Source organism: Arthrobacter globiformis, assembly GCF_030818015.1.
GTDB lineage: Bacteria > Actinomycetota > Actinomycetes > Actinomycetales > Micrococcaceae > Arthrobacter > Arthrobacter globiformis_C.
This window is the reverse complement of the sequence record NZ_JAUSZX010000001.1, coordinates 1,307,937-1,422,883: the sequence shown is the minus strand read 5'-3', so window position 1 is coordinate 1,422,883 and position 114,947 is coordinate 1,307,937. Positions and strand designations below refer to the sequence as shown.

100 protein-coding genes and 2 pseudogenes (2 of these 102 cut by a window edge) are annotated in these 114,947 nt (G+C 64.1%); 46 read left to right on the top strand and 56 right to left on the bottom strand.

Going from position 1 to position 114,947, the window contains the following annotated elements:
• On the top strand, positions 1-989 hold the 3' end of the coding sequence (locus tag QFZ23_RS06585; protein ID WP_306921459.1) for an amylo-alpha-1,6-glucosidase. 1,189 nt of this gene lie to the left of the window's left edge; 989 of the gene's 2,178 nt are visible here — the last part of the coding sequence; the start codon falls outside the window, past its left edge; its stop codon occupies positions 987-989.
• Here QFZ23_RS06585 and QFZ23_RS06580 read toward each other — a convergent pair.
• From QFZ23_RS06580 to QFZ23_RS06570, 3 genes are all read right to left on the bottom strand, one after another.
• Entirely contained in the window at positions 986-2,200 is a 1,215-nt protein-coding gene (locus QFZ23_RS06580; RefSeq protein ID WP_306921457.1) for a YbfB/YjiJ family MFS transporter, read from the bottom strand. The genes QFZ23_RS06585 and QFZ23_RS06580 overlap by 4 nt on opposite strands.
• Before the next feature lie 93 nt (positions 2,201-2,293).
• A complete protein-coding gene (locus QFZ23_RS06575) occupies positions 2,294-3,148 on the bottom strand; it encodes a nitroreductase (RefSeq protein ID WP_306926713.1) in 855 nt (284 codons plus the stop codon).
• 72 nt (positions 3,149-3,220) lie between these two features.
• The gene (locus QFZ23_RS06570; RefSeq protein ID WP_306921455.1) at positions 3,221-3,727 is read right to left on the bottom strand and encodes a DUF4863 family protein; all 507 of its coding nucleotides are present in this window, start codon (positions 3,725-3,727) and stop codon (positions 3,221-3,223) included.
• A 184-nt stretch (positions 3,728-3,911) separates the two neighbouring features.
• On the opposite strand from QFZ23_RS06570, the gene QFZ23_RS06565 reads away from it, so the two are divergent.
• The gene (locus tag QFZ23_RS06565) at positions 3,912-4,559 is read left to right on the top strand and encodes a TetR/AcrR family transcriptional regulator (RefSeq protein WP_306921453.1); all 648 of its coding nucleotides are present in this window, start codon (positions 3,912-3,914) and stop codon (positions 4,557-4,559) included.
• A 128-nt stretch (positions 4,560-4,687) separates the two neighbouring features.
• On the opposite strand, the gene QFZ23_RS06560 is transcribed toward QFZ23_RS06565, so the two are convergent.
• Positions 4,688-6,037, bottom strand: a complete 1,350-nt coding sequence (locus tag QFZ23_RS06560) for an MFS transporter (protein ID WP_306921451.1) — start codon at positions 6,035-6,037, stop codon at positions 4,688-4,690.
• Positions 6,038-6,248: 211 nt separating this feature from the next.
• Here QFZ23_RS06560 and QFZ23_RS06555 point away from each other — a divergent pair, with 211 nt between their 5' ends.
• Together QFZ23_RS06555 and QFZ23_RS06550 are read left to right on the top strand one after the other, a co-directional pair.
• The gene (locus QFZ23_RS06555; protein WP_306921450.1) at positions 6,249-6,758 is read left to right on the top strand and encodes a DoxX family protein; all 510 of its coding nucleotides are present in this window, start codon (positions 6,249-6,251) and stop codon (positions 6,756-6,758) included.
• Between the two features lie 141 nt (positions 6,759-6,899).
• Entirely contained in the window at positions 6,900-7,403 is a 504-nt protein-coding gene (locus QFZ23_RS06550) for a carboxymuconolactone decarboxylase family protein (protein ID WP_306921448.1), read from the top strand.
• Between the two features lie 205 nt (positions 7,404-7,608).
• On the opposite strand, the gene QFZ23_RS06545 is transcribed toward QFZ23_RS06550, so the two are convergent.
• Genes QFZ23_RS06545 through QFZ23_RS06535 form a run of 3 tightly spaced genes read right to left on the bottom strand, consistent with a single transcriptional unit; the run spans position 7,609 to position 10,864 of the window.
• Positions 7,609-8,709, bottom strand: coding sequence for a threonine aldolase family protein (locus tag QFZ23_RS06545; protein ID WP_306921447.1), 1,101 nt, complete (start codon positions 8,707-8,709; stop codon positions 7,609-7,611).
• Complete coding sequence (locus tag QFZ23_RS06540) at positions 8,706-9,464, bottom strand: SDR family NAD(P)-dependent oxidoreductase (RefSeq protein ID WP_306921446.1); 759 nt, start codon at positions 9,462-9,464, stop codon at positions 8,706-8,708. Before QFZ23_RS06540 ends, QFZ23_RS06545 begins: the two co-directional genes overlap by 4 nt.
• On the bottom strand, positions 9,461-10,864 hold the full coding sequence (locus QFZ23_RS06535) for a DUF6421 family protein (RefSeq protein ID WP_306921445.1): 1,404 nt from the start codon (positions 10,862-10,864) through the stop codon (positions 9,461-9,463). Before QFZ23_RS06535 ends, QFZ23_RS06540 begins: the two co-directional genes overlap by 4 nt.
• A 773-nt stretch (positions 10,865-11,637) precedes the next feature.
• Between QFZ23_RS06535 and QFZ23_RS06530 the strand changes: the two genes are divergently transcribed.
• Positions 11,638-13,200, top strand: coding sequence for an amino acid permease (locus tag QFZ23_RS06530; RefSeq protein WP_306921443.1), 1,563 nt, complete (start codon positions 11,638-11,640; stop codon positions 13,198-13,200).
• A 350-nt stretch (positions 13,201-13,550) separates the two neighbouring features.
• Here the strand turns inward: QFZ23_RS06530 and QFZ23_RS06525 are convergent, their stop codons facing one another.
• Positions 13,551-14,087 (bottom strand): hypothetical protein, encoded by a 537-nt coding sequence (locus QFZ23_RS06525; protein ID WP_373427923.1) that lies wholly within the window; start codon positions 14,085-14,087, stop codon positions 13,551-13,553.
• A gap of 224 nt (positions 14,088-14,311) precedes the next feature.
• Between QFZ23_RS06525 and QFZ23_RS06520 the strand changes: the two genes are divergently transcribed.
• On the top strand, positions 14,312-15,094 hold the full coding sequence (locus tag QFZ23_RS06520) for a GntR family transcriptional regulator (protein WP_306921439.1): 783 nt from the start codon (positions 14,312-14,314) through the stop codon (positions 15,092-15,094).
• Between the two features lie 51 nt (positions 15,095-15,145).
• On the opposite strand, the gene QFZ23_RS06515 is transcribed toward QFZ23_RS06520, so the two are convergent.
• From QFZ23_RS06515 to QFZ23_RS06505, 3 genes are all read right to left on the bottom strand, one after another.
• Positions 15,146-16,387, bottom strand: coding sequence for a S8 family serine peptidase (locus tag QFZ23_RS06515; RefSeq protein WP_306921437.1), 1,242 nt, complete (start codon positions 16,385-16,387; stop codon positions 15,146-15,148).
• Between the two features lie 67 nt (positions 16,388-16,454).
• Positions 16,455-17,303: an esterase/lipase family protein gene (locus QFZ23_RS06510; RefSeq protein WP_306921436.1), complete on the bottom strand. Its 849-nt coding sequence runs from the start codon at positions 17,301-17,303 to the stop codon at positions 16,455-16,457.
• A gap of 296 nt (positions 17,304-17,599) precedes the next feature.
• Positions 17,600-18,352 (bottom strand): FadR/GntR family transcriptional regulator, encoded by a 753-nt coding sequence (locus QFZ23_RS06505; RefSeq protein ID WP_306921434.1) that lies wholly within the window; start codon positions 18,350-18,352, stop codon positions 17,600-17,602.
• 182 nt (positions 18,353-18,534) lie between these two features.
• Here QFZ23_RS06505 and eat point away from each other — a divergent pair, with 182 nt between their 5' ends.
• From eat to QFZ23_RS06480, 5 genes are all read left to right on the top strand, one after another.
• A complete protein-coding gene (eat, locus tag QFZ23_RS06500; protein ID WP_306921433.1) occupies positions 18,535-19,974 on the top strand; it encodes an ethanolamine permease in 1,440 nt (479 codons plus the stop codon).
• 73 nt (positions 19,975-20,047) lie between these two features.
• The gene (locus QFZ23_RS06495) at positions 20,048-21,430 is read left to right on the top strand and encodes a glutamine synthetase family protein (protein WP_306921431.1); all 1,383 of its coding nucleotides are present in this window, start codon (positions 20,048-20,050) and stop codon (positions 21,428-21,430) included.
• Positions 21,411-22,175, top strand: coding sequence for a gamma-glutamyl-gamma-aminobutyrate hydrolase family protein (locus QFZ23_RS06490; RefSeq protein ID WP_306921429.1), 765 nt, complete (start codon positions 21,411-21,413; stop codon positions 22,173-22,175). The genes QFZ23_RS06495 and QFZ23_RS06490 overlap by 20 nt, the downstream gene beginning before the upstream one ends.
• Positions 22,156-23,523: an aldehyde dehydrogenase family protein gene (locus QFZ23_RS06485; protein WP_306921427.1), complete on the top strand. Its 1,368-nt coding sequence runs from the start codon at positions 22,156-22,158 to the stop codon at positions 23,521-23,523. The genes QFZ23_RS06490 and QFZ23_RS06485 overlap by 20 nt, the downstream gene beginning before the upstream one ends.
• A gap of 20 nt (positions 23,524-23,543) precedes the next feature.
• On the top strand, positions 23,544-24,323 hold the full coding sequence (locus QFZ23_RS06480) for a 3-oxoacyl-ACP reductase (protein WP_078027646.1): 780 nt from the start codon (positions 23,544-23,546) through the stop codon (positions 24,321-24,323).
• A 101-nt stretch (positions 24,324-24,424) separates the two neighbouring features.
• Here the strand turns inward: QFZ23_RS06480 and QFZ23_RS06475 are convergent, their stop codons facing one another.
• The 3 genes from QFZ23_RS06475 to QFZ23_RS06465 all read right to left on the bottom strand — a co-directional run bounded on the left by QFZ23_RS06475 (position 24,425) and on the right by QFZ23_RS06465 (position 26,880).
• A complete protein-coding gene (locus tag QFZ23_RS06475; RefSeq protein ID WP_306921425.1) occupies positions 24,425-25,693 on the bottom strand; it encodes a S8 family serine peptidase in 1,269 nt (422 codons plus the stop codon).
• 257 nt (positions 25,694-25,950) lie between these two features.
• Complete coding sequence (locus QFZ23_RS06470; RefSeq protein WP_306921423.1) at positions 25,951-26,268, bottom strand: type II toxin-antitoxin system PemK/MazF family toxin; 318 nt, start codon at positions 26,266-26,268, stop codon at positions 25,951-25,953.
• A gap of 63 nt (positions 26,269-26,331) precedes the next feature.
• Entirely contained in the window at positions 26,332-26,880 is a 549-nt protein-coding gene (locus QFZ23_RS06465; protein WP_306921421.1) for a TetR/AcrR family transcriptional regulator, read from the bottom strand.
• A 116-nt stretch (positions 26,881-26,996) separates the two neighbouring features.
• On the opposite strand from QFZ23_RS06465, the gene QFZ23_RS06460 reads away from it, so the two are divergent.
• A complete protein-coding gene (locus tag QFZ23_RS06460; RefSeq protein WP_306921419.1) occupies positions 26,997-28,406 on the top strand; it encodes an MFS transporter in 1,410 nt (469 codons plus the stop codon).
• Positions 28,407-28,703: 297 nt separating this feature from the next.
• Here QFZ23_RS06460 and QFZ23_RS06455 read toward each other — a convergent pair whose 3' ends face one another.
• Positions 28,704-29,282 (bottom strand): TetR/AcrR family transcriptional regulator, encoded by a 579-nt coding sequence (locus tag QFZ23_RS06455; protein WP_306921417.1) that lies wholly within the window; start codon positions 29,280-29,282, stop codon positions 28,704-28,706.
• Between the two features lie 93 nt (positions 29,283-29,375).
• Between QFZ23_RS06455 and QFZ23_RS06450 the strand changes: the two genes are divergently transcribed.
• From QFZ23_RS06450 to QFZ23_RS06440, 3 genes are all read left to right on the top strand, one after another.
• Positions 29,376-30,386, top strand: a complete 1,011-nt coding sequence (locus QFZ23_RS06450; RefSeq protein WP_306921415.1) for an NADP-dependent oxidoreductase — start codon at positions 29,376-29,378, stop codon at positions 30,384-30,386.
• A gap of 64 nt (positions 30,387-30,450) precedes the next feature.
• Positions 30,451-30,810 (top strand): nuclear transport factor 2 family protein, encoded by a 360-nt coding sequence (locus QFZ23_RS06445; RefSeq protein WP_306921413.1) that lies wholly within the window; start codon positions 30,451-30,453, stop codon positions 30,808-30,810.
• A gap of 336 nt (positions 30,811-31,146) precedes the next feature.
• A complete protein-coding gene (locus QFZ23_RS06440) occupies positions 31,147-32,280 on the top strand; it encodes an epoxide hydrolase family protein (RefSeq protein WP_306921412.1) in 1,134 nt (377 codons plus the stop codon).
• A gap of 74 nt (positions 32,281-32,354) precedes the next feature.
• On the opposite strand, the gene QFZ23_RS06435 is transcribed toward QFZ23_RS06440, so the two are convergent.
• Positions 32,355-33,353 carry a nucleoside hydrolase gene (locus QFZ23_RS06435; protein ID WP_306921411.1) on the bottom strand — a complete coding sequence of 333 codons (999 nt, stop codon included), beginning with the start codon at positions 33,351-33,353 and terminating at the stop codon, positions 32,355-32,357.
• A gap of 34 nt (positions 33,354-33,387) precedes the next feature.
• A complete protein-coding gene (locus QFZ23_RS06430; RefSeq protein ID WP_373427854.1) occupies positions 33,388-34,821 on the bottom strand; it encodes an MFS transporter in 1,434 nt (477 codons plus the stop codon).
• 140 nt (positions 34,822-34,961) lie between these two features.
• Between QFZ23_RS06430 and QFZ23_RS06425 the strand changes: the two genes are divergently transcribed.
• Entirely contained in the window at positions 34,962-35,834 is an 873-nt protein-coding gene (locus tag QFZ23_RS06425; protein WP_306921409.1) for a ribokinase, read from the top strand.
• Positions 35,835-35,952: 118 nt separating this feature from the next.
• Here QFZ23_RS06425 and QFZ23_RS06420 read toward each other — a convergent pair whose 3' ends face one another.
• From QFZ23_RS06420 to QFZ23_RS06395, 6 genes and pseudogenes are all read right to left on the bottom strand, one after another.
• On the bottom strand, positions 35,953-37,824 hold the full coding sequence (locus tag QFZ23_RS06420; RefSeq protein ID WP_306921407.1) for a GmrSD restriction endonuclease domain-containing protein: 1,872 nt from the start codon (positions 37,822-37,824) through the stop codon (positions 35,953-35,955).
• 77 nt (positions 37,825-37,901) lie between these two features.
• Positions 37,902-41,018, bottom strand: coding sequence for a DUF3427 domain-containing protein (locus QFZ23_RS06415; RefSeq protein ID WP_306926707.1), 3,117 nt, complete (start codon positions 41,016-41,018; stop codon positions 37,902-37,904).
• A gap of 195 nt (positions 41,019-41,213) precedes the next feature.
• Positions 41,214-41,529: pseudogene (locus QFZ23_RS06410) on the bottom strand (MFS transporter); the annotation flags it as partial.
• A 1,086-nt stretch (positions 41,530-42,615) separates the two neighbouring features.
• Positions 42,616-42,996 carry a VOC family protein gene (locus tag QFZ23_RS06405; RefSeq protein WP_306921405.1) on the bottom strand — a complete coding sequence of 127 codons (381 nt, stop codon included), beginning with the start codon at positions 42,994-42,996 and terminating at the stop codon, positions 42,616-42,618.
• 53 nt (positions 42,997-43,049) lie between these two features.
• The gene (locus tag QFZ23_RS06400) at positions 43,050-43,370 is read right to left on the bottom strand and encodes a GYD domain-containing protein (protein WP_306921404.1); all 321 of its coding nucleotides are present in this window, start codon (positions 43,368-43,370) and stop codon (positions 43,050-43,052) included.
• 227 nt (positions 43,371-43,597) lie between these two features.
• Positions 43,598-45,112, bottom strand: a complete 1,515-nt coding sequence (locus QFZ23_RS06395; RefSeq protein ID WP_306921402.1) for an MFS transporter — start codon at positions 45,110-45,112, stop codon at positions 43,598-43,600.
• A 260-nt stretch (positions 45,113-45,372) separates the two neighbouring features.
• On the opposite strand from QFZ23_RS06395, the gene QFZ23_RS06390 reads away from it, so the two are divergent.
• The 6 genes from QFZ23_RS06390 to QFZ23_RS06365 all read left to right on the top strand — a co-directional run bounded on the left by QFZ23_RS06390 (position 45,373) and on the right by QFZ23_RS06365 (position 49,211).
• The gene (locus QFZ23_RS06390; protein ID WP_306921400.1) at positions 45,373-45,981 is read left to right on the top strand and encodes a hypothetical protein; all 609 of its coding nucleotides are present in this window, start codon (positions 45,373-45,375) and stop codon (positions 45,979-45,981) included.
• A gap of 47 nt (positions 45,982-46,028) precedes the next feature.
• Positions 46,029-46,352 carry a hypothetical protein gene (locus tag QFZ23_RS06385; protein ID WP_306921398.1) on the top strand — a complete coding sequence of 108 codons (324 nt, stop codon included), beginning with the start codon at positions 46,029-46,031 and terminating at the stop codon, positions 46,350-46,352.
• Between the two features lie 213 nt (positions 46,353-46,565).
• A complete protein-coding gene (locus tag QFZ23_RS06380) occupies positions 46,566-47,294 on the top strand; it encodes a hypothetical protein (protein ID WP_306921396.1) in 729 nt (242 codons plus the stop codon).
• Between the two features lie 68 nt (positions 47,295-47,362).
• Positions 47,363-47,938, top strand: coding sequence for an RNA polymerase sigma factor (locus QFZ23_RS06375; RefSeq protein WP_306921394.1), 576 nt, complete (start codon positions 47,363-47,365; stop codon positions 47,936-47,938).
• Positions 47,935-48,735, top strand: coding sequence for a hypothetical protein (locus tag QFZ23_RS06370; protein ID WP_306921393.1), 801 nt, complete (start codon positions 47,935-47,937; stop codon positions 48,733-48,735). Before QFZ23_RS06375 ends, QFZ23_RS06370 begins: the two co-directional genes overlap by 4 nt.
• Positions 48,736-48,803: 68 nt before the next feature.
• On the top strand, positions 48,804-49,211 hold the full coding sequence (locus QFZ23_RS06365; RefSeq protein ID WP_306921392.1) for a hypothetical protein: 408 nt from the start codon (positions 48,804-48,806) through the stop codon (positions 49,209-49,211).
• A gap of 18 nt (positions 49,212-49,229) precedes the next feature.
• Here QFZ23_RS06365 and QFZ23_RS06360 read toward each other — a convergent pair whose 3' ends face one another.
• From QFZ23_RS06360 to QFZ23_RS06340, 5 genes and pseudogenes are all read right to left on the bottom strand, one after another.
• A complete protein-coding gene (locus QFZ23_RS06360) occupies positions 49,230-50,594 on the bottom strand; it encodes an MFS transporter (RefSeq protein ID WP_306921390.1) in 1,365 nt (454 codons plus the stop codon).
• 227 nt (positions 50,595-50,821) lie between these two features.
• Positions 50,822-51,145, bottom strand: a complete 324-nt coding sequence (locus QFZ23_RS06355) for a hypothetical protein (protein WP_306921388.1) — start codon at positions 51,143-51,145, stop codon at positions 50,822-50,824.
• 260 nt (positions 51,146-51,405) lie between these two features.
• Positions 51,406-52,017, bottom strand: coding sequence for a hypothetical protein (locus QFZ23_RS06350; RefSeq protein ID WP_306921387.1), 612 nt, complete (start codon positions 52,015-52,017; stop codon positions 51,406-51,408).
• Positions 52,018-53,083: 1,066 nt separating this feature from the next.
• On the bottom strand, positions 53,084-53,551 hold the full coding sequence (locus QFZ23_RS06345) for a nitrilase-related carbon-nitrogen hydrolase (RefSeq protein ID WP_306921385.1): 468 nt from the start codon (positions 53,549-53,551) through the stop codon (positions 53,084-53,086).
• 86 nt (positions 53,552-53,637) lie between these two features.
• Positions 53,638-53,858: pseudogene (locus QFZ23_RS06340) on the bottom strand (MFS transporter); the annotation flags it as partial.
• A 285-nt stretch (positions 53,859-54,143) separates the two neighbouring features.
• On the opposite strand from QFZ23_RS06340, the gene QFZ23_RS06335 reads away from it, so the two are divergent.
• Together QFZ23_RS06335 and QFZ23_RS06330 are read left to right on the top strand one after the other, a co-directional pair.
• On the top strand, positions 54,144-54,266 hold the full coding sequence (locus tag QFZ23_RS06335; RefSeq protein WP_306921383.1) for a hypothetical protein: 123 nt from the start codon (positions 54,144-54,146) through the stop codon (positions 54,264-54,266).
• Between the two features lie 609 nt (positions 54,267-54,875).
• On the top strand, positions 54,876-55,691 hold the full coding sequence (locus tag QFZ23_RS06330) for a slipin family protein (protein ID WP_306921381.1): 816 nt from the start codon (positions 54,876-54,878) through the stop codon (positions 55,689-55,691).
• Between the two features lie 13 nt (positions 55,692-55,704).
• On the opposite strand, the gene QFZ23_RS06325 is transcribed toward QFZ23_RS06330, so the two are convergent.
• The 3 genes from QFZ23_RS06325 to QFZ23_RS06315 are packed head-to-tail and all read right to left on the bottom strand — an operon-like array spanning position 55,705 to position 58,791.
• On the bottom strand, positions 55,705-56,502 hold the full coding sequence (locus QFZ23_RS06325) for a carbon-nitrogen hydrolase family protein (RefSeq protein WP_306921379.1): 798 nt from the start codon (positions 56,500-56,502) through the stop codon (positions 55,705-55,707).
• A gap of 47 nt (positions 56,503-56,549) precedes the next feature.
• On the bottom strand, positions 56,550-57,902 hold the full coding sequence (locus tag QFZ23_RS06320; RefSeq protein ID WP_306921377.1) for an APC family permease: 1,353 nt from the start codon (positions 57,900-57,902) through the stop codon (positions 56,550-56,552).
• Between the two features lie 10 nt (positions 57,903-57,912).
• Positions 57,913-58,791: a carbon-nitrogen hydrolase family protein gene (locus tag QFZ23_RS06315; RefSeq protein WP_306921376.1), complete on the bottom strand. Its 879-nt coding sequence runs from the start codon at positions 58,789-58,791 to the stop codon at positions 57,913-57,915.
• Positions 58,792-58,887: 96 nt separating this feature from the next.
• On the opposite strand from QFZ23_RS06315, the gene QFZ23_RS06310 reads away from it, so the two are divergent.
• Entirely contained in the window at positions 58,888-59,655 is a 768-nt protein-coding gene (locus QFZ23_RS06310; protein WP_306921374.1) for a FadR/GntR family transcriptional regulator, read from the top strand.
• Positions 59,656-59,681: 26 nt separating this feature from the next.
• On the opposite strand, the gene QFZ23_RS06305 is transcribed toward QFZ23_RS06310, so the two are convergent.
• Positions 59,682-60,857 carry an MFS transporter gene (locus tag QFZ23_RS06305; RefSeq protein ID WP_306921372.1) on the bottom strand — a complete coding sequence of 392 codons (1,176 nt, stop codon included), beginning with the start codon at positions 60,855-60,857 and terminating at the stop codon, positions 59,682-59,684.
• Between the two features lie 252 nt (positions 60,858-61,109).
• On the opposite strand from QFZ23_RS06305, the gene QFZ23_RS06300 reads away from it, so the two are divergent.
• The gene (locus QFZ23_RS06300; RefSeq protein ID WP_306921370.1) at positions 61,110-61,583 is read left to right on the top strand and encodes a DUF4383 domain-containing protein; all 474 of its coding nucleotides are present in this window, start codon (positions 61,110-61,112) and stop codon (positions 61,581-61,583) included.
• A gap of 102 nt (positions 61,584-61,685) precedes the next feature.
• On the opposite strand, the gene QFZ23_RS06295 is transcribed toward QFZ23_RS06300, so the two are convergent.
• A complete protein-coding gene (locus QFZ23_RS06295; RefSeq protein WP_102971262.1) occupies positions 61,686-62,624 on the bottom strand; it encodes a LysR family transcriptional regulator in 939 nt (312 codons plus the stop codon).
• Between the two features lie 243 nt (positions 62,625-62,867).
• Here QFZ23_RS06295 and QFZ23_RS06290 point away from each other — a divergent pair, with 243 nt between their 5' ends.
• Positions 62,868-63,986: a PrpF domain-containing protein gene (locus QFZ23_RS06290; protein ID WP_306921367.1), complete on the top strand. Its 1,119-nt coding sequence runs from the start codon at positions 62,868-62,870 to the stop codon at positions 63,984-63,986.
• 29 nt (positions 63,987-64,015) lie between these two features.
• The gene (locus tag QFZ23_RS06285; RefSeq protein WP_306921365.1) at positions 64,016-65,461 is read left to right on the top strand and encodes an SLC13 family permease; all 1,446 of its coding nucleotides are present in this window, start codon (positions 64,016-64,018) and stop codon (positions 65,459-65,461) included.
• A 304-nt stretch (positions 65,462-65,765) separates the two neighbouring features.
• On the opposite strand, the gene QFZ23_RS06280 is transcribed toward QFZ23_RS06285, so the two are convergent.
• Positions 65,766-66,263, bottom strand: a complete 498-nt coding sequence (locus QFZ23_RS06280) for a MarR family winged helix-turn-helix transcriptional regulator (protein ID WP_306921363.1) — start codon at positions 66,261-66,263, stop codon at positions 65,766-65,768.
• A gap of 119 nt (positions 66,264-66,382) precedes the next feature.
• On the opposite strand from QFZ23_RS06280, the gene QFZ23_RS06275 reads away from it, so the two are divergent.
• Entirely contained in the window at positions 66,383-67,114 is a 732-nt protein-coding gene (locus QFZ23_RS06275; RefSeq protein ID WP_306921361.1) for a hypothetical protein, read from the top strand.
• A gap of 134 nt (positions 67,115-67,248) precedes the next feature.
• Here the strand turns inward: QFZ23_RS06275 and QFZ23_RS06270 are convergent, their stop codons facing one another.
• Positions 67,249-67,818 (bottom strand): TetR/AcrR family transcriptional regulator, encoded by a 570-nt coding sequence (locus QFZ23_RS06270; protein WP_306921359.1) that lies wholly within the window; start codon positions 67,816-67,818, stop codon positions 67,249-67,251.
• Positions 67,819-67,978: 160 nt separating this feature from the next.
• Here QFZ23_RS06270 and QFZ23_RS06265 point away from each other — a divergent pair, with 160 nt between their 5' ends.
• The 4 genes from QFZ23_RS06265 to QFZ23_RS06250 all read left to right on the top strand — a co-directional run bounded on the left by QFZ23_RS06265 (position 67,979) and on the right by QFZ23_RS06250 (position 72,411).
• On the top strand, positions 67,979-68,911 hold the full coding sequence (locus QFZ23_RS06265; protein ID WP_306921358.1) for a transporter: 933 nt from the start codon (positions 67,979-67,981) through the stop codon (positions 68,909-68,911).
• Between the two features lie 134 nt (positions 68,912-69,045).
• Positions 69,046-69,543 carry a DinB family protein gene (locus QFZ23_RS06260; RefSeq protein WP_306921357.1) on the top strand — a complete coding sequence of 166 codons (498 nt, stop codon included), beginning with the start codon at positions 69,046-69,048 and terminating at the stop codon, positions 69,541-69,543.
• Positions 69,544-69,895: 352 nt separating this feature from the next.
• Positions 69,896-70,747, top strand: a complete 852-nt coding sequence (locus tag QFZ23_RS06255) for a fumarylacetoacetate hydrolase family protein (RefSeq protein WP_306921356.1) — start codon at positions 69,896-69,898, stop codon at positions 70,745-70,747.
• A 56-nt stretch (positions 70,748-70,803) separates the two neighbouring features.
• Positions 70,804-72,411, top strand: a complete 1,608-nt coding sequence (locus QFZ23_RS06250) for an FAD-dependent monooxygenase (RefSeq protein WP_306921354.1) — start codon at positions 70,804-70,806, stop codon at positions 72,409-72,411.
• Between the two features lie 211 nt (positions 72,412-72,622).
• Here QFZ23_RS06250 and QFZ23_RS06245 read toward each other — a convergent pair whose 3' ends face one another.
• The 5 genes from QFZ23_RS06245 to QFZ23_RS06225 all read right to left on the bottom strand — a co-directional run bounded on the left by QFZ23_RS06245 (position 72,623) and on the right by QFZ23_RS06225 (position 80,397).
• Positions 72,623-73,774, bottom strand: coding sequence for a flavin reductase (locus QFZ23_RS06245; protein WP_306921352.1), 1,152 nt, complete (start codon positions 73,772-73,774; stop codon positions 72,623-72,625).
• A complete protein-coding gene (locus tag QFZ23_RS06240; protein WP_306921349.1) occupies positions 73,771-75,225 on the bottom strand; it encodes an MmgE/PrpD family protein in 1,455 nt (484 codons plus the stop codon). The genes QFZ23_RS06245 and QFZ23_RS06240 overlap by 4 nt, the downstream gene beginning before the upstream one ends.
• An 8-nt stretch (positions 75,226-75,233) precedes the next feature.
• Positions 75,234-76,733, bottom strand: a complete 1,500-nt coding sequence (locus QFZ23_RS06235; protein WP_306921347.1) for a 4-hydroxyphenylacetate 3-hydroxylase N-terminal domain-containing protein — start codon at positions 76,731-76,733, stop codon at positions 75,234-75,236.
• Between the two features lie 152 nt (positions 76,734-76,885).
• Positions 76,886-78,409 carry a carboxylesterase family protein gene (locus QFZ23_RS06230; protein ID WP_306921345.1) on the bottom strand — a complete coding sequence of 508 codons (1,524 nt, stop codon included), beginning with the start codon at positions 78,407-78,409 and terminating at the stop codon, positions 76,886-76,888.
• Positions 78,406-80,397: a flavin-containing monooxygenase gene (locus tag QFZ23_RS06225; protein WP_306921343.1), complete on the bottom strand. Its 1,992-nt coding sequence runs from the start codon at positions 80,395-80,397 to the stop codon at positions 78,406-78,408. The genes QFZ23_RS06230 and QFZ23_RS06225 overlap by 4 nt, the downstream gene beginning before the upstream one ends.
• Positions 80,398-80,537: 140 nt before the next feature.
• Between QFZ23_RS06225 and QFZ23_RS06220 the strand changes: the two genes are divergently transcribed.
• Positions 80,538-81,251 carry a GntR family transcriptional regulator gene (locus QFZ23_RS06220; protein ID WP_306921341.1) on the top strand — a complete coding sequence of 238 codons (714 nt, stop codon included), beginning with the start codon at positions 80,538-80,540 and terminating at the stop codon, positions 81,249-81,251.
• A 122-nt stretch (positions 81,252-81,373) separates the two neighbouring features.
• On the opposite strand, the gene QFZ23_RS06215 is transcribed toward QFZ23_RS06220, so the two are convergent.
• From QFZ23_RS06215 to QFZ23_RS06195, 5 genes are all read right to left on the bottom strand, one after another.
• On the bottom strand, positions 81,374-82,180 hold the full coding sequence (locus tag QFZ23_RS06215) for an ABC transporter ATP-binding protein (protein WP_306921339.1): 807 nt from the start codon (positions 82,178-82,180) through the stop codon (positions 81,374-81,376).
• A 35-nt stretch (positions 82,181-82,215) separates the two neighbouring features.
• Positions 82,216-83,085, bottom strand: coding sequence for an ABC transporter permease (locus tag QFZ23_RS06210; RefSeq protein ID WP_306921338.1), 870 nt, complete (start codon positions 83,083-83,085; stop codon positions 82,216-82,218).
• Entirely contained in the window at positions 83,078-83,857 is a 780-nt protein-coding gene (locus QFZ23_RS06205) for an ABC transporter permease (RefSeq protein ID WP_306921336.1), read from the bottom strand. The genes QFZ23_RS06210 and QFZ23_RS06205 overlap by 8 nt, the downstream gene beginning before the upstream one ends.
• A 38-nt stretch (positions 83,858-83,895) precedes the next feature.
• A complete protein-coding gene (locus QFZ23_RS06200; RefSeq protein WP_306921334.1) occupies positions 83,896-84,906 on the bottom strand; it encodes an ABC transporter substrate-binding protein in 1,011 nt (336 codons plus the stop codon).
• A gap of 112 nt (positions 84,907-85,018) precedes the next feature.
• A complete protein-coding gene (locus tag QFZ23_RS06195; protein ID WP_306921332.1) occupies positions 85,019-86,611 on the bottom strand; it encodes an FAD-binding oxidoreductase in 1,593 nt (530 codons plus the stop codon).
• Positions 86,612-86,758: 147 nt separating this feature from the next.
• On the opposite strand from QFZ23_RS06195, the gene QFZ23_RS06190 reads away from it, so the two are divergent.
• Positions 86,759-87,694 carry a LysR family transcriptional regulator gene (locus QFZ23_RS06190; RefSeq protein ID WP_306921331.1) on the top strand — a complete coding sequence of 312 codons (936 nt, stop codon included), beginning with the start codon at positions 86,759-86,761 and terminating at the stop codon, positions 87,692-87,694.
• A 23-nt stretch (positions 87,695-87,717) separates the two neighbouring features.
• Here QFZ23_RS06190 and QFZ23_RS06185 read toward each other — a convergent pair whose 3' ends face one another.
• From QFZ23_RS06185 to QFZ23_RS06175, 3 genes are all read right to left on the bottom strand, one after another.
• Positions 87,718-89,025: an NtaA/DmoA family FMN-dependent monooxygenase gene (locus QFZ23_RS06185; protein WP_306921329.1), complete on the bottom strand. Its 1,308-nt coding sequence runs from the start codon at positions 89,023-89,025 to the stop codon at positions 87,718-87,720.
• 179 nt (positions 89,026-89,204) lie between these two features.
• Positions 89,205-90,569, bottom strand: coding sequence for an MFS transporter (locus tag QFZ23_RS06180; protein ID WP_306921328.1), 1,365 nt, complete (start codon positions 90,567-90,569; stop codon positions 89,205-89,207).
• A gap of 189 nt (positions 90,570-90,758) precedes the next feature.
• Positions 90,759-91,652 (bottom strand): VOC family protein, encoded by an 894-nt coding sequence (locus QFZ23_RS06175; RefSeq protein WP_306921326.1) that lies wholly within the window; start codon positions 91,650-91,652, stop codon positions 90,759-90,761.
• Between the two features lie 197 nt (positions 91,653-91,849).
• On the opposite strand from QFZ23_RS06175, the gene QFZ23_RS06170 reads away from it, so the two are divergent.
• Positions 91,850-92,926, top strand: coding sequence for a hypothetical protein (locus QFZ23_RS06170; protein ID WP_306921324.1), 1,077 nt, complete (start codon positions 91,850-91,852; stop codon positions 92,924-92,926).
• A 4-nt stretch (positions 92,927-92,930) separates the two neighbouring features.
• On the opposite strand, the gene QFZ23_RS06165 is transcribed toward QFZ23_RS06170, so the two are convergent.
• Together QFZ23_RS06165 and QFZ23_RS06160 are read right to left on the bottom strand one after the other, a co-directional pair.
• Positions 92,931-93,728, bottom strand: a complete 798-nt coding sequence (locus tag QFZ23_RS06165; protein WP_306921322.1) for a DUF2182 domain-containing protein — start codon at positions 93,726-93,728, stop codon at positions 92,931-92,933.
• Positions 93,706-94,323, bottom strand: coding sequence for a DUF1326 domain-containing protein (locus tag QFZ23_RS06160; protein WP_306921319.1), 618 nt, complete (start codon positions 94,321-94,323; stop codon positions 93,706-93,708). Before QFZ23_RS06160 ends, QFZ23_RS06165 begins: the two co-directional genes overlap by 23 nt.
• 436 nt (positions 94,324-94,759) lie before the next feature.
• Here QFZ23_RS06160 and QFZ23_RS06155 point away from each other — a divergent pair, with 436 nt between their 5' ends.
• Positions 94,760-100,675 (top strand): Ig-like domain-containing protein, encoded by a 5,916-nt coding sequence (locus QFZ23_RS06155; RefSeq protein ID WP_306921317.1) that lies wholly within the window; start codon positions 94,760-94,762, stop codon positions 100,673-100,675.
• Positions 100,676-100,754: 79 nt separating this feature from the next.
• Here QFZ23_RS06155 and mmuM read toward each other — a convergent pair whose 3' ends face one another.
• Positions 100,755-101,714 carry a homocysteine S-methyltransferase gene (gene mmuM / locus QFZ23_RS06150; RefSeq protein ID WP_306921315.1) on the bottom strand — a complete coding sequence of 320 codons (960 nt, stop codon included), beginning with the start codon at positions 101,712-101,714 and terminating at the stop codon, positions 100,755-100,757.
• A 174-nt stretch (positions 101,715-101,888) separates the two neighbouring features.
• Here mmuM and QFZ23_RS06145 point away from each other — a divergent pair, with 174 nt between their 5' ends.
• From QFZ23_RS06145 to QFZ23_RS06135, 3 genes are read left to right on the top strand one after another with little or no spacing between them, the layout of a single operon-like run.
• Positions 101,889-102,338: a hypothetical protein gene (locus QFZ23_RS06145; protein ID WP_306921312.1), complete on the top strand. Its 450-nt coding sequence runs from the start codon at positions 101,889-101,891 to the stop codon at positions 102,336-102,338.
• The gene (locus tag QFZ23_RS06140) at positions 102,335-103,087 is read left to right on the top strand and encodes a cyclase family protein (RefSeq protein WP_306921311.1); all 753 of its coding nucleotides are present in this window, start codon (positions 102,335-102,337) and stop codon (positions 103,085-103,087) included. Before QFZ23_RS06145 ends, QFZ23_RS06140 begins: the two co-directional genes overlap by 4 nt.
• Before the next feature lie 32 nt (positions 103,088-103,119).
• Positions 103,120-103,896 (top strand): IclR family transcriptional regulator, encoded by a 777-nt coding sequence (locus QFZ23_RS06135; protein WP_306921309.1) that lies wholly within the window; start codon positions 103,120-103,122, stop codon positions 103,894-103,896.
• On the opposite strand, the gene QFZ23_RS06130 is transcribed toward QFZ23_RS06135, so the two are convergent.
• Positions 103,893-104,693: an IclR family transcriptional regulator gene (locus QFZ23_RS06130; RefSeq protein ID WP_306921307.1), complete on the bottom strand. Its 801-nt coding sequence runs from the start codon at positions 104,691-104,693 to the stop codon at positions 103,893-103,895. The two genes, QFZ23_RS06135 and QFZ23_RS06130, sit on opposite strands and share 4 nt — an antisense overlap.
• Before the next feature lie 46 nt (positions 104,694-104,739).
• A complete protein-coding gene (locus tag QFZ23_RS06125; RefSeq protein ID WP_306921306.1) occupies positions 104,740-106,191 on the bottom strand; it encodes an amino acid permease in 1,452 nt (483 codons plus the stop codon).
• A 297-nt stretch (positions 106,192-106,488) separates the two neighbouring features.
• Here QFZ23_RS06125 and QFZ23_RS06120 point away from each other — a divergent pair, with 297 nt between their 5' ends.
• Both QFZ23_RS06120 and QFZ23_RS06115 read left to right on the top strand, forming a co-directional pair.
• Positions 106,489-107,541 carry a homoserine dehydrogenase gene (locus tag QFZ23_RS06120; protein ID WP_306921304.1) on the top strand — a complete coding sequence of 351 codons (1,053 nt, stop codon included), beginning with the start codon at positions 106,489-106,491 and terminating at the stop codon, positions 107,539-107,541.
• Positions 107,534-108,946 carry an aldehyde dehydrogenase family protein gene (locus QFZ23_RS06115; protein ID WP_306921302.1) on the top strand — a complete coding sequence of 471 codons (1,413 nt, stop codon included), beginning with the start codon at positions 107,534-107,536 and terminating at the stop codon, positions 108,944-108,946. Before QFZ23_RS06120 ends, QFZ23_RS06115 begins: the two co-directional genes overlap by 8 nt.
• Here the strand turns inward: QFZ23_RS06115 and QFZ23_RS06110 are convergent.
• Positions 108,936-109,418 (bottom strand): Lrp/AsnC family transcriptional regulator, encoded by a 483-nt coding sequence (locus QFZ23_RS06110; protein ID WP_306921300.1) that lies wholly within the window; start codon positions 109,416-109,418, stop codon positions 108,936-108,938. The two genes, QFZ23_RS06115 and QFZ23_RS06110, sit on opposite strands and share 11 nt — an antisense overlap.
• A 74-nt stretch (positions 109,419-109,492) precedes the next feature.
• Here QFZ23_RS06110 and QFZ23_RS06105 point away from each other — a divergent pair, with 74 nt between their 5' ends.
• The 3 genes from QFZ23_RS06105 (at position 109,493) to QFZ23_RS06095 (ending at position 111,493) form a co-directional block, all read left to right on the top strand.
• Positions 109,493-110,221, top strand: a complete 729-nt coding sequence (locus tag QFZ23_RS06105; protein WP_306921298.1) for an HAD hydrolase-like protein — start codon at positions 109,493-109,495, stop codon at positions 110,219-110,221.
• Positions 110,222-110,332: 111 nt separating this feature from the next.
• Positions 110,333-110,485, top strand: a complete 153-nt coding sequence (locus QFZ23_RS06100; RefSeq protein WP_306921296.1) for a hypothetical protein — start codon at positions 110,333-110,335, stop codon at positions 110,483-110,485.
• Positions 110,486-110,542: 57 nt separating this feature from the next.
• The gene (locus tag QFZ23_RS06095) at positions 110,543-111,493 is read left to right on the top strand and encodes an SAM-dependent methyltransferase (protein WP_306921294.1); all 951 of its coding nucleotides are present in this window, start codon (positions 110,543-110,545) and stop codon (positions 111,491-111,493) included.
• A gap of 20 nt (positions 111,494-111,513) precedes the next feature.
• Here QFZ23_RS06095 and QFZ23_RS06090 read toward each other — a convergent pair whose 3' ends face one another.
• Positions 111,514-112,059 carry a flavodoxin domain-containing protein gene (locus QFZ23_RS06090; protein ID WP_306921292.1) on the bottom strand — a complete coding sequence of 182 codons (546 nt, stop codon included), beginning with the start codon at positions 112,057-112,059 and terminating at the stop codon, positions 111,514-111,516.
• 186 nt (positions 112,060-112,245) lie between these two features.
• Here QFZ23_RS06090 and QFZ23_RS06085 point away from each other — a divergent pair, with 186 nt between their 5' ends.
• Positions 112,246-113,325, top strand: coding sequence for a glycerophosphodiester phosphodiesterase family protein (locus tag QFZ23_RS06085; RefSeq protein WP_306921290.1), 1,080 nt, complete (start codon positions 112,246-112,248; stop codon positions 113,323-113,325).
• A gap of 18 nt (positions 113,326-113,343) precedes the next feature.
• Here QFZ23_RS06085 and QFZ23_RS06080 read toward each other — a convergent pair whose 3' ends face one another.
• Positions 113,344-114,947: the 3' portion of an FAD-binding and (Fe-S)-binding domain-containing protein gene (locus QFZ23_RS06080; RefSeq protein WP_306921287.1), read on the bottom strand. It continues 1,495 nt past the right edge of the window; the window shows 1,604 of its 3,099 coding nt (coding positions 1,496-3,099); its start codon lies beyond the right edge, outside the window; the stop codon is at positions 113,344-113,346.

Genomic DNA, 114,947 nt, shown 5'->3' with positions numbered 1-114,947 from the left:
ACAAGGACGGCGACGGCTTCGTCGAATACCAGCGCCTCAATGACCAGGGGCTGATCAACCAGGGCTGGAAGGACTCCTGGGACGGCATCAACTTTGCCGACGGCAGGATGGCCGAGCCACCAATCGCATTGTGCGAGGTGCAGGCCTACGTCTACAGCGCCTACATGGCGCGGTCCTGGATAGCCTACGACGCCGGCGACATGGCCCTCGCGGCCGAGTACCGGGAGCGCGGGGGGCAGCTAAAGAAGCAGTTCAATGAACAGTTCTGGCTGCCCGACCGCGGCTACTACGCCATCGCCCTGGACGGCCGCAAGAAGCCGGTGGACGCATGCGCCTCCAACATGGGGCAATGCCTGTTGTTCGGCATCATCGACGAGGACAAGGCCCCGCTGGTGGCGGAACGGCTCATGTCCCCGGAAATGTTCAGCGGCTGGGGTGTACGAACCCTGGCCAGCGACATGGGCGCCTACAACCCCGCAAGCTACCACAACGGATCAGTGTGGCCCCACGACAACGCGATCATCGCCGCGGGACTCCTGCGCTACGGCTTCGCCGAAGAGGCACAGCGGATCTCGACCGCCCTCTTTGAGGCGGCCGAGTACTCGGAAGGACGGCTGCCGGAATTGTTCTGCGGCTTCAGCCGCGAGCACTTCGACGAACCCGTCCCCTATCCCACGGCATGCTCGCCGCAGGCCTGGGCCGCCGCCACGCCCATCCAGCTGGTGAAGAGCCTGATGGGCTACTACGCCGACGTTGCCCGCGGCGGCCTCTGGCTGGACCCCGTTCTCCCGGAATCCTACGGCGACCTGCACATCACCAACGCCCCCATGGCAAACAGCAGGATCACCATCGACATCTCCGGATCCGTCGCGACCGTTCAGGGACTGCCCGAAGGGATGTTGTTCCACCATGGCATCCGCCCCTGGGCGTCTGACCTGGCGGAAAAGGCGAACCAAACAGGTGATCAGCATCGGCCTGCTCCTGGCTAACCGTGTGATTGCCTCTGGAACAGAGCAGCGGTCCCTGCCCCAAGGATCAGGATGACCGACAACCACAGCCCGCCTGCTATCCCCCATGAACCGTCGGACATCGCTCCCGAGATAACAGGGCCAATGCCCTGGCCTACGCTGAATGCGACGGTCTGGGCAGCAATTCCGGAAGTACGTGCTTCTGGAGGCAGGCTCCGTTTGGAGAGAACGGCCGCAGCGGTCGGGCCAGCCATAAACGCGCCTCCGAATATCACCGCTGAGATCAGCGCTGCCGTCAGTCCCGACCCGACGAGGACTGGCAGCAATCCGAGAAGAACAACGAGCGAGACCAGCGCCAGCGCCCGGGCAGACGAAAGGCGGTCGATGATTTTAGCCCACAGGAACAAAGTGGACGCGGCTGAGGCGAGGCCAAGAGTGATGAAAAATATGGTTGCCGGCCAACCTGAGAGGCCCTGAGCATTAAGGAGTGCAATGATGAAAGTCATGTACGAGACGTAGCCGGCCCCATAGAGCAGATTCCATGTGAAGGCCGGAACAAGGAAAGCGAGGGATACCCTCCGCCCGGTTCGTTCTGCCGCCGTCTCGATTTTGCCCGACGCCATGCTGGCTGGAACCAGAGCCAAGGCGGCTGACGCGCCCATGACGAGCCAGCCTACCCGCCAACCCGGGTTCCCCAGCCAGGCCAACACGACCGGAACAAGGATTCCGGCGAGTACTATGCCGACTCCCACCCCGGACATGAAGATTCCTACCATCTTTACTGACTGTCCCGCCGAAGACGTAGGAATTCGCGATGCCAGGCCCGCACCAACGACGAAGAGGACAGCGGTAGCGACGCCTCCCACAAACCTGACGATGGCAAGATATGTGAATTCTCCACTCACCGCCGACGCGACAAGAGTCAGGGCACTGATGGCAATCCCCCATATGTAGGCCTGCCGGCTGCCAAACCTACGCCCCCACCAGGCGCCGCTTGCCGACCCAAGAATGTATCCCGCCGCGTTGGCGGTGTTAATTCCTCCTGCAGTCGCATACGACCAGTCCAGATCAGACTTCATGGCGGGGAGTAACAACGCATAGGCGAACCGCATGAACCCCAGTGCAATGACGGGCCCGACGGCGAGCCCGAGCGCCAACAACGGGGCATTGTGGGGACTGCCTAAAGCCCTGCCCGAAGACGTCCGGACTGGTGAATCGATTTGGTTTTCCACGAGGGCCTTCCAGAACTACTCTGTTTCCTACTCTTATGGCGGGAGAGACCAAAGTCCTCGGTCTCTCCCGCGGTAATCATCGTGCCAGGCCGGTCAGACCGAGCTTTCGCATTCTCTGACGGGATGATCCTGGGAGTCCTGCAGCCAGCCGGCCCAAGCCTCGTGATTAATGTTGGTTTCACCGCCAGCCGAGAGCCCGTGGGTCGGCCATTGCGGCAACGACGCGATGCCCGAGGTGTGGCCGTCCGTTGTCACAGCGTCCTCAGCTCCCTCTTCATAGAAGGTTGCAAAGTCCGTCACGCGTTGCCGCGAGGTGGCGAAACTGTTCAACCGGTGTGATGCGTCCGCATAACCCAGGGATAGTCCGCAGATGATCCTGTGATCGTCTGCGATTTCCAGGTGGCTTCTAATGACCGGGTAGTAATCCAGGAACGAGGCTTGGGGGCAGGTGTCGAGTCCTGACGCACGAGCAGCAAGCATCGTAGCCTGCAGGAACAGACCGGCGTCGATGAGCGCACTGTCCAGCTGGTGACGGCTGACGGTGAGGAAGATGCCGACGGGAGCTCCAAAGAACTCATAGTTGCGTCGGTGATGGGCGTCCCTGCCAGCAAGGTCCGTGAAGTCAATTCCCAGCGTTTCGCCGTAGAGGCCCTGGCCGAAATCGCTCCGCCGGGACAGGAAGGGTTCCACCCATTCGTCCGGGCGTGGCTGATAGTCGAACTCGCACCTCTGGACGCGTTCTCCGGCGTCATGGGCCTGCAGGAGAGCTGCAGTTAGGCGGTCCTTTGCGGCACCGGAGAGAACGTGGACCTGCCACGGTTGCCCATTCGAATTGCTGGCTGAGCGAGAGGCAAGCTCCAGGATCCTCTCAACGGTGCTTCTAGAAACCGGCCTCGGCAAGAAAGCACGTACGCTGCGCCTGCTCAGCAGGGCCTCCTCGACACTCATCCGCTGTATGGCGAGGCGGGTCACCGTGCCGCACACGTCCCCGCACTTGCATTGGCACATCGTTCCCTCCGCCTAGTAGCTGGGCGTGATGTCGTAGGAGATGCGGCCGGCGGGCAGGAAGAAGAGTGCGATCAGCGCTCCGCCCTTAACTTCCGGGTAGTGGTGGCTGCCGGGTCCTGGAGCTGTCCATCCCGGTCCTGACCACCCGTTGGGCCCTGCGAGCCTGGCTTCGGGATCGAGGGGGACCACGAGGTTCAGCTCCCCGTAAGGGTGCTGGTGGTAATCGCCGCGGTAGGGCTCGACACTGTTCATGTACACCGCAGTGATGCTGAAGTAGTTGAGTACATCGCTGGGATCAGCGAGGCGGCTCCGCCTGTAGTTCGGACCATCAACTTCGATGTTGGCCGCCCAGCCGTCGCGGACGCCCTCAGTGATCATCCGGGAAAGATCCTCAAACAAAGGGGTGCCTGGACCATAGTTTTCGTTCAGCCAGGTTTCGAGTTCACCGCCGGCGGTGCGGTTCTTGACTTCGTCAAGGAAAGGGATGCTCCGATTGATGAGCTCCTGAAGTGCGTTCATGATTAGTCTCCTGTTGGTACTCGCCAGCTTGTGCTGCGATGCAATAAAGCTATCCCGAGGTTACGTTACAGTCAATAGCTGTAATTAAACCTTATTGCCTGATCTGCCGGAGGTGGCTGTCGAAGAGCAGTGTCTTCTGTTACGTTGAGAGTTCGTAACGTAACCTAATTTCTGGAGGTTGTAGGTGGCCACGAAGCCAGCGGACCGGACCTCGGACGAAAGTGCCGCGGCTGAGGTTTCCAAAGGCGGCAGACCCAGAGATCCTGCCGTTGACGAGGTCATTATCAAGGCGACCCGCCGTCGGCTTGTTCTGGACGGATACTCCAAGATGACCCTTGGCGACGTTGCGGCAGATGCCGGCGTCACCCGCCCCACCCTGTACAGACGGTGGCCTGGGAAGTTCGAACTGGTGGTCGATGCCTTGGACTACGGCTTCCGCGAGCAACGGAACACTTACCCGAACCTTAATTTGGATGAACTTCCGCCCTTGGAGGCCTTGACTGAGGCTGTTCGCCGGTTGGATCCCACGTATTTCAATCCCGATGCGATGATCCTCATGGGAAACTTCATGGGCGAGACCAACCGAACCCCCGGGCTGATGGCAATTCTCACCGAGCACGCTGTTGAACCACGGGTGAACCTCCTGGAGCGCACGCTGGCCAGCCTTCAGGATCGGGGCGCAGTCAAACAGGGAATCGATAAAAGCACCATTGCCTCAATGTGCTTCGGCAGCTATTTTGCCGCGTTCCTGCGCGCAGATACAGATAAGGCCGGCCTGGCCGAGAAGGTCGTGCGGGCCATATGGCCAGCCATCGCTGCCAACCCCGGCTAGGGGCTCTGAGCGCGGATGCAGAACCGACTGCCGGCACCAAAAGCACTCCAGGCTGCCCCTTCTCTTTTCCGGCATGAGTCGGGGCCGGTTTCTTTCCCTAACAGAACCGGCCCCGCCCATGCCAGCGCTTAGCGGTGCATGCGCCCCAGAACCAGGACGCTGACTCCTGCGATCACCAGGGCCCCCGCCATCACCAGGAAGACCTGCTGAGGGGCGATTCCACCGCCGAGGGCAACACCCACCAGCAGAGGCCCAGCAATTCCGCCGAGGCGTCCCATACCCAGGGCCCATCCGACTCCCGCCGATCGCATGTGGGGCGGGTAGAGAACAGTAGCGAGCGCTATCACGCTCATTTGACCACCCGTGACGCAGGCTCCTGTGAAGAACGCCGTCACGAGCAGCATTTCGGCTCCCGCGCCCAATACGGCGCCTAGCGCCACGACAAACACGGCACCTAGAAGGTACACGGCTCCGAGAGTGCCGAAGGGGTTGATGCGGTCCATTGCGGGACCGATGGCCGCGGCTGCGACGATTCCCCCTATCGTTGTCAGCACTGTCGCGGCGATGACGATTTCCGGAGCCCGGCCGAGGGAGCCGACGATAGTGGGCAGCCAGCTTTGAATTGAATAGAATGCGGCAAGATTTGCTACGAAGGCCAGCCACAACAGGATTGTGCTGATTAGCCACTTGCGGCGAAAGAGCTCGGCAACCTGCGTTTTGGCCCTTTTTGACGCATGATTTTCCCCATCGTTGACGATGTTCGCTGCCGCCGGAAGATCCGGCTGAAGCCGCTGCAGGATCGCGCGAACCCTCCTTTGCCCGTCCACTTCCCTCAAGAGGAAGCGCGGTGACTCCGGAAGGTACCGGATGAGGAACCCAAGCAGAACAAGCGGCACAAGGCCCCCAATAACGAACATCATGCGCCACCCCAGCAGCGGAATGATGAAGCCCGATGAGATGCCGGCAGCCACAAATCCCAAAGCAAGCCAGCAGTAGATGAACATCACGAAGCTCGAACGCCGCCGTTTAGGGGCGAACTCGCTGGTCAGGGACACAACACTCGGGATCACGGCCCCAAGGCCGGCACCGGTCAGGAACCTAAAGGCAATGAGATGGTTCGGCTCCATTGCCAGGGCCGACGCTAACGTAAGCGAGCCGAACATGGCAGTGCACACGATGACAACCCGTCGGTTGCCAACCCTGTTCGCCAAAGGTGAGAGCACAAGATACCCAACCATGAGACCGACAATTGCGGCAGAAAGAATGGGTCCCAGTGCAGCAACCGGCAGGCCCCACTCTTTGGCGATTACCGGAGCGGCAAAACTGATCGACTGGGTATCAAAGCCGTCCAGGAACATGACGGCACCGGACAAGAAGAGAATGAGGTAGTGGAAGCGACCGAGGGGCCGGTTGTCGATTACGTCCGTCAGACGAACTTCTTCGTTCTGGAGCTGAGGATGCAGGGGCGGGACATTCACGGATATCGCACGCCTTTCTTTGGTTTCTAGTCGGAGGTCCGCCCGCAGGATCGGCATCGGCACATCCAACGGGGTATATCGATGCGCCAACGAAGAGCACATGTGATACGGACAACACCAAACTAGGCTAGAGTTAAGTTACAGTCAATACTCGTAACTTAACCAAGCGAGTCGCATCCTTATCCACTACTACCCATTGATCGAGGAACCCATGACCAGTTTCGACCTAGCTCTCCTGGTACTCAGGCTCGGCATCGGCATCACCATGGCGGTTCACGGATACGCCAAACTCTTCCTGGGCGGGAGGATATCCGGCACAAGCAAATGGTTCAGAAGCCTTGGCATGCGCCCAGCTGCCTTCCATGCGTGGTTGGCCGCAGGCACTGAAATTGCGGCAGGTCTTGCCCTTGCCGCCGGCCTCCTGACTTCTCTCGCCTCAGCTGCATTTGTGGCACTCATGCTGGTAGCAGCGTGGACCGTCCACCGCCAAAAGGGCTTCCTCATAACCTCCGGAGGGTGGGAGTACACCTTTGTCCTTGCAGTCGCGGCGATTTCCATAGCAATCACGGGGCCGGGACATATGAGTCTGGACTGGCTGATATTCGGTTCGCCCCTTCTCGAAGGACTGCCTGGGCTTTTCATCTCCGTAGGAGTTGGCGGTGTTGCCGGAGTCGGACTCCTTGCAGCCTGCTATCGGCCGCCGAAGAACATCCCCGCCTGACGCTGGCAGGATCGGCCCTTCTGCGAGATCAGAAGCACCACGGAAATGACATTGAGTATCCCCCGTTCCGCTAATTCTTGGGCGCCTGCCCAAGAACCAGCGGAATACAAAATCTTCATTTACAGGAAAGGACGGGACGCCATGACCAGCACAACAACGGCGGCGCGCACGAATATCGGCAGCAGGCACCAGGAGCTGTACGGAACACTCATCAGGCTGGCTGGGATGTCAGACCAGGCGGCACTGGCCGAGAACCTCCCTCCTCTCCTCATCGAACTGGTCAAGATACGGGTGTCCCAGATCAACGGGTGTGCCTACTGCCTTCGGATGCACACGGCTGACGCCATTGGCAAGGGAGAGAGCCCCGAACGGCTCAGTGTGTTGCCCGCCTGGAGGGAGACGAGGTACTTCAATGAGCAGGAGCGCTCGGCCCTGGCCTTGGCCGAGTACGTCACCATGATCAATGTCTCGCACTCCAACGTGGGCCAGTACGAGTCCGCCGCGGAGCACCTGACTCCGGGACAGCTGTCCGCCCTCACCTGGGTGACCATGTCGATCAACACTTTTAACCGCGTCGCCATCAGCAGCGCCTACAAGGTGGCCCCAACCAACGACCCTGAGCAGCGGATTTCTGCCCGTAGCTGATCTTGCGCCGGTATGAGGCCATGGCGAAGACGAATCCCGTCGCGTGCGCAACAGGAGAGACTGGAACGACGGCGGCTCGCTTACGATGCTCCTATGGTCGTCAAACGGGGCTGCGGCGCACTGATAGGAGTCACCGACTCGCGCCCGCTGGAAAACACCGCCACTGGTTAGCGATTACGTCTCCTTGGCTAGACGTGTCGCTGTGTCACGCCAGGGAGCCTACGGCAGCTTCAACGGCAGCCACGAGAGATTGGACATCGGTTTCGGTGGTGTCCCAGGAGCACATCCACCGGACTTCGCCGCGTGCTTGGTCCCAGTCATAGAAGCGGAAGGATTCCCGGACTTCCGCAGCTGCCCCGGGTGGAAGGACGGCAAAGACGCCATTGGACTGTGTTGATTGCGTCAGCGAGACGCCGCTAATGGCCGAGATCCCTTCGCTGAGACGTTGAGCCATCTCGTTGGCGTGACTGGCGGACCGCAGCCACAACCCATCCGCTAGCAGGGCTATCAGTTGCGCAGAGACGAAACGCATCTTTGAGGCAAGCTGCATGTTCATCTTGCGCAGGTAGCTCATGCCTGGGTCGGACTGTGGGTTAAGCCAGATAACGGCTTCGCCGAACAGCAGCCCGTTTTTGGTGCCGCCAAAGGACAGGACGTCGACACCAACGTCGGTGGTGAATGCCCGCATAGGAAGCCCGAGGTGTGCTGCAGCGTTGGCCAGCCTTGCTCCGTCCAGGTGCAGTTTCATTCCCTTCGCATGGACGTGCTCAGCAATCCGTTGGATTTCTTCCGGCGTGTAGCAGGTGCCGAGTTCGGTGGTCTGGGTGATCGATACGACCAGCGGTTGCGCCCGGTGCTCGTCTCCCCATCCCCAGGCTTCGGCGTCGATCAATTCCGGAGTGAGTTTGCCATCCGGTGTGGGGATCGCGAGGAGCTTTATTCCGCCAATGCGTTCCGGCGCGCCGTTTTCATCGGTATTGATATGCGCTGTTGCTGCGCAGATGACAGCGCCCCAGCGCGGGAGCAGGGCTTGCAGGGCAAGGACGTTGGCCCCTGTTCCATTGAAGACCGGATATGCGGCAGCAGTTGTCCCGAAGTGGGACTGGATGACCTCTTGAAGCGCCGCTGTGTAGACATCTTCGCCGTATGCGGTGACGTGGCCTTCGTTGGCTGCCTGAACTGCTTCGATGATTTCGGGGTGAGCACCGGCGTAGTTATCCGAGGCGAAGCCCCGGTATGCCGGGTCGTGCAGGCGCCCCGCGAGTACCTGCGGGACGCCTGCTTTGGTATCAACGCTGACGCTCATGCCGGTGCACCCACGAACTGGCCAGCCGTGAGGGGCAAGCGCTGCCCGTTGATCTGTTCTGCCTCGAGGTCGAAGATCCGCTGTACAGCGTCGGCAAGGACACTGACATGGGTGAAGCCCGGAAATTTCCGTTCCGGCTGGGCTGCGCGCATCCGGTCATCGACCAGAGCCTTGACGACGAAGACCAGGGCGGCTGAGTGCTGAGCGGAGAGGGGGCTTTCGTTTCCTCCCTGCAGCTGCCGGAATCCGTCGGCCACGGCCAGGGTCCATGCCTCGGCGGCGGACTTGACGGCGGCATAGGCGGCGCCGTCCGCTGTCGGCGAGGACGCGGACTGTGCGGAAACGATGGCCAGGCGACCCACAGGGGAGCTAGCCAAGTCATCGTAAAACGCATGGGTGGTGTTCCTCAGGGTGGTGAGGACGCTGGTGTGCAGGAAGTCCCAGTCTTCATCCGTCTGGCCTTTAATGCCGGCACCGCCTCGCCACCCTCCTACAAGATGGATAAGGCCGTCCACGGGACCCAGATCGTTCCGGACAGACGTCGCCAAGTCCTGAACGGCTTGCAGGTCCGCGAGGTTGCAGACATAGCCCGTGACGTTGTCGTACGCTCCCGAGAGCTCCTGCACTCGGTCCTCAAGAATGTCCACGGCGGCCACGCGTGCCCCTGCTTGCGAGAGGGTGCGGACTACCGCGACGCCGGCAGCGCTTGTCGAACCGGCGACGACGACCGTACGCCCCGAGAGGTCCTGGCTCATGCGCCCGCCTCGCCTTCAGTCTTCACAGGGCTCTTACCGGTGATCCCGGCGGTTGATTCAATGACCGAGGACATCTTCTTCTCCAGTGCCTCGTAGAACATCGACAGGGGGAATTCGTCATCGAGGATCTGGTCCGTCAGGCCCCGGGGAGGGCCGTCGAGCGGAAGGGCCTCCGGTCCCTTGGCCCACACGGAGGCCGGGTGGGGGGTGAGGGTTTCGGAGACGAGCTCGTAGGCAGCCAGCCAGTGTGCGGCCTTCGGCCGGTCGATTGAACGCCAGTAGAGTTCCTCGATGCGGAGACCCAGCTCGACGACCACGCCGGCGACGTCCTTCCAGTCGATGCTCAACTTTCCATCGGTCCAGTGCAGGACCCGGTGCTGGTGCATCCAGGCGAACAGCAATTGGCCGCCCACGGCGTCGTAGTTACGGACCCGGTTCCCGGTAATGGCGAAGCGGAAAATGCGGTCGAAGATCACGGCGTACTGGACCAGCTTGGCGTGCTTGCGGGCGTCCTCGGAAGCCGTTTCGTCCCGCTCTATGAGGACTGATTCGCGGAAGGCGGTCAGGTCACAGCGGAGCTCCTCCAGGGAGTACAGGAAATACGGCATCCGCTGCTTGATCATGAACGGGTCAAAGGGCAGGTCACCGCGCATGTGGGTCCGGTCATGGATCAGATCCCACATCACGAAGGTCTTCTCCGTGAGGTGCTGGTCGTCGATGAATTCCGCGGCGTCAGCCGGCAGGTCCAGGGAGGTGATGTCGGCAGCAGCTTTCAGGACCCGACGGAACCGGGCAGCTTCGCGGTCCGCGAAAATGCCTCCCCAGGTGAAGGAGGGGGTGCTCCGGACCGCTACGCTCTCGGGGAAGAGAACTGCGGAGTTCGTGTCATAGCCGGGCGTGAAATCGACGAAGCTGATGGGGACGAACAGCTTGTTGGAGTAGTTTGCTGCCTCCAGTTCAGCGACGAAAGACGGCCAAATGACCTCGATGAGGACGGCCTCGAAGTAGCGGTTGGTGCTGCCGTTCTGCGTGTACATGGGGAACACAACCAGGTGCGGCAGCCCATCGATGCGCCACTGCTCGGGGTGGAAGGCTACCAATGAGTCGAGGAAATCCGGTACGACGAAGCCCTCGGACGCCCAACGCTGGAAGTCCTGCACGAGCAGTTCAAGGTAGTCCGTGTCGTGGGGGAGGTGGGGGCGCAGCTCGTTGATTGAGTCAGTAATGATGCCGACATTCTGGCGGGCCTGGCCATGGTCAGCGGGTTCCGGAACGGAACCGTCCTGCACTTGAACCTGCTGCAGTCCGATGACGGCTGCCTTCAGAGCCTGCCATGCCGGGAGCGCCTTGAGGTCTTCTGCCCGGGTGGTTGTCACTTCCGGGTTTGCGATTACAGACATGCTTCATTCCTTCCGTTGAGGGGATCCCTGAAGAAGCTAGCAGTGCGTAAGCATACGTGAAGGGTTCTTTCCTTATGCATAAGAAATACTTTTGCTCGGGGCCGTCTCTTCACTGCTATGCCTGCGCCTGACCTTAAGGTCGGGTGTCTTTAGGACATCCCAGAAACGGCGCATCACGATTGAATAGGCCCGCACTATCGGGACGATCCGAGGTTCAACTCCTGCCACTCGTGCCGATCAGTGGATGCCTTGGCAGTAAGGCCGCACCGGCGCTTCCTCTGGGGCGAGACGCCGATCGCCTGCCATAGCAGATCGTCAGGGCTGCTTACTCACCGGGCGAAATCAAATCAGCAACTCTTACGCTCAAATCCGGTAATCCATGCCTATTCGTAAGCACTTGACCCGCCGGACGTGCAACATTCGCCACGCCAAAGGTCGCTTCCTTCACGTGTGTTAGCTTGATCACCATCCTTCCCGGCCCGGGGGCTCCGGAAGGCTCAAATCCATCGCAGCTACCTTTTCGGAGGCACCATGGGACTTGGCTCCCACACGCAAATAACTGATCGGGCTATTGCTCCCGGCACCCCTGAAACCGGTCTTTGCTCCGGTTCAGGACTGTTTCTTAGCTCGAGGTCCACCGCGCAGGCAGGACCTCGCGGGACCGTTATGGCCGACCTACTCGACACAGCAGTCGCAGAAGCCTGCACCGGTCGAGCCGCTGGCGGCACCAGGAACCCGACCCGGCTCGCATTGATACCCCTTGGTGGTGTTGCATGACACCAATGACTGGAACTTCCACAGACATCAAACCCGATGAAACAGCACAACAGCGATCCTCCCTTGCGATAGGGGCAGATCGGGCCTCCGGCGAAACCACCAACGAACTCAAGCGCGGGCTAAACAACCGCCATCTGCAGATGATCGCAATCGGCGGTGCGATCGGTACCGGGCTGTTCGTAGCCTCGGGCAGCACCATTTCCCAGGCGGGTCCCGGCGGTGCGTTGGTCGCCTACGCGCTGGTCGGGCTGATGGTATTCCTGTTGATGCAGTCGCTGGGCGAGATGTCGGCCAAAATTCCGGTCGCCGGTTCTTTCCAGTCCTTTGCCACCCGTTTCGTCTCCCCGTCCTTTGGGTTCGCGATCGGCTGGAACTATTGGTTCAACTGGGCCATCACGGTGGCCGCCGAGCTGGTCGCGGCCGGCATCATCATGGATTTCTGGTTCCCGGGGGTCCCAGGATGGGTGTGGGCCGGGATCTTCCTGCTGGTGCTGACCGGGCTCAATGCCCTCTCGGCGAAGTCCTTCGGTGAGTCGGAGTTCTGGTTCTCCCTGATCAAGGTCAGCGCAGTGGTGCTCTTCCTGATCGCCGGCGTGCTGATGATCTTCGGCATCCTCGGGGATAACTCTCCGGGACTGAGCAACTGGGAACACCGCGATGACGTGTTCCACGGGGGTTGGGTCTCGATCATCTCGGTCTTCATGGTTGCCGGGTTCTCCTTCCAGGGCACCGAGCTCGTGGGTGTCGCCGCAGGCGAAGCCAAGAACCCGCGCCGCGAAGTGCCGAAGGCTATCCGCACTGTCTTCTGGCGCATCATGCTTTTCTACATTGGTGCCATCTTTATCATCGGCTGCCTGATCCCGTTCACCGATCCGAGCCTGCTGGCCTCCGGCGAGTCCGATATTGCAGCATCGCCGTTTACCCTGGTCTTCTCGCGCGCCGGAATCGCCTTCGCAGCGGCCTTGATGAACGCCGTGATCCTGACCGCAATCCTTTCCGCGGGCAACTCCGGACTGTACGCCTCCACCCGGATGCTTTACGCCATGGCTCATGACGGCATGGCCCCGAAGATCTTCGGGCGAACCAATGCGCGTGGCGTGCCGATCCCGGCGTTGCTGGCGACCGCGGCCGTGGGACTCTTCGGGTTCCTCTCCGCGATCGTCGGTCAGGGCGCGGCCTACTCCTGGCTGCTGAACATGTCAGGCCTGTGCGGCTTCATCGTCTGGGCGGGAATCGCGGTCTCCCACTACCGTTTCAGGCGCGGCTTCCTGGCCCAGGGAAACAAAGTCAGCGACCTGCCGTACAAAGCATCCCTGTTCCCCATTGGTCCACTGCTGGCCTTCGCCCTGCTGATACTGGTAATCGCGGGACAGAACTACGAGGCTGTGCTTGCCGGACGGACCATGGAGGTGCTTTCCTCCTACATCGGGTTGCCGGTCTTCGTCGTCCTATGGGTGGCTCACCGCTTCATCACCAAGTCCAGCGTGGTGCCGCTGCTCGAGATGAATCTCATGGCACCTAAGGACCTCGAGGACGAACCCAGGGGCGGTACCCAGTGACCATGCTGCGCGGGGCTACCCCCCACATTGCGGGCCCCGCGGTAGCAGAGGGCCAGAAGGGCTAGAACGAGGAATCTAGACCATAAAAGAGGGAAGCCGGCTGAAAATTTCACCCGGCTTCCCTCTATACGGACCCACCATGGCCCCTGCTGGGGATGACATCAGTCCATCTACCAGGCAAGGCTACGCCCCTAGCAAGGTGGCTGCCGAGCTGGCGGCTCTAGCCTCAGGTCTCCCAGGCACGTCAGGTTTTTGCTGAGTCACGCCGGCTCAATACCTTTTCCAGTATTTCCGTTTTTTGTCGGAGGACGCAGTCGGCGTCGGCGAGCGCCGGGAGCTCGCGTGAGCGCTTAAACTCCCTGCACCCTGGCCTGAACCAGGTTGGCGAAGGGCAGCTTTCCGTAGGTGCTTATGAATTCCGCCTGATAGGCGGCTGCAGCAGCATTCACCTCGGCTGCTGCCAACTCCTTCCACGCAATGACCAGTGATTGGGAGTCGCTGAGTTGCCAAATGAGCCGCCCGTCCCAATGGCCAACAGGCTTCCCTCGGCCGAAGTCAGCGAACTCCTGAATGCGCTTTCGGAGTCCGCGGTTGCCGGTGCTTCCGGGACCTGCTTTCCCGATGTAGAGGACCTCCGCGTTGTCAATCCACTCCGCCTCCAACGCGGCTGGGAGCAGGGACGGGTTCCGCTTCTTGAACCGGCCTCCTGCGCTCTTCGCAAGGAACAACCGTTGGAAGCCCTCGGGTTTGAGCACTGCATAGATTCCGGGGGCCTGCGGAACCCGGTTGATGTCCAGCTCTTTGAACGATCGGAAGCCGGTGAACCCGTCTTCTTTCAGCGTCTGTTTGTTGATCTGCAATGGGAATTCCTTAGTTCGACACGTCATGAACGTCGCCGTATCGGGCTCCAAGACCCCTCGGTTCGGCTTCGACGAAGCCAACCCAAGTCCAGATCCGCTCCAGAACATTCTGTCGCTACCGTCGCCCAGATCGCCAGCCGGGCTTGCCGGCGCGGGCTTTCTTCGTTGTAGGGTCCACCCCCGACTTGTCCAACAAACGCATACGACTTGTTAGGCTGGAATTCCCCAAAGACCAATAAGCGAGGCATAAAGTGCACGAGGACGCCGTCCGGTTCCTGTCCCAGCCGGTGGAGGCCCAGCCCGGCTCACCGCTCAGGGTTGCCGTGTACTCCCGGATCGCTGAAGCCATCCGCAACAACCTACTGCAGCCCGGCTCCATGATCCCCACCGAGACCGAGCTGGGCACCGACATGAAGGTCAGCCGCACCGTGGTCCGCGAAGCCCTGATGCTGCTCGAGGAGGACGGCCTCATCCGGGCCCGGCGCGGCGTCGGCCGGTTCGTCTCCGACACCCTCCCCCGGATCGGCATCGAACGCATCCGCCCCTTCGAGGAAGTCCTCGGCGGTCCCGGCCACCAGGTCCAGATCAAGCGCATCCAGGTGGAACGGCAGCCCGCCTCCGAATTCGTCGCCCCCGGCGTCGGCGTCGACCCGGGCAGCGACGTCTGGCTCTGGGAGTCCGTCCTCATCCGCGACGGCGAACCCATCGCCCACCTCCAGGAAAACATCTCCGCCCTCCCGGTCAGTTTCGCCGGCCGCGCCGCCGCGCCGTTGGAAATCGACGACGACGGCGGCACCACCTTGCTCACTGCGCTCAACAAGGCGGCGGGCCGGGGACTGGGGCCGGGCGAGTGCCAGATCAGCCTGAGCCAGGTCGGTCCGAGCCGCGCCAAGCTGCTGGACCTGCGGGCCTCGGACCCGGTGCTGGTCCTCACCCAGTACGTGCGGCACGCGAACCGGCCCTTCTACCTGGCCAAATGCCTCATCGCCGACCGCGCAGGCCACCTCTCGGTGATGCAGTCCCTCCAGTCCTAACGCAAAGACTCCGCCGGACTGAGCCGGCGGAGCCTCTGGCTACGGCTCTGACTAACGGACGGCTTTGTCTGCGTTCACGCGGCCCTTTGCCCAGAAAGTGCCCGTGCCAGCAATCTTGTCGGCGGTTGATTCCACGATGGTGCGCACTGACGTGTTCGTGGCGCCCGGGTGCGAGCTCCAGGCGAGCGCGGCGGTCGCGGCGACAATGGCCGAGGACATTGAGGTTCCGTTGCCGACGTCGTAGCCGAAGGAGCGGTTGTTCTGTGTGGCGAGAACGAACGGGTGGTTAGGGAAGGTTGAGTAGACATTGACCCCGGGTGCCGCGATGTCCACCCAGCTGGCGCCATATGTTGAGAACGACGCCTTGGCATCCCGGTTGTCGGTGGCGGCCACGGCGATGACGTTCGCGTATGCGCCAGGGTAGATCTTTGTCTGGTTCCCGCCGTTGCCTGCTGCGGCAACCAGCACCACACCCTTGCTCCAGGCGTTGTTGACAGCCGTTTCGAGGGTGCGTGATGCCCGCACCCCGATGCTCATGTTGATGACCTTTGCGCCATTGCTGACGGCCCAGTTAATGCCATTAGCCACGGCCGAGCTGGAACCGACCCCGTTGTCGTCAAGCACCTTGCCGGCCAGGATGGTACAGCCTGGGCACGTTCCAGCTACACCAATGGTGTTGTTGGAACTGGCGGCGACGATGCCGGCCACATGGGTGCCGTGGCCGTAGTTGTCTTCATTGGTTGCCGCGCCGCTGAAGTTGGCCCGCAGCACGACCTTCGGGTTGATGTCGGGGTTGTCGCTGGCGACACCTGAATCGAGAACGGCCACTTTGATGCCGCTGCCGGTCGTCACGTTCCACGCCTCGACCGCGTCCACATCGGCATCTGCTGTGCCTGCGGGCAGGGTGAGCGTACCGGCGGTATTGGTGAACGATTGCCCCGTGTTTTGCAGTGCATATTGGCGGGGAAAATACTGGTCAGCTGTGGAGGCAGTAACCACCTCGTCCGGTTCGGCATACTCAACCGCCGGGTTCCGGCTCAAAGTTTCGATGACTGAGGATTCGTAGCCCGCCGGTACTTTGACCACGTGGGCGCCGGTGCTCCCGATGTCGGCGCCCTCGCTCAGGGCGTGCTGGCGTAGGACGCCGGCCGCCGCGCCATTGTCGCGGAACTTGACGATGATGTGGCCCGTGGTCTGCTGCGGCTCCGTTGCCGCGTTGCTCGGGACAGCTGGGGTGATCGCACCAAGACCTAAGACAACCGCGGCGAGGCTGGCTATAACAACTTTTTTCATACCGAGCATCTTGCTCCAATCTGCGCATGCTAGATAGCGTCTGCCGGAAAATTACCCGCTTTGCCTCCTAGATGCAGCTGGGCTGGTAGGCCGGATCAGCAGGTCCGGAAGCCTGTCCCAGGGCGTGGGCCACGATCTGGTGCACCACGGGGTCGTTCGGCGTCTGGTCGTGTTCGACGACGTCGGCCGGGCATTTGTCCTGGACGGTGATGTTCGTGACTTGCCGTGCCGGGCCAGCAAGGAACTGGCTGTTGTAGGGAATGACCACTTCGTCGTGGACCGTGGAAATGACGGTGTAGGACGGTCCGGCAACGGTGTCACCTATGGAGTTGAGCTTCTGCATGAAAGCCGATCCTGCCTGCTGGTCGGCGCACGCAACACAGCCCAGGCCGGTGTAGTCCGGATCCGGGACGACACTCGGCGGCGGGATGATCACACCTTCCGTGCCGTGGTTGGAGGGAGCGATGCCAATGAGCTGGTGGACGTACTTGGCTCCGCCGAGAAAGCCCATGTAGTAGCGGGGCATCATCCCGCCCTGGCTGTGGCCCACGAGCTCAACTTTCTTCGTCCCGGTGGCAGAACGAACAGCATCCACGAATGGGGCGAGTTCCTGCGCGGATTCGGCCACCGGTGCGGTGGCATACACCCCGCTGGTCTCGCCGTAGTTGAGAGCGAAAACGCAATATCCGGCACGCTTGAGGTGAGGCGACAGCGTGGACCAGTTCTTCTCCATGCTCTCGAACGTTCCCGGCACCAGAATGACCGGATAAGGGTGCTCGGCGGTCGGTTTGCAGGACCAGTCGTTAGCTCCTGGCGGTGAAATTTCTGTGCCAGCCGCCTGGGCGGGAGCCACGGCCAGGGAGCTTGCAAGCATGGCGACGGCGGCGATGGACAGGGTCTTGGCAAGCAGTGACATGGAAACCTCGTTGTTCGTGTGTCAGCGATTGGGCCCGGCGGCAGGTCTGGTCGTTGCGGCGACCGGGCGCTGGCTGGGTATTGAAATGCTAGGCGGCCGGCACGTCCGTGCTGCCTTGACTGCACAGACGTGCGTGAATCCCGGTTGCGCGACGCAGCCACCCCGGCATGGAAGTCCACCCCGCTTGCCAGGTGGTTACTGGCCAGTAGTTTTACCCACAAGGATGCGGCCGGCGAAACATCGCAGATGTGCCTGCACAAACGTTCATTGACGCGACAACGTGAGTCCGACGAAAATCACGGGACGTCGGATGCTGCAACTGAAGAGCTCTCCGGCGAGACCAGGAATCCGTGGAGCAGTGAGGCCGTTCCCTGCAGGTGATCCTGGGTTGCCCGGTACGCTTCGTCGGCATCCCCCCGGAGTATTGCGTCGATAATCTCCTGGTGCTGCCGGTTGGAATGCTCAAGGTTGGGCTCCAGGAATGGGATGCGATCAAGAAGATCACTGACCCTGGCGCGGGTATCCGCAACAGCGGCGACGAGGCTTGGCGATCCACTGACTTCTGCGATGGCCACATGGAACCGTGCGTCCTTCGGCCTGTACAACTCCACTGGGGCTGCTGCGACATCAGCCAGGGCATCCAGCAGATGGCGCCGCTGCCGTGGCGACAGCGCGGCCTTGGCGGCGAGGGAAGCGGCCGCCGGTTCCAGTACGGCACGGAAGGTGAGAACGTCGTTCACTTCGGCAGGGTCAAGATCGGCGGAACCCCCAAGTCCGCCGACCCTTCGTTCAGAGACGTAGGTGCCGCCCGACCTGCCGCGGCGGACTTCCACATACCCGGCCTTTTGAAGCTCCGCCAGGGCATCTCGGAGCGTTGCCCGTGACACGCCCAGCAACTCTGAGAGCTCTCGCTCGGCGGGCAGCTTCTCGCCTACGCCAAAAAGCCCCAGCTTGATGTGCTGCAGCAGCCGTTCGATGGTTTCCTCGAAGGCGTTTCCGTGCCGTACTGGACGTATAAGCCTCGCGGGAGCCCCAAGTGCCTCTTCCATGACCCCATCCTAGTCCGGTCTGAAAAAATGCCTATGGTCCGCGGGTGATTGCGTCCAAACCAAGTCGATTCTTCACGAGGACTCAGCAAAACCTTGACGCAGAACGGTGATGTACCCCACACTGGCTAAAGACTTTTGGACTAATTACAGACCATTAAGACCCTTGAAAGAAGGGAAATCTCATGTCATCACATCCCACGGAGCAGCCTGTCAACGACGACGAGGGCTATCTCCATCACCGCCAACTCAAGCGGGGAGCGGCTGGGTGGGTCCTGCTGGCGGGGCTCGGTGTTGCTTACGTCATCTCGGGTGACTTCGCCGGCTGGAACCTGGGCCTTGCCCAGGGCGGCTGGGGCGGGCTCCTCATCGCTTTCATTCTCATGGGCATCATGTACACGTGCATGGTGTTCGGACTGGCCGAACTCTCGTCTGCGCTTCCGACCACGGGTGCCGGCTACGGTTTTGCACGCAGGGCGCTCGGCCCACTTGGAGGCTTTGCCACCGGCGTAGCAGTACTGATCGAGTACGCCGTTGCACCCGCGGCCATCGCGACCTTCATCGGCGGCTACATTGAGGCCCTCGGCCTGTTCGGCCTCACCAACTCCTGGCCTGTTTATCTGGTGACCTTCGCGGTCTTCGTCGGAATCCATCTGCGCGGAGTCGGTGAAGCGCTGAAACTGATCTTTGCGATCACGGCAATCGCCGTCATCGCCTTGGCCGCCGTCGTCATTGGGCTCGTACCGCATTTCAACGCGGCAAACCTCTTCGACGTCGTGCCGGACGGTTCCCCGACCTCCAGTGCTTTCCTCCCCATGGGCATCGGCGGTGCGGTCGCAGCCCTCGTCTACGCCATCTGGTTTTTCCTGGCAGTCGAAGGTGTTCCGCTGGCTGCCGAAGAGACAGCGGACCCCAAGAAAGACATGCCCCGCGGCATCATCGTGGCCGTTGTGATTCTGGTGGTCTTCGGAGCACTCATGCTCGTCCTGGTTCCCGGCGCAGCAGGGTCCGAGGCGATGGGAGTCTCCAATAACCCGCTGCCGGAAGCGCTCCGCCTGGCGTACGGGGGCAATACCGTCCTGGCTGACTTTGTGAACTATGCAGGCCTGGCGGGGCTGGTGGCCAGCTTCTTCTCCATCATCTATGCCTACTCCCGGCAGCTCTTCGCCCTGTCCCGAGCCGGGTACCTTCCCAAGTGGCTGTCATTGACCGGCAAGAGGCGTACCCCGTACTGGGCGCTCATCGTCCCCGGCGCCCTCGGATTCGTCCTTGCGGCCACCACGGGCAACGGTGCCCTGCTCATCAATATCGCGGTCTTCGGAGCGACAGTCTCGTACGTGCTGCTGAATCTTTCCCACATAGTCCTGCGGGTAAAGGAACCCGACCTTCCCCGGGGATACCGGACCCCAGGAGGTGCGGTCACCACAACCATCGCCCTGCTTCTGGCTGCTGTTGCCGTCGTCGCCACCTTCGTCGTCGACGTCATGGCGGCGTCCATCACCGCCGCAGTGTTCGCCGCTGCGCTCCTTTACTACTGGTTCTACAGCCGCCACCGGATTGTGGCAGGGGCGCCCGAAGAGGAATTTGCACAACTCGCGGCAGCCGAAGCCGAACTCAGCAACTGAAACTTACTCTCCGGCTCAATACAGCGGAGAGCACGGATTACGTCCAACACCAGATCGAAGTTACGGAAAACAAATGACTAATCAAATCGCCGGGAAAAACTCCCAAGCAAAGCTGACTGTCGAGGAGCTGGAGCAGAAGGTTGCGGCAGGTGAGATCGACACTGTCGTTGTAGCCATCACCGACTCCCTGGGCCGGCTGCAGGGCAAGCGCTGTGGCGCAAGGTCCTTCCTGGAGGACGTCCTTGGACATGGCGCCGAAGGCTGCAACTACCTCCTGTCCGTCGATGTGGAGATGAATACGGTCGAGGGATACGCGATGTCCTCCTGGGCAAACGGCTACGGGGACATGGTCATGCGACCCGATGTCAGCACCCTCCGGCTTGTGCCGTGGCTGGAGGGAACCGCGATGGTCCAGTGCGACATCCTCTGGCTCGACGGCCGCCCCGTCGTCCAGTCCCCGCGGCAGATACTTCGGGCACAGATCGAACGCCTCGAGAAGCTCGGATACCGTGCGCATATCGGCACGGAACTGGAGTTCATCATGTTCGACGACACCTACGCGGAAGCATGGGACAAGCAGTACGTCGGGCTGAAGCCCTCAACCCGCTACAACGTCGACTACTCCCTGCTTGCCACGGCCGGCCTCGAACCGGTCATCCGCGACATCCGGAACAGCATGGAAAGCGCCGGGCTCGTCGTCGAATCCTCAAAGGGTGAGTGCAACCACGGCCAGCAGGAAATCACCTTCAGGTATGCAGAAGCGCTCCAGGCCTGCGACAGCCACGCGTTCTACAAGAACGGCGCCAAGGAGATCGCCGGAAAGCACGGAAAGAGCATCACGTTCATGGCCAAGTACAACGAGCGCGAGGGCAGTTCCTGCCACATCCACTTCAGCCTGACAGACCTCGACGGCAATCCGGTGCTTGCCGGTGATGGTGAGCATGGCTTCAGCCCCGTCACGGAGCACTTCGTAGCAGGCCAGCTGGCCGCCATGAAGGAACTTTCGTACTTCCTGGCGCCGAACATCAACTCGTACAAGCGCTTCGTGGAGGGCAGCTTCGCGCCAACGGCGATTGCGTGGGGACTGGACAACCGCAGCTGTGCGCTCCGCATTGTTGGGCGCGGACCCAGCCTCCGGGTGGAGAACCGTGTGGGCGGCGGCGACGTGAACCCATACCTGGCCGCGGCAGCACTCATTGCGGCAGCCATTCACGGCATCGAGAACGAGTTGCCCCTGGCGCCCATCATGGTTGGCAACGCCTACGAGTCCACTGCCGACCGGATCCCGACGACGCTTCGCGACTCGCGCGCCCTGCTCGTCACCAGCGAAATCGCCCGCAAGTCCTTCGGCGACGAAGTGGTGGACCACTACGTGCACGCCGCCGACGTCGAACTCAAGGCCTACGACAGTGCCGTTACAGACTGGGAGCGCAAGCGTGGCTTTGAACGCCTCTGATACCTACCGGCCGCGAATCGGCCTGACCACCTACTATCAGCAAGCCGTCTGGGGAGTCTGGCAGGCCGATGCGGCCATCCTGCCCGGCACCTACGTGCAGGCAGTGGTCGCGGCCGGCGGCACACCCGTCCTGCTGCCACCCGTCGGCACCGACACCACCGTCGTCGAGCTCTTGGACGGGCTCATCATCGCCGGCGGAAGCGACGTGGGCGCGGAACAGTACGGTGCCGAACCCCATGAGCTGACTCGCTCCCAGCCGGCACGGGACGCCCATGACATCGCCCTGACCAGGGCCGCACTGGACACTGGACTTCCGCTGTTTTCCATCTGCCGCGGCGCCCAGATCCTCAACGTGGCTCTGGGAGGATCGCTGATCCAGCACCTCCCGGACGTCAACCCGCAGGCGGAGCAGTACCAGCCCGCACCGGGTGTATACGGGAATGTCGAATTCAGCACAAGACCCGGAAGCATCAGCGAGCGCCTGCTCGGGCCAGGCGCCGTCGCCCCCTGCTACCACCACCAGGCCGTGGACCGGATCGCCGACGGCCTGGCTGTGACGGCGGCAGCGGAGGACGGAACCGTCCAGGCACTCGAGACCACAACAGATGGATGGGTGCTGGGAGTGCAATTCCACCCCGAACAAAACCCGGATGACCTGCGGCTCTTCAGGGGATTTGTTGAAGCAGCCCGCACCTACCGCCAAGAACGAACGGAGAATGCAGTTGATGTCCACCAGCACGTTTGATGTCCTGAACCCGGCCACCGAAGAGGTCATAGAAACGGTCCCGCTCGCCACGCTGGAAGATACGGACCGGGCAATCGAAAAGGCCGCCGCGGCCTTTGAAACGTGGCGCCACGTTTCACCCGCCGACCGGGCAATGCTGCTGCGCCGCTTCGCCGCTGCGGTGGATGCCGATCTTGAGAACCTCGCCCAACTCGAAGTGGTCAATGCCGGCCACACCATCGGAAACGCCCGGTGGGAGGCAGGCAACGTCCGGGACGTCCTCGCGTATTATTCCGGCGCACCTGAACGCCACACAGGCCAGCAGATCCCTGTTGCCGGGGGCGTCAACGTCACCTTCAACGAACCCTTGGGTGTTGTGGGTGTCATCGTCCCGTGGAACTTCCCGATGCCCATCGCAGCGTGGGGGTTCGCTCCGGCGCTGGCGGCAGGAAACACGGTTGTCCTCAAGCCCGCCGAGCTGACGCCGTTGACGGCACTGCGCCTCGGACAGCTGGCGCAGGAAGCCGGGTTGCCCCACGGTGTGCTCCAGATCCTTCCCGGGAAGGGATCCGTCGTCGGAGAACGCTTCGTCACGCACCCCGCCGTGCGCAAGGTGGTTTTCACCGGTTCAACGGGCGTCGGCAAGCGGATCATGGCCGGCTGCGCCGAGCAGGTCAAGCCGGTGACCCTGGAACTGGGCGGCAAGAGCGCCAATATCATCTTCGCTGACGCAGACCTTGAGGCGGCCGCCGCGGCAGCCCCGGGCGGAGCCTTTGATAATGCCGGCCAGGACTGCTGTTCCCGGTCCCGCATCCTGGTTCAGCACAACGTCTTTGAAAGGTTCCTCGAACTTCTGGAACCTGCCGTCAAAGCACTGAAAGTCGGGGACCCCCGGGACGAAGACGCATTCATGGGCCCGCTGATATCCGCCGCACAACACCGCACGGTGTCGGAGTACGTGCCTGATGGGGCGCCTATCGCGTTCCAGGGATCAGCTCCCGAAGGCAAGGGATTCTGGTTCCCGCCCACCGTCCTGACTCCGTCCCGCGAAGACCGGGTGATGCACGAGGAGATCTTTGGCCCGGTGGTCGCCGTGGTCCCCTTCAAGGACGAAGCTGACGCGCTCCGCCTGGCCAACGACACCATCTATGGCCTGTCCGGCTCCATCTGGACCCGGGACATAGGACGCGCCCTGCGGGTTGCCCGCGGACTGGAATCCGGAAACCTCTCCGTCAACTCGCATTCCTCCGTCAGGTACTCCACGCCCTTTGGCGGCTTCAAGCAGTCAGGCCTGGGCCGTGAGCTGGGACCTGACGCGCTCAACGCCTTCACCGAAACCAAGAACGTCTTCATCTCCACCACCGACTGAACCTGCAAAGGACAAGCACAATGATTGAAGTTATCTCCAACCGACTCAAAGGCCGCAGCGCCGTCATCACAGGCGGAGCCAGCGGAATCGGCCTTGCAACCGCACGCCGGTTCGCCTCCGAAGGAGCGCACGTTGTCATCGCCGATCTCGACCCGACCGCCGGGCAGCGTGCCGCTGAAGAAATCGACGGCCTGTTCGTCAAAGTCGATGTCACCAGCGAAGAAGAGGTCAAGAACCTCTACGCCGTGACCAACGAAACCTACGGAAGCGTCGACATCTCATTCAACAACGCCGGAATCTCCCCGGCGGACGACGCCTCCATCATTGACACGGGAATCGACGCATGGCGACGGGTCCAGGAAGTGAACCTTACTTCCGTGTTCTACTGCTGCAAATACGCACTGCCGTACATGCAGGCGCAGGGCAAGGGATCGATCATCAACACGGCGTCCTTTGTGGCCGTGATGGGCGCCGCTACCTCCCAGATTTCGTACAGCGCCTCCAAGGGCGGCGTCCTGTCCATGAGCCGTGAACTGGGGGTCCAGTTCGCCCGCGAGGGCATCCGGGTAAACGCCCTGTGCCCCGGCCCGGTCAACACTCCCCTCTTGAAGGAGCTCTTTGCCAAGGACCCCGAGAAGGCCGCCCGCCGGCTGGTCCATGTTCCCCTCGGCAGGTTCGCCGAACCAGAGGAGTTGGCCGCTGCCGTTGCATTCCTCGCCAGCGATGACGCGTCGTTCATCACCGCCTCCACCTTCCTTGTCGACGGCGGCATTGCCGGAGCGTACGTGACCCCGGAGTAAGCAGCAAGGTTTTCCCAGTCACTCCAGTCCTAGGCTCTATGCAAGATGCTCCGCCAGTTTCGCTGGCGGAGCATCTTTGTTGTTTGCAGTTACTACCGACGCTATTTGCAGTCGCTACCGACGGCCCTGCACGCGTTCACCCGGCCATATGCCCAGTTGGTGCCTGTACCGGGAATTGGGTCAGCCGTTGATTCGATGTTTGCCCGGACTGATGTGTTTGTGGCGTCGGCGTGTGAACTCCAGGCAAGCGCGGCTGCGCCGGCCACAATAGGTGAGGCCATTGACGTGCCGCTGGCAATGTCATAACCGGTGGACCGTCCGTTCTGGGTGCCCAGGACGAAGGGGTGGATCGGGAAGGTCGAGTAAACGTCGACACCCGGCGCCGCGACATCCACCCACTTGCCGTAGGTCGAGAAGGATGCCTTGTTGTCACGGTTGTCGGTTGCAGCTACGGAAATGACGTTGGGGTAAGCGCCCGGGTAGATCTTGGCTTGGGTACCGGCATTGCCGGCTGCAGCCACTAGCACCACGCCCTTGTTCCAAGCGTTGTTAACGGCAGCTTCAAGCACGCGTGAAGAGACGCGCTGGCCGAGGCTCATGTTGATGACCTTCGCGCCCTTTTCAACTGCCCAGTTGATTCCATTGGCAATGGCTGAACTGGAGCCGGACCCGCTATCGTTGAGCACTTTGGCATCGAGAATGCTGCAGCCCGGGCATACACCTGCCACACCCGTGGAGTTATGTTCGGCGGCGACGATACCGGCGACGTGCGTGCCGTGCCCGTACTTGTCATAGTCCTCAGGATTGACGATTTTCGAATCGCTGAAGTTGGCCCGTGCCACGACCTTCTGCGAAATGTCCTCGTGGTCGATTGCGACACCTGTATCGACGATGGCAACCTTGATGCCGCTGCCGGTCGTGATGCTCCATGCTTCGACGGCATCGACATCGGCGTCCGGTGTCCCCGAGGCTATGGTTTGCGTGTTGTCTGTGTTGGTAAATGACTGGCCCAGATTCTGCAGCGCGTACTGGCGGCCGAAATACTGGTCGTCGGTGGCGGCGGTAACGAGCTGATCCGGCTCGGCGTATTCAACGGCAGGGTTCCGGCTCAGGGATTCGATGAGCTGGGATTCTTTGCCGGCCGGTACTTTGATGAGGTGCGCGCCCGTGCTGCCAATGCCAGCGCCGGCGCTGAGACCGTTCTGGCGCAGGACGCCGGCGGCGACGCCCTTGTCGCGGAACTTGACGATGATCTGGCCGGATATCTGCTGAGGCTGCGGCTCCGTTGCCGCGCTGCTCGGGACGGTTACGGTTAGGGCGCCAAAACCTACGGCTACTGCGGCGAGGCTGGCTGTAACGACTTTTCTCATACGGAGCATCTTGCTTCACTCCGGCCCGGCCACCTAGTGTCTGCTGAAGATTACCCCGAGTTTTTGTCCAGCTGTCGCGGTTTGAATCGTGCCAAGACGACGACAGCCGGACAAACACTCGGGGTGGGCGAGGGCTTAGGCGCCGCCGGCCTGAATAGGCGGACGTCCGCCTCCAGCAGGAGCTGAGCAACGGGGACTGGGCCCTCGAGCGGCTTCGCCCCGGTGGTTGAGCCTGTCGAAACCGGTAGTTGAGCCAGTCAGCGCCCCAGCCCAAGAAAGACGGCAAGCGATTGTTCAACCGCAACCATCGTCTTGGAATCTATTCGGCCTATCCGCTGCCCCAGGTTGGAGCGGCGGACTGTTGTTAGCTTGTCCACCATGATCTGGCTTACGCGTTCCAAGCCGGTAAGCTGTCCCGGTTCGACCGTCACTCTCAGCAACGGGGCGTCCGTGAGCTGGGAGGTCAGTGGCAGTAACGTGACCGACTCCGATGCTGCAAACAGGTCATCCTGAACAATGAGTGCGGGCCAACGTTTGTAGCTGCAGAAGGTTTGTAGCTGCAGAAGCTTGTCCAATGGTCGAGAAGCAGCCGGCGTCAGAGTTTGTGGGCCCGGGACGACACGCGTCCGCTGAACCCGTCAGGGAGCGAGCAGTCCGTCAGCGACGATCGCAAGCATCGATGCCACTGCGTCGGCGGGAAGCTCGCTGTTGTCTGCGACTGCAGCCGCCCCGCCAACAAGTCGACTGATTTGAATTGCCTCGACCCCGGGGCGCAGGGCCGAGTCCAACGCGTCAATCACGCGCTGATTCGCGTTGATGTAAGTCGTGCATTTCGCCGCGAATGGAGACTCAGAGTCGCCCAGCGCAGCAGTGATCCGGGCGGCTGCACCTTTGTGTTCCGTCAGCATCGCTGCGTAGTCGCCCAGCCAAGTCAAGAGCTGCTCCCGCGCCGGCGCATCGAGCGAAAGCGCCCTGTCGACTGCCTCGTTGACCTTCTCTGCCCAGGCCTCAAGGACCGCGTCGTACAGGGACTCCTTGGTAGGAAAGTGCCGGTACAGCGTGCCGGTGCCAACCCCGGCCCCTTTGGCGACCTCGTCCATCGAGACGGCGTCGTAGCCTTTGGCGCGGAAGAACGCACGTGCAACCTCCACGATCCGGTCGCGGTTGCGTTGAGCATCAGCGCGCACAGAAGCACCTTTCAAAACGTTGTTGCCAAAACGGAGAGGGTCTCCGTATAGTTCTAAGCGGAGTATCTCTCCTCTTAGTGTACGTCAGCCCTTCGGCTAGAACAGGACACCACCCCATGACATCCACAATCGCCACACGGGCGCCCGCCGGGACCGCGCCATCCGGCCGCCGCGTAGGCAGCATTGGCCTCTGGCTGGTCATGCTTGCCCAACTCATGCTTGTCCTCGACGCGACAGTTGTTAACGTCGCGCTCCCCCACATCGCCACCGACCTCCATTTCACCCGCGCCCAGCTCAGCTGGGTCTTGAACGGCTACGCGGTAGCCTTCGGGGGCCTCCTGCTGCTCGGCGGACGGATCGGTGACGTCTTCGGCCGTCGCCGCACGTTCCTGGTGGGCGTCGCAGTCTTCACGGTCTTCTCGCTGCTCGGCGGCCTGGCCACCTCACCCCTTCTCCTCGTCATCGCACGCGCACTGCAGGGCCTCGGTGCCGCGTTCGCCGCCCCGAGCGTACTCGCGCTCATCACTACGAGCGCACGGGACGACGGCGCACGGAACCGGGCGCTTGCACTGTTCTCCGCCGTCGCCTCGATGGGCGGTGCGCTCGGGCTCATTCTTGGCGGCCTGCTCACCGACATGGCCAACTGGCGGTGGACCCTCTTCATCAACGTGCCGATCGGCGTCGTCGTCCTCATTGCCGTGCCCCGGCTCGACGCCGAAACTCCCCGCAGACCCGGACGCTTCGACGTGCTCGGCGCGGTGACCGCAACGGGCGGCGCCGTCGCCATCGTGTGGGCTCTCATCCAGGCGGGCGACGACGGCTGGTCCAGTCCGCGCACGATCGGCGGGTTCGTGGTCGGCGCAGCGCTGATCACCGTGCTCGCCTTCACCGAGCGGAGAGTGGCCCACCCCCTGCTCCACCCGCAGCTGCTCCGCAGCCCGAGCCGGGTGGCGGCGCTTGCGGCGATGGCGGCCACCTATGGCGGGATGCTGGCGATGTTCTTCCTCATGGTCCAGTACCTCGAAAACGATCTGCACCTCACGCCACTGTTGACGGGGCTGGCGTTCCTGCCCATGCCCCTGAGCATCTTCGCGATGTCGCGGATCGTCCCGCGGCTGGTCGAGCGCTTCGGGGCCGTCCGCCTCGTCATGCTCGGCGCCGCCCTTCGCGTCGTCGCATTCCTGCCGCTCACGCAGCTGAGTCCGGACACCCCCTTCGCCATCGTCATGGTTGCCCTGCTGCTCACGGGAATCTCAGCCGGCATGACGTTCATGCCGCTCACGACGCTCGCGCTTCGCAACGTCGAACCCGAGCACGCAGGATCCGCCTCCGGGCTTTTCCAGACCATGCAGCAACTTGGCGGCGCCGTCGGACTGGCCATCGTGGCTTCGACCTACGCGGCCTTCGCTGTCCCCGGCGACTTCCTGACCGGCGGACGGGCCGGGTTCTGGTCGGCGACCATCCTCTCCGCCCTCGCGCTGGCAGCCGTCGTCGGGCTGGTCATCAGACCTCGGAAGGTGGGATGAGGGCACGCTTTCGCTGGACGTCAGGAATCGCCGGAGGCTGCCAGTGAGGAATCCTCCGGCGAGACCAGGACATGAAGCAGCGAGGCCGTTCCCTGGAGATGATCGAGGGCAACCTGGTAGGCGCCATCCGCATCGCCATGGAGAACTGCGTCGACAATTTCTGAGGGCCACGCCGACCACGCCGGTGTGGCCCTCAGGACTGCAGTTGGGTACCTGCACCTTGATCGCACATCTAATTGGGCGGGTTATACGGTCATCTAGAGCCCCGTCGCGGCGCGTGTCGAGCCCAGTGCCGCGTTAGGGGGATTCGGAGAGGGAATCGCCGCTTGCTCGATTTACCAGGATTGCGCTTGCGATGATGTCGAAGAGATGACCGGCGCGGGTCGCGCTTGAGGGTTGGTCGCCGAGCCAGGCGAGTGCGGTGACGAGCGCGAACAGGTCGGTGCCATCCATGTCAGGGCGGGCGGCGCCGGCGGCCTGGGCGCGGGTGAGCAACTGCGTGCCGGCGCCGCGCAGCCTGACGCATGAGGTATGGAGGGCGGACTCCGTGTTTTCGATGGCGGCCATCATCATCTCCGTGACGCCCCGGTAGGTACGGGAGAACGCGACGAAATCGCGCAGCCAGACAATGAGTGCGTCTGCCGGTGCGCTTGCCGCCTCAAGCTCGGCTGCCTGCGCTGCCAGCTTGTCAAAGCTCTCGCGCAGCAAGGCTTCAAGCAGGGCCTCCCGTGACGGAAAATGCCTGTAAAGCGTTCCCAAACCAACGCCAGCCCGGCGGGCGACGTCGCGCAGCGACGCCTCAGCTCCCTGCTCGACGACAACAACGCGGCCAGTATCGAGCAGGTGCTCATAGTTTCTTTGAGCGTCGACACGCATCTCACATCTCCTTTTGACAACCGGAGCAGTGCTCCAGTAAATTCGGAGCACTGCTCCACTAATGGTACAGGCAGGCCACTGAAAGGACACACAATGCCCACGAACAGTATGAAGGCGATTCGAATTCACCACTTCGGCGCCCCCGAGGTAATGCGCCACGAGGAGGTGCCGGTCCCCGAGGTGGGGCCGGGCGAGGTGCTCGTCCGGGTCTCCGCGGTGGGCGTCAACCCTCCGGACTGGTACATGCGCGAGGGCATGCCGGGCGTGCCGCGAGAGATGCTGCCGCCCATGAACCTGCCCATTATCCTGGGCACCGACGTGTCAGGGGTCGTGGACGCTGTCGCCGGCGACGTCGAAGGCTTCACGAAGGGCGAAGAAGTTTTCGGCCTGGTCCGCTTCCCCACCAGCCTCCAAGGCAGTGCCTATGCCGAATACGTGACCGCGCCGGCCTCAGACCTCGCGCACAAGCCAGCGGGCGTCGAACACCTGCACGCCGCGGGTGCGGCAATGTCAGGGCTGACCGCATGGCAGTTTCTCATCGAGCTGGGACACGACCACCCCTCGCCTTTTCAGGCTGATCGGCACCGCCCGGTCAGGCTTGACTCCAACACGACGGTGCTCGTCAACGGGGCCGCGGGCGGCGTTGGGCACTTCGCCGTGCAGCTTGCGAAATGGAAGGGCGCGCACGTCATCGCGGTCGCCTCGGGTGAACACGAAGCATTTTTGCGCGAACTCGGCGCTGACGAGTTCATCGACTACACCAAGGACCGCCCCGAAGACATCGCCCATGACATCGACCTCGTAGTCGATACCGTCGGCGGTCCCCACAGCCGACGCTTCCTCCGCACGCTGAAGCGCGGCGGCGCGCTGTTCCCGGTCTACCTCGCCGAATTCGACCCCGAGGAGGTAGCCGAGCTCGGAGTCGTGGTCTCATCCACCCAGGTGCGCTCCGATGGCCAACAGCTCGAACAGTTGGCGGGCTTGATCGAGGCGGGCACAGTGCGCGTTGCCATCGACAGCACCTACCCCCTCGCCGACGCCCAGCAGGCGCACGAGCGAGCGGCCCGGGGACACATCGAGGGCAAGATCGTGCTCACGGTCTGATGAGCTCCCTACGGACCCTCCATGAACCGGCATCCGTGCGACCGGGGAGATCAGGAGCCACTCGATGACCACACTCAGAGACGCCCTCGCAGACCTCCTCGAGAATCACGACCTTCCTGTGGACGAGGCAGCCGACCGGCATATCAGCCCCGACTTCCGACAACGCACGAACGGGCAATGGGACGACCGGGCCGGGTTTCTCGCCCGCATCACGCACCTGCGGAGCAACACCCAAGAAGTCACTATTACCGTCCTGGATGAAATCACCGACGGTAGCCGCTACGCCGAACGCCACCTCATCGATTTGCTCGGTGCCGATGGTCGGCGCGTCGTTCACGAGGTCTACGTCTTCGCGGCCCTGGATTCCGACGGACGGTTCGTGCGTATCGAGGAAGCGACCGTCATGGCCGAGCCCACGAGTTGACGCCTACCTAAGCAACACACGTTCGCGGCGACCAGGGCGCGGCCACCTCGTTCATCGCCCGCGCGGGTGGCAAGCAACAACCCTGCGCCGCCATTTCGGGCGAAAGGGATAAAGCGTTCGGGCGTCACAGGTCAGACGTACAGCCGTGTCCGCGACGTCTGTTGAAGAAAGGGCGCGGGCGGGTTCCATACACTGGCCCGTCCGCGCCCATACCTACTCGCGGTGGAAAGAGTAATTGGGCCAGGGAATGGGCAGCGCGTGGCCCCAAAGGAAAGGGAAGGATCACAGGCTGGGATAATTCCGTTTAAACGTCACGGCTTATGCAACTTTTTTGAAATGAGCGCTATGTCTCGTTCCCCCCTCGCCCTCGATCCGACAAACGAAGAGGTCAATGACCTGCGCCGCCGGCTCCTCAACACGCGGTGGCCTGCCTCGTGGCCCGTGCCGAGCTGGGAAGCCGGAACTGACCAAGAAGAGCTGCGTCGACTTGTCTCGTACTGGGCCGAGGACTTCGACTGGGAAGCGCAACGACGTCGCATCGAAGCGTTGCCCTGGAATAGGGCCGACGTCGACGGCACAGCCGTCGCGTATCTTCGATTCGACCCGGAAAAGCAGGGCGGCCTCCCCATAATACTCACCAACGGATGGCCAAGCACCGCGCTCGAACTCGTGGCTCTCGCCGAGCGATTAGCGACACCATCGCGGTTCGGTCGCAGTTCCGAAACGGCCGTTACGGTGATTGTTCCGGCCCTGCCAGGTCTGCCATTCTCCCCGCAGCGCCCATCCCTGCACGAGCAGACACACGAGCTCTGGCACCGGTTGATGACTGATCACCTCGGCTTCGACCGGTACGCGGCACACGGCGGCGACCTCGGCGCAGGAATTACTTCACGCCTAGCCGAGGCCCATCCCGAAGCAGTCGTCGGCATCCATCTCCTCGCAGTTGCTGCACCGCTTCATATTGACCCCGGTACGATCAGCCCCGAAGAACAGGAACATTTAGAACGCGTGAACGCCTGGGTTGCAGTAGAAGGTGCGTACCAACATCAGCAGCAAACTCGTCCCCTCACCCTCGCGCCCGCACTGTCGGACTCGCCGGCAGGCCTGTTGTCTTGGATCCTCGAAAAGCACCGCGCCTGGAGCGACTGCGGAGGGGACGTCTCGACACGATTCAGCGATGACTACCTCGTCACCCTCGCATCCCTCTACTGGTTCACGAACTCCATCGGCACCTCGTTCCGCCCGTATTACGAATTCGCAGCTGGCTTCACGGCGCGTGTGGGTCGGGTGCGAGTGCCTACGGCGGTCGCCCTGTTCCCGTTCGACCTCGCACAGCCACCCCGAAGCTGGGCCAACCGGTCATATCAAGTCGCCCGATACACAAGGATGCCCCGAGGCGGGCATTTCGCTCCGCACGAGGAACCCGAGCTCCTCGCCAATGACATCACCGCGTTCTTGCAGACCCTCTGACCAATAGATGCAGCAAACATCAGAGGGTGCCTCGTAAACTCGGAACGCTGCTAAGAGCCATCAAATCCACAACGCTAGGCGACCGCTGCACCCAACGCAGCCTCCGCCGTCGTGCTTTCAGAGAGTGACAACAGCGTCTCCACCAAATGCGGCGCGAAGTCGTCCTCCAGCGACAGCACTACGCGGCAGCGGGCGCCGGGCTGTTCCGGGTAGTCCATGTACAGTCCGCGCAGGTCGCAGACGGTCTGGCCGCGGCCCGGCCCCGATGTAGTGTCGACGTCCACATGCACCACCGGCGCGACCGCAGCGGACACAGCGCCCACCGCGAGCGCGGCGGCGAGGGGGTCGTGCATGGCGGAGCAGGCGCGGCCGAAGATGCCCTCGTAGAACCGGAAGTAGTAGCCCAGCATCTCCCCCAGCGCCCGCGGCACGGGACCCGGCGAGGCCAGCAGCTCCTGCCGGTGTTTCTCCTCCAGCACGTTGGTCATGGTCACGTCCAGCGGCACCAGGGTCACCTTCCAGTCCGCGGACAGCACCAGTGCGGCGGCCTCGGGGTCGTTGGCGATGTTCGCCTCCGCCACCGGCGTGAGGTTCCCCGGGGCCAGGGCCGCGCCGCCCATGATCGTGATCTCCGCAACCAGCCTGGGCAAGGCCGGCTCCAGTCGCAGGGCCTCGGCGATGTTGGTGAGCGGGCCAATGGCCAGGACCCGCAGCGTGCCGGGGTGCTCGTGGGCGAGCCGCACCAGCATCTCCGCCGCGGTTTCCGGCGCGAGTTCGGCAGCCGCCGTCGTAAGCTCAACCTCGCCGATGCCGTTGGCGCCGTGCACCCATGGGGCTCCCCCGCCGAAGGAACCGGCGAGAGGATGGTGCGCGCCGAGGGCGACGGGGATGTGCGCGTGGCCGGCGAGCTCCAGCAGGTCCAGCGTGTTGCGGGCGCCGACGGCGGCACTGACGTTGCCGCTGACGGCGCCGATCCCCCGCACGTCCGCCTGGGGCGAAGCGAGCAGGTAGGCCAGGGCGAGGGCGTCATCGATGCCGGTGTCGCAGTCGAGGTAGAACGGGTGGCTGGTCATGGGAGTGGTCCTTCTTTCAGTCAGGGGGAAGGGTTTAGAGGGTTTCGCCCTTGGGGGCGGCGACGAAGAGGCTGACGATGAACGCCGCCGCCGTGATGGCCACCGAGATCCAGAGGGCGGTGGCGTAGCCGGCGGAGGTGGCCTGGGCGGCGAACGGCGCCACGATCACGACGCCTAGGCTCGCCCCGATGCCGAAGGAGGCGCCGTTGATGCCGGGCAGGGCGGCGGGGGCTTCCTTGGGCGAGAGCAGAACGGAGAGGCCGTTGATGGCGGTGAGGAAGAGTCCGTTGTAGAAGATGCCGAGGGCCGCGACGGCGACCATCACCGCGGTCTGGTTGCCGGAGAAAGCTGCGGCAACTACGGCGCAGGCCAGGCTCAAGGCAGTGCCGGCGCGGAGGGTCTTGATCCAGCCGCGGCGGCCGGCGAGCCAGCCGGCGAGCGGTGCGGCGAAGACGCCGATGAGCGCGGCGGGGGTGAGGAACAGCAGGGCGGAGAGGGAGGCACTGAGTCCGAACCCGGCGTCGTGATCCTGGCTGAGCAGCACCACGGTGAAGTTCATGACGGCGAAGATGCCGGCGAGCGTCAGGACTGTGGTGGCGATGACGGGCCACACCTGGCGGGAGCGCAGATGGTGAACGGCGATGAGCGGCTGGCTGCGCCGTTTCTCGATCATCCAGAAGGCGGCGAAGGACACGACGGTGCCGGCCAGCAGGGCCAGCGTGCCCGGGGCGGTCCAGCCGGCGGACGATCCGCCGGAGACGAAGTACGTGATGAACACCAAGAACACCGAGAGCGAGCCCGCTCCCCACCAATCCATGGCGCCGCGGACGCCCTGCGGCCGCCCCTTCGGGACGGTCTTGAGGATGCAGCCGGCGGCGACGGCAGTGAGCACGAGCACGACGGCGAAGATGGACCGGAAGCCGAGGGTCTCGGACATCAGGCCGCCGACGTAGCCGTCCACTCCCCCGATGCCGCCGTTGATGGCGGCGATAATGCCCACGGAGGTGCCGAAGACGCGGGGCTGCAGGTTCTCGCTGAGCACGATGTAGGAGAGCGCGAAGACCGCACTGGACACGCCCTGCAGGAACCGGCCGGTGATGAGCAGCGGCAGCGTGGGCGCGGCGATGCACAGGATGGTGCCGGCGCCCATGATGGCCAGGACCAGCAGCAGGGCGGCGCGGCGGCCGATGAAGTCGCTCCACCGCCCGATCACCGGTCCGGCGATGGCGCCGGCGAGGAAGAACATGGACTGCACGGGGGCGGCCGCGTCGGCTCCCAGGCCAAAGCTGGCGGCGATCTGGGGCAGCGCCGGGGTGACCATGCTGGCGTTGAGCTGGAAGGACAGCACGCCGAGGAGCAGGGTGGAGATGAGGAGGGCGGCGCGGCGGCCGCTGAGCTTGGTCTGGTGCACGTCTTCATTTTCGACGGCGGCTGGCGGCGAGGCGGTGCCGGCGGCTGGTGTGTTCACATCAAACTCCTTTGTTCTGCAGGCTGGTTCTGCTGTGGGATGTGAGTTGTTATACAACCATGTATGACGAACAAGTACAACCGTGCCGTACACTATTTCCTAATTCAGCCCCTCGCGGCTCGACCTGATAGGACTTCCTCATGAGCACTCGACTTCCTGCCGTCACCGTCGTCGGCAGCATCAACCTGGACATCATCGCCACCACGGACCGGCTCCCGACTGCCGGGGAGACCATCGGCGGTGGCGTCCTGCACCAGCAGCCCGGCGGCAAGGGCGCCAACCAGGCCGTGGCCGCCGCGCGGCTGGGCGGGAGCGCCCGGATGATCGGCGCGGTGGGCGACGACGCCCAGGGCCGCCAGATGCTGGAGGCTCTTGCCGCCGCCGGTGTGGACACCGCTGATGTGGCGGTGCTCGACGGCGATGCGACCGGCACCGCGCTGATCGTGGTGGACCGCGACGGCGAGAACCAGATTGTGGTGTGCCCGGGGGCGAACTCAGGGTTTTCGCTGGAGGGCGTATCGTTTGCGCCGGACGAGACGGTGCTGTGCCAGCTGGAAGTCGGCCTGCCCGTGGTGCTGGAGGCGGCCCGGAAGTCCTCCGGGTTCTTCGTCCTGAACGCGGCGCCCGCCATGGACCTGCCTGCTGAGCTGCTGGAGAGGTGCGACCTGGTGATCGTCAACGAGACCGAGTACGAGCTGATCCCCGCGCTGGCCGAAGCCAAGCTCGTGGCGGTGACCTACGGGAAGGACGGCTCGGCGATGCTCGAGCACGGCCGGAAGGTGGCTGAAGCGCCTGCTGTTTCCGTGGCGGTGGCGAACACTATCGGTGCGGGAGATGCCTTCTGCGCGGCGCTCGTGTTGGCGCTGCGCGCGCGACCGTCCTACGAGGAAGCGCTGGCAGTGGCCAACGCAGTGGGGGCAGACGCCGTGGGCGATCCGTCCTCGCAGCCGGAATTGGCAAAGTTGAGACACTACGTGGAGCGGGCCGCCTCTGCCGCCGGCACCGCTCGATGAACATTGCATTTCCACGGGCGGGGGCCATCGAACCTTCCGGAGGTCATTGAAGTGAACTTTGAGTGGTTGCCGGCCGTGCGCACGTAGATGCAGACGTGGAGTCGTTCCCAACGGCTTCTTATGGCAGGTACATTGTGAGCCGCTCCGGTGCCCACACCTTATTCACAAGGTCGAGCAACAGCTCCGTTCGTTCCAGCTGCTCCGGCTTGCCGAACTTTTCGTACGGTTTGAAGGGTAGGGACTCCCGGACACGGAAATTCTCGAACTGTGGCTGGTGCTGGTATGCACTGGCGGTCAGACTGGCCGCATAAAGGTTTTGTTTGGCGTAGTGGGGAGCCTTCTCGGAAAATGGCTTGTCCTGATAACTCCGATTGACGTCCGCTGGCAGGAGAAGCAGCCCTGCGACGTTGTTGCGCCAGTTGTCGAAGTCTTGACGTGTGGGGCACTCGTCTTGATATCGGCTGTAGTCATTAGCCCAAATGTGCTCAATGTCGCTCGGGTTCTTGGCCTTTCGATCTACGTACTTGTCGAAGAGATCTGGCTTACCAGAACGGGACTCTACGTAGGCTGTGACGCGAGCTAGCATGTGGTAGATGTACCTGCGGCTGAACTGATTCAAACCAAGCCCGGCAACGCCCCGCCGACCGCGGCTTTCGCTGCCTTCGAAGTCAACGTCGTCTTCCTTGAGTCTTACGCTGAGGATATCAACGAGTTCTGAGACTGACTTCCCACGGATTTCTTTGCAGAGCAGGTACATGGTGTAGCTCGTGGATGAGTAGCCAACGCGTATGTAGTTGGAGGTGCGACGCATCAACCAGATGTCGAGATAGGAAGCCGTGATCGCCAGCTTTCGACGCACTGTCTCATCGTCGTCGTCGACCTTCAGCGCGGCCATTAGTACTGTCGTCTGCCAAGTGAAATCGTTGTGTGCATTGTAGAACAGCGGCTCTAAGCCCTTGGTGTAATTGCGGCTGGCCTGAAGTATCAGCTTGTGTGCTCGGGCGAAGAAGGGGAACTCCTCTGTCATGAGGGAGAAATTCCGTTTGGCATGGCCGGCACCCATTCGAGACTCGTTGTCTCTGATCCATCGGTGGAAGGTGGTACCGATTAGCTCCCAGTCCCTGTCCGACGAACCGGCTTTTCGCTCACGGATGCTCTCTGCGTATTGTGACCGGAGCCAGGCCTTGAGGCACGTCGCATCCCGCTCCGGGTCAGGGTCGGCCTCCCACGAAATAAGGTCTAGAACCGTCTTCTTCCAGGTTCGGTTTGCATCTTGGCGCTGCTGTTCTTGCTCGATCGGCGCCAGTAAATAGGCTTTCAGCATGTCCACCGGGCTCAGCGGCCTTCCCCGATCATTCATAGTCTCGAAGATCGAATACGCGTGCGCATCATTTTCGGTGGCGATTTCGATGAGTCCAACGTTGCCCATCAGCCAATATATGAAGCTTTGAAGCCCCTCGCCGAGATCATCGACGATTCCAGTGCCCTCGATGTCCTGGTATCGCGCGAGAATTGTCCGGATGGATTCTTCCTTGCCATCCGCATTGTATTCTTCGCCGTTGAAGAGCGCACTTATGACAGAGACTCGCTCGGGAATATCTAGGTTGAACTTCTTTTCTCCATACGTATCAGAAAAGATAAGAGGCTCTATTGTGGAGGCAACCTGCAGGTTCCTCTCTTTAGCCGCACGATAAAGATGAATCAGCAAAAGCGTCAACGACGTTACGCGCTGCTGTCCATCCACGAGATAACTTTTTCCGCCCCGTTGAGTCACGATTATAGACCCAAGAAAGTAGCTGGCGTAACCGCTGGCCGCTACCGGGGTATCACCGGGCGCGTACTGCGTATCAAACTTACCAAACAGGTCAGAAACGAGCTCTTCGATATTTTGGCGTTCCCACTTGTATTCGCGCTGATAGTCATCGATGGAGAATGATCGACTCTGCAGCAACTGGGTAATGGTTCGATAGTGCGGCGTAATAGTGCTCACTTGAATCCTGCTTTCTCTACCTGATAGATCCGAGCACCGACACGAAGTGATGGATACCCGCCCAGCTGTCGCTTGAATTAGTGAGCCACCGCAGCAGTCGCAAAGACATCCCCGGGCATCGAACGGTGCAGCTTCCACGTGATCGCGATCGGCTTCTCTCCCACGTGCTGAACGTAGTCCACCTGTCCGAGACAGGTGTACGGAACGGTCAAGCCGTTCTCATCCTCGGCGGTGTCCCGCGTGAAGAGCACAACGTGTGATCCGGCCAATGCACGGTCGAGGTAGCGCTTCCCCACCGGGCTGTTCGGCGACGTTGAGTTTTGCGACTCCCAGTGGAACAGCTCCGGGCTGATGGCGTAGTCCTTGTACATCGTGGTGGCCGAGTGGGTCTTGTCATCCTTGTTCAAAGTCACGAAGAACGCGTCCGTGGCCGTTGCCGGGCACCAGGCCAGCCCTTCGCGGTGCTGGACGTTCTTGCCGAGCTCCAGCGAACCGTACTGCAGCGCCGCCAGCACTTCTTCCCGCCGGTACGTCGCATGAGTTAGTAGCGGAATGTGCTGCAGCCCTGCACCCAGGCTCTTAGCCGCGTGCCTGGACTCGGCCACTCCTAGCCTGACGAGTTGGCGGATTTCGCCACAGACGAACTGGTACCCGCGCAGGTAGTCAAAGCCGGCGTCGTACGTCTGAAAACCGCCGCCGTCGTCCCACAGTGTGTAGAACAGCATCCTGGCGAAGGTCTGCTCGCGCGGTCCGAGCTCCACGTATCGGGGGGCGTCCGGGCGGACGAGCATGGAATATGCCTCGGCCCGCTCAGGATCGTCGACGTGTATCAGCCGGACCATGCGGGCCAGCAGTTTCTTTTCGGATTCATCTGAGAGCTCGTGGATCTTTTCGCTGAGGACGGACTCGAGCGGTGAGAAGCCCTCGATCAGCTCCGCTTGTCGGAGGTAACCGGTCCAGGAGTCCTTGGTAGACCGGTAGATGGACTTCAGGTCCCTGCCCGATTTCTCCAGGTAAGCTTCCAGCTCGATTTCTCCGTAGGAGGCAATTTCCCGTACCAACTCCCTGCGGCTGAACTGCAGTTGTGCCTTGATGTTGTCCAGCACCACCTTCTGCGCCACCCTGTCCAACACGATCTGCGAGCCCGACGGCAGGAAGGGGAACTCATCCTTGACCGCCTTCTCGAGCTCCTTGCGCCTGTAGCCGGTCAGGGCGTGGTACCGCACGTCGAAGCGGAACTCTCGATGCTGCTGGCCGATGAAGTCCAGTACTGTGAGCACGGACTTGTCCTTCGCCCGCCGCAGCCCGCGGCCCAGCTGCTGGAGGAACACAGTGGCGCTCTGTGTCGGGCGCAACAGCAAAATGGTGTCCACCTCGGGGAGGTCCAGGCCCTCATTGAAGAGGTCGACGGCGAAGATGCAGTTGATCTCACGGTCCCGAAGCTGCTGCAGCGCAAGGGCACGGTCGCCGTCGTCCGTTTGTCCCGAAACCGCCACTGAAGAAATGCCGGCACGGTTGAAGACCTCGGCCATGTAGACGGCGTGCTGCACCGAGACGCAGAAGCCTATGGCACGCATGTCCGCCGTGCCGGTGACCTTGTCGCGGAGCTCGCGGATCACCTTGCCGGCTCGGGCCTCGTTGCCTGTATAAAGAGCATCAAGCTGGCCGAGGTCGTAGTTTCCGCGTTTCCAGTCCAGTCTGCTGAGGTCGACGTCATCGGAAACGCCGAAGTAGTGAAATGGCACGAGAAGGTCTGCGTCGAGCGCGTCCCAGAGCCGGAGTTCACTGGCCCGCCGGCCTTGGAAGTACTGCTCAGCGACGTCGACACCATCACCTCGTTCCGGCGTGGCCGTCAGTCCCAGAAGTTGCTGGGGACGGAGGTGATCTAGGATCCCGCGGTAGGTGGGTGCCTGAGCGTGGTGGAACTCGTCGATTACGACGACATCGAAGTCATCCGGCTTGATTTTGTCGACGCCCAGGGCAGCGAGCGACTGGACGCTGGCGAAGACGTGCTTCCAGTCCTTGGGCTTGTGTTCCCCCACGAACAGCTCCCCGAAGGAGCCCTTCTGCAGCACATCTCGGTAGCTTCGCAAAGACTGCTTGAGGATCTCCTGGCGGTGCGCGACGAACAGCAGAGTGAGGTCCCTGCCGGCGGCGCCGCAGAGGCGCTTGTAGTCCAGGGCAGCGATGACTGTCTTGCCGGTGCCGGTGGCGGCGACGAGCAAATTGGCGTGATGCCCCTTGCCCCGTTCTGCCTCGAGGTCCTCGAGCATCTCGACCTGGTGGAGGAACGGATGAACCTCCAGGCCGGTTGCGGCGTCTGGGGCTGCTGTGAGTTTGCCGCCGTTCCGTGCGAGGGCGGCATCAAGCTTGTCTGCGTCCCTATCCGGATCGTAGGTCTGGAAGGCGCGTTGTTCCCAGTAGCTGTCGAAGGTGACTTCGAACTTCTTGAGCAGGTCGGGGGTGGCGACAGAGCTGAGGCGGACATTCCATTCCAAGCCGTCAAGGAGCGCGGCGCTGCTGAGGTTCGAGCTACCGACGTAGGCCGTGTGGAATCCGGAATTGCGACGGAACAACCAAGCCTTGGCATGCAGGCGGGTGGAATGCGTTTCATAGCTGATCTTCACCTCGGCGCCGTACCGCTGGACCAGGTGGTCGATGGCGCGGCGTTCCGTGGCCCCCATGTAGGTGGTGGTGATCACGCGCAGCTTGACGCCGCGGTCTCGCAGTTGCTCGAGAGCCGGCTCAAGGAGCCGCAGGCCAGTCCAGCGGATGAAGGCGCAGAGAAGGTCGACGGTGTCCGCCGATTCGATTTCGGCTCGGAGCTCGGCGGCAAGGTTGGGGTCGTCCTTGCTGTTTGTTAGCAGGGCGGAATCGCTCAGCTTCGTCGTGGGTCGCCGGAGTTGGCGGTGTTTGAGGGTATCCGAGCGGTAGAGGGACTGGAGCTGAGAGGGGCCTTCGAGAACGTCGTCAGCGTGATTGAGCTCGTTCAGCAGCCGGTTAGCGATTGCAACCCGGTCTTCATCCTTTGCCCGCAAAAGCGCTGCCCTGACCGCCTCAGCTACATGGCGGGTGAGGAAGTCCGCGGCTTCGTCGCCCCCGACTTCGGTGAATACCGGCTCTAGATGAGGAAAGGCTTCCAACGTCCCGCTCAGAGCCTTCGTACTCAGGATTTCATAAAGCCCTTCGGGCATGGGCTTTACCGCCATTTCCCCGCTGAAAGTATTCACTGCGTCAGGCTATGGGAGTTCCGACCGAAATCAAACTTCCGCACTCAAAGACGTTCCCGTCTTTACGCGGCGGCTGCACAGAAACAACTGCGTCTACGAGCGTCATTTCTCAGTGGCCAATGCATCACCCGCAATTTACGAATGTTTTTGCGCAGAGTTCTACATGTACGGGAGCGTGTCCAGGTCCGGCAACGGGTTTTCGTCCTGCGTCGCCACCAGCTCGCGGGCGGCTTCGTCCGAGTCCCGCTTGGCATGGAGCCGGGCAGGCGCCGCTTAGCAGATTCGGGGAGGAAGTAGATGGCGATCGCTGCGATGCCGACCTCGCCATGAGGTAGAACGCCGGCGTCAGGTCGTTGACTGTCATATGGATGAGCGCGGCGATAATGATCAGGGTGCCGCCGAAGATCGCGACGGCGAAGTTGTAGGCGACGCTCATGGGAGAGTAACGGTGGGCCATGCGGAACAGCGCGGGCAGCGGTCGTGAGCGCGTAAACCACGGTGTTGGTGGCTCAGTTCCGTCCCGTAAGCCTGGTGGGGGTCTTCTTGGGCCGATCCCTATAGGGTTGGGGCATGTCAACACTTGGGGGAAATCGTTGGTCGCGCGCTATCGCGCTGTTGCTGGTTGCGGCCAGCTCCGGAATCGCACTAAGTGCCTGCGAGTACCAAGACGCCGGCCCGGCTCCGACTGACACGTCAGCCGTGCTCTCCCCGCCAGCGCCAATGTCCAGGCCGGCGCCCCCGCCAGCGCCAATGTCCAGGCCGGCGCCCCCGCCCGCGCCAAAGGCCGATCCCACTCTTGCCCAAGTGCAGGTTAGAAACCAAACGCAACTCGACAGCCGGCTGGGCCTCCCGCCTGATGGTCTTGTCTTGGGCGGATCAGGCGGTCTGGGCACTGACGGATTCCGGTCGTCGGCTACTGGCATACCAAAGGGAAGCTACGCAGTTACCGCTGAATGCGTGGGAGTGCTCAAAGCATCGCTCACTATCTTCCAGCCCGATCGACGAGGAGGAGCGACGCACGAAGTGGCCCTCGATTGCGGAACCACAGCTCGCGCGAAACTGGATCTTGAAGTAGGACCGGTGTCCGTCCACATCACTCGTATGACCACCGAGCCGGGCCTCACTGGCGTCGCCGGATTCTGGATAGCCCCGGCGGCCTGATGGGAAACGCTCCGCCAGCGGTCACCACCAACGGTGCCGGCACTGCGGGTTCTGGCATGCCCACTTCGGTACCCCTGACTCAACCTTGCCGGTGGCGGGATAGATCCGTACTTCCTCAGTCAGGCAGCGGCTCGGCAGCGTTCATGGGCATGCTCGAGCGCCGGCTCGGTGATGTCTGGCTCCGACCAGCCGGATTCTTTCGGGCCCGGTGGGTAGGCGTGCTTCCGGCGTGCCAGCGGGATGACGAGGGCGGCCGGGAAGGTTCCGCCGCCGGGGGGAGGAAGAGCATCGCGACGGCGATGGCCGCCGTCGCGATGTGGCGGCATGATTGCATCGTCACAGGCCGCGCGTGCTCGCTCAGCACTGCGGGCACGCAGACATCCTGCTCGAACCTTGGTTGTTACGCCCGCTGGGAGAGGTTGAGAATGTTCCCTTCGCTGTCCAGGAACCAGGCGGCCTTCCCCCAGTCGCTGGTGGCAATGCCGTTCTCCGTCTTCAACCCGGGCATGTCGTACTCCTCAAAGACGACACCGCGGGCCCGCAGCTCCTCCACTTCGCGTTCCAGGTTGTCCGTGACCCAGCCCATCTGGGTGTTCTTCGCCGTCCCTGCATTGTCTGTCTGGTAAATGAGGAGGCCCGTTCCGTGGCCGCCGCGGTAAAAAAGGCTGCCGTCCTCCGGGGACTCGGCGGGTTCCAGCCCCAGCTTGTCCCTGTAGAAATCCTTGGCCCGGTTGATGTCCTTCGCGGGAAGAACAGCCATGATGTCCAAATCCGTGAGCATGATGATTTCCTTTCTGCATTGTTCTCTGATGAATGGCGGCGCTCTCCCCCGCCCTACTGCCCCGGGGCGCGGTATGTCGGCGTCTTCTTGGCCGCGTCGTCGATGTCCTCCGGGGTCAGGAGCGGCTTCAGGCGCACGTTCACGCTGCCGCTCGAATTGACGATTAGGGACAGGGCTGCGGCGCTGGCCTGGTCGGGGATATCAAAGACACCCAGGACGTCGGTGTCCCCGAAGGCGTAGTAGAAGCTTTCCAGCGATCCGCCCACGGAATTGAGTGTGTCCACCAGCGCGGCACGCCGCTTCGTGCCGCCTTCGCGCATGAGCCCCTTGATTCCCTCGCCGACATAATTGGCTTCAAACAGATACTTGGTCATGGTCTTTCCTGTTCCGCGATGTCCAGGACGCAGGCACCCGAGGGCGTGCCTGACACCCGTAACGGTGGGTCCTGGAGCGGTCCCGGGAGTGGGGCCGTGCGCACAGCGTAGGCCTACTTCCGCGCGCTAACAACGGCTGTCTGCTAACTGCGCGGACGGGACTCCGCCCCAACGGGACCGCGCCGCCGCCCGGGGGCTGTGTCCGACGTCGTCGCGACGCGCCTTTGTCACATCACCGGCGGCCTGTCGGGACGGTCCCCATGCGACGCCCGCGCGGCCTCATAGCTGCTGTCGAACGGCAACGTGTCCATCTCCAGCAGCGGGTTCCGGTCCTGCGTCGCCACCAGCTCGCGGGCGGCTTCGTCCGAGTCCACGCTGGGCATGGAGCCGGGCAGGTGCCGGTTGGCGGATTCCGGCAGGAAGTAGATGGCGACCGCCGCGATGGCCGACGTCGCCATGAGGTAGAACGCCGGCATCAGGTCGTTGCCTGTCGCCTGGATGAGCGCGGCAATGATGAACGGGGCCGTGCCGCCGAAGATCGCCACGGCAAAGTTGTAGGCGATGCCCATGGCAGAGTACCGGTGGGCCGTGGGAAACAGCGCCGGCAGCGCCGACGCGAGAATGGCCACGAAGAACGCCACCGGAAACGCGACCAAGGCCAGACCGGCAAGCGTGGCGGGAACAGTGCCGACCGAGATCAGCAGGAACGCGGGGAGAGAGAAAACCACCGTGCTGATGGCTCCGATCCACAGCACCGGGCGGCGGCCGATCCTGTCCGAGAGCCGCCCCGTCAGCGGGATGCACAGGGACATGGCCACCAGCACCGGAACGGTCAGCAGCGTCCCGTGGATCTCGTCGTACCCCTTGTTGGTGGTCAGGTACGTGGGCATGTAGGACGTGAGGGCATAGCCCACGGTGTTGCCGGCGGCCACCAGGATCATGGCCAGCACGATGCGGCGCCAGTGGTCCTTAAAGATCCCCACCGGGCCCACCGGGCGGAGCTCGTCGTCGGCCTCGTGATGGGCGGCGGCCACGGCTTCGGCTTCCTGGGTGGCCTTGAAGGCGGGCGACTCCTCGATCTTCATGCGGAAGTAGATGGCGACGGCGCCGAGCGGACCCGCCACGAGGAACGGAATGCGCCAGCCCCAGGCCTCCATCTGTCCCTGACCCAGGATCAGCTGCAGGGCGGACACCATCCCGGCCCCCAACGCGAAGCCGAGGTAGCTGCCCATGTCCAGGAAACTGACAAAGAAGCCGCGGCGGTGATCCGGCGAATGCTCGCACACGAACGTGGTGGCGCCGGAGTACTCGCCGCCGGTGGAAAAGCCCTGGATCAGCTTGGTGACCACCAGCAGCACCGCGGCCCAGATACCCAGCACCGCGTACCCGGGAAGCAGACCCACGACGAATGTCGCTCCCGCCATCAGCAGCAGGGTCATGGCCAGGACCTTCTGGCGGCCGATCTTATCGCCGAGCCAGCCGAAGAAGATCCCTCCCAAGGGGCGGGCGATGAACGTGGCGCCGAAGGTGCCCAGCAGGAAGAGGTTCTGAACTGCCCGGTCCGCCTCGGGCAGGAACACCGGGCCCATGGTGGTAATCAGGTAGCCGAACACGCCGACGTCGTACCATTCCATCGTGTTGCCCACGATGGTCCCGCCCAGTGCCTTCCGCAGCGTGCGGTGGTTGACGACGTTGATGTCGGACACACGCAGCCGTCGCTGCTGCAGGGGTCGCTCGGTCATGGCTCGGTCACCGCCGCATCTGTTTCCAGGCTGGGCACGTGCCGCCAGTTGCCGGCATCCCCGTTTGGTGGAGGCCCAACTCTCCGACCATCTTCCCACTGCCCAACTGGTACAACAACGAAAACCGCAGCCTATGCACGCTGCCCGGGCTGCGCCGTCGTCCGTTCCCCCGGATTGACTGGGATAGGCTCGCTTGCGACCAAAACGAGCATCCACTCCAACTGTAAAGGGCTGGGAATTCCTTGGATCTACTGGGCGGCATGAGCCGTGACGAACTCCGCACCTTTTCCTGGGTTGCGGCCACCGTTTTCGCGCTTGCGGTCGGTGTCTGGCGTCCTCGCAAGCTTCATTGGACTGTGCTTGGATCCGTCATGCTCTTCGCGGCCCTCAACGCGGGGGCCGGGATCTACGTCCTGAACCATGTCGGTGATGCACGCTGGTCTGCAGGGGAACCGCCGCTGAGCGCTCCGTCGTTTTCCGGGACGCCCGTCGTGGGGCAGTTCCTGGGCCCCCTGGACACCGCTCTGAACGGAGTGGTCGGCGGGGTGAACGAGTTCCTGGCATTCAAGCAGGCACTTCCCGTGGCGCTGGACTTCCTTGCCGCGTCGGGCTGGGCACTGCTGCTGTCGTTCCCGCTTGGCATTCTCGCCACCGTCATCAGTTACGTCATGGATAGGCGCCGAATTGCGGACTTCGAAAAATACCGTGCCACCGTTGACCTGCTCAAAGATGAGCTTGAGCAAGTCAAGCGGCAAATCTCGTCAGGGAATTCCGCCGGTACGGCACTCTCTGCAGGGAATGAGGTCACCGATGCGCGGCCCCAGACTGACGCGCAGGGGACGATACAAAGAGGCGAAGGACCTCAATAGGGGCTTGCGCAGGGAACCGGAGCCTCGGTGCGCGGGATAATGGAAGTATGACCGATCGGGATCACGACGAGGACCTGTGGCAGGAGTTCGACCGGCTCCCAGCCGCCGGGCCCGACCGCGTCGAGGGATTGCCCGGCGGCGAGCCATGGGGCTTTGGCTTCCGCACCGGCGTGCGCAGTGCAAAGGTGGCCTTCGGGTTCGCCGTCTACGCCCTTGTGCTGGGCACCATTCTGGTCCTCACCGGCGCGATCGTCTTCATCAGCCAGGAGCAGTGGCTGCTGCTCGGACTGATGGTGCTGATCGAAGCAGTCTTCGTCTTGGCCTTCAGCCGGCTGGCGCGCCTGGCACGCAACCGGCGCTCCGCCGGATAGCCCCGCCGCTCGCTGCTTATTACGACGGCGGTCATCGCCGCCGTCGTACCTCCTCCTTGCGCTGACTCCCTGTGCCGACGGTGCCACGGTTTTGCGCGCTGAAAAATTTTGACCAAACCCGTAACCTTTGTGACTCCAATTACGATCCAGTGAGTGCGGGGGGAAACCGCAAAGTTGAACGCAATCCATGAAAATCCGTCATCGGAGGGTCTCATGTCATTCTTCACCTTCTCTGGAAACAAGCTCGCAGCAACCGTGATCGCCGCCGGAGCCCTGGTGGCCGGCGGGACGGGGATGGCGGCCTTCGCCGTCTCGTCGCCTGGCGCTCCCGTGGCGCAGGTCGCGGAGACGGAATCGCCGCCGCCCACTCCCACGGCAACAGAAACGGAAGCCCCGGAGCCTGCTCCCACGGCCACCGAAACCGACTCCCCGGAGCCCACCCCCACAACCACCGAAACGGACTCCCCGGAGCCGACACCAACGGAAACGGAATCGTCGAGCCCGAGCCCGTCCCCCACGGAGTCCGAAGATCCCGAGCCTGAGCCGACCGCAGCAACGTCAACTCCGGTTGGGCCTGATGCCACCGGCCCTGCGGCCTTTGGCCTCTGCAACGCCTTCTCGCACGGCGGCCTGAACTCCACGTCCACGGCCTACGCCGCACTCGTGAAGGCGGCCGGCGGCGAAGGCAAGGTCGACGCCTACTGCGACACCGTCCAGGCGGCGCGGGACACCGATGACGATAACACCGAGGGGAGCTCCGCCGGCACCCCGGAGGAGCAGGTAACCGGGCAGCAGGTGCCGGAGCAGCAGGTTGAGCAGCAGCCGGCGCAGCAGCACCAGGGCGCAGCACCCGCCGCCAAGGGCGGCACGCCGGCTGCCAAGGGCGGTGCAGGCCACCCGTCCAATAACTCGCACGCACCGGCCGGCCGCGGTCAGCGGTAACCTGTCAGCAGGAGCGGCGGTCGGGCCGGGACGAACGGCTCGTCCTGGCCCGGCGGCATCTCCGAAAGATGCCCGAACAGGGGTATCTGCCGCAGGGGGGCGGATGCAAGGATGACGCACAGGCGCCCGGTCAGGCCGACGAGGGTGTTTTTTCTGCTGTGTACCGCGAGTTCTCGCCGGCCGTGCTGAGCTACCTCCGCGCACGTGACGTGGAAGATCCGGAGGGCACCACGCAGGAGGTGTTTCTGGCACTCTACCCGCAGCTGGGGGGCGTGCGCGGAGGTACGAACGGGATCAAGAACCTCGTCTTTTCCATTGCGCACGCGCGCTACGTGGACGAATACCGACGCCGCATCAAAGCCCCGCAAACCACCGATTACGACGCCGAAGCGGACCCCCGCTGTGCCGCTTCCGCCGAGGACCAGCTGCTGGCGGCCGAAAGCACGGAGAACGTCAGGACGCTGCTCGGGACGCTGCAGCCGGACCAGCAGGAGGTCATCGCCCTGCGGGTGGTTGCGGATCTGTCGCTGGAGACCACCGCGGAAATCATGGGCAAAACTCCCGGAGCCATCAAGCAGTTGCAACGCCGGGCACTGTTCCAGCTCAGGAAGCTCCGTCCCTCATTGAAAAGAGGCGCATCATGACCAGCGACGACAGAAGGCAGGAAGAGCGGCGGCTCGACGACGAGCGCTGCGTGGACGCGCTGCTCGCCGAGGGCGGTTTTCCCGACGACGCTGAACTGCGTGCCGTGCTGCTGCAGTTGAGGAGCTTCAGGGTGACGGAGGTTCCGCCGCCGTCTGCCGAGCTTGCCGCACTGATGGGGCAGCCCTTTGAAGCGGACGTGGTCCGGCTGGACGACTGGTCCCGCAGGCACCCAAGGCGGCGCGCCGTCTTCACCACGCTTGCCGTGGCGGCGTCGCTCGGCGTTGCCGGCGGCGCGGCGGCCGGGAACGAGACGCTGCGCAGCCAGGCCGAAGGAACCATCAGCAGCATCGTCCGCTCCTTCTCGCCCCCGACGCCGGGGACTCCGGCGCCGCCACCGCCATCGCCGGTGGAGGCACCCGACCCTGCGCCCGCCGTCGTTCCTTCCCCTGGCTGGACGACGCCAACGGCGGCAGTACCCGCCGCCCCGGCCACTGTTCGGGGGTCCGGCGCGGAGCGGTCCGTACCCGCGCAGCCGGCGAAGCCCCCGATACGCGGCGCCCAGGAGGCTGTCAAGGCCAAGGCTCCTGCCGCTGTTCCGCCTGCCGCGGGTAAGCGCGCCGAACCCGGCGGTAACCGTCCGGCCACTGCGCCGTCACGGGCAGCCGAGCCGCCGGGCAGCCCGGCGGACGGTCCCGGTAAGGGGAAGGCCAAGGGCCAGGCGGCCGACGACGGCAATCCCGGGCAGGTTTGCGGCCAACCGGCGGGGCATCTGCCCAAGGCGACGGCCGGTAGGTGAACGGCCATCGGGATAGCCGACACGCGGGATAATGGAAGCACGCATCCGGTGCTTAGGGCAGGTCTGACATGGATGATTTCATCGCCTATCTGGATACATCCGAGGTCCAGGCTGGAAAGCTTGAGGAGCTCAAGGCGGCCATGGCCGAGCTGGCCGCGTTCGTGGAGTTGAATGAGCCCCGAATCCTCGCCTACCGCGTCTATTTCTCCGCGGATGGTTCTACGATGAGTGTCCTGCACGTTCATCCGGACGTAGCATCATTGGAGTTTCACATGCAGGTGGCGGGGCCCAAATTCCCGCCCATTGCCCCGTTCGTCAAGCTCCGGTCGATCGAAGTGCTTGGCCGTCCCACCGACGAGCTCGTTGCACAGCTTCAGGCCAAGGCGAGGCTCCTGGGCGACGCAGAGGTCATTGTCCGAGACCTTCACGCCGGGTTCGACCGCCTGCCATTCTCCGAGCCATCAGCGTCTGGCTAACAGCCGCCGTCGTCCTCCCTACGCCGTCTTCCGCTCCCGCCACAGCAGCGACACCACGAACGTCACCACGCAGAGGCCCAGCATCACCAGCACCATCCGTCCCCAGTTCTCCTGAGTGACACCGGTGCCGTAGAAGATGCCGATCATCACCGTGGCGCTGATGGCACCGACGTACCGGCAGGTCTGGAAGATCCCGGCGGCCACTCCCCTGTCCTCCGGTGCCGCGGACAGGTACAGCCCCTGGTTGGAGGCGATGCTGACCGAGCCATACGGCACGCCCATCAGGGCCGTCAGCACCAGCACCAGCAGGACGGCGAATGACGCCGTCAGCAGCCAGAGTGCCGCCGCCGCCACCGTGAGGAGCACGACGCCGGCGATCAGCACGCGCCGCACACCGAACCGGTCGATTGCGCGGACGGCGAGCGGGGTGACGACGACGGACATGGCCGCCAGCGGGAGCATCAGCACGCCCACCAGGCCGGGGTTGTAGCCCGCGGCCTCCTGCAGCAGCTGGGGCAGCCCGAAGAACGCGAAGTAGTAGACCGCGCTGAACACGGTGAAGCCCAAGTACACCAGGAGCAGGGGCCGGTTCCTGCCGAGCAGCCGCAGGTCCAGGAACGGCCGTTTGAAGGTGAGCTCGCGCCAGGCGAACAGTACGGCGAGGACCATAGCCGCGCCCAGCAGCCACCAGCGGTACCCGGGCAGCGCGTTCAGCAGTCCCATGAGCAGCAGCACCATGCCGCCGGTGAACGCGAGGATGCCGGGGATGTCGGAGTCGCGGAGCAGGGTGGCCACGTTGCCCTGCTCCCTGCGCTCATCCGGTGGGGCGAACCTGCGCACGATGAGCAGGGCGGCCAGCGCCAGCGGCACGTTGATGAGAAACAGCGCCTGCCAGCCGACCAGGCTCACCAGCAGCCCGCCCACCACAGGGCCGAAGGCGGCCCCGGAGGTGTTGGCCATCTGGATCCGGCCCAGCGGCCTTGTTGAAGTCGTGTCAGCCAACCGTGCCAGCGCCCCGACCATGACGACGGCACTCGGGTACGCCGTCGCCGTCCCCAGCGCCATCAGTGCGCGGGCGATGCAGACGAACACGAAGTTGGGCGAAAAGGGCGCCAGGGCGCAGGAGACCGCCACCAGCCCCATGCCGAGCATGAAGAGCTTCCGCGGGCCGAACCGGTCGGCGAGCCTCCCCATCAGCGGCTGGCCCGCGGCCGAGGTGATGTAGAAGGCGGTGATCACCCAGGTGACCGTGGCGACGTCGAGCCGGAAGTCCTCGCGCAGCACCACCAGCGCGACGGCGATCATCGACGAGTTCAGCGGGTTCAGCGATGTGCCTAGGCTGAGGCCGGCGACGGCGAGGCCGGTGCGGGGAGAGTTGCTCACGGCAACAGTCTTCCGTACGCAAGGCTGCTGCAGCCAACTTGGTGATGCTTAACCTTGCCCTGCTGCGCCGACTGTCGCCACCAATCATGGGCACGGGGTGGACAACTGGCCAATGCTATTCTGCGTGCTTTGGTCTTGCAGGTTGTCGGGCAGCGATAACTCAGCCGGAGGCGGGGCGGCGCCACGATGGACGGCCGCCCTTCCTCCTACTACTTCTTTGCTTCGCGCTACTTCTTTGCTTCGCGCGTCACCAGGGTGCCGCCCAGCTCAGGCTGGAGTGTGGCGACGTTGTTGTTGTTAACAATCCAATTTTCACCAACGAGGATGTTCATTCCGATCATGTCCGAAAATTGCTTCATGTTAGCAACCACCTGGTCCTTGTCGGACGACGAGGAATAGATGGAGAGGACGGTGTCCTCCCCGCACGTTGCCGACTCCGCGGCGAGAGTAACGGCGTTACCTTCGTCGTACGTTGAGCATTCGCCGCCGACTTCAACGAACGCGTCCTTCAATGCCTCTACCGAGCTGTAGTGCTCCCCGTTCGGGGGCACAGTCTTCAGCGGCGTGGGTGATTCGGAAGAAGCGGACGAAGGCCCTGCCCCACACCCTGTAAGGGCTGCGGCGCTTAGCAGCAGTGATGTCGCCGCCAGTGACTTTCGGTAATGCATGGTTGATCCTTCAAAATGGGGTGGTGTTGCTAGGCCGCCCTTCGACGGCACAACGGTTTAGTGTCCACTTCTTACTGGGCAGGCTGATAGGCGGTTGGTGCGTTGTACTGGGCACACATTGCGCTCTCACCTTTGGGGAACTTTTAAAAGGTGTATTCGTAGCCGGCGCCGAAGTCGCTCTTGACCAGGAGCGTTCCACTCGGCTGCGGCACGTCCAGGACGATGATGCCACTTGCCTTCTGATCAGGTCCGATGCCAGCCATCGGGAACGTCTCTGCATCGGGCAGGCATCCGTATGTACCCACCGTGGAGAGGGAGCCGTTGAACGTGGTGCCGTTCTTGGCGATGAACTTGAAGTCATGAGCGCTGATGGTGAACGTCGGGAAGCTCGACTCTGCCAGCGCCGGCAAGGTCTGTGCGGTGACCTTCACGAACACGATGTTGCCGTTTGTGGGTGCCTGGACGTACTCCCCGGTGCATACGCCCTTCTTGATTGAGCCCACCGTGAACTTGGCGGTCTCCTTGTCGGAGAGCTGGTCCGTCTGGGTGGCGAAGGCCTTACCGCCTGCCTTCATCACGTAGTTGCCGCGGGATGACTTGGCCGGACCCGTGGGGGTCGGTGTTGCGGACTGTTTCTCGACAGCTTCAGCTGATGGTGCGGTGCCGGACTCTGCCCCGTTGCTGCCGCCGCAGGCAGACAAGGACAGAGCGGAACCAATCAGAGCAAGGGTGACCAGGGACTTTGTGTACTTCATGGTTTGTATCGCCTTTCAGATGCAAGTATTAATGCGTGCCTCGTCTCACGACGATGCGCCATTGTTGTAGCGGATGGTTTGTTTGTTTATTTAACGAGTGATCCCCAACGTGGATGGCATGAGCCGCTGTGGTCAGCCGAGTTGTCTGACTGTGACGTTGGGCTCGAAGTTGCTCCACGCGCGGCGATGTCCTAGAGGACGATGGTGAACCGCCGACCCCGCGCCCGATGGCCCTGACCCCAAAAGGGTTTCATACCTCGGCATTGTTACCCCCATTAACGAAGGCCCGGCAAATGGCCGGACCCCTTTTCTTAAGCCGAATTTGTTTCTCGAAAGGAGCATATTTCTCTCACATCCGGGAAAGCGCAAACTGCGTTGATTCTGCGATAACGTTGATCGAGTCTTGAGCCAATCTTGAGAGTCCTCGTCATAGTGGCAGTTCAGTGCTTAACGGTTCGGCCAGGAAGCGTTGATATCCGGCCGTGCGAAGTACCGCCAGAGCGAACGCAGTACAGCTTCAGCACTGGTCAGCTTGGCTGGGGCTCCAAGTGATGAGGCAGGCAAGGTGCTCTGACCGCAATCTCTGGGGAGCAAGCCGCCGCTCACCATCGCGACAGCACTCGCAATCACCGATAGACTTTTTCTGGTAGTCTGCTTGCTAGATTTCATAAATAAATAGATGTGCGCGGTCGTCCGGAGGTTCGAATCCTCCGGCCACTGTTGGCAACAGTGGTAATGCTAGTCCTTATCTGCACAGCAATGACAATTGCAATTGCCTTCGGGTGTACAGGAGGGGGGATCATTATGATGCCAACAACTGAAATGTTTGTAACGGTTTCGGCCACTCTACTTTCAGGTATTCTCTCGGGACTGGTCTCGGCGCAGGCGACCGATGCTTTGGGGTAGCACCCCGCATAAACGATCCCACCGATTCATTTCGGCGGGATCGTTTCACTTTAACCTCGATACGATCGAGGAGAGGGCCGGGCCTGATACCCCACAAATCGTGCGGCACGAGACAGGCCAATGCAGCGGTCCCGCCTGATGGAACCCGAACCCGACGTCCCTACCCCCGCCGCCGCTGCCGGAACATCGGGAACTGCTCCTTCACCCGCGCCACCGTTCCGAGCGAAACCTCCGCTGCCCGCACCCCCGGCTCCAGCCCGAAGTCCACCTCCACGTACTCCATCGGATCCACCAGCAGACTCCGCAGGTCATCAGGCCGAACACCGCTCCCCCCGGCCACGAACACCACCGGCTCCGTGGACGGGCCGGGCGTGATGTACGTGGACTCCCCGAACCCCTGCGCGTCGAACAGGTGGATCTTCCGGTACACGGCTAGCCGGCCGTCCTCCGGCCCGAAGGCCACCAGCGTGTTGTAGGCCCGGTTCTCCTGCTCGGACGTTTCCACCACGCCCGCCACGAGCCTGATGCCGTGGCGGGCCGCGGTGGCTGCGAGTTCCCGGCAGACGGGACCATCCAGCGGCTCGGCCACCGCCGGGAACGAGGCGTCCACGATCTTCTTCTCATACACGGCGTACTCCGGGCCACCAGCGGGCACCATCGCCGGCCGCCGTCGCGGCGAACCGGTCGACCGCGGCCAGGTTCGCCTCGATGTCCGCTCGGGTACGCCGTCGCCGTCTCCAGTGCCGTGAGCAGACGAACACGAAGTTGGGCGAGAAGGGCGTCAGTGCACAGGACACCGCCACCAGCGCCATACCGAGCATGAAGGGCCGCCGCGGCCCGAACCGGTCAGCCAGCCGGCCCATCAGCGGTTGCCCCGGGGCCGAGGCGATGTGGAAAGCGGCGATAACGCAGTTTGCGGCGTCGAGTCTGAAATCCAACAGTCTTCCGTACACGGGGCTTCTGGAGCCAGGTCGGGACACTTCGGCTCTTCAATCACCGCTGAAAACCTGAACAAATCCTGCGCAGATTTGGCCCCTTGCTTGACCCATTCTTGAGCGCGGCCCGGCATAGTCGCTTATATCAAAGGCAAGGCTCAGGGCGCGGGGAAGGACAGGGCCATGAATGCTAGGACGGTACTCACCAGTCAGCATACCGACAGCCATTGGACTGCGGATGAGGTTAGGGGAAAGCTTGGGCGGGAGTTGGAATCCGATCCGGGCTTGGCCGAATTTTTTGCCGCAGCCCCCGACATGGCACGCGCCCTCAAAGCCGTCCTGAACCTGGACCTTGGCCAACTGGCCGAGCGGCTGGTCAGGGCAGAGATCAGCGCCATCTTGCATTAGTGAGGATGTGCATGTGCACCGGTATGGAAGTCTGCTCCGACCGGACATCTTCTTACTGTGCAGGGCTCACCGATGATCGGTGCTGGTGCAGAGTTTCCTGATAGTCCTCATCGGACCTTTCATCCCGGGGTTCATCGTACGGATAGCCACCTGGAAGCGCCCCTTTGGCAAGACCACGCAGGACTAAGTGATGCAGCGAGGTTTGACCGTCAGCCATGGCGGCGGACACAGTGGCCGATGTCGGACCATGGATTTTGGCATTTGCCATCTGGTCAATGCCGGACGCGCTGGCCGCGCCTAGGAAAATGACCGCCAAAGCTGCTATCCCGGGCACAAAGGCCCGTCTCCAAAGCCCCATTGATTGATCATTGCCCACGAACATGAGGGCAGCGATAGAAGGCCCTTTGAAGAGGCTGTGAGAACGCCACTCGCGCAGCAACGGCGTCGGCGCTACCCGGAGTGGTGGTTCTGGTGGCCGAATCGTCCGTTGTGAGGACACTCAAGAGCCTCTTTTGCAGCCTTTGCATGGGAAAATAAAGCAAGGACACCTGTCACGGCGCCGAATCCGGCACCGGCACGTCCCGCTCAAAAGACCAGGAGGGGATCCTGATGGACCCCACCACCTTTGTCGTTGTCATCGTCCTCGTCGTACTGCTGCTCATCGTTGCGAAAACGTCGATCCGGATCGTGCGCCAATATGAGAAGGGCGTGCTCTTCCGGCTCGGCAGGGTCACCGGAGTCAGGGATCCCGGCCTGCGGCTGATCATCCCTGTCGTCGACCGGCTGCAGCTGGTGAGCCTGCGGATCGTGACCATGCCCATCCAGTCCCAGGGCATTATCACCCAGGACAACGTGAGCGTCGACGTCTCAGCGGTTGCATACTACCGGGTGGTCGACGCGGTGAAGTCCGTCGTCGCGATCGAAAACGTGGCCGCGGCCATCGACCAGATCGCCCAGACGACCCTGCGGAAAGTCGTCGGCCAACACACCCTTGACCAGACACTGTCCGAGACCGGACGGATCAACGTCGACATCCGTGAAATCCTCGACGTGCTCACCGTCGAATGGGGCGTCGAAGTCACCTTGGTGGAGCTCAAGGACATCCAGCTGCCCGAAAGCATGAAGCGCGCCATGGCCCGCCAGGCTGAAGCCGAACGCGAAAAGAGGGCGAAGATCATCGCCGCCGAAGGCGAAGCCATCGCCGCAGCGGCCCTCGGAGACGCCTCCGACACCATGATGGCCCACCCGCTGGCCCTGCAGCTAAGGAACCTGCAGTCCCTGGTCGAAATCGGCGTCGACAAGAACACCACAGTCGTCTTCCCCGCCCCGCTCATGAGCACCATCGGTGAACTCTCGGCGTTCCTGGCCCGCGAAAACCTGGCCGCGGCATCCTCCAGCGGCAAGACACCCGTGAAAGCGGCATAACTGCCGTCCGCGCCTACCCCAGCCGCCGCTGCCGGAACATCGGGAACTGCTCCTTCACGCGCGCCACCGTCCCAAGCGACACGTCCACCGCCCGCACCCCCGGCTCCAGCCCCAGGTCCGCCTCGACGTACCCCATCGGGTCCACCAGCAGACTACGGCCAACGGACACCGGCGGCGCCTGGCAGACACCGGCCACGTAGACGCTGTTCTCGATGGCCCGCGCCGCGTTCAGGGCCAGCCACTGTTCGGTCTTGTGGGTCCCCGGCACCCAGGATGAGCAAACCAGCAGCACCTGCGCGCCGGCGTCGGCCAGGGAACGGGCCAGTTCCGGGAACCGCAGGTCGTAGCACGTCATCAGGCCGAACACCGCTCCCCCGGACTCGAACACCACCGGCTCGGTGGACGGCCCCGGCTTGATGAACGTCGACTCCCCGAACCCCTGCGCATCGAACAGGTGGATCTTCCGATAGACCGCTAGCCGGTTGCCGTCCGGCCCGAAGGCCACCAAAGTGTTGTAGGCCTTGCCAGGTTCCTCAGAGCTTTCCACCACGCCCGCCACGAGTGTGATGCCGTGGCGTGCCGCGGTGGCTGCCAGCTCCCGGCAGATGGGACCGTCCAGCGGCTCGGCCACCGCCGGGAACGACGCGTCCACGATCTTCTTCTCGTACGTGGCGTACTCCGGGAAGGCCACCAGCGTGGCGCCGTCGCCGGCCGCGGCCGCGGCGAACCGGTCGATGGCGGCAAGGTTCGCCCCGATGTCCGTGCCGGACTCCAGCTGCCCGAGGGCAATCCTCACACCGGTTCGTTCCACCCCGTGAGCCTCCATTCAGATACGAGAAACCCGAAGCACCTCCGCCCTTAGACGGCGGCCTCCACGGTAGCCTTTTCCGTCGTCGTCATTTCCGGCGGCGCGGCCCGGAAGCCGCGGGTGATGAGTGCCAGGACCACGATACCGAGCGCCAGCCAGGACAGTCCCAGCGTAATGGCGTTGCTGTCCAGCTGGGAGAGCAGGTAGGCGCAGACGATGGCGCCCACAGCCGGGACCACCACGTACGACACCACGTTCAGCTGCTCCCCCGCACGGCGCCGGCGCACATAGTGGAACACCACGGAGGCGTTCACCAGTGTGAAGGCGGTGAAGGCACCGAAGTTGATGAACGACGTCGAGGTGGCCACGTCAAGGAAGATGGCGATCAGGCCCACGATGCCGGTGACCACCAGGTTCACCACGGGCGTGTGGAACTTCGCGCTGAGCCGGCCGAAGACCGCCTTGGGCAGCACCGAGTCGCGGCCCATCGCGTAGATCAGACGGGACGCGCTGGCCTGCGCGGCCAGGCCGGAGGCGAACTGCGCCACCACCAGCCCGGCGAGGAACACCGCCCCGAACACCTGCCCGCCGATCTGCAGCGCGATGGCGCTGGCCGCCGACGCCGAGTCCTCGAACACGCCGCCCGGGTGCACCAGCTGCGTCACGTACGAGACGGCCACGAAGATGCCGCCGCCGATCAGCGCGATGAGCATGATGGCGCGGGGGACGTTCCGTCGCGGGTCCACGGTTTCCTCGGTGAGGGTGGTGACGGCGTCGAACCCGAGGAACGAGTACGCGGCGATGGCGGCGCCGGCGGAGATGGTGGCGAAGCTGGACGTGCTGTTGAAGAACGGCTCCGTGCTGGCCAGGCCGCCGGGGCCGGAGGTGGACAGCACACTGCCGACGGCCAGCACCACGAAGAACACGATCACCAGCAGCTGGAACGCCATCAGCACGTAGTTCGCCTTGTCCGCCACCTTGATGCCCAGGATGTTCAGGACCGTGGTGATGAGGATGAAGCCCACGATCCACAGCCACATCGGCACGCCCGGGAACTGCGCGCTCAGATAGGAGGAGCCGATCAGCCAGATCACCATGGGCAGGAACAGGTAGTCCAGCAGGATCGCCCAGCCCACCAGGAAGCCCACCCGGGGATCGATGGACCGGCGCACGTACGTGTAGGCGGAACCGGCCACCGGGTAGGCGACCGCCATCCGGCCGTAGCTGTGGGCCGTGAACAGCATGGCCACCATGGCCACGAGGTAGGCCGACGGCGCCGCCCCGCCCGTGGTCTCGGCGATGAGGCCGAAGATGGCCAGGACGATCAGCGGGGTCAGGTACGCCAGGCCGAACAGCACCAGCGAGGGCAGCTTCAGCGTGCGGGTCAGGGTTGGTGTAGTCACGTGGTTTTCCTTAGGCATTGAAAGACGGGGGCGTCCAGGTCAGCGGATTGATCCGGCCCTGGTAGACGGGCAGTTCGACGGCGGCCTCGCCGTCCCGGAACTGGGACCACGGCCGGTTGAGGTTCTCCGTCCCGTGGGTGCGGACGTGCTCGACGGCGGCCAGGTCCAGGTCCGCTGTGAGCAGCACCGGGGCGTCGCCGTTGGCCTCCGCGATGGTGTTGCCCTCGGGATCGACGACGATGCTCTTTCCCTGGCCTGTGGGACCGGCGCAGTTGACGCTGACCACGAACACCTGGTTCACGATGGCGTTCGCCTTGGCCAGCACCAGTTCCTGCCGGCGGTCCGGGGTAGTGGTTTTGACGACATTGAGGATCACCTCGGCGCCCATCCACGCGAGCTGGCGGGAGACCTCCGGATACCAGGCGTCGTAGCAGATGTTCAGGCCCACCCGGCCGATTCCAGTCAGGTCCACGGTGGTGAACCGGTCGCCGGGGTCGTATGGCTCGAACGGGCGCCAAGGGAAGATCTTCCGGTAGTAGCCGGCAAGCTCCCCCTCCGGCGACAGGACCAGCTGGGTGTTGAACAGCTGGCCTTCCGGGCCGCGCTCGCACACGCTGCCCGGGACCAGCCAGATGCCCAGGTCCGCGGCCAGCTCTTTCAGTTCCTTGACGCGTGGGCCGCCCAGCGGTTCGGCCGAGTCCTGCAGCGCCTCGGTGCGCTGCCGGTCCGGGGTCCCGTCGCCGAAGAGATGGAGCTCCGGGAATACCACGAGTTTGCTGTCCGGCTTGGTGTTGAGGGCTGCCTTGACCTCGTCCGCGAAGGCCGAAACGGGTTCGCCGATGAGCCGGGGCGCGGCCTGGGCAGCGATAAGGGGAAGGATGCGTTGCATGGGTTTGTCTCCGCGTTGGGGTGTGATCTGCACTATATTAGATCAGAATGATCGAATTATGGGAAGGGGCTGCCGATGGGCCGTAAAGTAACGGATATGACCCGTCAGTTGGAGGACGCCTCCCCCACCGGTGCTTCCTCTGCCATCGGTGGCGGTGCGCTGGCCGGCATCGACCGCCGCAGCGCCATCGACGCTGTCCGGCTGCGCATCGGCATGGCCATTTCGCTGGGGCTGCTGAAGCCCGGCGAGCGCCTGCCCGACCAGGAGGACGTGGCGCTGGGCATGTCGGTCAGCCCGATCACTGCCCGCCGCGCGCTGGCGAGCCTCGCGGACCAGGGCGTGGTGGTGCGCCGCCGCGGCCGGGCCGGCGGGACGTTCGTGGCGGACGAGCCACCGCGTGACGTACTGGCGGAACTCACGGCATCCCCCGCCGAATCCCAGGCGGTGAACCGACTGGTGGACCGGCGGCTGCTCTTCGAATGCGCGGTAACGCACTACGCGGCTGTTAACGCGACCGCCGAGCAGCTGGACGAGCTGGAGCGGCTGACCCGTGAGATGGCGGAGTCCACGGACTGGTCCGCCTATCACCTGGCGGATGAGCAGTTCCACCAGCTGGTGGGCACAGCATCCTGCCTGGGGACCGCCGTCGGCGTTTATCACGAGACCCTGGCCGAGCTCTACGCCTACTTCATCCCCTACCCCATCGAGCTGCTGCACAAATCCAACTGCGACCATATCGATCTGGTGGCGGCGCTGCGCGCCGGGGACGTTGCGGCCGCCGTCGAGATCTCACGCAAGCATGTGGACATCCTGCACCGGACCATGTTCATGGGGCTGGCCGACGGCGGCGCTGCCGCCGGCTAACGGGACCGGGTCCCGTTAGCCTTGGGCTACTTCGCCTGAAGCTGCGTGCCGACGGACCTGGCCAGCGGGATGAAGACGGCCAGCGCCAGAAGCTGTGTGGCCACGGTAAAGACGATGAGCCCGGTGCGCGACTCCGTATAGAGGGCTCCGATGATGGTGGACCCCGCGAGCCAGGCCAGGCCGTAGATGGCAGTAAAGATGCCGTATCCGGTGCCGCGCCGCGCGGCGGGAACGAGATCGGTCACCGCGGCGCGGAGCGTCGATTCGTGAATGCCCAGGGCAGTACCCCAGACCACGGCGCCTGCCCAGACCAGGCCGGGCGCCGTGGCGAACGACAGGAACGGGACGGCGGCGGTCAGCGGGAGGACGATCAGCAGGCCGCGCAGCCCCACCCGGTCGTACAGCGCCCCTGACCCGAGGGCCGCCAGTGCGGCTGCGCCCATGGAGACTGCATAGGTCACCGGGATCAGTGCCGAGGGCAGGACCTTCTGGACCTCGAGGTGGAACGAGATGACGCCGAACGTGGAAAACCCGAACATCGACGCGGCCGTGAAGGCGCTGTACCACCAGAACCTGGCCGGCAAAGCTGCCCGTGTTTGTCCGCCCTCTTGGCGGGACCGGGCCTGCGCTGCCTGTTCGTCGTAGTGCTCCGGAGCCGGGACTGCCCGGCGGAGCAGGAGAACGGCAACCAGCGCGAACGCCCCCGGGACGGCAAGGATCCCGAACCCCAGCTGGTAGCCGGAGACGCCGACCGCCAATCCGACAAGCAGCGGACCGACGAGGGCGCCGGACTGGTCGAGGGCCTCGTGGATGGCGAAGGCTTTGCCGCGTCCCATTGCTGTTCCCGCGTGGGAGAGCATGGTGTCGCGGGCAGGGGTGCGGACCGCCTTGCCGAAGCGCTCCGTGATGACCAGGGCTGCCGCCTGCCACAGGGAGTTTGCCAGGGCGAGCAGCGGCACGGCGACGATGGTCAGGGCGTACCCGGCGATGGTCAGCGGCCAGTACTTGCGGGTCCTGTCGGCCAGGGGGCCGGTCCCTAGCCGCAGGACGAGGGCGACGGCTTCGCCGATACCCGTGATGAAGCCGACCATGACTGCAGTGGCACCGAGGGTGGCCAGGTACGGGCCGGTGATGGCGCGGGCGCCTTCGTAGACGACGTCGGCGAGCATGCTCACCACGCCGAAGGCCAACACAAACCCCATGGGCCGGAGCCTGTTCCGGTGCATGGGGTCCATCATTGCCCCCGCACTGCCCTGTTGGAACATTGCGCCCAAGGTCAGCCGCATCTGGCCTCATGTTCAGCCGGCGCCCGCATCGTCCGCAAAGCGCCATTTTCCCTGCACACGTGCGGGATTTCAGGAGTAGGCTATGGGCGTCGGCAGGATTCCTGCGACTCCTTGCCGCGAGCCGGTTCTCCATTTGAAGAGCCGGCAGTCACCGTGAAAGGGAGACTAATGACAACCGCTTCACACCCCGCACACCACCACGCTATGGGGTTGTCCCTTCACAACACCGCCATGGGTCTTGGTGTGGTTTTCCTGCTGGTGGGCGTCCTCGGGTTCATCCCGGGAATCACCACCAACTACGGCGCCATGAGCTTTGCCGGACATGACTCCGGTGCGATGCTGCTTGGCGTGTTCCAGGTGTCCGTACTGCACAACATCGTCCATCTGCTGTTCGGCGCGGCCGGCATCGCAATGGCCAGGACGGGCTCGGCGGCCCGCTGGTTCTTGCTTGGCGGCGGCATCGTCTACGTGGTTCTGTGGCTCTACGGCCTGGTTATCGACATGAATTCGGGCGCCAACTTTGTCCCGTTCAACTCTGCCGACAACTGGCTGCACCTGATCCTCGGCCTGGCCATGGTCGGCCTGGGCCTCTGGCTCGGCAGGGATGCCATGGACAGGACGAGGGGAAGCGCCACCCCATAGCATGACCCACTCTTCGCCCTAAAAACCCACGACGACGGCCGTCCCCCGGGCAGAAAATCTGCTCCGGGGACGGCCTTCGTGATGAATGCAGGCCCTCCGTTGCTACAAGTAGTCCCCGGCATGTTCGCGGGCAATCTCCAGCAAGGTGGAATGGAAAGCAACCTCTGCCGGGGCGTAGACCTTGTCCTGGCGCTGGGCCAGCAGCACCCGCCGCAAGGGTGCGGCGGAGCCGAGGCTAATGACCCGGACGTCAGGGTGCTGCAGGGCCACAGCAGTCTTGGGCACCATGGCCACGCCCATCCCGACGCTCACCATCGCCTGGGCTTCCTGGTAGTCGTTGGCCAGGAAGCCAATGGTGGGCTCGAACCCGGCCGCATGGGCGGAGCGCTGCAGCACCTCCACCACGGGGTGGGCCTCGGCCCGCACGATCCACGATTCCTTCCGGAGCTCTTCCATGCGGATCTCTTCGCGGTCCGCAAGCGGGTGGCCGCGGGACACCAGAAGGACGGTGCTTTCCTGGAAGACTTCGGTGATCCGGATGGAATCGTCATGAAAGCGGTTCCAGGGGTAATCCCAGAGCAGGCACAGGCCGGTGACTCCCGATTGCAGGTCAGCAACAAGCTCCTCGAAGCGCGCACTTCGCAGGGAGAGGCCAATCGCCGGGTACCTCTTTTTGAAGGCCCGGATGACAACCGGCATGAATGAGCCGGCGAGCGTTGGAAACGTCCCCACGGTCAGGGAACCGCGTTTGAGTCCGGCGATTTGGTCCAGGTCGGACTGGGCGGCCCGCATCTGCCCGACGATCTTGCGGGCGTGGCCGGCCAGCACCTGGCCAGCCTCCGTGGGAACGACCCCGCGGGAACGGCGGTTGAGGAGAGGCTGCCCCACTTCCTGCTCCAGCTTCCGCAGTTGCTGGGAGACCGCCGAGGGCGTGTACAGCATCAGCTCGGCCGCGGCAGTGATCGATCCCTGCTCGACGACCTCCACCAGCAGGGCCAGCCGCCGGATATCGAATAAATCTTGGGCTTCATCGTTAACCACTTCTTCACCCTTCTCCTCCGATGGTTCATTCTATGCAGGCGGCAGCTGATTCGCCGGAACTGGCGACGGAGTCCGGACACCCACGGGCGTCTTCACTAGGCCTTGAGCCTTTGAAGCTCAATGAATGAAGGAACGCTACATAGATCAATAGAAGTCCAACATTGTCTTCAATTGTGATCTGGCTCAATCTCGAACTAAGGCTCCGAACATCTCGGGGCCGGTAGAGAAGCAAGGAACGGGATCATGAAGATCGAAGCGGAGTGGATGCGCGGAGGCACCAGCAAGTGCTGGGTCTTCGAAACCGGACAGCTGGACGAGACGGGAACCAGCCCGGATGTGCTGCTTCCCCGGCTGTTCGGCAGCCCGGACCACCGGCAGATCGACGGCGTTGGCGGGGCCACCTCCACCACCAGCAAAGCGATGATCCTTCACCGCCCCGCAGACGATGACGTTGATGTCGAGTTCACCTTCGCCCAGGTGGGCATCGAAGAGGCCGCTGTGGACTGGGGCAGCAACTGCGGCAACTGCTCGGCAGTGGTTGGGCTCTACGCCATCGAAAAGGGCTGGGTGGTGCCCACCGGCGACGTCACACGGATCGTTACCCGCAACACCAACACCGGCCAGATCATCATCCAGCGCGTGTCCACGCCGTCCGGTGCCCTGCCGATCGTCCCGCAGGCCCAGATGCCCGGCGTCCCGTTCCCCGGGTACCGGGTGGGGCTCGGCTTCCAGGATCCTGCCGGCAAAACCACCGGCCAGCTGCTTCCCACGGGCTCAGCCTCGGACACCATCACGGCCGGCGGAACCCGCTGGACCGTCTCCATGGTCGACGCCGGAGCGCCGGTAGTCATTCTCCGGGCTGAGGACCTGGGCCTTGACCCGGAGCGCTACGACACCTGGTCCGCCGGGGTAGAGCTGCAGCTGGAGACGCTGGAGCACATCCGTCGCCAGGCGGCAGTGCGGATGGGGCTCGCAGCGAGCACCGCCGAGGCCGCCCGCGCCGTCCCCAAGGTGGCGATCGCAGCTTCACCGGCCCAGGCAGATGCGGAAAGCGACGTCAGCGTCATGATGCTCTCGATGGGCAAGCCCCACCCGGCGCTCGCCATTACCGGCAGCATCGCACTGACCCTGGCCGCCCGCACCCCGGGCACCGTACTCAACGACATCACCGGCAGCACCGTTCGTCCCACCCTGCGGCTGCGGACACCGGCCGGTGTGATCGAAACCTGGAGCGAGGAACGGGACGGATCGCTGCTCGTCGGCGTCGACCGGACCGCCCGCACCATCGCGACCACCACCATCCACCTCCCCGAGGCCCTCGGCAGCGCCGTCGACGCCTCCTTCGCCAACGCCACCAACTGACCAGCGCCACTCAACGAGGAGACAGCATCATGACTAAAACGGAAGAACAAACAGCACTCCTGGACAGCGGCACCCGCGAGGACCGCCCCCAGCGTCCCAACCGTCGCCGCCGTATCCTGCTGATGACGGTAGTCGCCACCGCTATTCTGGGTCTGGCCGCCCTCCTGTTCGGGGGTGTCATGTTCAACCCCGCGGCCGCCTCGGAATCGGAGCCGACCATGACAGCCACCCAGATCATCCCGCTCGTCATCCTCGTCGTGATGTTCGTCGTCGCCACCAAATGGCCGCTGAACATCGGCGTGATGGGGCTGGTTGCCTCCTTCGGCGTCGGCTACTTCATGCTCGGAATGAGCGACAAGGAGATCCTTGAGGAGTTCCCGGCCAGCGTCGTCCTGACCATCATCGGCGTCACCTACTTCTTCAGCATGGCCCAGCGAAACGGGTCCATCGACATCATCGTCCAGACCTGCGTCCGCCTGGTCAGGGGCAAGACGATGCTCCTGCCGTGGGTGTTCTTCCTCCTGGCTGCCGCACTGACGGCACTGGGCACCTTCTCCCCCGCCGCCGTCGCACTGCTGGCACCGGCAGCCCTCGGACTCGCCTACGAGTCACGCATCCACCCTGTCCTCATGGGCGCCTTCGTCATCAACGGAGCCCACGCCGGCGGCTTCTCCCCGCTGTCCGTCGCCGGTGTACTGGTGCACGACATCTCCGTGAAAAACGGCTTCCCCATCTCCCAGGGCGCACTGTTCACGGCCAGCTTTGCACTCAACCTCATCCTTTCGGCCCTGACCATCGTGCTGTTCGCCCTCCTCGGCAAGCTGCGCGACAAGCACGCCAACGAATACGCAGGCCTCGACACACCCCGCAACGGCCGTCCGCGCGGCCAGCAGATCTTCACGCTGGCACTGATCGCTGTGATTCTGGTGTGCACCCTCGGCTTCCACATGCCCATTGGGTTCGTCGCCCTCTCCGCCGGCCTCCTCCTGGCCTTCGTGAACATCAAGGAACACAAAACCTTCATCGGCGGCATCTCCTGGTCCACAGTCCTTCTCGTGGCCGGCATGATCACCTACGTCTCCCTGCTCCAGCACGTCGGCGTCATCGATACCCTCGCCGAACAGGCCCTCGCACTGGGCGCCCCGCTCCTGATCGCCCTCGTCCTCTGCTACGTCATCGGCGTCGGATCCGCCTTCGCCTCCTCCACCGCACTGCTGACCGCATTCATCCCGATGGCCGGCCCGCTGCTGGCCACCAGTTCGCTGAGCGCCTCCGGAACCGTCGCGGCACTCGCCATCGCGGCAACCGTGGTGGACGTCTCCCCCTTCTCCACCGACGGCGCCCTCGTCGTCGCCAACGCACGGGACAACGACCGCCAGCGCGTCTACAAGCAGCTCATGCTGTACGCCGGCGGCGTGGTCCTGGCGGCTCCGGCACTGGCCTGGGCCCTGCTGGTACCCACCGGCATCATGTGACCAACCCCCGGATGGAACACACAAGGGTTGCTGCCCGTCGGTGACCACCGGCAGGCAGGACTGCCGGATTCACATCCGGCAAGCGGACGGAACGGCCCTGCACTCCATCGCAACAGGTAGCCCGAAAGCCGGGCGCAGGAATGAACCCGTACGCACCACAGGCAGGGCGGCTCAGCCGCCCTGCCTTTTGGCGTGCCAGAAAGCGACGCCCCAGCCCGGCTGCCGCCGTCGTCAACTCAAGAGCACAGCTAAAAAGCACGACTGCGGGTTAAAAGCACGACGCGGACCGGCCCCGAGCGCACGGTCAGGCTTTCCGCCCGACGCCGCGTCCGCCGTCGCGCGCTGAATCGCGGTGGAGGTCGCGGTCCAGCCCGTGGCCGTCGGCGAGCTGCGCGAGCAGGAGGTCAAGCTGCGCCACCTGTTCACCGGAGAGCGGCGCCAGAAGCTCCGCTTCATGCTGTTCGGCGATCCCGCGCAACTCACGCAGCACCCGCTGGCCCGCATCGGTGAGGTGGAGTTCGTAGTTCCGCCGGTCGGTGCTGCTTCGGACCCGTTCCACCAGGCCGCGTTCCTGGAGGGAGTCGATGAGGGAAACCACCCGGCTGGGGACGGCACCCAGCCTGTCCGCGAGGGAACGCTGGCTCAGTCCGGGCGCGCGGCCAAGCAGGCGGATGACACCGGCGTCGCTCGGCGTGAGGCCGATCTCGCGCGTGCGGTCCGCAAAACGTGACGACGCCACGGCGCCCAGCTGTGACAGGAGGAATGCTGTCCGTTTCGACCGGCCGGGCTGGGGTGAGCTCATGCATCAAGAATACATCCTTGACAGAATGATTCTATGGGTGAACCATTTTACTGATGATGCAAGTACGGTCCGGCCGTGGGCCGGGCCGGAGCAGACGATCCAGAGCAGAAGGTGCAGCCATGAGCAACCGTTCAATTCCGAATGAACCGCACCATGCCCGTTCGGGCGGCCCCCACCCAGGGGTTCTTGCCATTGTCAGCCTGGGCATTTTCCTTGCCGGCCTCATCACATCCGCGATACTCACGGGCGGCCAGACGTTCGTTTCGCCGTTCGCGCCCGCCGATCAGGTGGCCGCGTTCTTCCAGCAGAACATTGCCGCTGCGAGAGTGGGCGGCATGCTCCAATTCGGCTCCGCTGTGCCGCTGGGGATCTACGCGGCCACCGTCTACGCCAGGCAGCTTCGCCTCGGGGTGCGCGTACCCGGGCCGGCAATCGGCTTCTTCGGCGGCATCAGCGCAGCCATCTTCCTCATGTTCTCGGGTTCCGTGACCTGGCTGCTGGGCCGGCCCGAGATCACCACCGACGCCACGCTCACGCACGCGCTCTCCTTCCTCGCGTTCATCACGGGAGGCGTCGGCTACGTCGTCGGACTCGGCTTGCTCGTGGCGGGGATCGCCGTCCCGTCGCTGATCCTGCGTTTCATGCCGCGATGGCTGGCTTGGACCGGCCTCGTCATCGCCGCCCTGTCCGAACTGAGCTTCCTGTCGATGGCAGTCGAGCCGCTTCAGTTCCTCCTGCCGGTCGGCCGCTTCGGCGGGCTCCTCTGGCTGATCGCCGCCGGCTTCCTGCTGCCACGCAACCGCGCCGCAGCGAACGAAGAGCCGCGGACGGCAGGCACGGCAAGGCGATGACGACGGCGGAACGCGGCTTGGCGGCGGGCGGCCCCCCGATATCCGGCAAGGTCGCGCTCGCCACCGGAGCGAGCCGGGGTATCGGCGCCGCTACTACGCCTGCCTGACTCCAGCGGTGGCGGCCCTGCTGGGCGTCACAGCCCGTCGACGATGCCGTCGATGACGGCGCGGAACCTCTCGGGCGCCCCGCCTGCCTTGACGAGGACGCTCAGCCCGATCACGGAGGCAAGTAGTTGGCTGGCGGCAGTATCGGCAGCCTGATCGACGCCGAATTCTCCAGACTCTTGCCCCTGCGCGATAGCTTTCCGAAACAAAGCTTCGATCTGCGTGAAGAGGTAGTCCGCGATGCGGTTCACCTCGTCGTCGGCGGTGCCCAGCTCCGCGGCAGCGTTGACCATGACACAGCCCCGCCGGTGCTCGCCCACGCCGGCAAGGACGGTCATGGCCTCTTTGAGCCGCGGCCGAACAGGCCCAGGCGCCGAGAACATGTCCCTCAAGAACTCGAGTCGCGTCTCGCTGTAGCGCCCAAGGGCACGCATGAACAGCGCGTGCTTGCTCTCAAAAGTGTTGTAGAGGCTGCCTTTGCCGATCCCCAGCTCACTGGCCAACTCCTGCGGCGTCGTGCCGGCGTACCCCTGACGCCAGAACAGGTCCATCGCCCTGTCGACGGCCTCAGCAGCCTCGAACTGCATCGGTCTACCCATGGGAAAAGCCTAACCTGCATGATATTGTACTTCAAGGTCAAAAACCCGCCCGAGCAATCGTTGGGGTCCTCCTCCCCCTGTCAGAAATGGGATTCCTTTGTCCACTCAACTACCGCTGGCGCCTGCCGCCGCTCCAACGTCCGGGCGCGCCCGTGTCCCGTTGAACACACTCGCCATCCCCCTGGGCTTGGCCGGACTGGCCCAGGTCTGGTCCCTGGCGACGTCCGCGCTCGGACTCCCGTTCGAGCTCGGGCAAGCGTTCTGGCTGGTCGCTGCGGTCGCCTGGATCTGGACCGTCGCGGTGCACGTGCATCGCGGGACGCGCACCAATCAGTCGTTCACTCATCAGCTCACGCATTTCGCCCAGGGCCCGCTGGCGGCCTTGCTTCCCCTCGCCGCGATGCTGCTGGGAGCGGACCTCCACCGCACGGCCCCGCTTGCCGGAACCGTGCTGACGTTGATCTCCATGGCCGCCGCAGCCGCGTTCGCCACGTGGATTCTGAGCTTCTGGATGCGCGGGGACCTGCCGCTTGAATCCGTTCACGGTGGCTACTTCCTGCCCATCAGCGCGGCCGGCCTGGTCGGTGCACTCGCCGCGGCGCAGACGGGGCTTGACTGGCTGGCCGTCGGGAGCTTCGCGGTGGGCATCGTCTTCTGGCTGGTGATCTCCGTGTTCTTCTTCCTCCGGCTCGCGCTCCGTCCAGCCATGCCAGCACCGCTCGTCCCGACACTCGCGATCCTGGTCGCTCCCCCGGCCGTCGCGTCAGCGGCGTGGCTCACGATCTCCGGCGGCCGACCCGACCATGTGTTCGAGGGGTTGACGGCGATGACAGTGTTCATGGTGCTGATCCAGGTGATGCTGTTGCCGCGCTACCGTGCACTGCCGTTCTCGCTCGGCTTCTGGTCATTCACCTTCCCTGCGGCGAGCGTCGCTGCACTCGCGATCACGTGGGCACACCTGCTCCAACCGGCTGCCTGGCAGGCCATCACAGTTGGAGTGCTCGCCGCCGCCACGCTCCTCGTCGTGGTGATCGCGGCGAAGTCGATCCGCCAACTCTTCGCCACTACCCGCGCGGCGAGGCGGCAGATGTAGGGCATTGGACGGCGACCTTTCCGGCGCCGTGGATGTCTCCCGGAAGCACGTGGACATCCGGGTGTGGGGCCTCAAGTGTCCGTTCGCGCTCTCAGTCCGTTGCCGCCGCGCCGCCCCCTTGGCATACTGCGTGCATGCCATCGCTTCCCGCCACGTTCGCCGAGGACGTCATCCACCAGCCGGTGCGGACCCAATTCGATGCCTTCCTCGATGAGCACCGCAGCAGGCTCAGTGCCTGCCTTGACGGCCTGACAGAGGAACAGGCACGCCGCTCTTTGGTGCCCTCCCGGACCACGCTGCTGGGGCTGGTCAAGCACGCGACCTTCGTGGAAAAGGTCTGGTTCGATGAAGCCATCACCTGCCGTTCCCGCGCAGACATCGGCATCCCGACCACCCCCGACGAATCATTCATCCTTGAGGACCAGGACACTATCGCCAGCATCCAGGCCGCCCACCGTGACGCCTGCGAGGCATCGCGCCGGGCGGCATCCGCCCTGCACCTTGACGACATAGTCAGCGGCAACCGCCGGGGCCCGCTGCCGCTGCGCTGGGTGTACCTGCACATGCTGCGCGAACTCGCCCAGCACTGCGGGCACGCGGACATCCTCCGCGAACAGATCCTCAGGGACTGAGATCATCACCGCAGGACATAACAACAAGACAGCCCGCCCCGTCGCCTTCCGATAGGGAGAGTCCGTAAACGAACGGGCACTCTGCGAAATGCTCAGGTGGTCATCGCCAACAACAGTGCCGGTGACTGGCGCGGGATCAAGGGAAGCCCGGTAGCCGTCCGGCCACTCCGGACCACCCCTCCCCCGCTGGCGCCCAGGCATAAGCATGCCATCCACTCCTAGCCAGATTGCGTAAAAGCAAGATAATGTATTCTTTGTCAAAGGATGCATATCTTCATGCCCGGCAAGCGGCCGGCAGGACAAATTGCATCAACCTCCCGGGCGCGCCGCCGCCGCGAAAGGAACCACCATCATGAACTACGCAAGCTTCGTATCCGCAGACGGCTCCCCCACCTGGGGCATCATCGCCGACGGAAGGGCCTACGATCTGGGACCCAGCGGAGCCAACCTTGCCCGCACCCTCCGCGCCGCCGTCGAGCAGGGCATCTTCGGCACCCTCGGTGAAGAGTTCCGCAGCGCCCCTTCCCGCGAAGAGGCGGACATCGAGTTCCTGCCCGCTGTCACTGATCCGGGCAAGATCATCTGCATCGGCGTGAACTACCGCAGCCACCAGGAAGAATCCGGCAAGACGGAGCAGAAGGCCCCCACGGTCTTCACCCGCTTCGCGGACTCCCAGATGGGCCACCTGCAGCCGGCCCAGATGCCGGCCACCACCACCAAGTTCGACTACGAAGGTGAAATGGCCCTGGTCATCGGCAAGGAAGCCTTCCATGTCGCAGAAGAGGATGCCTTTGATTACGTTGCCGGCTACGCCGCCTACAACGATCTCAGCGTCCGCGACTGGCAGCTTGCTGCCACCCAGTGGATCCCCGGCAAGAACTTCCCCGGCACCGGCGGCTTCGGCCCTTACCTCGTGCCGGCCGCCGACCTGGGCGACGTCAACGGGCTCACCCTGGAAACCCGCGTCAACGGTGACATCCGGCAGAAGGCCTCCGTGGCCGACCTGTACTTCACCATTCCGCAGCTGATCGCCTACGTCTCCGGCTTCACCAGGCTCTCCCCGGGTGACGTGATCGTCACCGGCACCCCAGGCGGCGTGGGCCTGTTCATGGAGCCGTCCGGCCTGCTCTCCGAAGGGGACGTCGTCGAGGTGGAAATCACCGGCCTGGGCACCCTGAAAAACACGGTGGAGCTGGTGTCCTGACCGGGACCCTGTTCCCGCCGCCCCCGACTCATCCTAGGAACGGAACTTTGATCGGCATGGACAAAATCATTGAAACCGACGTACTGGTCATCGGGGCTGGCCCCATTGGCCTGGCTGCGGCGAACCTGCTGGCGGACCAGGGCGTGCACGTGATGCTCGTTGAACGCCATGCCGGTACCAGTGACGAACCGCGGGCCATCAGCGTCACCGATGAAACGCTGCGCGTCATGCAGCAGATCGGCATTCTGGACCGGCTCGCGCCGGAGATGCTCATGGACACCGGCGCGCGCTACTTCGGCCGGAAGGAACAACTGCTGGCCGAGGTCCACCCGGCCAGTCCCCGGCTGGGCCAGCCCGGGAAGTCGCAGTTCGACCAGCCCGTCATGGAATCACTGCTGCTCGAGGCCGCCCGGAGCCGTCCGCTGATCGACGTCCGCTTCAACACCGAAGCGTTCCGCATCACGGACGGTCCGGGGCATGCGGACACAGTACTGGTCGATCAGGACGGCAAGCACACCGTCCGCTCCAAATGGGTGGTGGCGTGCGACGGCGGCCGCAGCCCGGTCCGCTCCCAACTCGGCATCCCGATGGAAGGTTCCACGCAGGTCCAGAAGTGGATCGTGGTGGACATCATCAACACGCCGGGTGAACCGGAACGGTTCTCCGAGTTTCACTGCAACGGGACCCGTCCCGTCGTCGTGGTTCCCGGAGTCCACGGCCGCCGCCGCTACGAGTTCATGCTCCTCCCCGGCGAGGAGGCCGGAGCGGTGACGTCTTCGGACGCCATCATCAAGCTCATCGCGCCGTTCCAGACGATTGCGGCTGAGGACATCCGCCGCGCGGCCGTCTACGTGGCCCACCAGCGCGTGGCATTGAACTACCGCTTGGGGCACGTCCTCCTCGCCGGGGACGCCGCCCACATGATGCCTCCGTTCGCCGGGCAGGCGCTCAACGCCGGGATCCGTGACGTCGCCAACCTTGCCTGGAAGGTCGCTGCAAACATCCAGGGCACCGGAACCGAGGCCCTGGTGGACACCTACCAGTCGGAGCGGCGTCCGCACGCGGTGGACATGGTGCGCCTCTCGCATCGGATCGGCAACGTCGTGATGAACGTCAACCCGGTGCTGACCGCCATCCGTGACGCGGTCATCACCGCGTCCGGCATCGTTCCCGCCGCCAAGGGCTGGCTCGCAGGCATGAAGTTCCTCAAGCAGCCGCACTTCACCGACGGCTGCGTGGCGGACCTGGGCAGTGCAGGTTCCAGGTGGGCAGCCGCGCTGGTGGGCCGCTCCGTTTCCCAGCCGCAGGTCGCGCTGTCCACCGGCGACGCCGTCCCGCTGGACACCGTCCTCGGTACGGGCTGGGCACTGCTGCACTTCCCCTACGATCGCCGCGCACCCCTTGAGGTCCGGCGGCTGGGCACCGTGGAGAACGACGACGGCACGCACCTCGCGGTGACAGGCGTCACGGCCGTCACGGACACCAGCGGCGCGTTCGCGGCTGTCGCCGGGAGCGGTACGACCCTCGTGGTGCGGCCAGACCGCTATGTAGCAGCAGCCACCACCCCCGACACCGAGCAGGCGGCGTTCGAAGCGCTGGCCGCGTACGTACCGCAGCTGGCCCGCCTGCGGCACGCCGCAGCTGGGATGCCGGCCATACGCTGACAGACCACGGGAAGGAAGCGGGGAGGCCGAGCGGCCTCCCCGCTCTTTTTGCTGTCTGCATGCCCACTAAGCAGCAGCTCATGGCGTTCCCAGCGCTGAGAACGGCCTGAGCTGCTACCTAGTTGGGAAAGGCGCGAACGACGGCGGGGCCGCACCCACCGGGATCGGAATCCCTGGGTGCGGCCCCGCCGTCGCGGTTTGAAGCCGTTGCTTAGACCTCGCCGCCGTGCCGCTCGATGACGTCGCTTGCCAGCTGCTTGCCGAAGGAGGTGTGCAGGCGGAGGGCCTCGGCCGCCCGCTCGTGGTCACGGTCCTTCAGTGCCGCCGTGAGCTCGACGATGTGGCTGTGGTCCATCTTCCGGGCCCACTCTTCGCTGTTAAGGGCCTCGCGCCAGACCGTGCCGATGCCCAGGCGGCGGAACGCATCAGTGAGCTGGGCGGAGCCTGCCACGCTGACGAGCCGATTGTGGTACTTCGCGTTCGTCTTGAGGAAGGTGTCCAGCGCTTCCTTGCCACCCTGGCGCAGCACGGCAAGCTCCTCGGTGAGGCGGCTCAGTTCCGCCAGGTCCTCGTCGGAGAACTTGTTGAAGTGGCTGGCGAGGACGCCGAGTTCGATCGTGAGGCGGCCATCATAGACGCTGTCCGTCAGCTGGCGGGTGATGGGAGCGGGCAGGAATTCCCCCCTGTCCCCCCGGGTGACCAGAGATTCGGCCGTCAGCTTCACCAGGGCATTGTGAACGTTGTGCGGATCGGACTTGGATTGGGCTGCGATCTCCACCGGATCCAGCGCGGAATGCAGCGGGGTGCGGCGTAACAGCACCCAGTCCCGCACTGCATCGTAGGCCGCGAGCTCCTTGACCCTTTCCAGCCGGCCGAATGCACCGCGGAAGTAGGCCAGCGGCTCACCCGTGCTGGCCTTGGCGTCCGTGACCTCGCCGAGGAATACGGTGTGCGTCCCGCCGGTGGGGGTTTCCGCGATGCGGCAGACGATGGTGGCAAGGGCGCCGTCCAGCATGGGAACGCCCTCCGACGACAGGGTGACAGAGACGCCGTCGAACTTGTCTCCGCCCTTGCGTCCGAACTTCATGGCGAGGTCGCTCTGGTCCTCGGCCAAGATGTTGATACCGAAGATTCCGGCCTTCAGCACGGCGTCGTGCGTGGAGCTGGAGCGGTTAAGGCAGGCGAGCATCATGGGAGGCTCCATGGACAGCGACGACACTGCCGACGCCGTCGTGCCGTAAAACGCGCCGTCCACGACGGTGGTGATCACCGTGACGCCGCTCGCGAAGTGGCCCACAACGTGACGGAAAACAGCGGGATCGACGGCGATCTCCGCGGCGGGAACAACCTGATGTGCATTCACTTGATCCTCCTGGGATGTATTGCTGAAAAATGTGGTGTGAAGAGTCTGATGAGAGGTGACAGGCTGTCCAGTTCCTCAAGGTGCTGGACGAGTTTTACCGCTTCCTCGGCATTCCTGCGCGGGGTCCTGCCGCCAAACTCGGCGTTGGCGTAGTACTTCTCCAAGATCTCCGCCTCGCTCATCGGATTGGCGAAGATGTCTCCCTTGGGCACGTCCGTCCTGGCCCTGAGCACCGAACCATCCCGGAGCCGCAGCTCCACCTCGGCGGTCAGCGATTCCGCGGGCGGCAGCGAATCAACCAGCCGGATCTTGTCCAGCAGCCGCTGCAGGCGCGGGTCCTGCATGTGCTCAAGCGTGAGGTGTTCCGGCCGGACCGTCCTGTACATCAGGGCCGTGGCGGCTGTGAAGCGGATGCTGAAGGCACCCGACACCTCCGGGCACTCGCCGATCGCGAAGGGCTGGCCCACGAAACCGTTCAGAGTTCGCGGCGTCACGTGGATAAGAACCTCCTCGATCTCGTCCTCGTTGAACCTGTTCTCCGTTCCCAGCCGCACGCAGGCGTCCAGGGAGGGGTGGCTGGCCCGGCACGAGGACCACGGCTTGATCACGCAGTCCGCATAGAATGCCTCGCCGAGGCGGCGGGTCACCTTCTCCGGCGCCGGCGATGAACAGTACATGTCAAGGAAACCGTGCGGACCGCCGATGGCGTCCGCCGGCCCTGTGAAGCCCGACTGGGCAAGCTCCGCGGACACGATCGCGTTGCGGGCGGCGAACGCCATGGGCAGTTTGAAGGCCAGGGTCTGGTCGAAGATGTTGGCCACGGTTCCGGACAGCTGGTTCACCGCGATGCCCAGCGCGTTCCGGACCTGGTACGCGCCGAGCCCCATCAGTTTGGCGGCAACGGCGGTGCCGCCGAGGCCGTTGACGGTGCCGGTGTTGTCCTGCCCGCTGTAGACGTCAAAGCCAGACGCCGCGGCGAGTCGCGCGGTGAGGTCGTCCCCGAGAATCAGGGCGGTGAGCAGGTCCTTCCCTGAGGAGCGCTGCTGCTCGGCCACGGCCAGGGCCACCGGAACGGTGGTTCCGCTGATGTGGGCCGCGGTTTGCGTCTGGTCCTCGTATTCCGCGCCGATCGGCTCGAAGTCGTAGGACCGCATCATGACCGCGTTGACCATCGCCGCGTTGTGCGCCGGCAGCCTGGTGCCGTGGACCAGGACCCGGGATTCCGGAGCCCCGCCCCAGCGGCGGGCCAGGCGCAGCAGCGCATCGTTGCCCTGAGCGCGGTGGCCTGCGGCGATGTTGCCCAGCGCGTCGATGATCCGGACCTTAGCCCGAGCGACGCTGACGGCGTCCAAGTTTTCGAAGCCGGTGCCGGCGACATGCCGGGCCACAGTGCCCGTCATGTTGTCCAGGCTATTGTCGAGGCCTGCTGCCTCAGCGGTCTCCGCGGTCATTGCGGGACCTAGCTTCCGGCCCCGACGGCGATTCGGTCACCGGCAGCGACACCGTCCGACGCTGCAGGGGTGCCGTCAATTTCCTCGAACATGGCCTGGTAAGCACCGGTTTCCCCGGCTGCCTGGGCCTTGCGGTGGTCGAGGGCGCGGGCACGGCCGATGCTGCCGAGGTAGAAGCGCTCGTAGAGCTCGATCCGGCTGCCCAGTGCCGAGCCGGCGAAGTCCCAGGCGGTGCGCATGATGCGGGCGCGCTCCTGTGCGCTGATACCGTTGGCGCCCGGCAGGTACTTCGTCAACAGCGGGCCCAGGCGCGGATCGTTGAAGGCACCGCCCGTGGGAGTTGCCAGCAGGTTGTGCGAGCCCATGGACTTGATGATCTCGTTAATCCGGATCATCCAGCCGGGCATGATGGCCCGCAGAGAGCTGATGTCGTCGTGGCAGAAAAATGCTCCGCCGCCCCAGTCCGAGGCCCGCAATTCCGCTGAGTGAATTGCCGCCCGGGTGAGGCGCAGGTAGGTGTAGATTTCGCCGAGCATCGCACCCACGTCGGGCTTGTTCTCGGTGCCAGTCACCTTGGCGATCTGCGTGCACAGGTCGTAGGCGAACTCCAGCTTCACGGCGGCGCGGATGGCGGTCTGCTGCTGGGTGTTGCCGGAGGCCGTGCCGGCGTTGATGGAGTTGTAGACGTCCAGGTTGCCGTCGATGAACACGCGGTCCCAGGGCACCAGCACCTCATCGAAAATAATGACGGCGTCCTGCTCATCGAAGCGGGCGGAGAACGGCCTGTCCGCAACGTCGGCGTCCACCCCGTAGTGGTCGCGGCAGATGGCGACAACGCCCGGGGTGGCCACCGGTATAGCGAAGGAAATTGCGTATTCCTCGTAGCCCTTCTGGATCGGCACCGCCGGGTAGACGTACAGCTCATCGGCGATCGGCCCGAGGGTGGCGAGCATCTTCGCGCCCCTGACGATCAGGCCCTGCTCGGTCCGCTCCACGACGCGCAGGGTGAGCTCCTCATTCATGCCCTGCAGCTCGCCCACGCTCTTGTCGATCGCGGCATGCACGATGGTGTGGGTTAGCGCGAGGTCCTTCTCGATCACTTCGCGGTGGTACGCCGCCAGGCGCTGGTGGTACACCGGGTCCCCGGAGCGGTCGAAGATGTCCTGGCGGGACACGTGCCCAGCCAGGACCACATTGACGTAGTCCGGCGTGCGGCCCAGCATGCCGTTGGAGTAGCGGGCCAGCCGGTCGAAGGCGCGGTGCCGGCGGGCGATGTCCTCCGCGTTCCTGGGGAGCGAGTGGCTCACGTTCATGGCTTCACCGGTCTCCGGGTGCGTGGTCAGGCAATCCGCCGCGTACTTGTGCTGGTAGTCGAAGTAGCCGGCCATGCCTTCGACGGAGCCCTTGAAGGCCGGGTGCTCAAGGACGGAGATGCGCTCCGATCCCAGCCACACCTCGCGGCCGTCGTCCAGGCCCCGCTTGTACTCTGCTCCGGTGCGTGCAGTCACTGTGATCTCCTTCTCAGCCTGATCCAGCGCTTGGCCGGTCCGCTACATTTTGTACTGAAAATATATTCTTGTTCGATTTTATATAACCGCTGCAGCTTTGGCAATGGTCCGCGGCCGCTCACGGTTCGGGCATGGCACGGGGCTGGCTGCGGCTAGCGCCGTGCGCGAAGTTCCGGTTCGGGGGCGCCCGGCACTACCCCGCCGGCGGTCACGGCGTGCAGCCGCGGGCGTTCCGCAGTGAACCTGTCCAGCGGTTCGCCACTGGACGTACGTGGCCGGCCGTCCGCCACGAAGCTGAGCAGCAACGGCCGCAGCTGTGCGGAGACCGCTTCAAAGGCGTCCTCCGGAAAGCCTCGGAGCATCGGGGCGTCCTGCCAGTTGCCCCTGTTTCCGAAGAGGAACGGCAGTTCGAAGCAGTGCGGGCTGCCGGCCCCGTCCAGCGTGCTGGGTACCGAGAACCGGAGCAGGGTGGATGCCACCCCGGCAGCGTCGGCCAGCCCGGCCAGTTCAGTCGCGGCAAGGCGGAACTGGTGCAGGCTCATGGCCTCCACGAGCTTTGTGTGCGGCATCGCGCCGGGCAGCCGCGCGTCCAGGAAATCCAGGACTTCGCCCGCTTCCTCGAAGTGCGCAGCCACGAAACCCGTGAGCTGCTCCGGAAGCACGGCAGCCACCGGCACGGCGTGCAGGAAGGCCGCGGCCTCGTTGTCCGTACTGCTCAGCAGCAAAGAATCCACATGCAGGGAGGAGGCAGCACGCCGGAAGTCCATGGCCCATTCCGGCACCAGTCCGCCATCCGCCGCGGGCACCAGCCCAAGTCCGCGCCCCGCATAGGCCTTGCCGACTGCTGCCTGGGCTTCAAGGATGGCCGGCACGGGCGCGGTGGCCAGCAGCCCGTCGTGGTCAGTGCCGGATCCTCCCCCGGTTCCGCCGCCGACGAGCGCACCATCCGCGAGCGCCCCCCGAAGGAGGCCGTTGAACAGTTCCCGGCGTGCCTCATAGGCAGCGGGGCTGAGCGGCGGCTGCCAGGGCAGGCTGAACAGCGCTGTCCGGCTAAAAAGTCCCTTCGCAGCGGGGGCAAGGCTCAGGACATAGGCGTACCAGGCCCCGGCCGAATGGCCGGCGAGGGTGACGGCCGCAGGGTCTCCCCCGAACGCGGCGATGTTCGCCGAAACCCACCTGAGCGCCTGCAGGATGTCCTGCGCACCGAGGTTGAGGGGCCCGCCGGGTCCGCCCAGTAGCGCCAGCGCGCCCAGCCGGTAACTGACGGTGACCACCACGGCGTTGCCCTCGGCGGCGAGCCGGGCGCCGTCGTACCAGCCCACGCTTCCTGCGCCACTGATGAAGGCTCCGCCGGGGAGGAAAACGAGGACGGGCAGGTCCTGGGCGCCCTCGGGTGCCCAGATGTCCAGCAGGAAGGAGTCCTCGTTCTGCGGCAGGCGGGAAAGTGCCGGGCCGATCAGCCAGTCCAGGGACCCCGGTGACTGTGGAAACACAGTGGGGCCGGCCTGCGCACGCCCTGGCGAGGGATCGCCCAGCGGCGAGAACCGGTCGGCAGCATCCAGCCGCTCACCGTAGCGGACCCCAGGAACGTGGACGACGCCGTCGGCCGTCTTTCCCAAGTACACCGAACCGCCGGTGGAGAAGGCCGGCCGGCCGGCGATGACGTTGGCGCTCATGCCAGCTGGTTGTAGTCGTCAAGGTTCACGGTGCGGGTGATGTTCCAGAAGTCCACAACCTTGTAGGGCCAGATCTGCGAGACGCGGCCGAACCTGTTCTTGTACCAGGTCTGCACCGAGGGATGGCCCCAGGCCTTGGTGGCACTGGCGGCATCCAGCTTTTCGATGAAGCCGTCCAGCACCTCCTGCTTGAGGTCCAGGCTCTTCAGGTCGTTTTCGACGATGATCCGGATGGCCTCGAGGATGTATTCAACGCCGTATTCGATCATGGAGTACAGGCTGCCGTTCACCACATGGCCCGTGTTGGGACCGGTGACCATGAACAGGTTGGGGAAGTTGGGAACCGTGATCCCGGCGAAGGCCTTGGCATCGCCGCCCCAGTATTCGTGCAGGTCCGTGCCCTTGCGGCCGGTAACCTGTAGCGGTTCTAGAAAGTCAGAGGCCTGGAACCCGGTGGCGTAGACGATGATGTCCACTTCGTGGAGCACGCCGTCCTTGGTGACGATACCCTCGGGGACCATGCGCTCGAGCCCCTCGGTGACCAGCGTCGTCTGCGGCTTCTTGAGCGATTCGGCCCACACGCCGTTGTCCCGGAGCATGCGCTTGCCGCCCACGATGTAGTTGGGCGTGACCTTGGCCAGCAGGTCGGGGCGGTCCTGGTACTGGCTGGCTAGCAGTTCCGTGAGTTCGCGGCGCACTTTCTCGTTCACGGCAGAGACGCTGCCCGGCCTGTTCCAGCCCGGCTCGGCGACGGCGGTGTGCTGGCGGCCCTCCACGCCCAGCCAGTGCTGCCAGAACCGCAGCCACTGCCCGTAGTGCGGGAGCTTCCGGACCAGCCACTGGACCGAATCCGGCATGTCGTCGTAGTAGCCCTTCGTCGGAAGCATCCACGGTGAGCTGCGCTGGAAGACCGTCAACGCGGAGACGTGGTCCACGATGGCCGGAACAATCTGGTAGGCGCTGGCGCCGGTTCCGATCACGGCTACCCGTTTGCCGGTCACGTCCACGCTGTTGTCCCACTCGGCCGAATGCATCTGAATACCGGCAAAGGATTCACGGCCTGCGACGTCCGGATACTTGGGACGGTCAAGCTGCCCGACGGCGGTAATCACAGCATTGAACCGGCGCGTCATGGGGCGGCCGCCGGCGTCGATGGTGTCAACGTTCCAGAGGCCCGCGGTTTCGTCGTAGTCCGCGGACGTGACCTCGGTGTTGAATTCGATGTTGTCCAGGATGCCGCCACGTTCGGCCACCTGGCGCGTGTACTCGAAGATTTCAGGACCCTGGGAAAACTGCTGCGGCCAGTCATCACGTTGGGCGAAGGAGAAGCTGTAGGCGTAGTTGGGCGTATCCAGCCGCACGCCGGGGTAGGTGTTCTTCCACCAGGTGCCGCCCACACTGTGGCCCTTCTCGAACACCGTGTAGGGCACTCCGGCCTGCTTCAGGCGGTAAGCGGCCGCCATGCCGGAGACGCCTGAGCCGATGACGGCAACGCTGAAGTCCCGGCCAACAGCGATGTCGCGGAAGTTCCACTTCGGCTTGCCGCCCTGGCCCTCGACCAGGGCCATGTCATGCATGAGCATCGGGTGGTACTCCGGGTTGGCTGCATTTGTGATCCACGTGAGGATGTCCTGCGCTTGCGCCTCGGTGAGTGTCCCAACGCCGGTCAGCTTCTCATCCCGAACCCGCTTCAGTGCCGCGAATGCCAACTCCCGCGCCTGCTGCTGCTGTTCGCCGCTCATGCCGCCATGGGGCATGCCCGTAATGTCGGCAGGGGGCTGCGGCGGACGGAGGTCGTCACGCAGCAGCGAGAAGTCCCGGGTGACGGCGGCCAGGGCGACCATGAGGGCCGGCAGGTCCGAGCCCACCACAATATTGCGGAGGAAGGCATCGTCTTCTGTGATGGCCTCGTACTGGTCGCGCCAGTACAGGTCATCCACCACCGCCTCCCCTGTGGCCTGGGCTGCTTCGGCGTTGGAGTTGGTCACGGCGGTTCTCCTTGTGATTGGGGGGATCTGCAGAGGACCAACGTGAGCCGGGTCTCTTCTGCGAGCTAGCTCTAGTCTATTAGCTGTTTTGCATAAGTCAACCAAGAAAATATTCTTTGGCGAACGCTACAATAATGCATATGGCGAAAAGTACCGATTCTGAGACGCTGAGCAAGCACATCCGGGATTCCCTGCGCGATGACATCCTGTCCGGCCGGTGGGCCCCTGGAGAGAAGCTGCAGCTCTCGGTGCTTTCAAAGCACTACCAGACCAGCAGCACCGTGATCCGTGAGGCCCTCACCAGGCTGGTGGGTGATCGCCTGGTGCTTCTCAAACCGAACCGGGGCTTCTTCGTGCCCACACTCTCCCTCTCCGAACTCAAGGACATCAACGAGCTCCGGTGCCGGTCAGAGGAATTCGGAATCGGGCTGGCCATCGAGCGCGGGGACCTCGCGTGGGAATCTGAGCTCATCGCCGCTCACCACACCCTGGAGCGGACCCCTTACCGGGAATCCACCAGCAACGCCCAGCTGACGGAAGCCTGGAACCGTGCCCACCAGGCGTTCCATGCCAAGCTGCTGGAGGCCTGCGGGGTGCCCGTCCTGATCGATCTTTGCTCCACCCTGTCCGATCTCTCCCAGCTGTACGGCCGCTGGGCCGGCACTGCCACCCGGTTCACCAAACGGGATATTGCCCAGGAGCACCGGGACATCCTCGCCGCTGCCTTGCAGCGCGATGCTAAACGCGCCTCCCGCCTCATCCGGGAACACTACGAAATAACGCTCAATGCCATCCTGAAGTCCGGCATTGACGACGGCGCGGGACAGCACGGCAAGGCTCCAGCAAACGTCTGATCTGCTTAACGCAAAGCCCGCCGGGAACCTCAGCGAGGTTCCCGGCGGGCTTGTTTGTGCAACTGCAGCGCCGGCAGCAGGATGACCCGCGGAACAGTTCGCTGGCCTGCGTGACTGGCTGGTCAGTGGTTGCGGAGGCGGTGCAGGATGCGCGCCCGTGCCTCTGCGAAGCGCGGATCCGCTTTGGTTTCCACCTGATCGCGGTGGTCCCCAAAACCTGTCTCGATCACGTCCACCACGGTCGCCGGCTTTTCCGCGAGCACGATGACCTTGTCAGCGAGGTACAGGGCCTCGTCGATGTCATGGGTCACCAGGATGATAGTCACGCCCAGATTGGACTGAAGGTCGATCACGAGGTCCTCAAGATCAAACCGGGTCTGCGCGTCCACGGAGGCAAAGGGCTCGTCCATGAGCAGGACCTTGGCGTTGTAGGCCAGCGCCCTGGCGATCGCGACGCGCTGCTGCATGCCGCCGGACATCTCCCAGGGATATTTGTGTCCCTGCCCGGCCAGCCCCACCGCGGCCAGGTTCGTGGCGGCCGTTTCGTTCCGCTCCTTCTTGCCGACTCCGCGGCCCTGGAGCGGGAACGCGACGTTTTCCAGCGTGGTCATCCACGGCATCAGGGACCGGCTGTAGTCCTGGAACACCACGGCAAGGTCCCGGTGCGGGCCGCTGATGGCCTCCCCGCCCACGCTCACCGTGCCGCCTTTGGGCCTGATGAGACCGGACAGGACCCGGAGCAGGGTCGTTTTGCCAACGCCGGATGGCCCCACGATCGAAACGAACTCGCCGTCGTTGACCTCCAGGTTCAGGTCGTCGAGAATCTTGTTCTCGGCGTCACCAAAGCCGTAACTCATGGTCAATCCTTGGACTTCGAGCAGCGGCGCCGTCGCTGCCTGCTCATGCTCGGGTACTGCCTGAACGGCCATGGTGGCTCCTTCTTTCAGATGTTGGATCGTCGGTGTCATTTCGCGCCCGATTTGAAGTACCAGCTCAGGATCCTGCGTTCGAAGACGATGAACAGCAGCGAGAGGATGTAGCCGACGACGCCGACCAGCAGTGCGCCGGCCCAGGTTTCGGGTACCTGGAACGTGGCGGATGAATTGAGGATGTAGAAGCCCAGGCCCTTGTTGGCAGCAAACAGCTCGCTGACCACCATGACGGTGATGCCAATAGGCAGGGCTACGCGGATGCCGGCAACGATCTGTGGAAGGGCTGCCGGCAGTACCACCCGGCGGAAATGCAGGCCCGCAGGGATGCGGTAGACCTTGGAAAACTTCCGGATGGTCGGCTCCACGCTGAGAACGCCGTCGATGGTGTTCAGCAGCACAGGCCACATGCAGGCGAAGGCGATGGTGTAGATCTTGGGCCCTTGCCCGATGCCGAACGCGCCGATGATGAGGGGCACCAGCGCGGCCTGCGGCACCGAACGGAAAAAGTGGATGACTGGATCAACAATTTCCCGCAGCCTCCGAGTCTCACCGAGAACCAGCCCACCAGCGATGCCCACCACAACTGCTAGCAGGAGTCCCGCGCCGAGGTTGGTCAGGCTGTAGCTTGCCCCGGATCCAATGACTCCGTTGGCGAGGTCCCGGCGCAGGCTGAGCAGGATGTCCTCAAGGGACGGAATGAAGATGTTGGTGCTGTTGGCGGAAGCGGTCCACCAGATGGCGAAGACCACGGCGATCAGCCAGGTTCTCTGCAGGACGTTCAGGAGTGCCTTGACGACGCGGCTGCGTTCGCGGAGCCCGGCGGGCTGCCGCGCACTCCGTGTCTTCGGCGTATCCGCGCCCGCCGTGGTCCTTGGGGGTGTGCGCAGTGCTGTGTCAGTCATTGGTCTGCCTGTTCCACGTGAGGATCTTGCCTTCGGCCAGATTCAGGAGGCCGGCGATGCCCCAGCCCACCACGCCGGCGAAGAAGAGGTAGGCGAACGCCTGATCCCATCGCTGCGCCTGCTGGGCCAGGGTGATTTGCCGTCCAAGACCCGGCGCCTGGCTGAGCACTTCGACACCCACCGACACCAGGATGGCGATCGAGGCGGAGATCCGGACACCGGTAGAGATGAACGGGGTGGCGCTGGGAAGCAGGATCCGGCGGAACCAGAGCAGCCTGGGAATCTGGAACGTCCGCGCGGTGTCCACCACCGCCGCGTCCATTCGCCGTGCTCCGTAAATCGTCTGCACCAGCACGGGCCAGAGGCAGGAAAGCGAGACGACAAAGATTTCCATCTGTGCGGTGGCTCCAAGCAGCATGATGACAACCGGCATCAGTGCCAGGACCGGGAAGGACCGGCCGAAGTCTATGAGGATGGATGTGGAACGGTCCAGTATTGGGACTGAGCCGATCACCAGGCCCAGCACCGTGCCCACACTAACGGCGATCAGCCAGCCGCTGACGGCAGCGGTCATGGTCTGCGCCAGCGACGTCCAGAAAAGGGTGGAAGTGAATGCATGCGCAATGGCTGTTGCTATTGCGGGCACCCCTGGAGTCATGGAGGGCAGCGATCCGCTCCAGATCACCAATTGCCACACCATGAGGAGTACGGCGACTGCCAGCAGCCGCTGGCTGGTCAGCCCCACATCAAGTGCTCGTATTTGTGTCTTCATCTTCGTCTCCCAGTCAGGTCTCTTGGCCGGCCCGGCTGCTATTTCGAAAAGCGCGGGGCGCCGGTCCAGAGCATGCCCTCCGCAGTCAGTGGGTTCTTTACGAATCCAAGTTCCACCATCGCGTCAATGCCTGCCTGTCCGGACCTGAGGTTGATGGCGGTGTTGACCGGAACGTAGGCTTTAGGGTTGATCTTGGCGGCGTCAACCTGCTTGACCCGGGCTGAGATTTTCACGATGGCGGCAGAGTTGGCCGGATCCGAGTAGAACTTGGCCGCCTTTTCCATGGCTTCGTTGAATTTCTTGGCCGTGCCCGGATTGCTCTTGAGCCAGGGTTCGGTTGCGGCCCAGACAGTCACCGGCATGTTGCCCTGGAATTCGCGGACCGGGCTGGCAATGCTCTTGAACCCGGCATCGACAAGCTGGTGGTAGTAGCTGTCCGCGACGAATGCTGCGTCCACAGTGCCTTGCTCGAGGGCGGCCTGCATCCCGGGGTAGGGTACGGCGATTTCCGTCAGGGATTTCGGGTCGATCCCTGCCGCCCTTGCGGCCTGGAGCATCGGGATATCTCCGCCGGTGTTTACGCCGTTGACGGCGATGTTCTTGCCCTTCAGGTCAGCCACCGTCTTGATAGGGCTGTTCTTAGGGATGACGATGCCGGAGTTATCCGCTTTCGGGTCAACCACGCCGTTTCCGGAGATGATTCTGACAGGCATTCCCTTCGCGGTGGCGGTGGTCATGACACCCCACGACGCCGTGGTGATGTCCGCCTGTCCACTGACGGTCTGCGCCAGGTTCGCAGAAGGATCAGCACCGGGAATGATCTCCACGTTCAGGCCGGCTTCTTTGAAGTAGCCCTGCTCCTCAGCGACGTAGGCCGTCTCGAAGTGGATGGGTGCCACCACAACCTTGATGGCGGACGTGCCACCCGACTCGCTGCCCGCGGCCGCCTCGCTGGGAGATCCGCAGGCCGCTAGCGAGAGCAGGCCAAATCCGGCAACAGCCGGCACCAGAGCCTGCTTGAACCGGGAGTAAAACGTGGGCTTTTCCATCGGGAGTCTCCTCATTGAGAATGCATAATGTTCTAAAAATATATCTTCATAAACAGATTGTGGCAAGGTTCACAGAAAACATAACCAGTGGGGAGCTGCTTCCGTGTGGGCGCTACCGCGGCACAGCCGACGCTGCGACGCCGTCCGGCGCCTTCGCCCCCACCTCCCGGTACCGCCGCGGCCAGACCCCCTGCTTTCCGGGCGAGAGGATGCCGTTGGGATCCAGTGCGTCCTTCAGCGTCTCCTGGAGCCGGCGGACGGCGTTGTTGTTGTAGTCAAAACCGTCGGCGATTACGTCCATGTAGTCGACATGGCTTCGGTAAGGCGCGTAACCACGGGTGCGGGCAGCCGCCAGCAATGCTGAGTAGAGGGCCCGTGCGCGCGCCAGCTGCTCCGCGTTGTCGTTTTCGAAGAAGATCATGGTCACGTGCACCATGTGGCGCGGGTAAAGGTGGTAGCCGATGTACAGGTCGAAGCCGAACCGGCGGTACAGTTCCTTGGCTTCCCGGTAGAACGCCCACACTTCCTCCCCGCGGGCGGGAATGATGGGGGCTGCGTCGATATGCCCGCCGTTTTCCGCCGCCCACGCCACCGTGGACAGCGGCTTGAGCGTGGGCACGCCGGCCATCTGGGTGCGGTCCAGATCGGCAATGTCGGCATAGGCCACCTGCGCGCCTTCAGCACCTTCGTAGAGCCGGGCCTTGACGGTGAACCCTTCAAGGCCGGCGAAGCGCTCCCGAATGATTTCAAGCCGGCGCTGGGCGAGCCCTTTATCGCCATAGATTGCGAACTTGGCGTTCCACTGGCCGATGCCCATCTCCTGCCGCATTTCTTCCAGACGCTCGTCCGGAATGGACCCCTCCCCCTCATACCAGCGTGACCGCGGCCCGTTCATTGTGGCCGCCCGCACCACGTTGCCGCAGAGGGCATTGTTCTGGATCACGTCCTCGCGCCGGAGTTGGGTCAGGATATCCACCAGCTTGGGCATGTCCTCTTCCCGTTCCACCACAACATCGCCATTGACGTACACGTCCGGCCAGGGCATCAGCCAGAGCCCGATCTTGGTGACTATGCCGAGATTGGACTGGGTGAAGAGACCGTCCAGGGTGGGGCCGAAGCCGCCTTTGAAGATGGGCCCGAGTTCCGTTCCCTCCATGCCCCACATTCCCGTGCGGACCAGCTCACCGTCCGGCAGAACCACCTCCATGCCGCAAATGGACTGCACGTGGTCCCCCATCGGCGTCATGCCATAACCGCGGTCCAGCGCATTTCCCAGGATGGATCCCCACCCGAGGGCAGGAACGGACATCCACAGCTTCAGTCCCTTTTCCTGAATGTGCTCGAAGAGGTCAAAGAAGCTGACCCCGGGCTCGATGACGGCGTAGTTGAGGTGGTCATTCACCTCGATGATCCTGTTGAGACGGCTCAGGTCGAGCGCCACCATCCCCCGTGTGCGCGGTTCCGGTCCCCCGTAGCCCAGGTTCTTGCCCTTGGAGAAGGACCACAGCGGGACGCCGGCGCGGTTGGCAAGCCGGACGACGGCCTGGACCTCCTCCACGTTCGCGGGACGCACTCCCGGCCACTTCGCGCGTCCGGGATTCAGCGGATACGGGTCGATGTAGCCCTCTTTGGGCGTGGCCCGGACAACATTCTCGGCACCGACAATGGCTTCTGCGTGGTCAAGGAATCTGGCTTGCGAGTCCAACTGGGTTCACGTCACTTTCGAAAAGGATGCCGCTGCTGCGGCGGTAACTGTGGCGCCGTCTCGGGAGCCGTTTCTTTCATGATGGCAAGCGGAGATGCTCAAGTAAATCGTCTATTTCCGCACATGGTTGTCAGTAGAATTGACAAGATGAATATCACGTTGAACCCTTCGATCACCCTGCGCCAGGTCCTGCATTTTGTGGTGGCGGCCGAAACCGGAACCATGAGCGAGGCGGCGCGCCGGCTGCACATGGCGCCGTCGGCCATTTCCATGTCCATCGCGGAACTCGAGCGGATTGTCGGGGCGCAGCTGTGCATCAAGCGCAAGTCGAAGGGGCTCACCCTGACGTCGACGGGCATCGTTGTGTTCCGTCAGGCGCGCCAGTTGCTTGATCTCGCGGACGAGATCGCGTCGCTTTCCAAAAGGGACAGGACGGACATCCGCGGGCCACTGACCGTCGGTTGCTTCATGCCTCTGGCGCCCACCATCATTCCCCCGATGCTCGCCGACTTTGCGAGCCAGTGCCCGCACGTGGAGGTGGACTTCATCGAGGGGTACCACGAGGATCTTCAGGAGCGCCTGCTCAATGGTTCCATCGACGCCGCCTTCGTCTACGACATGGATGTTTCTCCTGCCCTCAAGACGGCGCCGCTGCTGTCGGTGGAGCCTTACATCCTGCTTCCGAAGGACCATGCCCTGCGCGAAGCGGAGGTGGTTTCGCTTCGGGACGTGGCTGCCAGTCCGCTGATTTTCTTCGACGCCCCGCCCATTTCCACCCGCATCCTGGAAATGTACCGCGACGCCGGGCTGACGCCGGACATCCGGCACCGCTCACGCAGCTACGCAACGGTCCGGTCCCTGGTGGCGAGCGGCCGTGGCGTCGCTGTGCTCTTCCAGCAGCCCATGCTGGACGCGCCGTATGAAGAGCTGAAGGTTGTCCTCAAGCGGGTTGCGGAGCCGCGTGCCCATACCCGCGCCCAGGCCACCGTTTCGCTGGCCTGGACGCGGAGCATGCGGCTTAACGCCCGCGCCCAGGCGTGGGTGAACGTCGCCGTCGAACGGTTTGGCGCGGCCGGGTCTTAAGCCGAGCCGTTCTGAGCTGGGCGCTACGCTGTCGGGCGTGAGAGCCCCAGGTTGTCACGCAGCGTGGTGCCCTCATACTCGGAGCGGAAGTAGCCGCGGTCCTGGAGCTCCGGGACCAGCTTGTCGCAGATGAGTTTAAAACCGCCCGGGTTGAAGGGGGCATTGAGGTTGAAGCCGTCGCAGGCCTGCGACTCGAACCAGTCGACCATGCGGTCAGCCACCTGGGAGGGAGTCCCGGCCATCCACTGGTGTCCAGTGGAACGCGCCAGGTCCACGATCAGCTCGCGCAGCGTCATGCCCATTTCCACGCTCTTCCTGCGGTAGATCTGGTAACGGCTGCCCAGCCTGGGATCGTCGGAAAACCACTCGGCCGGGATCGACTCGTCGAACTCCAGTTCGGAAAGGTCCATCTTGAGGTCAGCACCCACCTGCTTGCGGCCGTTGCCCAGGTGCACGTAGCCGGCCAGCTCGTTGGCCAGGTCCTGCGCTTCCTTCTCGGTGTCGCCCAGAATGGGCAGGATGCCCGGAATGATTTTGACGTCGTCGGGGTTTCGCCCCTTCTCTGCCACCATGTTCTTGAACTTGGTATAGAACTCTATGGATGGTTCCTTGAACGGCTGGGCCGTGTAGATTCCGTCGGCCACGGAGGAACCCAGGTCCATGCCTGGGCCCGAGGATCCTGCCTGGACAAGCACGGGCCGTCCCTGGGGCGAGCGCGGCATGTTGATGGGGCCTTCAACCTCAAAGAACTCGCCCTTGTGCCGGATGGCCTTCAGCTTGCTCCGGTCCACGTACTCACCGGAGGCCCTGTCAACGATGATGGCGTCATCGGACCAGCTATCCCAGAGCCGCTGCACAACGTCCACGAACTCGGTGGCCCGCCGGTAACGCACTGCCGGGTCGGGAACGTCCTCCACGCCGTAATTGCTAAAACCGTCCGACGACGTCACGATGTTCCAGCCGGCCCTGCCGTTGGACATGTGGTCCAGTCCGCATAGCTGGCGGGCCAGGTTGTAGGGCTCCGAGAATGAGGTGGACATGGTCCCGATCAGGCCGATGTTCTTCGTCCTGGCGGCCAGTGCTGCCAGCACGGTCATCGGCTCATAGAACCCGTTCATCTTGATGTCACCGCGCATGACCGTATTGGCGTGGACGATGTCGCCAAAGAAAACTGCGTCCAGCTTCGCGGCCTCGGCCATGGCGGTCAGGTCTGCCACGAAGTCCAGGTTGCCCAGCTCCTCGGCCCGGCTTCCCTCCATCCGCCAGCTGTCCTTGTGGTACCCCGCCGGCAGCATGAAGGTGGTGAGGACCATGTGATTCTTAGGCTTCATCGCCTGGTTCCTTTCGTGATGTGCGCCATCCGAGCGCTCGCTGCCTCCAGCATGGCAGGCATGCCTTGCAGCGTAAATGGAGAAGTTTCAGCGCAATAGATTCAATAAAACTGACAATGGTACGCAGAGGGCGATCCCGCTGAGGTGCAGGACAGCCAGGGATTACTAGCGCAGTACGCCTAGACGGCGTCGAGCCTGAGCCGTGAGCCCTCACGAGTCAAGCGCACTGCGCCAAGACCGGCCACCAGGATGACAATCCAGAACACCGCCACCATCCATACGCCGCCGCCGGCTGCGAGAACAAGGCCCGTAGCAATCATGGGGGTAAAGCCGGCTCCGATCATCGAGGCCCCCTGGTAGGACAGGGACGCCCCCGTGTAACGGACACCGGTGGGGAATTGTTCGGAGATGTAGGCGCCGATGGGTCCGGCGAGCGCACCCTGAACCAGTCCATTACCTACAACCACTGCCACAGCAAAGCCCCACAGTGTTCCGTTGGTGAGCAGCATTATCAGGGGGAAGGCAAGGAGAATGGCTGCCACGCCCGCGCCGGTGAGGACAGCGCGCCGGCCGATCCGGTCACTGAGTCGTGCTGAATAGAAGCAGACCGCCACCGTCACCACGGCGGCGACTCCCTTCCAGTTCAGGACACCGGAACGGTCCACGCCGCTTTCCACGGCCATCGAGACGCCCCATACAGTCAGCAGTCCCTGGCACGCATAGAATCCCAGCGTTGCCACGAGCGTGATCAGAACGACGCGCGGATGCCGGCGGAGTACCTCCATCAAAGGTAGGTGCTTGATTTTGGCGGCCTCGGCGTCGAGCTTCTGGAATACAGGCGTCTCCGCCACCCGAAGGCGGATGATCAGGCCGATCATGATCAGAAGGGCACTGAGCAGGAACGGAATACGCCAGCCCCAGACCAGGAATTGGTCCCCAGTCAGGGCGGAAACGGCGGAAACTGCGAGGGTGGCCAGCAGCCCGCCGGCCGGTCCGCCGGCGTTGGCGAAGGCTGCGGCGAGGCCGCGCTTTTTCGCCGGGGCGTGTTCCAGTGCCATCAACGTGGCGCCGCCCCACTCCCCGCCGACGGAAATGCCCTGGATGATGCGCAGGAGGACCAGCACAATCGGGGCCGCAGCACCTATCTGTGCCGTGGTGGGCAGGAGCCCGATCAGGACAGTGGCGCCGCCCATCAGGAGCATTGACAGCACCAGCATTTTCTTCCGGCCCAACCGGTCACCATAGTGGCCGAAAATGATGCCGCCCAGCGGCCGGGCGACGTATCCCGCCGCTAGCGTTGCGAAGGAGGCAAACAGGGAGAGGCCGGGACCGAGATTGGCAAAGAAAACGCGATCAAACACCAGGGACGCAGCCGTGGCGTAAAGGATGAAGTCGTAGTACTCGATGATGCTGCCGATGAGGCTGGAGCCTAGGATCCGGCGCATGTCCTTGGTGTTCAGGGAGTCAGCAGCGGGTGACTTCGTGCCCGACGGCAGGTCCACCGGCTTACGACTTCTTCCCTGGGCGGTTTTCGGGTTCAACATGATCTCTTTTCGAAAGCTGTGAGAGTTCGGTGACCGACAGCATTGGTGGTCACGTCCCGAAGCGACCCTTCATTCACTCTTGTAAGCATGACGCAGATCACAGGAGAAGAACAATCGATTAAGCATAACCGTGTCGAAAAAGTTTAATCGGCGCCGACGGGTCCGGGACATGGAAGTTTGCGACGTGCCTCAGCGGTGGAGGCTGCTGAGGGACCGGCGGTCAACGGGGGCGAGCCCGAACCTGCGGAAGTCCACGGGGCGGTATGCGCCCCACATGTTGTACCAGTTCTCGTCCTCGCCCCAAACGACTGGAGGACGGGCGTCGTCGTAGATCTGTTCCAGATCCGTGTAAAGCTCGACGACAGCCCCGGAGGTTTCCACGTAGTACGCGGCGATGTTGTGCCCGGCCCCGTGACGGACCGGGCCCCAGATCAGCTCCCGGCCCAATTTGTTCAGTCGGTCACCGAGCTTGCCGAGGTCCGCAATGCTTTGTGTCTGCCAGGCATGGTGGTGCAGGGTTCCTTCGCCGCGGACCAGGGCGATGCCGTGGTGATCAGGGTTGCAGCGCATGAAGTAGGCAAAGTCGTCGCCGATTACGTCGGAGAGGCGGAAGTCCAGTACGCGATGCAGGAACCGCATCATGCCGCCGACGTCCCGGGGGTGGAAGTTGACATGCCCGTAACGGTCGGGGCCGAAGGACTGCTGGAGAGCAGTGTCCTCCTGCATCCCGACATAGATTTCGAACACGAAACCTTCGGGCCCAATGAAGGAGAAGCCGTCCTCAATACCGACACCGCGAGGTTTGTTGCTGACGATAATGAAGTTTTCATCCTCCACGCGGCGCCGGATCTCGCGCAGCGCGTCGCCATTGGAGGCGACCAGGCCAAAGCCATCCACGCCGTTGACGTCGGATTCAACGTAGACGAGTTCGTGGTGGACATTGCCCGCAGCGAGGTACACGGCAGCTGAGGTCCGCTCCGTTTCGCGCAGTCCAAGGATCTGAGTTGCATCAAAAACCGACTTCCCGAGGTCCGTCGTCTGAATACTTACGTGGCCCATGGCGCTGATCAATCCCCAAGACATCCTTGTCTCCTACTCGTTACACGGCTCCTTCAGACCCGTCGATGCGGGCCTGCGACTAAGAAAACACTATCGTATTAAGAATCGATTATCTAGGGAAAAAACAAAACTGACGAAGTCCGTGACCACCCTTCCCTTGTTCCTGCCCAGCCACGGCAGTACCATCCCCTCACCGGAAGGCTCCGTGGAAGTGGGCAACGATGCTCGAAACTGCGCGCAACACCAGCACAGACAGCCGCCGCGACCTGGTCACCGAACTCCTGGGCCTGTGGCTGCTGCTTGCCGTGTTCCTGGACGGCTGGGCGCACCTGCACCTGCCCGGCCTGGAGACGTTCTTCACCCCCTGGCATGCCGCCCTCTATTCGGGCATGCTGGCGACGGCGGCGTGGACCGCCGCCGTGATCTGGCGCAACCGGACGCCCGGTCAGCCGCTCGCTCAGGCCGTTCCGCCCGGTTACCGCGGGACCGCCGTCGGCGTGGTCCTGTTCGCCGTCGCCGGCGGCCTGGACCTGCTGTGGCACGAGATTCTGGGCATTGAAGTCTCGCTGGATGCCCTTGTCAGCCCCACCCACCTGCTGCTCGGCTTCAGCCTCTTCCTCATCCTGGGCACCGCGGTCCGGAGCGCCCGCGCAGCCAGCCATGCCGGAAACTTTGCGTGGACCCCGGCGGCGCTGTTCGCCGTCGTTCTCATGACCGGGCTGGGAGCGTTCTTCCTCATCTACGTCTCCGCGTTCGTCCGGCTGGGACCGACGGCCCTATTCACCCCGATCCCGGTGGGCACGCCCGGCCGCATCCAGGCGGAACTGCCGGTGGTCATCACCCTGGCGAGCTACCTGCTGACCACCGCACTGATCATGGCGCCGTTCCTCTTCACGCTCTCGGCCGCCCGGCGCCCCGCCCGCGGGATCGTCACCCTCCTGGTCGCGGCGGCGGCCTGGCTGCCCGTGGTGATGATCGGGCTGCGCCCTACGTCGATCACCGGAGCCGCCGGGACTACGGTGGCCGCCGTCGTCGTCGACCTGCTGCTGACCCGGGTTCCGGAAACCTGGCTGGGCCGGGGGCTGCCAGCGGTCACGGGCGGAATCGCGGCGCTGCTGTGGACGGGCCAGCTCATGGCGTTCGCAGTGACGGACGCCATCCGCTGGCCGGTCTCGCTCTGGCTGGGCGCGGTGGTTCTCAGCGCTGCGATGGCCGCGGGCCTGGCCCTCCTCAGCTCCTGGGGTCCGGCGCGTCCGGTGCCGGACGCCAGCGGAGATGCCGCTAAAAGCGGACTATGAACACCTACATCGTCATTCCTGGCGCCGCGCCGGGCACCAGCACGATTCCCACCGCGATCAGCACCAGCGCGGCCGAGACCGAGCGGTTGGCCAGCCGCTTCCAGGGCAGCATCTTCTCCACGGCAATGAACGCGCCCACCAGCGCCATCCATCCGACGCTCATCACGCCCAGCGCAAACAGCGCCACCATGAGCGCCCAGCAGCAGCCCACACACCAGGCACCATGCTCCATTCCCATCCGGAGTGCCCCGCCGTACCCGGTCCGCATGCGGTGCAGGATGAAGTCCAATGGAGTCCGGCACTTGGTGAGGCAGACGTTCTTGGCCGGCGTCAACTGGTACACCGCAGCCGCCAGGATCACCCCGGCCGCGGCGTAGCGCCCTCCCGGCTCCGCGGCGAACGCCCCGGGAACCAGCTGTGCCGCCGCCTCGTAAAGTCCGTACGCCACCAGCCCGAACGCCGTCCATGAGAGGAGATACCCGGCTACGAACAGCGCGGTTGATCCGTGCGGGGCGTACCTCCCGGTTTCCCGACGCCGGCGGCTGATCTTGGCATAGGCCGTCACCATCGGCGCCACCGACGGAAACATCATGGCGGCCAACATCACCACCCACGTGGTGAGGAAGAAGTCCAGCGGCCCCGGGTCCGTCCAGCCTCCCATGTCCATCCCGCTCATCCGCTCGGCGGTGAACACCCAGCTCACCCCCGCGAGGATGAGCAGCACGGCAATCAGCCCGGCCTCGCGCGCATCGATGGCGCGCAGAGCGTGTTGCCGGGAGTCAGGCGCGGCCTTTGGGTCCACCTTCGGCCATCTCGCTGGCGAAGGTGAAGTCCGCCGTCTCGCCGTAGACCGCCTGGTAGTCGAGGCCGAACAGGTCCGAGCCGCCCGCGCCCTTGCCGATCCGGAACTCTGGCGCGAAGCCGAACATCGCGTTCTTCACGGTGGTGGCTCCCCCGCCGGGGCCGGGAAGGGGTTCAAACGCCACGTTAATGTGCCCTGTGACCGAGGCCGACGGCGTGTCCCCGTCGGAGAAGCTGATGCTTCCGCGCTCGACGCCGAGCCACTCGCCGTAGAGGGCGGCGAAGTCGGCGAACGGGCCGCCCTCGTCACCGTGGAGGATGCGCTCCAAGGCCGAGGCCTGGCCGTCGGAGATGCCCTCGTCGAGGACGATGCCTACCTTCCAGTTGCCCGAGGTCAGGTTGGACGGGAAGAGGTTGCAGAAGGCGAAGTCGACTCCCGCGAGATCGGTGTCATCAAGCCGGCCGCTGGCGATGTGGAAGACTGCCGACCCCCGGCATTCCCCGTTGGGCCCCGTGGGCGGGCTGTCCACCGGGCACGGACAAATCAGCTGGCAGTTGCAGTTCGCAACATATGTTCCGGACATTTCCCATGACATTGAGGACTCTCCTTGGTGGCGCCGTTGCCAGGCAGAAGCGGCGAGAGCGCGGCGCCTAAACTACTGGGAAACAAGGCGAAAGGGCCCTGATATCGCTGACGATACTCAGTGCCGAAGGCCTGTCAATAAGCTGTTGCTAGCCCTGTTCCAAGGACCAAAAACTGCATTGCAAACGTCCGCCACCCGCACCGTGCCGGGCGCCGTTGGCGCTAACGGGATCGGTCCCCGCTTCGCGCCGCCCTCCGCCCGCGTATATTAGCTTGGGGCTAAAGATGAAACTGGGGGACAAATGCGGCTTCGCTCATGGGCGCGCGCAAAACAACGGGTGCTTGCTTCCGCAACAACGTTTTCGGCAGTCGGACTGCTTCTTGTAGCGGCAGTCGTGCACCCGGGGTTCAAAACGACGCACGTCGACCTCAACGATGGCGGTGTGTGGGTGACCAATAGCGGCATGAACCTGGTGGGCCACCTGAACTTCCAGTCGAAAACGCTCGACGGCGGCCTCATGGCGGCAAGTTCCGACTTCGACATCCTCCAACACAGCAGCAGTGTGCTCGTGTCGGACCGCGGCAACGCCTCCCTGGGCAGGGTCAAGGTTTCCGCCGTCACACTTGAACCGCCCCAGCAGCTCCCCGGAACCGCGGTCCCGGCGTTCGGGGAAAAAGCGGTGGCCCTGGCCGATCCGAGCTCGGGGCGCCTCTGGGTGACGCAGGGCAGCATGCTGGGCTCCATCGACTTCGATGCACAGGAACCCGTGGTGAGTGACGCCCGAGGAATCGTCGCGACCGTAGGAGTTGACGACGTCGTTCACGCCGCGGATCCGGCCCGCGGCGAGGTGACCTCCCTTCGCGTCAATGCGACCGGCGGAGTGGATTCCCGCACCACCGCACAATACGAGCAGATCCGCAACAAAGACAACGTCCAGCTCGCCGCCGTCGGGGACAAACCTGTTCTGTTCGACGCCGACGGCGGAACACTTCTTCTTCCCGGCGGCCGGGTGGTGCAGGTGCCCGATGCGGCGGGCGCCAAACTGCAGCAAAGCGGCCCCGCCGCGGACTTTGTGGCTGTCACCACCAAGAAGGCCCTGATCAAGCAGCCCCTGGACGGTTCGGCCGCGGCGGTGGTGGACCTTGGAACTTCCGGAACCCCTGCCACTCCCGTTTATCTCAATGGCTGCGTCTACGCCGCATGGGCCGGGGCAGGAAAATACCTCCGCGAATGCACGAACGCCGCAGATAGCAGCCGCGCTGACATTCCCGGCGCAAGCGCCCGGTCCAATCTGGTGTTCCGGGTGAACCGGGACATCGTGGTCCTCAACGACGTCACGTCCGGCAACGTCTGGCTGGTGACCGAGGACATGAGGCTCGTAGCCAACTGGGACGAGATCATTCCCCCGCCGGACAAGGTTGAGGACCAGGACGACCCTGCCGCAGATGACACCCCGGTGGACACCCTCCCGGACCGCACCAAGGAGAACCGGCCGCCCTCAGCCAAAGACGACCAGTTCGGCGTGCGCCCGGGCCGGACCACCCTCCTGCCGGTCCTGGACAACGACTCCGACCCCGACGGGGACGTCCTCACTGTCCAGCTCCAGGGCGACAGCCCCGCCGTCGGCAGCGTGCAGGCCGTCTACAACGGCACCGGCCTGCAGGTGAGGGTGCCGGCCGATGCGACCGGAACCTCACGGTTCCAGTACCAGGCCAGTGACGGACGCGGCGGGACCGCCACGGCCGCCGTCACCCTGACCGTGAAGGACCCCGCCAGCAACGAGCCGCCGAAGCAAAAACGGGTGCCCACGATCATCCTGGAGCAGGGCAAAAGCATCTCCCAGAACATCCTCACCGACTGGACAGACCCCGACGGCGACAACCTGCTGCTGCTGGGAGCCCGCCCCACCCGCGAAGGCGACCAGGTGCGGACCCGGGCGGACGGCCTTTTGACGTTCCAGGACGTGGGATCCGCCCTGGGCAGAAAGGAAGTTGCCATCACTGTCTCCGACGGACGGGACCAGGTGGACGGCACCGTGGTGGTGGACGTCCGTGCCAAGGGCGACCTTCCGCCGAAAGCCAACGCAGACCACGTGTCCGGAATCGCCGGCCAGGACATCCTGGTTTCTCCGTTGAAAAACGACAGCGACCCCACCGGCGAAGGTCTCCGGCTGACACGCGTGGCGGGCCCTCCGGAGCAGGAAATCACTCCCGACTACCAGACGGGGACCTTCACCTTCCGCGCGGTCAGACCCGGAACGTATTACGCCACCTATCTGGTGACCAACGGACCGGAAAGCTCCGAGGGGCTCGTACGGATCGACGTGAAAGCCGCCGGCGCCGAACGGGGCGACCCCGTCGCCGTCGCTGATTTGGCGCTGCTTCCGGTGGGCGGCGAAGTGCTGCTGGATGCGCTCGCCAACGACTCGGATCCAGCCGGGGGCGTCCTGGTCATCCAATCCCTTGGCCTTCCCCGGAACTCAGCCGTGGCCGTCGCCGTCGTGAATCATCAGATCCTGCGCATTACCGACGTCCGTGGCCTGGCTGCGCCCACTTCCCTGACGTACACCGTGTCCAACGGTGTGGCCAGTGCAACCGGAGAGGTAACCATCCTGCCCATTCCGGCTCCCGCAAAACTGCTGCCGCCCGTCGCGGCCCCGGACGAAATCACCGTCAGGGCCAACGACGTCGCCACCATCGCTGTTCTCGCCAACGACTCCCACCCCAATGGCGCCAAGCTGAAGCTCAAGCCGGTCCTCGTGCAGGGAATCGACTCCGCCCAGGGCCTCCTGGCCGTATCCGGGGACGTGCTGCGCTTCAAGGCAGGCGCAGCAGGAGGAACGGTGCACGCGATCTACGCCGTCACCGGCCCGGATGGGCAGGAAGACTCGGCGCAGGTAACCATCCACATCCGGGGAGCGGGCACCAACTCCAGGCCGCTCCCCCAGCACGTGACCGGCCGGGTGGTTGCCGGCAACACCACGAGGATCCCCATTCCCCTGGACGGCATTGATCCCGACGGCGACTCCGTCACCCTGGTGGGGCTGGAGCAGGCACCCCGCAAGGGAACAGCCGTGGTGGGTGCCAACTACGTGGAGTACAGGGCACCGGCGAACGCCTCCGGACAGGACACCTTCTCCTACGTGGTGGAGGACAGGTTCGGGGCGCGATCCACCGCGCGGGTGGCCGTAGGTATCGCACCCGCCCCCGGATCCAACCAGAGTCCCGTGGCCGTCGAGGACAGCATCACCGTTCTCCCGGGCCGCCACGTGGCAGTGGACGTGCTGGCCAATGACTCCGATCCCGACGGCGACAATGTCACCCTCGCAGCCAACCGGCTGGACGCTGCCCCGGAACTGAAGGCAGGGGTCATCGACGGGCGGGTGCAGCTCACCGCTCCGCCGGTGTCCGCGGGATCCACGACGGCGATCGTCCGGTACCAGGTCAGCGACGGCCGCGGCGGCACCGCCGTCGGAACCCTCAAAGTCCAGGTGCGCAGCGACGCTGCCACGCTGGCCCCCATCGCACGGGACGACCGCGTCACGTTTGCCGAGACCCTGGGCAAGACCGTCGTCGAAGTTCCCGTTCTAAAGAACGACGACGACCCGGACGGAGTGGCCGCCGAACTGAAGATCACCTTCCCGGAGGCCGCACCGACGGCCAGCATTTCCGCTCCCGGGAAGATCTCCGTACGGCTGGAAAGCCGGCCGCAGATCATTGCCTACACCGTCACGGACATCGATAGGCTCAGCTCAACGGCATTCATCCTGGTGCCCGGCCTCGAAGGGCAGGCGCCCGCGCTGCGGAGCACGGCGCCACTGCAAGTTGTCAGCGGCCAGCAACTGACCTTGAACCTGCGGGACCTGGTGGTGGTCCGTCCCGGCAAGAGCCCCCGCATCACCCAGGACTCCAAGGTCCAGGCGGTGGCATCCAACGGAGCGCCGCTGGTGAAGGACGCGACCACCGTTGTGTTCACATCCGCCGACGACTACACGGGCCCGGCAGCCGTCTCCCTCGAGGTCACCGACGGCGTGACCGTGGACGACCCCGAGGGGCGCAAGGCGGTACTGACCATCGGCATCACAGTCCTGCCCGACCCCGCCCGCAACCACCCTCCGGTTTTCCCGTCGAGCACCTTGGAAGCTGCGACGGGCGAGGAATCCACGCTGGACCTGCGCCAGGTGGCTTCCGACGTCGACGAGGCAGACAAGGACAAACTCACGTTCGCGCTGCAAGGGGCGCCGCCGGCCGGGGTCAAAGCCACCCTTGATGGCAGCGTCTTCAAAGCCACCGTTGACGGCGCGGCCAAAGGGAGCCGGCTGACTGTGCCTGTGACCGTCTCGGACGGGCGCAGCGCACCTGTTAAGGGTGCCGTGGACGTCCGCGTGGTCGCGTCGAAGCGTCCGCTTGCCGCAGCGAACGATGACGTCATCGCCAGCGCCCGCGCCGGGCAGTCCCAGCGGGTACAGGCCCTGGACAATGACATCAACCCGTTCCCGGAAACCCCGCTGAAAATCCTGAGCGCCACCGTCGAAACCGGGACGGGCACGGCAACGGTGGAAGGCGACACTGTGGCGGTGACGCCCGCCGAAAAGTTCGTGGGCACCATGGTGGTCCGCTACCGGGTCCAGGACAAGACGCGGGACGCGGAACGCGAAATTGACGGCCGCATCCGGCTCACCGTCAAGGACAAGCCGGATGCGCCGTCCACCCCGACGGTCGGGGAGGTGCGCGACCGCACCGTTGTCCTCAACTGGTCACCTCCCGCCAACAACGGAGCAGCCATCACCGGTTACAAGGTCAGCGGCAGCGGGGGGTTCTCGCAGCCGTGCTCCTCCACCACTTGCACGCTCACCGGCCTGACCAACGACGTTGAATACACCTTCACCGTGGTGGCCATGAACGAGGTGGGAGATTCGGCCCCGTCTCCTGCTTCCGCACCGGCCCGCCCGGATGCGAAACCTGATCCCCCGGCGGCACCCACCCTGGTTTCCGGCGACAAGTCGCTCACAGTGAACTGGGTACCTCCAAGGAGCCCCGGCTCACCGGTGCAGAGCTACAACCTGGAGATCTCCCCGGCGCCGCCGGCAGGAAACGTCAGGGCAAGCAGCGTCACCGGAACGTCCTACCGCTGGACGGGCCTGCAGAACGGGACGCCCTACCAGGTCAGGGTCCAGGCCTCGAACAAGGCACCGGACCCCTCGGAATGGAGCGCCTATTCCGCGAGCGGCATCCCGGCCGGCGTGCCGGGTGCCCCGGGCAAACCAGTCACCACCCGTTCCACCTCCGGCGGGTCGGAAACGATCATGATGGTGTCGTGGGCTCCTGCTGCGGACAACGGCGCCTCCATTGACACCTACACCGTTAATGCGGTCCGGGGAGGATCCGTAGTAGCCACCAACACTGTGTCCGGCAGCCAGCGGAGCGTGCCTGTCACCGTCGGCAACTCCGCCAGCGACTACACCTTCACCGTCATTGCCAAAAACAAGGCAGGTACTTCGGCGGCCAGCCCGCCGTCGGACCCCCGCCGGGCTTTCGGCACGCCAGGGGCGGTCCCCGGCGTCCGCGCCGACCCGCTCGACAACGCGGTGCAACTGTCCTTTGGCGAGGCTGCGGGCAACGGCGCGACCCCGAGCTACCAGTACCAGGTCAACGGAAGCAGCTTCCTGGCCGTGCCGCCGGACAAGGTCATCCGGACCGGTGTGCCCAACAACGGCAACTACACGATTGGGGTGCGCGCCGTGAACAGCATGGATGGTGCCACCTATGAGGGGCCGGTCACCAACTCCAGCCCGGTGGCGCCATACGGCAAGCCGCACGCCGCGAGCATTAACCCCGTGACCGTCACCACCACAGTGAGGTTCGACGTCGGAGCGGTGGTCAACAACGGCCGCCGCGTTGTGTCCCTGGAGTACCAGTCATCGGACGGGAAGTCGGGCACGCTGGGTGCCGGCGGCGGATCCGTCACCACCGGCAACGGCTATGACCAATCCATCTCCATCACGGTCACGACCGTGGACGACCTCGGCCAGAGGACCGCCGTCTCGGCAACCGGGCGGACGGCTCCGGCGAAGTACCTCGTGGTGGACAACGGCTCGGCGAGTCCCGGTACCTGCGAATGGCCCACAAACGGCACCTCCGCCCCGGACACGGCGCCGAACTGCGCCGCGGGCGGCGGAACGTTCGTGGCGCAGGGCACCCGGGTCCAGGTCCAGTGCGTGACCACCGGTGCCTCGTACACCATCTACGACGGAGCGACCGGCAAGCCCACCGGGACCACCGGCAACGTCTGGTACAAGGTGATCAACAACCTCTGGATCCGGCCGAGCGACGGACCCGTGGATTCGGGGGTGCCTGCCTGCTAAGGCAGCCAGGAGTATGAACCCTTCTTGAGGACCAGGGGCTGCCGTTGGCAGGCCTGGCCGTGGCGGGATGGAACCGCCGTCAGGGATTTCCCGTAAGCCTGGCCACGGCGGCGATGTCCTCGGGGCTCGTCCGGCAGCACCCGCCGATGAGCCGGGCACCAAGTTCACGCCAGACGGCGGTTCCTTCGGTCAAGCTTGCGGTGTGCTTACTGCCCGGTCCCTCGATGGCCGTGGCCGGCCCCCATGTTTTACTGACGGCGTCATAGATTTCGCCGGAATTTGGATACGCGATCAGGGGCATGTCCGTGGCTTTGCCCAGAGCACCCAGGGATGGGGCAACCAGCTCCAGCGGCACACAGTTCACGCCAATGGCCACAACGGACGGCTGCGCCCTGCCGAGCTTTGCTACCTGAGCCAGCGGCGTGCCGTCGCTGATGTGCCCTCCGTCCCGCAGCGTGAAGGAGAGCCAGCCTTCGACGTCGAACTCTTTCATGAGCGCCACCAGGGCCTCCGCCTCCGGCAGGGACGGCAGCGTCTCACAGGCAAGGAAGTCCGCGCCGGCGTCCACCAGCGCGGCAATCCGCGGCCGGTGGAACTCCAGGAACTCCTTCCGGCTGAGGAAGTAGTCTCCCCGGTATTCCGATCCGTCAGCGAGGTAAGCGCCGTAGGGACCGACCGATCCTGCAACCAGCAGGGGGCCCGCACCGGGGTTTTCGGCCAGATGCTCGCGGCGCGCCTCGTCAGCCAGGCGCACACTCAATGCCACCAGTTCCAGGGCCTCTTCTTCGCCAATGCCGCGACGCGCAAATCCCTGGGGTGTTGCCTGATAGCTCGCCGTGATCGCCACCGCGGCTCCGGCGCGGAAGTAATCGCGGTGAACACTTTTGACGAGCTGCGGCTGTTCCACGAGGACTTTGGCCGACCACAAGGGGTCGTCAAGATCGCAGCCGTGCGCTTCCAGCTCCGTGGCAAGTGCGCCGTCCACGGTCAGGTTCGCTCCGGCATCAAGCATGCGGGAGAGCTTGGTATTACTGGGCATTGTTCGGGCTCCAAGCGGTTCGTTCGTCCATGCCTGTCGGGCACGAGGTGCCGGGGTACACGTGTTGTGCATCCTGGCTATGTTCATAATAAGCATCTTTCAATGCTTGTAATGATCATCACACCATGCCACGATGGCAGAAGACACCCTTGCGAACCGCCCAGGAGGCCTCCCTTGAAGATTGAAATGAAACCCGTACGCAAGCTGCGTGTGCATTGGCCCGTAGCTTCGGAAACCTTCTCACGGCTCGCCAGCGGCGACGCAGACGCGTTCAAAGACGAAGCGGGCATTGCGGCCCTGCTCGACGCTGTCGCGGAATCCCCTGACCTCGGGGACTTTGGCAACTACCGGCATGTCTTCGAATCCGGTTTGGGTTTCGAGGGGTTCACCTGCACTGAGGGTGCCAACCCTACGTTGGGGCAGGTTGGTCAGCAGACAATTTCCCCGACCCTGGTCTTGACGACGTATTTCGATGCTGCGCTCGACGACGCTGCCGTGCAACGCCTCCTGCAGCACATCGTGGATATCCACCCTTGGGAGGTGCCCGTCATTGAGCTGACAGGGCCAATCGGCGTTTCCAACACTGCCCTTCCGGCATTCGTTGAAAGCCAGGCCACGTCATGACTGAAGTCACCACAACCGCCCTTTGGGACGGCCTGCAGACGCTGTTTGCCGGCAGATCATTCACTGACCTGACGCACGCCTTCCACCCCGGCCAGCCACACTTCCCGGCATTCCCCGACGAAATAAGGGAGCCCGTCTTCGATCTGGAGAAAGGTGACGGTTTCACCGCCCACCGCTACTCGATCATCGGACAATGGGGAACACACGTTGATCCTCCCTCGCATTTCATCTCAGGGGGAAGGACCCTGGACCAGATTCCCGTGGAGGAGATGGTCCTTCCGCTGGTCGTCCTCGACATCACCGAGCGCGTCAACGCTAATGCGGACGCCACTGCCCAGATGGAGGACGTCCAGGCCTGGGAACACCGCAATGGCGCCATCCCACCCGGGGCCTTTGTGGCATTGCGGACAGGCTGGAGTGACCGTTGGCCTGACGCCGCTGCCATGGCGAACAGGGACGATCACGGTGTCAGCCACACACCTGGCTGGTCGCAGGAAGTCCTCTCCTTCCTGATTGAGGAGCGGTCGGTTACCGCCGTCGGTCATGAGCAGACGGACACAGACCCGGGACTGGCCACATCCCGCCAGGATTTCACGCTGGAGACCTACGTCCTGGCGCAGAACCGGTGGCAGATCGAGCTGATGGCGAACCTGGACGGACTTCCAGAAGCGGGCGCTGCCCTCATTGCCAGCTGGCCCAAGCCACTGCGGGGCAGCGGTTTTCCTGCCCGGGTCTTCGCTATCCACTAGGAGGCGTTCCTCCAGTGACTAGAATCGGACCCATGTCTAAGACATCCAGCATGGGCCGGGGAATTATGGCTGTCCTAGCGGTGGGCTCCCGCAACGCAGAAGGCCTGCCTGGCGGAACGGTCGCTGATATAGCAACCGACTTGGGCAAGGACCGCAGCCAGGTAGCCCGCAGCCTGCGGACGGCCCAGCAGGAGGGGTTTCTGGTCCGCAAAGACCACCGCACCTACGCCGTCGACTGGTCGCTCCTGACGGACGCGCAACTGTTATCCGAACAACGGTTGCAGACTGACGGCGCCACGGCGCTGACAGGCTTGGCCCGTGAAACTGATGAGGGATGCTTCCTTGGAATTCTGAGCGGAGACAGCACCGTCACCATCGGTGAGCATATTCCGGCAAGTAGCAACATGATCGGTTCATGGCTGGGCCGGCCGTATCCGGCCTACTGCAGTGATGCCGGCCAGGCACTGCTGTGGGAAGCGTCCGACGACGAGGTCCGGACCCTTTTCTCCGGGGTCGCATTCGTGCGTCATGGCCCCAATACACCCGTTGACGCGGAGGACTTCCTGTCACGACTACGCGCGGCCCGGGCGCGGGGATACTCCATCGTGGACGAGGAAGCCGAGCCCGGGCTGTATTCCCTGGCCGTTCCGATTAAGGACTTCAAGGGCGACGTGGTGGCAGCGCTGCAGGTCGTAGGCGCCAAGACGCGCCTGCAGCCGAGGCTGGAGGCCTGCGCCACGGCCCTCGTGTCCTGGGGAGGGTGGCTTGAGTCCATGCTGGGTCAGGTCCCGCCGAAGAACGTGCCTTAGCTGGCAAGACCCTTCCGGCCAGCACTGTTCCGCGTGCCGCCCTGGCACGACGCCAGCCGTTGGGCTGCTTCCCACAGGGCCTTTGCAACGTCATCTGCGCCGGACATGATCTCGGCCCGGCTGCCCAGGACACTGAGCGCTGCAAGAACGGAACCGTCGGCGGTGCGGACCGGAACCGCCAGTTCGTAGACTCCATGCTCGAACTCTTCCTCCGCGACAATGAAGCCCCGCGCACGGTCCCGGTCCATCAATTCGACAACTTCCTGCGGCGAATGGGCGGCCCCCGGACCGCCCACGCCAATGAAATTGACGTCCGCAAGAAGGGCCTCAACGGCCGGCTGCTCCTCGCCCCACAGCAGGGCCCGGCCGGACCCGGTGCACCACACGGGTGTCACCATGCCGGGTTTCACGAAGCCGCCGGGAACCGCGTCATTGCTGGAGGTCCGCAGGAGAATGACGCGGAAGCCCTCTCGTACGGAAAGTCTGGATCTAAGGCCGAACGAGGCCACCAAAGCCTCAAGTTCGGTTCTCGATTCGCGGACCCAGCCGGTATTCAAAGCGGCAGCCAGGCTAAAAAAACGTGGACCGGTCCGGAATGGCCCGCGTTCGACGCGTTCCAGCAGCCCCAGCTCACACAATTCCTGAGTCAACCGGGAGACACGGCTTTGGTCCATCTCCAGCTCGGATGCGATCTGGGAAACGCCGAATAGCCGCCTTCCCCACTTTTCCCGGTCTGCGACCAGCCGAACTATCCGAAGGCCTTGGGCCATGGATGACGCTTCCGAGGAAGAATCCATGCTCCGCGCTCCTTCCGCCTGTAACTACGCCTATTCTCACACGTCCTCACAGCTGACCGGGGCGCGCTTTCCCTGCGCGCGCCTTGCGTCCGTACTTGAAGTAGAAGAAGGCGTAGCAGGCGCCAACGAAAGTGAATCCGAAATAGAGCGCTGCTACCTGGTTCGGGTCATAGGCGATGCCGATGAGCGAGATGAGACAGAGCGAGAAGGCCAGGATCGGCACCAGCGGGAACAGCGGGGCCTTGTAGGGAAGCGCAGCGACATCACCGCCGTTTTTGACGAAGGATCTCCTGTGGAAGAAATGCGAGGCGGTGATGGACATCCAGACCCCGACGACGGCGAAACCTGCCACCGATACGAGAGCCAGATATACCGTTTCAGGTGCAACGACGCTGCTGATGAGGGATGCCAGACCACCGAGCATGCTGACGGAGAGTGCAGTCATGGGGATACCGCGTCGGGTCAGCTTCTTCAGCGCCCGGGGCGCGTGCCCCTCGTCGGCAAGGGAGTAAAGCATCCGCGCGCAGGAGAACAGGCCGCTGTTACCGGCTGAGAGGAGTGCGGTGATGATGACGAAGTTCATGATGTCGGCGGCATAAGGAATGCCGATGGATGAGAAGACCGTCACGAACGGGCTTTCGTCCAGCCCGACCTGTTCGAAGGGGATGGTTGCGGCGATGACGGCGATTGCCCCGACGAAGAAGATCAGCAGACGGATGACGGTGCTGCGCATCGCTTTGGGGATGCTGGTGGCCGGGTCAGCGGTTTCGCCCGCCGCCACACCGATGAGCTCTGAACCGGAGAAGGCGTAGAACACAGCAAGCGCTGTGACCAGGACACCGGTGAAGCCGTTGGGGAAGAGGCCGCCGGAAGTGTTGAAGTTTTCAAACATGCTGGGATGGTTGGCCGCCTCGCTGAGCGGGTGGAAGCCGAACAGCGCCGCGCCGCCGAAAACGATAAGAACCACGATGGCGCCGACCTTGACGATGGCAAACCAGAACTCGGATTCGCCGAAGAATTTCGAGGAAATCGCATTGAAGCCGAAGAGGACCGAGGCGAAGATAACGCACCAGACCCAGACGTCAACACCTGGGAACCAACGCTGCATCAGGAGACCGGAAGCCGTGAACTCCGATCCGATGGCCACCGCCCAGCAGAGCCAGTAGAGCCAGGCGGTGGTGAAGCCGGTGGCCGGCCCGATCGACCTCGCCGCGTAGATGTGGAAGGCCCCTGAGACGGGATAGGCGATGGCAAGTTCACCCAGGCAGGCCATCACCAGGTACACAACAAAGGCGCCAATGAGATACGCGATGACCGCCCCGAGCGGCCCGGCCTGGGAAATGGTGTACCCCGAGCTCAGGAAGAGCCCGGAGCCGATAACCCCACCCATGGCGATCATGACCAGATGCCGCGCCCCCATGGACCGCCGGAGGCCCGAATCGGTCGACGGCGGAATAGTGGGCTGCGGTTCTAGCTGGACAGGTAATGACGGTTCCATGGTTTCTCCCAGGTGAGTGGCAGGTCTGATGCGAAGGATGCGCACGTGGCCCGGCGTGGGGTCAAGCCGACTCGAGCTGCGCAGTAGCGACAGTGATGAAAGTAACACGAAAGGGCGGTTTTGGTCATCAAGAACATCTCTACATGTCTATGTTGAACGTAAGTTACGTTCCGGCGTAATGACGAATCGGCAGCCGGATGGTCAGTTCGCCCTGCTTTTCGGTCACAATCACATGCGCTGACGGACATGGAATGCGGTCAGCATTGGAGGACCGATGTAACTGACTGAAGGAGCACCATGACCACCTACGACATTGCGCTGATCGGCTTCGGCGGCGTCAACAGGACGCTGGCAGAACTGATCGCTACGCGTGGCGAGAGACTTCGTTCGGAACTGGGCTTCGGCCTGCGGGTCGTGGCCATCACCGACCTGCGTCTCGGATCCCTGGTCCAGCCCGAAGGCGTGGACCTCTCCGTTGTCCTCAAACTGGGCGGCGGACATGAAACCTTCGCAGCGTACGGCGGATCCGCCGACACCAACAACGAATCCGTGATCCGCCACTGCACAGCGGACATTATCTGCGAGGCCACCTTCACTAATCCCGACGACGGCGAGCCGGCAGTTTCACATGTGCGCTGGGCACTCGAATCCGGCAAGAGCGTCTGCACCACAAACAAGGGCCCGGTTGCCCTCCGCGGCGCCGAGCTGAGCTCCCTTGCCGAACAGAACGGCGTGCACTTCGAGTTCGAGGGCACCGTCATGAGCGGCACTCCCGTCATCCGCCTGGCCAAGAAGACGTTCGCGGGGCTGAAACTGAACGGCTTCGAAGGCATTCTCAACGGCACCAGCAACTATGTGCTCGGGCGGATGGAAGCCGGCCTGGACTTCGACGCGGCCATCAGGGAGGCGCAGGAGCTCGGCTACGCCGAAGCAAACCCCGCAGCTGACATCGAGGGCTACGACGTTCAGCTCAAGGTCCTCATCCTCGCCAACGAACTGCTGGACGCGGGCATAGAGCTCAAGGACGTCCATCGGCAGGGGATGTCGACCGTGACGCCGAAAGACATTCGGAAGGCAGCCCGCGAGGGGCGTCGCTGGAAGCTCGTGGGCGCGGCACGGCGGAATCCGGACGGGTCCGTGACCGCAGGCGTATCCCCCGTAGCGCTTCCCCTTGATCACGGGCTGGCCGGGGTTTCCGGCGCGACCAATGCCGTGTCCTTCGAGACCGATCTTCTGGGCGCAGTAACCATCTCCGGACCGGGAGCCGGGCGCGTGGAGACCGCCTACGCGCTGCTCTCTGACATCATCGCCATGCACGCGGCCAGGGCGGAGGCATCCGCAAATGCCTGAATCCACACTGTGTTCGACAGAAACCGCCCTGCCACAGTTCCATGACGTGACGAGCCCCTACGACGGCAGGGTGGTCGGTGCGGTTTCGCTGACCGAAGCCACCGCCGGCAAAGCCGTGATCGAAACGGCCCGCACCGGCGCCCGGAAGGCACGTGCCCTGTCCCGCGGCGCACGCGGGAAGATCCTGGACGGTGCCGCAATGCAGATCGAGCAGCGCAGCGAGGAGTTCGCACTGACGATAGTGTCCGAGGCCGGGAAAACGATCCGCCAGGCACGGAAGGAAGTGCTGCGCGCGGTCAACACGCTCCGCCTGTCCGCTGCCGAAGCGCGCCGGAACGCAGGCGAAGTCATCCCCTTCGACTCCTATGAAGGCTCAGAGGACCGCACCGGGTGGTACTCGCGCGAACCACTGGGCATCATTGCCGCGATCACCCCATTCAACGACCCCCTCAACCTGGTGGCGCACAAAGTCGGCCCGGCAATCGCCGGAGGAAACGCCGTGATTCTCAAACCCTCTGTGCTGACGCCGCTGTCAGCCCAGCTGCTCGTGGACGCTCTCGTGAGCTCAGGGCTCCCTCCGGAGGCCCTCACCATTGTCCACGGCGGCCGGGAAGTGGCCGAGACAATCATCAGGTCCCGGGACGTACGAATGGTGTCCTTCACCGGGGGGTTCTGCACGGGTGAGAGCATCGCCCGCACAGCCGGCTTGAAGAAGCTGTCCATGGATCTCGGCGGAAACGCACCCGTGATCGTCCTGGACGATGCCGACATCGGAAATGCAGTGGAATCCTGCGTCTCCGGAGCATTTTGGGCCGCCGGCCAGAACTGTGTGGGGGTGCAGCGGATTCTCATAGCCGCACCGGTGTACGGCGCGTTCCGTCGGCGCTTCCTGGAGGTGGCGGCCAAGTTGGTTGCCGGAGATCCTTCAGATGAACGGACGGACGTCGGGCCCATGATCAGCCCAGCCGCCCTGCATGAGCTCCAAGCCAAGCTGGACGAGGCCCTCGGAGCCGGCGCTGTCCTTCTTTCAGGCAATGTCACGGACGGCAATGTGCTTCACCCGACCGTCCTGGAAGCGGTCCCGACGGACAGCCGGCTGTGGAAGCAGGAGGTTTTCGGGCCCGTGGTCATGTTCCGCCAGTTCAGCACGTTCGAAGAGGCCATCGAAGTCGCTAACGCCATCGAGTTCAGTCTTCATGCGGGCATCTTCACCGACTCCCTGGCCCGGGCCATGGAGGCAGCCCAACAGCTCGAAGCAGGCGGCGTCATGATCAACGACTCCTCTGATTACCGCTTCGACGGCATGCCGTTCGGCGGGGCCAAGTACGGAAGCATGGGCAGGGAGGGCGTCCATTTCGCGTATGAGGAGATGACCCAGCCAAAGGTCATCTGCATCAGGAACTGATGGAACCGGATGGGCCGCGGGCACCTCCGGGGCCCCGCCTGATGTAACTTGACAGGGTCATGGCCGTCACCGTGTCCGTGACGCCGGGAATGGCCGCAATCTGCTCCCAGATCTCCTGAACCCTCTCCAGCGACCTGGCCTCGACCCTCACCAGCAGGTCAAAGTCGCCGCTCACGACATCACACAAAACCACTTCAGGAATCGACCGCAGTTCGGTGATGACGTCCGACCCCCGCACCCGGTCCTTCCTGTAAACCATCAGGAAGGCGGACACCGGCCCCTGCCCCGGTGGGCCGGCAACGATCGTGTACCCCTGAATGTAGCCTTGCCGTTCCATCCGTTCGATCCGTTGGCGCACGGCATTCCTCGACAGCAGGACTTTGGTCGCCAGCTCCGCGTGGCTCATCCGAGCGTTCTTCGTTAGCTCCGCAAGAATCCTCTGGTCTATCTGATCAAGACTCACTCGATCCATGCCTACCCTTCACACCAAATTTTCCCCGGCACACCCGCAACCGAACCAACTCCACGACCGAAAGCACTCGAAAAATGACACTTCTGCAGCAAGCTCGGCCACCTCTCACCGGCATTAGCTGCGTCCTGTTCGACATGGACGGAACGCTGCTGGATTCAGCACCCGGCGTTACGGCAAGTGCTGCCCGGGCCCTGGCCGCCGTAGGCGCGCAGGTCCCCGCGATGGACAAACTGCGGCAATTCGTCGGGCCGCCGATGATCGAGTCCTTCAGAACAGTCTCACGGTTGGACGACATAACCGCCCAAAGGGCCCTCCAACACTACCGCAAGGCATACGCCGACCACGGCGCTGAACAGTCCAGCCCATACGACGGGATCATCGAACTGCTTGACCACCTGCACTCGGCCGGCATGCCGATGGCTGTCGCCACCTCCAAGGTGGAAGATCAAGCGGTAAGACTCGCACGAAGGTTTGGAATCGAGGGCTACTTCATCAACATCTGCGGGGCGTCCGACCGCGACGGAAGAGCAAGCAAGGCAGAGGTCGTCGCCGAACTGCTGCTCCGCCTTCAATCCGAAGGCGTAGACATCTCCGGTCCCGTGATGATCGGAGACCGGAGCTACGACATCGCTGGAGCCGCCCAACACGGAATCCCGACGATATTCGTGCTCTGGGGCTACGGGGACGCCGGGGAAGCGTCGCAGGCGTCCGCCGTTGTCTCCTCCCCCGCTGCCCTGCTGCCACTGATCGTGGCCAACCGCGGCCCGTGGGATGACCAGCAGAGGTCCTGGCCTGCCATGTGAGCACATGGATACAAGAACGAAACGTTGGGTCGACGCTGTGAAACATGCCGTGGCTACGCTAATTCCTACCTGAGAGAAGGTCATCCGCAGGTCAATTGAAAGGAATTAGCCATGCTTTGGAATACCTTGAACCTGTTTTTCAATTCTTCGCCCAATGACGGGAACTCAACATTCGGAGAGGCCGGGTCGAATACCGATTTTCCCCAGGGCCAGCTCACGTCCGCGGCTTGGGAAGGCTGGTGGGACAGCGCCGCGCAGGTCTGACAGGCATCACCGGGAGTAGGCTCACCCAAAGGGAACCAGCGAGCGGGAGGGTGAGGCGTGACAGAACCTACGGGCAGCACCGAACTTGAGGGCGGCGCCAAATTTAAGGACCAGGGGCTGCCGATGACGGCACTGGCCGTGGCGGCGGGCCGTGCCGTCGAGACGTCGCGGGCCGACCCGCTCGTGGCGGATCCGTTCGCTTCCGCCTTGGTGGTGGCCGCGCGCTCCCACCTGGACCTGCCGACGGTGTGGCCGGCGGAACCGGCGGAGGCTCCTCCCCTGCAGCAGCCGCTCCTGCTGGCTTCCATCTACATCGGGATGCGGACCAGGTTTATCGACGACTTCCTGCGGTCCGACCCACGCACCGCGCAGACGGTGGTTCTCGGCGCAGGGCTCGATACCCGGGCCTTCCGGCTGCAGTGGCCGGAAGGTGCCAAGGTCATTGAGATCGACAGCGCCAACGTCCTGGAGTTCAAGGCCCATGTGCTGAGCCGGCTTTCGGCGAAGCCGGTGTGCGAGCTGATCACCCTGGCTGCGGACCTTTCCCTGCCGTGGCGGGAGCCGTTGCTGGCTGCCGGTTTTGACCCTGCCCAGCCCACCACCTGGGTCCTCGAGGGCCTGCTACCGTACCTTGATGCCGCTACCCAGCGTGTGGTGCTGGAGGAAGTTGCGGCGTTGTCGGCGCCGGGCTCCCGGGCGGTGATTGAGCGTGCCGTGGCCCTGCCAAAGACCGACGACATTGAAGCCAAGCTGCTCGAGTTCAGCCAGCAGACGGGCCTGCCCATGAGCGAACTGCTGGCGCGGGCCGATCCGCCTGATCCCGTGGAGTTGCTCGAGTCAGCAGGCTGGCGCTGCGGCGGGCACACCGTCGAGGAGCTGTGTTCCAGGTACGGCAGGGTGCTGTCGCTGGCCCCCGCAGACCAATCTGAACCAGCCGCGTCCGGCCCGGAGCAGCAGCCGACTCCCGACCAGTCCCGGGGCGGCTTCGTCACCGCCTGGCTGCCGTAGACGGCAGTCTCCTGGCCAAACTATGCCGGGTCACTGCCCGAAGACGCGGACGGGGCAGGTTTAGCGAGTTCGGCTGTGATCTGGTCTGTCCAGGCGTCGACAGCCTCCCAGTCCCGCACGTCTCCGAACCGACCGCCGATGAGCCGAAACAACGCCCGGAGCGGTGCCGACATCTGGTCGGCCCTGAACACACCGGAGAAGACCCTGTGGCCGCGAAGCGGAACTTCCTGGAACTGCACTTGTTCCAGGCGTTGCTGTTGAAGTGCGGCACCGCGATTGCGAAACGGCTTTGGCAGGGCGTCGGCCATTCCCACGCTGAACGCCCAGACAGGCCGTTTTGCCAATTCGGCCGTCTGCTGTGTGAAGAACTCCAAAGCCGGGGGCAGCCACGCCTGGTTGTGGATGGCGCTGCCGACCACCACAGCCTCGTAGCCGGAGACAGACTCGACCTCCTCCACGGACCGGCATTCGACCCCGCTCAATGCAGCCGCCATACGTGAGGCAACATGCTGGGCTATCTCCCGGGTGGAACCCATCGCACTTGCATAGGCAACCAGAACAGTCATGGTGAGCCTCCTACCTTCCGCTCTCCAGTCTGAGGGAACCGGGCCGGGCTGGAAACAGCCTTAAGACCCGACAATCTCGTTTACCTCAGCGCCACCTTCCCGCAGGCGGCAGGCCACCTGGCCGCCCTAGGGTGAACGGGTCGGCGGCTCAGCGCCGGCCACCGTCTTCCGGGAGGATCTAAAACCATGCGCAAAGTCCTGACCGCAGCGGCCGCCGTCGCGCTTTTCACCGCCGTCATTGCCTCAACGGCGGGTCCCGCCGTCGCCGCCCCGACGGCGGACGCCGGAACGCCGTCGCCGAACGCTGCAGGAACAGCCAAGCCCGCTATCAAGACGAACGAGGGCAACGGCTCCTTTGACCTGCAGTCGCACCGCGGCGGCCGCGGCGAGTGGACCGAGGAATCGCTGGCCGCGTTCGCGAACTCGCTGAAGCTGGGTGTGAGCACGCTGGAGCTGGACACGCACCTGACCGAGGACGGCAAGGTGATCGTCTGGCACGACGACACGATCCAGGCCAACAAGTGCGTGGACACCGCCGCGGCCACACCGGGCGACCCCGAGTTCCCTTACGTCGGCGACCGGGTGGCGGACCTGTCGCTGGCCCAGATCAAGACGCTGAACTGCGGTTTCAAGCAGCTGCCCGGCTACCCGGAGCAGCGGGTGGTCGAGGGCAACCGCATCGCAGAGCTCAAGGACGTGTTCCAGCTGGCCAACGAGTACGTTGCCAAGAAGGTCCGCTTCAACGTGGAGACCAAAGTTGAGGACGGACAGGCCGGCGGCGGGGGCTCCGTGGCGCTCACCAAGGCCGTGGTCACCGAGATCTACATGGCGGGCATGTCCGGCCGCACCACCGTGCAGTCGTTCGACTGGTCCACGCTGAACTACACGAGGAAGATCGCCCCGCAGCTGCCGCTCGTGGCACTCTCCAGCGGCGATGCGTGGCTGCAGGTGGGCAAGCCCGGTGCGGCGCCCGAACTCGGCGGCATCGACATCGATGACTACGACGGTTCCCTGGCCAAGGCCGCCAAGGCACAGGGCTACGACGTCATCTCCCCCGCCTTCGCGTCCGTAACCCCGAAAATGATCGCCGAAGCCCACGAGTTCGGCCTGCCGGTCGTCCCGTGGACCGTGAACACCACCGCCGACATGGCACGCCTGATGGACCTTGGCGTGGACGGCATCATCACCGACTACCCCACCCGACTGCGCACCCTCATGGAGGAGCGCGGGCTGAAACTGCCGAAGGCTTACGCTGTGGCTGGCTAGGCTGCCGCTGATCGAGGCTCAACCAGCGCCGGGATCGAGGAGCTGCGCAAGGTGGCGTCCGGGCCGCTCGGCGTCCAACTGCTTCACCTGCATGGCGCAGGAGAAGCCGTCGGTCAGCACCACGCCCTCCGCGCCGGCGCTCCGCAGCGCCGGCGCAAGTGCCTGTTCGGCCACCTGCATGCTCACCTCGTAGTGCTCCTTCTCGAAGCCGAAGTTGCCCGCCACACCGCAGCATCCGGTGGCGTCCACTACGTCGGTGATGCCGACGGCGGCCAGCGCTGCCCGCTGCGTTCCGGCACCAAAGACCGAGTACTCGTGGCAGTGCGTCTGCAGCATCACACGTTCCGGAAGCGGTTCGGCCGGGGCCGGCGACCACCCGGCGCCTGCCAGCTGGTCCACATGTGAGGCGAAGCTGCGCACCCGTGCCGCCACCCGCTTGGCCTGGTCCGTGCGGACCAGCTCGGGCAGATCCTTCCGCAGCGCGGCCGCGCAGCTGGGCTCCACCACCACGATGGGGCGGTCGGTGCCGTCGTCCAGCACTTCGGCTGCGTTCCCCAGCAGCTTCTTGGCGGTGTCCAGCTGGCCTGTGGAGATCCAGGTCAGCCCGCAGCAGGCATCGGCCGAGCATTCGGTCCGCTCCCCCGCGCCGGCCAGCACCCGCGCCGCGGCCCCGGCCACCTCGGGGCGGAAGCCCCTGGTGAACGTGTCCACGAACAGCACTACGCCCTCGCCGGTATCTACGTCATCGGCACCTTCAGTGCCTGCGCGAGCGGCGACGTCGGCACTCAGCCGGGTCCCGCCGTCGTGCTTCCTGGCGTTCCTGCCCGGCATCGCCACGCCGGCCGCGGCAACCTCCCTGCGCCATTCGCTGCCGCCCGCGAACCGAGGCATCGAGCGCTCGGTCGTGAGCCCACCCAGCACGGCCGCCACCTTGGCCAGCGGCGTGGCCAGCACAGCGTTGACCAGCGGCGCCACGCGGCCGGTCAGCTTCAGCCAGCGCGGCAGCCAGCCCAGGGAGAAGTGCGAAAGCGGACGCCTCCGGCCCCGGTAGTAGTGGTCGAGGAACTCCGACTTGTAGCTGGCCATGTCCACGCCGGTGGGGCAGTCGCTGGAGCACGCCTTGCAGGACAGGCAGAGGTCCAGCACCTCGCGGACCTCCTCGGACTTCCAGCCCTCCTCCACGGTGCGCGCCCCTCGGACCATGTCCTGCAGCACGCGGGCACGGCCTCGGGTGGAATCCTTCTCGTCGCGGGTTGCCCGGTAGCTGGGGCACATCACGCCGCCGGCATCGGTGCGGCAGCGGCCCACGCCGATACAGCCCTGGACTGCGTGGACCCACGGGTCTATGCCACCTCCGCCCGCGTGTGCCGGATTGTCCGTCTCAGCCGTGGATCCCCCGCCGGAGTGCAGCGGCCGGAGGTCGAAGCTGGTGCGCCACTCGCGCTGCGGCACCCCGTCCAGCGCCAGGTTCTCATCCATCGGATCCGGATCCGTGAGCGAGCCCGGGTTCAGGATGCCGGCCGGGTCCCACACCCCGCGATAGGCGGCGAACGCCTCCAGCATGCGCGGCGAATACATCAGCGGCAGCAGCTGCGACCGGGCCCGGCCGTCGCCGTGCTCGC

Excerpts from the sequence above, each read along its gene's own strand:
- QFZ23_RS06555 (WP_306921450.1), top strand. The coding sequence starts at position 6,249 with ATGACCAGTTTCGACCTAGCTCTCCTGGTACTCAGGCTCGGCATCGGC.
- QFZ23_RS06535 (WP_306921445.1), bottom strand. The coding sequence starts at position 10,864 with ATGTCTGTAATCGCAAACCCGGAAGTGACAACCACCCGGGCAGAAGAC.
- QFZ23_RS06510 (WP_306921436.1), bottom strand. The coding sequence starts at position 17,303 with ATGTCACTGCTTGCCAAGACCCTGTCCATCGCCGCCGTCGCCATGCTT.
- QFZ23_RS06220 (WP_306921341.1), top strand. The coding sequence starts at position 80,538 with ATGGCGAAAAGTACCGATTCTGAGACGCTGAGCAAGCACATCCGGGAT.
- QFZ23_RS06230 (WP_306921345.1), bottom strand. The coding sequence starts at position 78,409 with ATGAGCGCCAACGTCATCGCCGGCCGGCCGGCCTTCTCCACCGGCGGT.
- QFZ23_RS06315 (WP_306921376.1), bottom strand. The coding sequence starts at position 58,791 with ATGCAACGCATCCTTCCCCTTATCGCTGCCCAGGCCGCGCCCCGGCTC.
- QFZ23_RS06495 (WP_306921431.1), top strand. The coding sequence starts at position 20,048 with ATGACTAATCAAATCGCCGGGAAAAACTCCCAAGCAAAGCTGACTGTC.
- QFZ23_RS06425 (WP_306921409.1), top strand. The coding sequence starts at position 34,962 with ATGAGCACTCGACTTCCTGCCGTCACCGTCGTCGGCAGCATCAACCTG.
- QFZ23_RS06160 (WP_306921319.1), bottom strand. The coding sequence starts at position 94,323 with ATGTCATGGGAAATGTCCGGAACATATGTTGCGAACTGCAACTGCCAG.
- QFZ23_RS06180 (WP_306921328.1), bottom strand. The coding sequence starts at position 90,569 with ATGTTGAACCCGAAAACCGCCCAGGGAAGAAGTCGTAAGCCGGTGGAC.
- QFZ23_RS06140 (WP_306921311.1), top strand. The coding sequence starts at position 102,335 with ATGACTGAAGTCACCACAACCGCCCTTTGGGACGGCCTGCAGACGCTG.
- QFZ23_RS06190 (WP_306921331.1), top strand. The coding sequence starts at position 86,759 with ATGAATATCACGTTGAACCCTTCGATCACCCTGCGCCAGGTCCTGCAT.
- QFZ23_RS06530 (WP_306921443.1), top strand. The coding sequence starts at position 11,638 with ATGACACCAATGACTGGAACTTCCACAGACATCAAACCCGATGAAACA.
- QFZ23_RS06275 (WP_306921361.1), top strand. The coding sequence starts at position 66,383 with ATGAGCAACCGTTCAATTCCGAATGAACCGCACCATGCCCGTTCGGGC.
- QFZ23_RS06405 (WP_306921405.1), bottom strand. The coding sequence starts at position 42,996 with ATGCTCACGGATTTGGACATCATGGCTGTTCTTCCCGCGAAGGACATC.
- QFZ23_RS06455 (WP_306921417.1), bottom strand. The coding sequence starts at position 29,282 with ATGCGTGTCGACGCTCAAAGAAACTATGAGCACCTGCTCGATACTGGC.
- QFZ23_RS06330 (WP_306921381.1), top strand. The coding sequence starts at position 54,876 with ATGGACCCCACCACCTTTGTCGTTGTCATCGTCCTCGTCGTACTGCTG.
- QFZ23_RS06205 (WP_306921336.1), bottom strand. The coding sequence starts at position 83,857 with ATGAAGACACAAATACGAGCACTTGATGTGGGGCTGACCAGCCAGCGG.
- QFZ23_RS06085 (WP_306921290.1), top strand. The coding sequence starts at position 112,246 with ATGCGCAAAGTCCTGACCGCAGCGGCCGCCGTCGCGCTTTTCACCGCC.
- QFZ23_RS06285 (WP_306921365.1), top strand. The coding sequence starts at position 64,016 with ATGACTAAAACGGAAGAACAAACAGCACTCCTGGACAGCGGCACCCGC.
- QFZ23_RS06385 (WP_306921398.1), top strand. The coding sequence starts at position 46,029 with ATGACCGATCGGGATCACGACGAGGACCTGTGGCAGGAGTTCGACCGG.
- QFZ23_RS06415 (WP_306926707.1), bottom strand. The coding sequence starts at position 41,018 with ATGCCCGAAGGGCTTTATGAAATCCTGAGTACGAAGGCTCTGAGCGGG.
- QFZ23_RS06435 (WP_306921411.1), bottom strand. The coding sequence starts at position 33,353 with ATGACCAGCCACCCGTTCTACCTCGACTGCGACACCGGCATCGATGAC.
- QFZ23_RS06290 (WP_306921367.1), top strand. The coding sequence starts at position 62,868 with ATGAAGATCGAAGCGGAGTGGATGCGCGGAGGCACCAGCAAGTGCTGG.
- QFZ23_RS06115 (WP_306921302.1), top strand. The coding sequence starts at position 107,534 with ATGCCTGAATCCACACTGTGTTCGACAGAAACCGCCCTGCCACAGTTC.
- QFZ23_RS06440 (WP_306921412.1), top strand. The coding sequence starts at position 31,147 with ATGAGCGCTATGTCTCGTTCCCCCCTCGCCCTCGATCCGACAAACGAA.
- QFZ23_RS06545 (WP_306921447.1), bottom strand. The coding sequence starts at position 8,709 with ATGAGCGTCAGCGTTGATACCAAAGCAGGCGTCCCGCAGGTACTCGCG.
- eat (WP_306921433.1), top strand. The coding sequence starts at position 18,535 with ATGTCATCACATCCCACGGAGCAGCCTGTCAACGACGACGAGGGCTAT.
- QFZ23_RS06515 (WP_306921437.1), bottom strand. The coding sequence starts at position 16,387 with ATGAAAAAAGTTGTTATAGCCAGCCTCGCCGCGGTTGTCTTAGGTCTT.
- QFZ23_RS06125 (WP_306921306.1), bottom strand. The coding sequence starts at position 106,191 with ATGGAACCGTCATTACCTGTCCAGCTAGAACCGCAGCCCACTATTCCG.
- QFZ23_RS06260 (WP_306921357.1), top strand. The coding sequence starts at position 69,046 with ATGCCATCGCTTCCCGCCACGTTCGCCGAGGACGTCATCCACCAGCCG.
- QFZ23_RS06305 (WP_306921372.1), bottom strand. The coding sequence starts at position 60,857 with ATGGGGTTTGTGTTGGCCTTCGGCGTGGTGAGCATGCTCGCCGACGTC.
- QFZ23_RS06375 (WP_306921394.1), top strand. The coding sequence starts at position 47,363 with ATGCCCGAACAGGGGTATCTGCCGCAGGGGGGCGGATGCAAGGATGAC.
- QFZ23_RS06280 (WP_306921363.1), bottom strand. The coding sequence starts at position 66,263 with ATGAGCTCACCCCAGCCCGGCCGGTCGAAACGGACAGCATTCCTCCTG.
- QFZ23_RS06570 (WP_306921455.1), bottom strand. The coding sequence starts at position 3,727 with ATGAACGCACTTCAGGAGCTCATCAATCGGAGCATCCCTTTCCTTGAC.
- QFZ23_RS06475 (WP_306921425.1), bottom strand. The coding sequence starts at position 25,693 with ATGAGAAAAGTCGTTACAGCCAGCCTCGCCGCAGTAGCCGTAGGTTTT.
- QFZ23_RS06550 (WP_306921448.1), top strand. The coding sequence starts at position 6,900 with ATGACCAGCACAACAACGGCGGCGCGCACGAATATCGGCAGCAGGCAC.
- QFZ23_RS06380 (WP_306921396.1), top strand. The coding sequence starts at position 46,566 with ATGTCATTCTTCACCTTCTCTGGAAACAAGCTCGCAGCAACCGTGATC.
- QFZ23_RS06240 (WP_306921349.1), bottom strand. The coding sequence starts at position 75,225 with ATGACCGCGGAGACCGCTGAGGCAGCAGGCCTCGACAATAGCCTGGAC.
- QFZ23_RS06480 (WP_078027646.1), top strand. The coding sequence starts at position 23,544 with ATGATTGAAGTTATCTCCAACCGACTCAAAGGCCGCAGCGCCGTCATC.
- QFZ23_RS06250 (WP_306921354.1), top strand. The coding sequence starts at position 70,804 with ATGGACAAAATCATTGAAACCGACGTACTGGTCATCGGGGCTGGCCCC.
- QFZ23_RS06135 (WP_306921309.1), top strand. The coding sequence starts at position 103,120 with ATGTCTAAGACATCCAGCATGGGCCGGGGAATTATGGCTGTCCTAGCG.
- QFZ23_RS06175 (WP_306921326.1), bottom strand. The coding sequence starts at position 91,652 with ATGTCTTGGGGATTGATCAGCGCCATGGGCCACGTAAGTATTCAGACG.
- QFZ23_RS06300 (WP_306921370.1), top strand. The coding sequence starts at position 61,110 with ATGACAACCGCTTCACACCCCGCACACCACCACGCTATGGGGTTGTCC.
- QFZ23_RS06210 (WP_306921338.1), bottom strand. The coding sequence starts at position 83,085 with ATGACTGACACAGCACTGCGCACACCCCCAAGGACCACGGCGGGCGCG.
- QFZ23_RS06540 (WP_306921446.1), bottom strand. The coding sequence starts at position 9,464 with ATGAGCCAGGACCTCTCGGGGCGTACGGTCGTCGTCGCCGGTTCGACA.
- QFZ23_RS06100 (WP_306921296.1), top strand. The coding sequence starts at position 110,333 with ATGCTTTGGAATACCTTGAACCTGTTTTTCAATTCTTCGCCCAATGAC.
- QFZ23_RS06110 (WP_306921300.1), bottom strand. The coding sequence starts at position 109,418 with ATGGATCGAGTGAGTCTTGATCAGATAGACCAGAGGATTCTTGCGGAG.
- QFZ23_RS06460 (WP_306921419.1), top strand. The coding sequence starts at position 26,997 with ATGACATCCACAATCGCCACACGGGCGCCCGCCGGGACCGCGCCATCC.
- QFZ23_RS06575 (WP_306926713.1), bottom strand. The coding sequence starts at position 3,148 with ATGAGTGTCGAGGAGGCCCTGCTGAGCAGGCGCAGCGTACGTGCTTTC.
- QFZ23_RS06395 (WP_306921402.1), bottom strand. The coding sequence starts at position 45,112 with ATGACCGAGCGACCCCTGCAGCAGCGACGGCTGCGTGTGTCCGACATC.
- QFZ23_RS06200 (WP_306921334.1), bottom strand. The coding sequence starts at position 84,906 with ATGGAAAAGCCCACGTTTTACTCCCGGTTCAAGCAGGCTCTGGTGCCG.
- QFZ23_RS06185 (WP_306921329.1), bottom strand. The coding sequence starts at position 89,025 with ATGAAGCCTAAGAATCACATGGTCCTCACCACCTTCATGCTGCCGGCG.
- QFZ23_RS06270 (WP_306921359.1), bottom strand. The coding sequence starts at position 67,818 with ATGGGTAGACCGATGCAGTTCGAGGCTGCTGAGGCCGTCGACAGGGCG.
- QFZ23_RS06525 (WP_373427923.1), bottom strand. The coding sequence starts at position 14,087 with ATGACGTGTCGAACTAAGGAATTCCCATTGCAGATCAACAAACAGACG.
- QFZ23_RS06485 (WP_306921427.1), top strand. The coding sequence starts at position 22,156 with ATGTCCACCAGCACGTTTGATGTCCTGAACCCGGCCACCGAAGAGGTC.
- QFZ23_RS06505 (WP_306921434.1), bottom strand. The coding sequence starts at position 18,352 with ATGGAAGAGGCACTTGGGGCTCCCGCGAGGCTTATACGTCCAGTACGG.
- QFZ23_RS06120 (WP_306921304.1), top strand. The coding sequence starts at position 106,489 with ATGACCACCTACGACATTGCGCTGATCGGCTTCGGCGGCGTCAACAGG.
- QFZ23_RS06090 (WP_306921292.1), bottom strand. The coding sequence starts at position 112,059 with ATGACTGTTCTGGTTGCCTATGCAAGTGCGATGGGTTCCACCCGGGAG.
- QFZ23_RS06255 (WP_306921356.1), top strand. The coding sequence starts at position 69,896 with ATGAACTACGCAAGCTTCGTATCCGCAGACGGCTCCCCCACCTGGGGC.
- QFZ23_RS06445 (WP_306921413.1), top strand. The coding sequence starts at position 30,451 with ATGACCACACTCAGAGACGCCCTCGCAGACCTCCTCGAGAATCACGAC.
- QFZ23_RS06215 (WP_306921339.1), bottom strand. The coding sequence starts at position 82,180 with ATGGCCGTTCAGGCAGTACCCGAGCATGAGCAGGCAGCGACGGCGCCG.
- QFZ23_RS06170 (WP_306921324.1), top strand. The coding sequence starts at position 91,850 with ATGCTCGAAACTGCGCGCAACACCAGCACAGACAGCCGCCGCGACCTG.
- QFZ23_RS06390 (WP_306921400.1), top strand. The coding sequence starts at position 45,373 with ATGAGCCGTGACGAACTCCGCACCTTTTCCTGGGTTGCGGCCACCGTT.
- mmuM (WP_306921315.1), bottom strand. The coding sequence starts at position 101,714 with ATGCCCAGTAATACCAAGCTCTCCCGCATGCTTGATGCCGGAGCGAAC.
- QFZ23_RS06450 (WP_306921415.1), top strand. The coding sequence starts at position 29,376 with ATGCCCACGAACAGTATGAAGGCGATTCGAATTCACCACTTCGGCGCC.
- QFZ23_RS06350 (WP_306921387.1), bottom strand. The coding sequence starts at position 52,017 with ATGAAGTACACAAAGTCCCTGGTCACCCTTGCTCTGATTGGTTCCGCT.
- QFZ23_RS06105 (WP_306921298.1), top strand. The coding sequence starts at position 109,493 with ATGACACTTCTGCAGCAAGCTCGGCCACCTCTCACCGGCATTAGCTGC.
- QFZ23_RS06400 (WP_306921404.1), bottom strand. The coding sequence starts at position 43,370 with ATGACCAAGTATCTGTTTGAAGCCAATTATGTCGGCGAGGGAATCAAG.
- QFZ23_RS06130 (WP_306921307.1), bottom strand. The coding sequence starts at position 104,693 with ATGGATTCTTCCTCGGAAGCGTCATCCATGGCCCAAGGCCTTCGGATA.
- QFZ23_RS06310 (WP_306921374.1), top strand. The coding sequence starts at position 58,888 with ATGACCCGTCAGTTGGAGGACGCCTCCCCCACCGGTGCTTCCTCTGCC.
- QFZ23_RS06370 (WP_306921393.1), top strand. The coding sequence starts at position 47,935 with ATGACCAGCGACGACAGAAGGCAGGAAGAGCGGCGGCTCGACGACGAG.
- QFZ23_RS06365 (WP_306921392.1), top strand. The coding sequence starts at position 48,804 with ATGGATGATTTCATCGCCTATCTGGATACATCCGAGGTCCAGGCTGGA.